We start from the raw sequence: 115,343 nt of genomic DNA on the forward strand, positions 1-115,343 counted from the left end.
GTGAAAGAAGGTTTGCAGGCTAATTTCTGGCGCGGACTGACGGATAATGATGTGGCAAACGGCACGGCTGAACGCTGCCGCACATGGCAGGATGCCGGAAAGAACGCAGTGCTGAAAGACATTCGTCTGGAAGAGAGTGCAGATAAAAAGCTCGCTACCGTAGTTGCCACGTATGATATGAAGGAGCAGGAATCAACTTTGCAGGTTACTTACCGTATCCGTCCGAACGGGGTAGTGGGTGTAACCATGCGCTTTACTCCGGGCGAAAAACAACTTCCGGAAATGCCCCGCTTGGGTATGCGTATGATTCTGCCTGCCGAATACGACCAAATGACTTGGTTAGGCAGAGGACCGCACGAGAATTATGCCGACCGGAAGACGGGAGCTGCCGTAGGGCTGTATAGTGCCAGCGTGTGGGAACAGTATCATCCTTATGTACGCGCTCAGGAAACCGCAAATAAGTGTGATGTCCGCTGGGTGGCTCTGCGCAATGCTTCGGGCGAGGGACTTCTGGTAACAGGAGAGCAGCCGCTGAGCGTCAGTGCATGGAATTTCCCGATGGAAGACATCCTTTATCGTCCGTTTAACGTAGAGCGTCGTCACGGTGGAAGCATTGAGAAAAAAGATATCGTTTGGCTGAATATTGACCATCTGCAGATGGGGATAGGCGGTGATAATACATGGGGAGCTCAAGTACACCCCGAATACACCATTACACCCCGCCAATGGGAGTATAGCTTTACGCTTCAGCCGCTGAATGCAGAAACTGACGCGGCTGAGCTTTCACATAAAACTTGGTTCTGAATCTTGCGCGCTTATAGAACAAATAATAGTTAATTTATTTATTGAATAAACACTGATGAAACAACTGATTAGAGGTTTTGTAATCGCGGGTATGGTTGCAGGCTGTCTGGCTTGCAGCCGTTCGGCTCAGGAGATGCCTCCTAATAGTACCCGCTATGAGTTTGGAGATATCTTGAATATAGCTTTGACTCCCGATTCCACGGTTCGCCGTGCCGGGTGTTTTACGGATGCCGGTTCGTGGATGGGATTTACCATTCCCGAAACAGATAAATGGGTAAACGGCTTTTGCGGTCCGTTCAGTCTGGATAACCGCATCTGGTTTGCCCAGTCTGCCGTGTGTGTTGATTTTCTCGATGGGAACGGTACGCTGACTCCCGATTCTGCCATTTATTTCCCCGGTGAAGTATATATCGCATCTTCATCGAACGACCGGAAAATAGAGCAGCGCATGAACTTTGTCAATAGTTCTACCGCTTTGCTTCAGGTGTCAAGCAATGTGGCTGAAGGCTTTAAGTTTACGGGGAAAGACTGGAACAGTAAAGTACGTCTGGAACGGGGAGAACAAACCATTACGGCTTATCATCCGAATGGTGAAGTGGTTCAGCTTACCTTCATGCCCGATGTGGAGTTAAGTTGCGATGGAAAAAATTATGTGGCTTCTACTGCTGCTGACTGTCAACAGATGAACGTGGCCGTTTCTTTCTATTTCTCGGATAAAGAATTGGCGTCGGGCGCACAGAAAAGTGTTGCTTTGTTGCAAAATCCACAACCGGAGTTGGCGGCGAATGCCAAACGTTGGGAAGAATATTTGCAGAAAGTTTTGCGTAAAGACATGAAGCATGAGTACGACCGGGTGGCAGTAAAATCAGTGGTTACGCTGATATCCAATTGGCGCACTCACCGGGGAGGTCTGTTACACGAAGGGGTTATTCCCAGCCACGCGGTGACTTATTTCATGGGTTTCTGGGCATGGGACAGTTGGCGGTTTTCTGCCGCACTCGCCCGCTTTGCTCCCGAACTGGCTAAAAACAACATCCGTGCCATGTTCGACTACCAGTGGCCGGACGGCATGATTATCGACTGTATCTATACCAATCCGGCAGAAAACAACGCCCGCGACAGCAAACCGCCTTTGGTGTGCTGGGCTGTTGACGAAATTTTTACCCATAACCAAGATACGGCATTCGTGAAAGAGATGTACCCGCAGTTGCTTGCCTACTATAAATGGTGGTATAACAAGCGGGACCATGACCGGAACGGCATGTGCGAGTTTGGTTCGACCGACGGTACGCTGGAGGCAGCCGGATGGGAAAGCGGCATGGATAACGCCATTCGTTTCGATAATGCCAAAATGCTGAAAAACGGGAACGATGCTTGGAGTTTGGATCAAGAGAGCGTCGATTTGAATGCTTATCTGGCATACGAATGTAAACTGCTTAAAAAGTTTGCCGCGCTTATCGATACCACATTCGATGCGCCTGATTACAGCGATAAAGTGGCCGATTATTTCTTCGACGAAAAGATTGGCTATTTCTGCGACCGCCGCCTGAAAGACGGAAGTTTCATCGAAGAACCTGCATGTGAAGGTTATACGCCTTTCTGGACACAGATAGCCACCAAAAAGCAGATGGAAAAAGCGTTGGTATTATTTACCGATACGACGAAGTTTTCTACCTACATTCCGTTCCCCACGGCAGCTGCCGACAATCCGAAGTGCGACCCGAACGGTTATTGGCGCGGACCTATCTGGTTAGACCAGACTTATCAGGCAATAAAAGGATTGCGCAATTACGGTTATAACGACTTGGCAGACAAGTACACGCTTCAAGTGTTCGACCGCTGTCAGGGTTTGACCGGCGATGCCCCGATTCACGAGAACTACGGAACGCACACCGGCGAACGCCTTCAAGCATCTCATTTCAGTTGGAGCGCATCTCATCTGTTGATGCTATATGAAGATTACGGGAAATAGCATGTGCGACAGGCGCTGAGCAGTCTCGCTTTTTATATTTGGTAAATGAAAACGAGCTTGTAAAATATCCTGATTAACAGGATGTTTTGCAAGCTCGTTCTTTTTTGTGCCTTTTTGTTTGAACAGTCAGAAAACTTATGCGGAAGCGTTGCCTTACGCAAGCGGTAGCGTAACGCATTTCTATGGGTAGAAATGAGTGGTCTTACCCGTAGCGTTTTTTCGCTTAAAACGGGAAGAGCAACGGAAGCACAAATACCATTACGATACCCATGATGATTTGAAGCGGAAGCCCTACCTTTACGTAATCCATAAATGTATATTGTCCGGCGGGCATGACCAGCGCATTGGGCGGTGTGGAAAACGGGGAGGCGAAACACATGCTTGCGCCTACGGCTACCGCAAACAGGAACGGGACGGGATTGATGCCGAGCTGCTCTGCACTGTGGAGGGCAATCGGGGCAAGAAGCACCGCCGTAGCCGTGTTGCTGATGAACATGGTGAGCAGCGAGGTGGTAAAGTAAATGCCTGCCAAGAGTGTGAAAGCTCCGTAGCTGCCCAAACCGCTTACCAGTGCATTGGATATGGATGCCGATGCTCCGGTTTTCTCCAGCGCGAGCGACATCGGCAGCATGGCGGCGATTAGTACCACGCTTTCCCAGTTGATGGTTTTGTATGCCGCTTCCACATTCCGGAAACAGCCGGTTAAAACCATCAGGATGCCGGCTATCATGACCGAAGTCACGGGGGCTACGGGGATGAAGTCGAACACCATCATTACTATCATCAGCAGCATGATGGCGGCGGCTACGGGAGCCTTGTAGTCGAGGGTTACTTTGGCGGCTTCGGCAAGAGGCTGCCCCAATACCACCCAGTCGGTCCCGTCGCGTCCCAAGCGGGCAATGTTGTTCCACGTGCCTTGCACAAGCAGAACATCTCCGCTGTGCACGCGCTTGTCTCCGAGGTCTCGTAACAAGTAATCGCGCTGCCGGCGAATCCCCAGCACATTCACGTTATATTTGTCGCGGAACCCGATTTCCTTTACCGTGCGGTTTATCAGCAGTGAAGTAGGCATCAATACGATTTCAGCGATACCGATGTCGTAGAAATCCAAAGAATTTTCGTTGCGGTTGGTTTCCTCCGTAGCGTGTCCGTCGAGTATTGATACGGCGTATTCATCGGCAAACTCCTTTACCCGATTGAAATCTCCCGTAACGTAAAGGATGTCGTTTGCCTGAAGAACGGCATCGGGCGAAGCTAACTTCTGCGCAATCGTTTTCAGGAAGCGGTGGCGCGAAAGGTCGCCTCGGCGTATCTCCAAGATGTTCAGCCCATACTTGCGCCGGATGTCGAGCTCGATTACCGTAGAACCTGCCAACTTGGAAGTTTCGGTAACCAACAGACGGAACAGGTTATGCGACAGTCCGTACTCGTTGACCAGTTGCTTGAGCGATTTTCCTGACTTTGCATCGTCTTCCCGTTTCTTTCTTCCGGATAAAAACAGCTTGCTGAGAGGCATTAACACGATGATGCCTACCAGCAGGCAAACCAGACCTACCGGAAGGAATGAGAAGAAAGAGAGCGGTTCGTAACCGGCAGCCGTCAGCGTATCTTGGATAACCAAGTTGGGCGGCGTACCGATTAGCGTCATCATTCCGCCCATGCTGCTGGCAAAAGCAAGCGGCATCAGCAGGCGGCTGGGATTCATGCCCGCGCTCATAGCCAAGCTGACAACGATGGGAAGCATCAGCGCCACCGTACCGGTGTTGCTCACAAAAGCTCCGATGGCGGCAGTTGCCAAGATGACAAGCAAAAACAGCCGTGTCTCGCTCTTTCCTGCGAGTTTCAGTATACGCGAACTTATTATTTTCGCCAGTCCGGTCTGGAAGATAGCCCCGCCTACTACGAACAGTCCTATCATCATGATTACCACCGAACTTGAGAAACCCGACAGTGCTTCTTCCGGTGTGAGGATATGGCATAGAAGGAGTGCGACAAGCGCACACAAGGCAACCAAGTCGGAACGGATTTTTCCGCTGACGAAGAAAATGGCTGAAATGGCAAGAATGATAATCGTGATAAGCATGTTTCGTCTGGATTATAGTTTGTAACCCCAATCTTCAAGGGCAAACGACCAATGCTCTTCCACGAGTTTCACCGTTTCGGGTTTATACTGATATTTGTTTTTCTTGTATCCCTTTTTCTTGTCTACGTATGCTTTGATGTCGGCTTCTGCTTCTGCGAATCCGGGGATAGAGAGTTTCTCGTAAATTTCTTTCGTCAGGTCGAAAGCATTTTTCTCATAATCCTCGAATTTTACTTCTATCAGGTTTCCTTCGGGAATGTATTTCTTGTCTGCTTCGTACTTATGATACAGTTTGGCGTAAACCGACAAGATGTTGGCTTGCAACTCTTCGTTGCTGATGTCTTCGAGTTTCAACGGCTGGATGGTATTGGTAAAGAAACTGCGCGTTGACTCGAACACGGTATACGGATTGCGCATCAGGTAGATGAACTTCGCGTTGGGGAACATTTTTACCAGCTCTTTCACACGGCCCGTGTGAGGAGGGTTCTTGCTCAAGAACTGCGTTCCCTGTGTATTCCACAGCGAAATTTTTATCAGCTTGACGAATGTTTCTTCAAACACCTTCAGTTCTTCATCAGTAATATCATTGAAGAGTAAGTATTTATCAGCGTACTCCTGCATGTATTTAGGCAGGAACCAAAAGTTGTAGTAGGTGTAAGGCATCATGTTCGACAAGGCAAATTCTTCCTCTTGCGGGAGGTCTACCGCCAGCTCCATATTGTCAGTAGGGCGTTTGTCAGGCATCAGCCAGCTCATGTTTTTCTTGAAGAACGGTTGTCCCCACATCATCAGATGGGGGAATACCGTTTGGTAAGTCGTATTGTAACCGAAATGCTTGTCACAAGAAAATACGTTGTGCATGAAAGTGGTTCCGCTGCGCCAATGTCCCAGAATGAATACCGGATCATGTTCCAGCGGTTTATCGGCAAGCAGCTTTTTATAACGGCTCTCTTGCAGAGACGTCAGTGTAGAGAGTAGGCGACAAACAGCTTTGGTCAGCCGATACTTACCTCGATATGCCGGGTCGATGTCACGTCCTTTGGTTATTTGGTTAAAGGTTTTCCAGTCTGCCCCAACCAACGTGTTTATCGGAAGTTTGTTAAATTCAAGTAGTCCCATTAAGTTGATAATTGAATGTTGAAAAAAATGATAGTTGCGTGGTTATTTCTTTACTTCGATGGCAATACCCTGACGTTCCAAGTCTTTTACCGCCTTTTCTATTGCTTCGTAATGTTCGGGAGCAATGCCTAATTTAGGTAAGTTTAAAACCGGAAGTTCCATCGTCGTGTGCATGTCTTTATCCTCTACACGATTGATAATCATACCTACGGCACTGGTATTGTTGGTAATCGGGTCAATAAGGATAAACGCTCCGGTAGGTTTGTTTTGGGTATATGGGTCGAAGAATAACTCCTTAGATGAAGTCAACACCACGCGGGCTATCTGATTCAGTTGCATCGGCACGTCCTCTTTCGCCAGTCGTCCGTTCTCAACAGACAGATGTTCCATTGTGTTGATGTCCACTTTATATTTGATGGAGTCGATGCGTGTACGGCTGGTGTTGGTGGTCTGCTTCAGGAAGAACGATTTCTCCAAGTCCATCTTTTCCTCGTCCATCCATACCAGCATGGCTTCGAAGTTACGTCCAATCATCGGGACGTTATCCGGATGTACCAGCATCTCACCGCGTGACACGTCGATTTCGTCTTCGAGCGTCAGCGTAACCGACATGGGCGGATAAGCATAATCCAGCTCGCCGTCGTAAGTAACGATGCTCTTTATCCGCGATTTCTTGCCCGAAGGCAAAGCCATCACTTCATCACCTTTGCGTACAACTCCCGAAGCCACTTTGCCGCAGAAACCCCGGAAGTCCAGATTCGGACGCAATACATACTGTACCGGATAGCGGAAGTCGGTCAGGTTATGGTCGTTGCCGATGTGAACCGTTTCGAGGAACTCCAGCAGCGAAACGCCGTGATACCACGGAGTACGTTCAGATTTATCTACCACGTTGTCGCCTTCGAGTGCAGAAAGCGGGATGCACTGTATGTCGGGGATGCCCAACGGAGTGACAAAGGCTTTATATTCGGCTACGATTTTATCGAATACCTCTTGCGAATAGTCTACCAAGTCCATTTTGTTGACAGCCAATACCACGTGTTTGATTCCCAATAAAGAAACCAGATACGTATGGCGGCGAGTCTGCGTGATAACTCCCGTGCGGGCGTCGACGAGGATGATTGCCAAGTTTGCCGTCGAGCCGCCGGTAATCATGTTACGGGTATATTGTTCGTGTCCCGGAGTATCGGCTATGATAAACTTACGGTTGTTGGTCGAGAAATAACGGTAAGCCACGTCGATGGTGATACCTTGCTCCCGTTCAGCCTTCAGTCCGTCGAGCAGCAAAGCATAGTCAATGTGTTCGCCTGCGTTGCCCACCCGTTTGCTGTCGCGCTCCAAAGCGTCGAGCTGGTCTTCATACAGTTTCTTGCTGTCGAATAAGAGTCGCCCGATAAGGGTTGATTTTCCATCGTCTACCGAACCGGCAGTGAGGAAACGCAACAAGTCTTTCTGTTCATCTTTCTTCAGAAATTCTTCGATAGACATTGTGCCTCTTTCTTCACCTTCCATCGGATTCCCTGATTTGTTTTTATCTAAATGTTCCATACTTCCTTGTTTAAAAATATCCTTCACGTTTCTTTTGTTCCATGCTCGCATCTTGGTCAAAGTCGATGACGCGCGTCGTACGTTCGCTCTTGGTAGTAGTCATCATTTCCTCTACTATCTTTTCGATGGTGTCGGCTTCACTTTCCACGGCTCCCGTCAGCGGCCAGCATCCCAATGTGCGGAAACGGATTTTCTTCATCTCTATTTTATCCTTGTATTTTTCCGGCAGGCGGTCATCATCGGGCATAATCAACTGTCCGTCGATATTAACCACCGGACGTTCTTTTGCGAAATACAGCGGGACGATGGGGATATTCTCCAAGCGGATGTACTGCCAGATGTCGAGTTCCGTCCAGTTGCTCAGCGGGAATACGCGAATGCTCTCTCCTTTGCGGATGCGTGTATTATAGATGTCCCACAGCTCCGGGCGTTGATTCTTCGGGTCCCATTGATGAAACTCGTTGCGGAATGAGAAGATACGTTCTTTGGCGCGCGATTTTTCTTCATCGCGGCGTGCACCTCCGAATGCGGCGTCGAATTTGTATTTGTCTAACGCATGAAGCAATGCTTGCGTTTTCATCAAGTCGGTGTGTACTTTGCTACCGTGCGTAAACGGTCCTACACCGGCGCGGAAAGCCTCCATGTTACTTTCCACAATCAGATTCCACCCATACTTCTTGGCATATTCGTCGCGAAATTGTATCATTTCTTTAAACTTCCACTTCGAGTCGATGTGCATCAGCGGGAAAGGAACTTTTCCCGGAGCGAAGGCCTTTTCCGCCAAGCGTACCATTACGGAGGAGTCTTTGCCGATGCTGTAAAGCATCACCGGGTTTTCAAATTCGGCAGCCACCTCACGGATGATGTAGATGGATTCTGCCTCCAGTTCTTTTAAGTGGCTTAGTCTGTATTCTTCTTTCATATCATATCTTGTTTTTTAATGAAGAATTTATTCTGTTCTTTATTTCTTTATATATAGCAATGCTTGTTATAACGCAATTTTGAGCCTATTTTCAGGGGCTGAAAATTCTTGCGGATGAACCGGTAGGTCCTATGGGTAGAAATGGTCAACTCTACCGCATGGAACGGGTAACACTAACGGTAGTGTTTTCCGGGGCAAACCGCAGTTTTATCCTGCGTCATAAAATGCAGGTTATCAGAGTATTCCGTTGATGCGTATTTTAGGTAAAATAAGTTTCAACAGTTCTGCTACGGATTCTTCAACCGACAGCTTCGACGTGTCTATCGAAAGTGCCGGATGAACGGGAGCTTCAAACGGAGCCGAGATGCCGGTGAAGTTTTTTATTTCTCCCCGTCTCGCTTTGGCGTACAGCCCTTTGACATCGCGCCGTTCACACTCTTCGAGCGGCGTGCTGACATAGATTTCCATAAAATCGTTCTTCCCGATGATGTTTGCCGCCATTTCGCGCAAGGCATTGTTCGGGCTGATAAAAGCGGCGATGGTGATGATTCCTGTATCGACAAACAGTTTGCCTACTTCCGCAATGCGGCGTATGTTTTCGATTCGGTCTTCTTCCGAGAATCCTAAATTATTGTTGATTCCGCTACGGATGTTGTCACCGTCGAGAATACGGCACAGCAACCCGCGTTTCTGGAGTTCGCGCTCCAAAGCGATGGCAATCGTGCTTTTTCCCGAACCACTCAAGCCGGTAAACCAAACCATCAGTCCGCGCTGGCCCAACAAGTTTTCCTTGTCGGCTCGGGTAAGCATTTTATCAAATATCGGATAAATATGTTCCATAAATTTATACAGTTGGCGTGAAAGGCCAAATTAAAGGAATAAGTATAATAGACAATATCATAACAATCAAGTCCATCGGGATACCTATTTTCATGAAGTCGGTAAACTTATAATTTCCGGCTCCCTGCACAATCAGGTTGGTCTGGTAACCGATGGGTGTGGCAAATCCTGCCGAAGCCGCGATACAGATAGCAATGAAGAACGGCATCGGGTCTACTCCGAATTTGCTTGCCGTTTCTAACGCCAGCGGAAACGCCAGCGCCGCCGCCGCGTTGTTTGTAATCAGCTCGGTGATGATAAGCGTAACGAAGTAGAGTAGGGCAAGCGCTCCCCATGCGCCCAAAGAGCCTGAAACGTTTTTAATAAACTCGGCAATCAGTGCAGCCAAGCCCGATTCTTCCATTGCCGAGCTGATGGCAAATGCACAGGCAATGGTTATCAGGATATCCCAACTGATGTATTTCGTATATTTCTTGGGCGGAAATAATTTAAGCCATGCCATTACCACTGCCGTAACCGAGGCGAAAAAGAACATGTCTAACTTCACATTGGGGAAACGTTCTTGTGTGAAAGGCAATTCGCCGATGGTAGCTCCTATAATCATGATCAGGAGAAGCGCAAATGCCGTCCATTTTTTCCATGCAGGCACAAAGCGTGTAGGGATGTCTTTTCCGTTGGTTATCATCAAGAATACAGACGAATCTCCCCATGCCCGTGTAAAAGCGTCGTCGGCCAGCAATACCAGCGTGTCGCCTTCTTGCAGTCTTACTTCGCCGAGGTTTTCCGTGATAATCTGCCCTCCCTGACGTATCTCTTTGATTTCGGCGCCGTAGCGTCGCTTAAAGTCGAAGTTCTTCAGTTTGCGCTTTAGTCCCGGAAACCGTGAGGCAAGCACTACTTCTACAATGTGTTGTCCGCTTTCCATTGCTGCGTCTGCCTCTTCTTCTTCAAAGTTGTCCGGACGCTCCGCCGGCAACAGCTTTTTCGAAGTCAGTATAATGAAAAGGATTCCCACTATCGTGATAGGTATTCCGATATAGGCTAAATCAAACATCTTTAATCCTTCGAAGCCCCGGTCTATCATCATACCGTGAATCACCAAATTGGTCGATGTTCCGATAAGCGTACAAAGCCCTCCCAAAATAGTGGCATACGACAGCGGAATCAAGAACTTGGTACACGAAAGTCCTACCTTTTTAGACCAATGCTTGATTATCGGTGCAAAGATAACCACCACGGGCGTATTGTTTAAGAATGCCGAAAACGCACTCACGATAGGCAGTACGCGCAGTTGGGCTTTGGTTACCGTCGTGGTTTTATCGGGAAACAATTTCTTTACGATGGTAGTCAGTGCGCCGCTTTGTCTTACTCCTTCGCTTACCAGAAACAGCAATGCCACTGTTATCATGCCCCGGTTACTGAATCCGGCAACCATTTGCTTCGGAGAAATAATGCCGGCTACCATAAAAAGCACAACCACAGATAGTAAGACAATGCCCGGACGCATCTTATCCATGATAAGCGCAGCCAACATTCCTGCCAGTCCAAGTAATACAAAAAGTATTTCAAAGTTCATATATCTTGATGTAATTTAGTCTTATTCACGTCCGCCCTCTTTAGGCAAGACAATGAACCACGGATTTAACAAATCTTCTTTATTGTAACGTAAAGGAGCCTTTTCTTCTGCTTGATAGACTTCTCCTCCTGTTGCGCGTACGATGGCGTGTCCTGCAGCCGTGTCCCATTCCATCGTAGGAGCAAAGCGAGGATATACATCGGCTTTCCCTTCTGCCACCAGACAAAGTTTCAGCGAACTGCCGCTCGATACGGTAGTTACCTGTGCATGTTGCTGCTTCATCTGTTCGATGTATGCTTCCGTTTCCGGAGTAAGATGAGAGCGCGATGCCACCACCACGAATCCCTCATGCTTATCTTCATAAGGCAGTCGGCAACCTTTTTCCATGAGTGCTTCCACTGTTCCGTCAGGGGCTGCTTGCGCAATTCCGTTTACTTTATAAGCACCTGTATCGCAGTCGCCGAAGTAAAGCTCTTGTTTTACCGGAATGTAAATCACGCCCGCTTCCGGATATCCGTTCCGTACGTATGCAATGTTTACGGTAAACTCTCCGTTACGTTTTATAAATTCTTTGGTTCCATCCAGCGGGTCTACCACCCACAGTTCGTTCCAGCTTCTCCGTTCCTCGGTTGCTATTTTCCTTCCCTCCTCGCTCAGTATCGGGTAGGGTGTTTCTTTTAGGAAGGATGATATGACCTCGTGCGATTTACGGTCGGCAATCGTTAGCGGTGAATTGTCGGCCTTTTTCTCTATTTCAAAATCCGCGTCAGGATCGGTATACACTTCCATGATTTTCGCTCCGGCTTCAATGGCTGCACGGATGGCGACATATAATATCTTCTTATCCATAAAAACATAAATTGCTGTAAAATAACAGCTTTTTCAAGACTTATCGGTAGTTGAATTTTCGTTTTTTGTTGCTAATTTTATTTTATAACTTCTTTTAAGAAAATCAGGTATGTGCCTGAGTGTGTTTCCAGATTCGCCACATATAGTATGCACAGTGGGTAAAGGCAAACACAAACGAGATGGTAAGCAGGGTCTTGTCTTCTTCCCACCCTACGGTTTGCTGATGCCATAATCCGGTGATAATACTTAATACGGCAAGTACCAGCCCTAATATATTTAATACCATGTCTCCTTTCCGGTGCGCCTGATGCGGTTCAAGTTTACTGTGCTTGATGCCGTAGCCGGCGTATATATCCAGTCCGATGAGCATCCATAACACGAGGCGTATCCATGTATCGGCAGGAAGGAAACACATCATACATAAGCAGGTCAGGATTCCCAAAATGGGGATTAACGGAACGAACGGAGTCTTGAAAGCCCGATGTACGTTGGGCATCGTTTTGCGTACCACCAATACTGCGGCACAAACCAGCGTAAAGGCGAGCAGCGTACCGATACTGGTCATTTCGCCTGCCACTTGAGCGGGGACGAATCCGGCAAGCAGACTGACTACCACCATGAAGAGGCAGTTGCTGTGTAGCGGTGTGCGGAAGCGTTCGTTGATTCGTGAGAAGAATGGGGGAAGCAGTCCGTCGCGACTCATGCTGAGGAAAACGCGGCTCTGTCCTAAAAGCGTTACGATGATAACCGAGCAGTAGCCGAAAAGAATAGCCAAGATGATTGCCTTGTTCAGCCACGGATAAGCCGGCTGGATGATGCCCGAAGCATCCGGAGTACCCATCTTTTCGATGGCTACCGCTACGGGGGCGATACCCACCTGCCCGGAGAAATCCGTATAATGAGCCACTCCGGTCATTACATGGGCAAACAATATGTATAACACCGTACATACCAAGAGCGAAACCAAGATGCCGATGGGCATATCCCGTTTGGGATTCTTGGTTTCTTGTGCCGCCGTACTTACGGCGTCGAAGCCTAAGAATGCAAAGAATACGATTGCCGCACCGCGCAGGATACCCGAAAAGCCAAATTCCCCCAAGTGTCCGGTGTTTTGCGGAATGTAAGGCACGTAGTTCTCGGCTTGGATGAATTTCCATCCCAAAATCACAAAGATAAGGATTACAGATACCTTTAAGAAAACAATCAGCCCGTTGAAGAACGAGCTCCCTGCCGTTCCGCGCATCAGGATGAGGCTCATCAGCACCACGATTACCATTGCCGGAATGTTGATGATGCCGCCGTCCCACGGACATGCCGTCAGTGCGTGAGGCAGTTCGATGCCCACTCCCTGTAAGAATACCACCAAGTAACGGCTCCAACTGATGCTTACGGTAGTGGCGGCAACGGTGTATTCCAATACCAAGTCCCACCCGATAATCCAAGCTATCAGTTCGCCCATCGTGGCGTATGAGTAGGTGTATGCACTTCCTGCCACCGGAATCATCGATGCAAATTCGGCGTAACACAGTCCGGCAAAGCAACAACCGATGGCTGCAATGATGAACGACAGTGTAATGGCAGGTCCGGTATAAGCGGCCGCCACGGTTCCGGTGATGGAAAACAATCCCGCTCCGATGATTACGCCTACTCCTAAAGCCACCAGACTAACCGGCCCCAACACACGTTTCAGCGTTTTGTTTCCTGTTTCTCCCGCCTCTATCTGAAGCGCCTCAATGCTTTTTCGTATAAATAGTCCCATTCTGTTTTGTAGTTGTACAACGAAAAATGAGTTGCAAAGTTACAGAGAAATCTGATAATATTGAATTTATGAGTTTAAAAACTCAAGAATTCGGTCATTAGTCATCTTTATTGAGAGAAAATGTTCTTAGGTGTAGCTTAGAACCTATTTAAATCTTAGTATGATTTTGTTAGGAGAAATGAGGTGCTTCCAACTTATGGATGAATAAATATTAAAAGATATAGTTTGTTTTATTTTATAGATTAATTTGATATGAGTGGCGTAGCCTTTATATGTAAATATGAGAAAGTTAGTTTGGTATAACTATATTTTATTTGTTTTTTGAGAAATTCCCAAGCATAAGACTTGTAAATAATGAATCAATCTTTAAGTTGTCATTCGGGTTTCCTATAGATAAAATAGTATTAGTTGAGTCTAATAGAAATACAACATCCTTGCCTAATATAGGATTTAGCTTATAGGTATCATAAAAATTTATTGAAGAGTCTACTACCGCCATGTCGTCAAATCCGTAGATTTCAAAAAGGAATCTAGCATCTTTTATATTTTTTGTCTCACACAGAAAGAATAAGTTTACTTTGTCTCCGAATTTTTTCTTTAATTTTTTATGATAGATTTTCCATTCTCCTAATTTTAGCTGGCATGAGGTACATGAAGGATTATCAATATAGCGAAGTATAGTGAATTGTGTTGAATGACATTTATGTATATTCATTTCTATTTTTCGTCCTATAGTATCATATATCACATTATTGTTTCTTTTCTTTTTACATCCTGTAAACGTTAATATGAAAGCCGCGAAAATTAAAATAGATATAACTTTGTTCATATTGATTTAATGAATGTTGTGTATAACCAATAATCTGTTTCCTTCGTTTAATGCTTTGATTAAGCTATCCGGCATCATGTCGAAATTATAGCATTTGTCAGCTATTATTCGGTCTAAATAACTTATAATCTGATTACCGCTTGATACACAAGGAACTATCACGTCGTATATAGACATCTTATCTGCAAATTTTTTCGCACTATGTGTACCATTGGCAGGGTTTAACATTATTACATACGTTCCTTTATTCGTATAATCGGTAACTTCCATGAAACACGTTCCATTTGACAGTTCTACCGGATTATTCAATAGATGCATTCCACTTGTAAGTTTTCCTTGTTGTTCTGCATCGATGAAATTTATTTTAGCGGATGTATGAATTGTCCCATTTTTAAAATTTAGCAAACGTTTGCCTATTAGGTTGCCATCGTAGTCTAAACGATATATAGTGTCTGCAGGAGAACAATAATAAGATATCCCTTTATCGTTTTTTTGAAAAACAGCGTCAGTTACCCATCCGCCAATATAGCCATCGGGATAATGTAACATATAACTCAATGGATTCAATGCTGAGTCTGTCACACAGAGTTGGTAATTCATTTCTTTCGAGGGTTCGAGTTTAAATAATATCTTATTGTTCTTTAAGAGAGCAAATCCTTTACTGTCAAATGGAACATTTTGACTGTCAATATAATCTCCTTTGTGGTTGTATCTAAGTAATTTTCGTTGGGATATATCTAAAATATATACGTATTGGGCGTTTACGTCCACATCCCATGGGTAAATATATTCTCCGGGCCCATTCCCATGTTTCCCGTAAGATGCAAATGGATGTCCACTATGATCAAACGAAACGACTCTACGACTTCCGTATGAATCAACAATAAAATATTTATCAAATGCATCTATTATTTGATTGATGTCTGCAAACATCGTATTGTCATCTTCTTTTAATATGATGAAATCAGTTGTAGATGCATCATAATCCATTAATTCAGAATTTCCACTTTCGCTTGAAATCAAGAGAGTATCAATAATAGGTATCCCAGAAGTACAAATATAATTTTGAGATACCTGTTTCTTATTAATGCATGAGGTTGCCAAGATTAGAATGGCAATTAAAAATGCGTGTATTGTATTTCTGCTTGAAAAGAGCATTCGAGTAAAAAATTAATAGCAATCGGTTTCTGTACATTCTGGATATCCGGGCTTGCACAAACAAATTTTTTTATGCTGTCCACCAGCGCATCTTACTTCATCGGCAGGACCATAGTTTTTTCCAGACTCATAACCAGCCAATGCTTCTATATTGGCTAATACTAAATCTGATTTTTCTACTTTCTGTTGGGTAATATAAACATTATAAATAGCAACAACCACGAGGGCGATAGTTAACATTATTTTAAATATGTTTTTCATGATGGTTTATTTTTTATTTCACGCAAATATATAAAATGTCAGACTTCTTGCTGTTGTAATTTGTTTTTTTGCATTTTTTATAATTTGACCAAAATTTGTATTGCTTTGGAATATAAGAGTATTAAATAAAGTTTATATTAGCAACGTTTCTAAAGCAGTTTTTTGTATATATAAAATATTGTACATTTGTTTTTATAACTAAAAATATTTTATGATCATGAAACCGTTAAAGATTATTTTTATTTCTTTTGTTGTTGTGGCAATAGGGTATAGTCTGATTAAGACTAAGGTTAATTCACATGAAGGTATGTCAGATCTTATGTTAGCCAATTATAGAAGCATTGGCTCGTAATGAAGGTTCTGATTGTGACTATAAAAATGGCTATACTGCATTTACAAACAAATCGGGGGGAGCCTATGATTGTTGTCAAGTATGGGTGTCAAAAGCCCCTAATACAAGTGAAGGGCATTGTCGGTAGTGATTAATGAAAGATTAGAAAAGAAAGGTTACAAACAAGTGACAGGGCAACCGCATCAAAATGTCAATATGCTGATAATCAACGTTTGTCTTTAGTGTATCTTGTCAAATATTATAAAATATAATATTGGGTTATCAGCAAGTTAGGCTGCTAATAAAATTTTGATGCGGTTGCCCTGAAACAAGTGACCTTTCTTTTGGAAATTAAATAATTAATTTATGAAATTACGCACATTATCATTTTTTATTTTGTTATTGTTTGCCGTGGGATGTACTACAAGAGATAAACAAGCTGAAATTATATGGAAAGAACGGAATATTCCGAAGGCAGTTCATTTGCAGGTGGTGGATTCTCTTGTTATAAACCAGCCCTTTAATTTGCTTTCATGGAGCATAAACGGAAACAGTGTTTGCTTTGTTACGTCCGGTATGCAGGATGGCTTTCTTTCAGTTTATAGCTATCCTGAATGTATGAAACGCTTCGATTTTGGGAAAATAGGACAAGGACCGGATGAATTTATTACGCTTAATGCAGGTGAAGCGCGAAATAACCGGTTGCTTTTATACGATATTATGGGGCGTAAGGCACTTTTGTTTGACACAGATAAAGACACGCTCCGTGTAGCTTCCCGTTTATCGCTGTATAATGATGAAGAAGGTTTGTGTCGTCCTTTTACTTACATTACACAGATAGATTCTGATAATTATTTGATGAAAGTAGACGATGCTGTTTCGTCGACATGGGATATATCGGATTTGAAAGTAGGGAAGGTGAAAAGTTCTTTCAAAAATCCCAATCGGACGGAAGAGTATTCGTATACGCCGTTCGATTTTATTCAGTGCGTATGCGATACGACTTTGATAGTTGCCTATAAATACATGGACAGGTTGGAGTATTATTCCATCAAAGATTACCGTATATATCCTTTGTTTGCGATGGGAAGTCATACTAATCAGGCAGATATACAGGATTACAATTACCTGATGCAGTATTATTTGGACGTAGCACCTCATAATGGTTTCTTCTATTGTTTAAAGTCGGATGACGGAATGGAGAGTGGAAATATAATAGAAGTCTATGATGTTCAAGGTGAATGTAGGGAGAGTTATTTATTAGGCAAAAGAATCAGTTCCCTGCGTTTCGATTCGGAGGGATTGCTTATAGGATATGCCGCCGATACGGACCAAACGGTACTTTATCGCTTTAACCCCAAAGGATATTAAGCGGATGAATCTGTCTCATGTTTCCCTGAAATATTCCATACGAAAAAAGCTGCTTCAATCTACTTGAAACAGCTTTTATTTTGCTCTTCAGGTTGGACTTGAACCAACGACCCTCTGATTAACAGTCAGATGCTCTAACCGACTGAGCTACTGAAGAAAGTAATAAGTTATGTTCAATGAAGCTCTTCAGGTTGGACTTGAACCAACGACCCTCTGATTAACAGTCAGATGCTCTAACCGACTGAGCTACTGAAGAATTTCGCAATCCGGCTTATCGGCTCTTCAGGTTGGACTTGAACCAACGACCCTCTGATTAACAGTCAGATGCTCTAACCGACTGAGCTACTGAAGAAGGTTTTTCCGAATTGCGTGGCAAAGGTAGCAGGTTATTTTGAAATATGCAATATCTTTGCGAAAAAAATATTCAATTATTCATTATTTTTCGCTGTAAGGTTGTTTTTATGAAGTATGATTTAGCCTTTTTACCGGATTATTTACGGTCTTTTGTTGGCTGTCTGTGCCAGAAACAAGGCTGTAAACTGCTTGTAAAAATGCTACCGTTAGTGTCAGGTGTTTTATGCGGATAAGTTACTCGGTTCTACCCATAGAACAAGGCAGTCTTCCGAATAGATTTTTTTGTTGTTTCCGGTGTTGTGTATTGCCCTGAAAAACAATATATTACAATTTATCCGTCAGCGCGCCCGCTATTTCCCCGATATCGGCAGAATAAAAAGGCGATAAATTTACACGGATGGGGCGAAATTAAGTTAAATATTAAGCGAGTTTTGCGAGGATAAACGGAATAATGTTTTTCTTTGCAGTTTGAAATTTATGATATAACTATGTATATGAAAAAAATATTGGCAGGTGCATTGATTGTGCTGGTAGGCATCGGCGTTATCAGTTTTAAGGAAGACGACCGGAATTTCCAGATAGCAAAGAACTTGGATTTGTTTAATTCAATCTTCAAAGAACTGGATATGTTTTACGTAGACACGATTGACGCCGAAAAGATGATTCAGAACGGTGTGAGGGGGATGCTGGCACTGACCGACCCGTATACCGAGTATTATCCTGAGGAGGAAATGAGCAGCGTGAAAGAGTTGACCACCGGAAAATACGGAGGCATTGGCGCAGCCATACGTTATTACGAGGCGAAAGACCGCATTGCTGTCATCGAGCCTACGGAGGGGATGCCGGCTGCCGAGGCAGGCGTAAAGGCGGGCGATATCATTCTTGCCGTGGGAGGAAAGGAGATGGTACGTGGGGATATGAAACCGCAAGACTTTTCAGAAAAGGTGAGTCAGGCGTTGCGCGGCGAACCGGGCACGTCGTTCATCCTGAAGGTAATGCGTCCGCTGAAAAACGACAGCACGATACTTGAGTTTAAAATAACCCGTAAGAGTATCCGTACCAATCCGGTGCCTTACTACGGAATGGTGCGCGACAGCATCGGGTATCTGGCTCTTTCCAGCTTTACAGAGAACTGCTCGAAAGATTTCAAGAAGGCATTTATCGAACTGAAGCAAAAAGGAGCGAAGGCGTTGATTCTGGATTTAAGGGATAACGGCGGCGGCTCGCTGTCGGAAGCGATAGACATCGTAAACTTTTTCGTACCGAAAGGGCAGGAGATTGTGGTGACGAAAGGAAAGCTGAAGCAGGCGCAAGGTTCATATAAGACCGAAAACGAACCGATTGACACCAAAATACCTTTGGCGGTTTTGGTAAACGGAGGGTCGGCATCGGCATCGGAAATTGTGAGCGGCTCGTTGCAGGACTTAGACCGTGCCGTAATAATAGGTACGCGCACGTACGGGAAAGGGTTGGTACAAACCATACGCCCGCTGCCCTATAACGGTACGCTGAAAGTTACCACCTCGAAATATTATATACCGAGCGGGCGTTGCATTCAGGCGATTGATTATGCGAAGAAGAACGCCGACGGCTCAGTGGCACGTACACCCGACAGTCTGACGAACGTATTTCATACGGCAGCCGGTCGTGAGGTACGCGACGGGGGAGGTATTCGTCCGGATATAGAAGTAAAGGGCGACCGCATCCCGAACATTGTGTTCTACCTGATGAACGAGGACATTATCTTCGATTATGCCACGCAGTATTGCTGGGATCATCCTACGATGGAGTCGGTAGAATCGTTTAAGTTGACAGACGAAGACTACCGTGCCTTTAAGGAGTTGGTTAAATCGCGCGATTTTACGTACGACCGCCAGAGTGAGAAAATGCTGAAGAGCCTGAAAGAAGTGGCAGAGTTTGAAGGATACATGGAGGGTGCTTCCGAAGAATTCAAGGCATTGGAGAAGAAACTGAACCATAACCTTGACCGCGATTTGGATTACTTCTCGAAACAGATAAAGACGTATATTGCCCAAGAAATCGTAACCCGTTATTTCTATCAGCGCGGTGCGGCGATGGAGCGCCTGAAAGACGATGAAGATTTGGAGAAAGCCATCAGCGTATTAAAGGATGGAAAGCAATACAGCGAAATACTGTCTGTAAAGAAAACGCCGGAAGCGAAATAAGAAATTGGTTTCTTTTTCGGCAAAACATAAAGAGAAAATAAAAGTAGAATAAGAGCCTGTTTAAATTTTGCTCTGCCTGCGTTTGAGACTTGTATTCGAGGATGTTTTTCAGTTTTTACGAGGAGGACAGCGGGCCATCTGATGAGTGAAAACGGGGAAACAGACCGGAAACAAACTCAAAAAGAGGCGGATAAAAATACTTAATCGGAAAATTTAAACAGGCTCTGAGCATTATTATTCTACTTTTTTTCTTATTTTGCAGCCCAAATACGATTGGGTTATGAAAAACTTTCAAATGAAAAGGCAGTTGTCATTAAAAGAACTGCTGTATAAAGGTCTGATATTCCTCGCAACGGTGCTTGTCATCGTTTATTTTTTACCGAGGGAAGGCAAATTTAATTATGTCTTCGAAATAAACAAGCCGTGGAAGTATGGACTGTTACAGGCATCTTTCGATTTCCCTATCTATAAAGATGATGGGGAGATGGTGAAGGAGCAAGACAGTATTATGCGTAATTACGCTCCTTATTATCGGCTTGATAAGAATATAGGCGAGCAAATGATCCGGAAATTCAAAGATGATTATGCTCGAAACCTGAACCACATTATTCCGGTCGCAGCCTATAGCCATCACATCGAGCGTCTGCTTCGGGTGATTTACGAAGCGGGAGTTATTGCTCCCAATGATTTGGAGCAAATACAGAAAGACAGTTTGAATCACATTCAGATGGTTGATAAAAATACATCGAACCAAACTGAAGTGAAAGCGCTTTATACTTTTAAGCGGGCATACGAAATGCTTGTCAATGCGGATACGGTTCATTACGACAAGGCTTTGTTGCAGCGTTGTAATCTGAATAATTACATTACCCCCAATTTGATTTACGATGCCGAACGGTCGGAGTCTGCGAAACGAGACCTGTTGAGTGAATTGTCTTGGGCAAACGGTTTTGTGATGAACGGTCAGAAGATAATCGACAGGGGCGAGATAATCGACCAGCATACTTATAATATCCTGAAGTCACTGGAAAAAGAATGGGGAAAACGAAGCGAAACCGTGGCCGAAAAACGGTTGACTTTGTTCGGGCAAACGCTGTTTGTGGCGATTCTTATTTTTTGTTTCATGACTTATTTGGAGTTGTTCCGTCGCGATTATTACGATAAGCGGGGGTGTATTACGCTGTTATTTATTATTATTGTAGCTTTCCCCGTATTGTCTTCTATCATGGTCGAACATGCTATATTGAGTGTCTATATCGTTCCGTTTGCCATGATACCTATGATTATCCGCATTTTCCTTGATTCGCGAACGGCATTTATGGCACACGTGATAGCTATTTTGCTTTGTTCCATCTCGCTGCGTACCCCTCATGAGTTTATATTGCTGCAAACGGTGGCAGGTATGGCGGGTATATATAGTTTGCGTGAATTGTCTCAGCGTTCCCAGCTATTTCAGTGCGCACTGTTTGTAACATGTTCTTATTCTTTGCTTTATTTTGCACTCGATTTGATTCATGTCAGCAAAATAGCCCAGCTTAGTACGCATATATACCTTCATTTTGTAGTCAATGGCATTTTGTTGCTGTTTACTTATCCGCTGCTGTTTATTTTGGAAAAGACATTCGGTTTTACTTCAAATGTTACATTGGTTGAACTGTCTAACATTAATAACAAACTGATGAGACAGATGTCGGAAGTTGCTCCGGGAACATTCCAACACTCGCTGCAGTTGGCAAACCTCACCGCTGCTGCTGCTAATCGTATTGATGCAAACAGTCAGTTGGTTCGTACGGGGGCGATGTATCACGATATCGGTAAAATGCTGAATCCGGCTTTCTTTACCGAAAATCAGTCGGGAGTTAATCCGCATGACCAGTTAGACTTTAGGCAGAGTGCTCAAATCGTTATCAGCCACGTAACCGATGGCTTGAAATTGGCAGACAAATACAACCTGCCGCAAGTGATAAAAGATTTTATAAGTACCCATCACGGAAAAGGCCTTACGAAATACTTTTATATCTCTTATCAGAATGCACATCCGGGTGAGGAGGTAGATAAAGAAATGTTTCGTTATCCGGGACCGAATCCGTTTACGAAGGAACAGGCTATTCTGATGATGGCCGATTCGGTAGAAGCAGCTTCGCGCAGCTTGCCTCAATATACGGAAGAAAGCATTTCGGCATTGGTTGAAAAGATAATCGACAGTCAGGTGCAGGAAGGATATTTTAAAGAATGTCCCATCACGTTTAAAGACATTGCCACGGTAAAGGCTGTATTCAAAGAAAAGCTGAAAACCATGTATCATACGCGCATCAGCTATCCGGAACTGAAGAAGTAACGGAAAGGCATTGGAGGGCAGTATGATTTGCCTGAAAACGCTACCGCATGTTTTAAGGAACACAAGCCGATGTTTTAATCAATTCTTCGGTTAGTTTTCCCTAAAACATGCGGTAGCGTTTTCAGGGGTTGTTTATCTCCAAATCTGTTTGTCGGATTCCATATACGAGTTTAACAAACCAGCGCAGGCATCTTCTAAGATATCGAGCACATTCTCAAAGCCTTGCGCACCTCCGTAGTAAGGGTCGGGGACGTGGTCGACTACTTTTGTCCGACAAAAATCAGTCATACGCACTATCTTCTGTTCCGATTCCACCGTAGGGGCTTTGTCGTGGAGAGCATCAATATTTCCGTCATCCATACCTAAAATCAGGTCGAAGTCATAGAAGTCAGCCGTACAAACCGGACGCGAACGGTGGGTGATATGATAGCCGCGACGCCGGGCGTGGGCACGCATCCGCTCATCGGCATGTTCGCCCTGATGGTAACCGCTGATACCTGCCGAGTCGACTTTGATTTCGTTTTCCAGTCCTTCGCGACGAATGTAAGTACGCATGATTTCTTCAGCCGCAGACGAGCGGCAAATATTGCCTAAGCAGACAAAGAGTATTTTCTTCATGGGCTAAAACAAATAGTTTTTAAATTTTTCTACACTGGTATTCATGATTAACGCTTCCGGAAAATCGGTTTCGGCTACCAGCTCTAAAGCATAGTCGTAAGTGGCAATATCGAACGAGATATGGGCATCGCTTCCTAAAATGACAGGCACTTCGTACTGCTTGCACAGGCGGAGGATTTCCAGATTGTTTGCCCTTGCGTCTGCCTTATGCCGGCAAGGTTTCAGCGAGCTGTTATTGATTTCGAGTAATGTCCGATGAGCTTTCGAAGCCAAGACAATCGGTTCGAAATTCAGTTTGGCAGTACCGTCACCCGGATGGCTGATGATATGGATATAAGGGTTTGAGATAACTTGTATCATGCCGTGAGTGTTTTCTTCCGGCGTACCCTGCTTGTAGCAAAGCGAGTGGATTCCGGCAATGCGTAAGTCGAGCATTCTCAAGTAATATTCGTCCATGTCAAGGTTTCCTTCTCCGTCGAGTATGTTTATCTCCGCGCCCAACAAAAGTTCGATTCCGTACATTTGCCGTGGAACAACATGGAGGTTGCGGAAATAAATCGGGTCGCACGAGCCGGGTATTCCGGGAGAATGTTCGGTAATACCCAACACTTTCAACCCTTTTTCGGCAGCGGCATGAGCCATTTCTTGCAGCGTGCTGAAAGCATGTCCGCTGGCTATGGTATGCGTATGTACATCTAATTCTATTTTCATAATGGGATGTTAGTTTATTTGTGTTACATCGGGTCGACGTCGTAATACACCACAAGCGAGCGGAAACGTTCGTCTTCGATTACCGAACGTTGTACCTGAACCAAGTACGAGCGTACTTTCTTCATCGACACGGTTTGTTCGATTTTTATCACTATTTTCTTTATATACAATGTCTGCACACGCGCTACGGGCGGTTTGTCCGGACCGAGGATTCGTTCTCCTAATCCGCTTCGGAGGTAAGTCGCCATCAGGTCGGCGGCTTGGTCAAGGACATCCTCTTTGCGGTGTTTCAGATAAACATATATCAGCCGGTAGAACGGAGGATATTTGAATAAACTGCGTTCCGCCAACTGGTCTTGATAAAGCCGGTTGTAATCGTTTGCTATGACTTGACGAATCAGCGGCAAGTCGGGCGACTTGGTTTGCAGTATCACCAGCCCCTGCTTGTTTTTTCTTCCCGCCCTGCCTGCCACCTGTGCCATCAGTTGGAAGGCACGTTCGTATGAACGGAAATCCGGATAATTCAGCATCGAGTCGGCATTCAGAATCCCCACCACACTAACGCGGTCGAAATCCAATCCCTTCGAAACCATTTGCGTACCGATTAATATGTCGGTCTTTCCCTCTTCGAAATCGGCTATTATTTTTTCGTATGCGGTTCGCGTCCGTGTAGTGTCTAAGTCCATACGTGCCACCCGTGCTTCAGGGAAAAGCGTTTTAATATCGTCTTCAATCTTTTCCGTGCCGAATCCCCGGTTCATTAACTCCGTACCGCCACACGCCGGACACGATTTCGGCACTTGGTAAGTGTATCCGCAGTAATGACATGTCAGTTGGTTTAATCCTTTGTGATAAGTCAGGCTGACATCGCAATTCTTACAGCGAGGAACCCATCCGCATATCCGGCATTCTATCATCGGGGCAAATCCGCGCCGGTTCTGGAACAGAATGACCTGCTCTTTGTTTTCAAGGGCTTCGCGAACCTTTTGCAGAAGCAGCGGCGAGAATTGTGCCGTCATGTATTTCTTCCGTGCCAGCTCTTTGATATCGACTAATTCGATGTGCGGAAGCCGGATGTTCTGATGGCGTTCGGTTAATGTTACCAAACCGTATTTGCCATGTGTGGCGTTATAATAGGTTTCGATGCTTGGCGTAGCCGTACCCAGCAAGGTCTTTGCGCCGAACATGGAGGCAAGCATGATGGCAGCGTTGCGGGCATGATAGCGCGGGGCAGGCTCTTGCTGCTTGTACGTATTCTCATGCTCCTCGTCTACGATAACCAGACCTAACCGCCGGAAAGGTAGGAATACCGAAGAACGCACACCCAATATCACGTCGTAATCATGCTCGGAAAGCTGTTTGCGCCATATTTCCACCCGTTCGGCATCGGGGAACTTCGAATGGTAAATGCCCAAACGATTCCCGAAAACACGCTTCAGACGCTCGGTTATCTGGGTGGTCAGGGCTATTTCGGGAAGTAAATAAAGAACTTGCTTGCCGGTCTTTATAGTTTGGTTGATAAGATGGATGTATATCTCCGTCTTGCCGCTCGCTGTGACTCCGTGAAGCAAGCAGACGTTTTTTTCGCGGAAACAGTTTAAGATGCCCGTATAAGCCTGTTGCTGGGCAGGGCTTAACGTGTTCAGCGGGAGGGTATCGACGTTGCTTTGGGTCAGTCTGCCTATTTCTTGGAAATAAACCTCGAATACTTTTTTGGCAATCAGCTCATTCAGCGCTGCCGAAGAAGCCCCTGCCGCATCGAGCAGTGCCTTACGTGTAACCTCTTTGGGGGGATTCCCCGGCTGTGTCCAACCGGAAAGTTCGATGTATTTCATCAGCAGCGCCAACTGTTTGGGAGCACGGGCAAGCAGGTCGAACTGGAAACGCAGGTTCCGTTCGCTGCTCATGGCATCGGTCAGCCGTACGCGCGCTTCGGTGCGTGGCTTGTACACCCGCTTCAGCTCTTCCTTTACGTGGATGGCTTCTTTGTCTAACAGCGATTTGATGACCGGCAACAAATGTTTGATGCCACTCGCTTTTTCCAACTGCGTGACGCATTGTTCCGGGTCGGCACTCAGCAAGTCCAATACGCGCTGCTCCTTTTCGGACAACGGCTCGGCGGCTTCGAAGTCCGGGTTATATACTACCAGCGTTTCGCTCTCTAATTTCATCCCCGAAGGCATGGCAGCTTTATACACGTCGCCCAGCGTACACAGATAGTAATCTGCCAGCCATTGCCAGAAAGCATACTGATGTTCCAGCAAAGCCGGTTGCTTGTCCAGTATTTCAGACACCTCTTTCGTTTCGTATGCCTCAGGCGGAGTGTCGTGTACCCGTGTTACGATAGCCGTATAGTATTTCTTTTTCCCGAAAGGGACGACAACCCTGCATCCCATCCGCACTTCTGTTTCCCATTCCGGCGGAAGGGCGTATGTATATTGTCCCGCAATGGGCAAAGGTACTATAACGTCGACATACTTTTTCATGGCTGCAAAGTTACAAAAAAGCCTTCCATCTTGCTTGCCCCTTTAGCAAAGTTTTATAGCTTTGCAAGAACGGTTAAATTATATTACGCATGAAAACATATAAGATAGGAATCATAGGATGCGGCCACATAGCCCGTAAGATGGCTTTTACGTTGGGACGCATGGAGGGAGTAAGGTGTTACGCCGTGGCTTCAAGAAACTTGGAGAAAGCGCAGGCATTTGCCGCCGAATGGCAGTTCGAGAAGTCATACGGCTCTTACGAAGCGCTTGCCGACGATCCCGAAGTGGATTTGGTTTACATCGCCACGCCTCATTCGTTCCACTACGAGCAGGCGCGGATGTGCATTGAGCGCGGAAAGGCAGTGTTGTGCGAGAAAGCCTTTACCGCCAATGCCCGTCAGACGGAAGAACTGTTGGCGTTGGCTCATGAGAAAAGCGTGTTTATCACCGAAGCTATCTGGACACGCTATTTGCCGCTGTCGGCTAAGGTGAAAGAGCTGTTAGACGCAGGGACAATCGGAGTTCCCCGTACGCTGTCGGCTAATTTAAGTTACCCCATCTCCGGAAAAGAACGCATCATTCGCCCGGAGCTGGCAGGGGGAGCGTTGCTCGATATAGGTATTTATACGCTGAACTTTGCGGCAATGGCTTTCGGTGCGGATGTGGAGCGCACGGTGTCTGCCTGCACTAAAACGGATACGGGTGTCGATGCCCAAGAAAGTATCACACTGTTTTACGCCGACGGGCGAATGGCTGCCTTGCAGTCGAGCATCTATGTGCAGAGCGACCGCGAGGGAATTATTTCGGGCGATAAAGGGCATATCATCGTAGAAAATATCAATAACCCGTCGTCCGTCCGTGTGGTGGGTTCGGATTACCAGACCGTAGCCGTTTATCAGGCCCCGCCGCAGATTACCGGTTTTGAATACCAAGTGAAGGCGTGTATCGAGGCATTGGAGAAAGGGTGGTTGGAGTCGCCTTACATGCCCCATGCCGAAACGTTGCGCATCATGCGCCAGATGGATGCGCTGCGCAAAGAGTGGGGAGTGGTATATCCTTGCGATTAAACGGTCAGCCGGTTCTTTCGCCGCAAAAGGTTTTATGCAGAGCGAGAGAACCGGATGACTGTTAGTTGTTTATAGTCTGTATGAATCTTTCCGTCCGGCTAAAGCGCAAGGCGGAATTTTTCTTCCGCATACCCCGAAAAATGCTACGGTTAGAAATTTTATTCCATGCCGAAAGGTTGCCCATTTCTATTCGGAAGACTCATCGGTCTGTCGGGTAGAATTTTTCGGGCTTTCTGCTAAGCCGGAAAAGGCTTAAAAGACACTATAATCAGAACATGTAGGCAAGCGAGATTTGCCACGTGTTGTTATCGAAATCCACGTGCGTAAAGCTGCCGTTGTCGCTTTTCACCATTGCACCCGTATCCTTCAATCCGATGTTGTAGTTTGCGCCTACATGTACATGTCCTAATATTTTCAAACCGGCTCCTACGTTGAGGCTGGTCGATTTTTTATTAAATTCGCAGATGTCTTTAAACCAGCGGTGACCAACGTTGAAACCGAACTGCGGACCTACTGCCACGTAAGCTCCCAGTACACTGCTGAATCCTATTGTCCACTTCAGGTTGATAGGAATTTCGATACTTTTCTTCTTGGTAGAACCTTCTGCCGTATCAATACCGTATTGGTTATACAACGCAGAAACGTCTACACCTAAGCCCAATAAAGGCAAGGTAAGTTCGGCCGTCGGTCCGATGAAGAATCCGCTTTGGTTATCTGAGTTGAACACCTCTTTCGATATAGAAACTTTTGAAACGTTTAATCCGCCCTTTACACCGAATTGGATTTGGGCTTGCGACGGCAATGCCATAAACAAACATGCCGTAACCATCAGAATAGATAAAATTCTTTTCATAAGCAACTTTTGTTAATAATTCTCGTCGGCAAATATAGGACATTCGCCGAATAAAGACAAAAGCACAGGGTGAAAATACTCAAAATCCGGAGGAACGGAGAGTTTCCGAATCTTCCGTTCCGTCCGGATTAGGCAAAGTGTGAGAGTGAAAATAGAGAGAAATTTATTCGGTTTTCAGGTTGTTCACCGGGTTTTCACGTGTTGCCTTCAGGCTGATGAAGAATACAGATATCAGCGAGATGAGAGATACCGTTGCGATGGAAACCAGCGGAACCCACCACGGGAATACGCTGTCGAACGTCACAATCTTGTCTATCTGACGCACACCGAATATCATCAGCGGGATGGCAATAACGAGGCTGATGAGTAACGACACGAGTGAGAAGCGCATCAGGCGTTTCATTTCACCCGATGAACTGGAGCCAAATACCTTTCGTACCGCCATGTCGCGCTTGCGCTGGGCAATGAAGTAAATGCTCATAGCCGTAAGTCCGAGCAGTGAAATGAGCAGGGCAGCGCAAGTGAAAATAATCATCAGGCTGTTCATGCGGCTGAAATCGGAGTAAAGGTTGCGTATCTGTTTATCGTACCATTCCGACTCGAAAGAAAAATCTTTGGCAGCTATCTTGTAAAGCTGGTCCAGCTCTTTCTTGTAAGCATTTAGGTCTCCGTCCTGTACCTCCACCGATACGTTCCACGGATAGATGCTGTCGGGATGTTGGATTTGCATCTGGAGCGGATGAATGTCGTGGTCTATCAGGTCACGGCGGATACGGAAGTCTTTAAACACTCCTGCTATCTGAACCGGCCCGCAATTGTCACTCATAAAATGGTCGGTAACTCCGATGGTGGCAAGCGTTTTCATCGCTTTTTCGCTCATAAAGAAATTGTTCCTTCCCATCGGCGTATGGCGGTCGTCGGTAATCTTAATGTGATAGATATCTAAGAATGCCGAGTCGACAATGAAAGTCTGAAAGCTCATTTCCAGCGTACTGTCTGCCGAAGGAATGTAAGTGGTATTGTTGTTTCCCCCATCCAATGGTATGCCGCACGAGAAAGAAACACGTTTCACGAAAGGCAGTTTCTTAGCTTCGTTACGGAAAAGTTGCAGGTCTTTTTGCGAACCGATAGACGGATAGCTCAATACGTTGCCGAACTCATATCCCAACGGTGCGTGTACGATGCGGTAAATCTGTACGGAGAGATAAACCGAACAAGTAAGCAAGGCGATGGTCAGTCCGCTTTGTACGATGTTGAGCGTGCGCAGGTAAACAGATTTCGTCTTGCGGCGGAACGTACCTTTCACCACGTCCATCGGGTTGTAGTTAGAAAGCATCGTGGCTGGGATAAAGCCCGACAACAGGGTCAGTGCGGCGATAAACAGGATGTAAACCATGATGGTTACTCCGTTGAGGTCGCCCGTGATGTCGATTTTAGAATGAAGCAGTTCGATGGCAGTCGGCTCTGCAGCTTTGGCAAGCAGAAATCCCACGACGAACGAAACGAACGTAAGTAGAAACGATTCTATAATCATACGCCAGAATATGCTGGGCTTTGATGAACCGAGCAGGCGGCGTGTTGCCATCTCTTTGGCACGATAGCTGGTTTGCGCCACGCTCATGCTGATGTAGTTCAGCACCGCCATCAAGAGGATGAGTACACCTACGGTAATGAAAATGACCACCAGCTTAAAGTCGTACTGGTTCAGTGGAGCTACGGCGGGGGTTTCCGAGAAATAAAAATCATGCCACGGGATGAAACGGGCTTTTTTAAATGCGCCGGAGTTTTGGTAAATCCAGAAGAATTCTCCCAAATAAGATGCCACATCATCCGATTTCAGATTCAAGTCAGAGCCGGGAGCGGTGCGGAAAAAAAGCACACTTCCTCCCGCATTGTTCATGTGAGTACATTCGATAGAGCAGCTCCAGTTAATGTACTTCATGTTCTCAAAAGGAATGAATATCTCGATGTCGGAAGATATGATGGAGTTGTCAATATCTTCGATGACTCCGGTTACTGTAAATGTTTCCTTGTTACATGGCACTACGGTAAGCGTCTTGCCTAAGGCTTTTTCTGTACCGAACAGGCGCAAAGCAGCCGACCGGGTGAGTACGATGCTGTTATTGTCGGTTAATAACTGTTTGCGGTTTCCTTCCAGCAAAGTGAAACGGAAGAACTCGAAGAAGTTCTTTTTCACACAGGCACCCATTGTCTGTACCGGTTTGTCGTTTACCTGAACAAACGGCTCTGAAATGCTCATGGCACACCAGTCCTCTATCTCCGGATAACGACTTTGAAGGCGGTCACCCAGATTGTAATGTCCGCCTGCCCAATACTCATTGGCAAACACTGAGATGCGGTCGGCATCCGGCAAATCACGGTCAACGGTAAGCTGACGCATCACCATGTTGGCTATAAGTAATACGAACATGAGCGAGATGCTTAACCCCGCCACGTTGACCAGCGTAAAGAGCTTGTTTCGCTCCAAGAATGTAAAGTAAGTTTTCAGTCCTTTCATATTATTGGTATCTATGTAAAAAGTTACGTTTATTTTCCTTTATTTCATGTGGTAGATTTTTAAGCGTATCTTTAGGATTCGGAATCCGCTATTCCGTCTTAATATTGTTTATCGGATTTTCTCGCGTGGCGCTTCGGCTGATAAGTCCTATCGACAGCAGTGAGATGGCGGCTACGGCGATGAAAGCCACACATGCCGTCCACCACGGAAACGACTTGTCGTAACCCACGATGCGCTGGATGTAACGGAATCCTATCCCGATTATCGGGACGGCGATGAGCAAACTGGCGGCAAGCGACTGACCTGCAAATGCCAACAGACGCAGCAGTTCATGCCGGTTATCCGAACCGAACACCTTGCGTATCGCCATGTCGCGTTTGCGCTGGGCAATGAAGTAAAGGCTCATAGCCGTCAGTCCCAACAGGGAGATAAGCAGGGCAGCAAGCGTGAATATGCCTATAACCTTGTTCATGCGGATAATGTCGGCATAGGCATCCGCTATCCAGTAATCATACCAATGTGATTCGAACGGGACTCCTTCTATTATTTCCGAGTAGAGTGCGTCCAACTGATGCTTGTAGGCAGGCAAATCGCCGTCGGTTGTTTCTACCAAGATGTCCCACGGATACCCGATGCTGTCCGACGGGATAATCTGCATCAGTACGGGGCGTATGGGGTCTAATGCCGAATACATGCGGAAATCAGGGAAGCGTCCGGCTATTGTTCTCGATGCGTCCTCGCCTTCAATCTTAAACGAAACCGCATCGTCGTCCAATCCCATCTGCCGGAACGCTTCGTGGTTCAGGTAGTAATTCCGGTCGCTGTAAGTCAGGTGATAATCTCGTTCCAACGGGATGTGGAAAATATCGAGGAAAGCCGAGTCGGTTTGCAGCAAGCGGAAGTCTACCGGAACGATACGCCCCTTCAGGTTATAGGTAGTGGAGTGTCCGTTTCCGCCATCGACGGGCATACCGCGCGTCAACGATACATTTTTTACGAACGGTAACTTGCGAACCTCGTCGCGGAAGCGGTATAGATTATTCGTCTCGCTCATGTTAGGATAACAAAGTACATTGCCGTAAGTATATCCTAACGGCTCGTGAAGCAGGCGGTAAATCTGTACGCCGAGAAAGAATGAACAGGCAAGCAGAGCCACTGTCAGTCCGCACTGTACCACGTAGAGCGTACGCAGATAAACCGCTTTGGTCTTGCGCCGGAACGTACCCTTTACCACATCCATCGGGTTGTAGTGTGACAGAATCGTGGCAGGAACGAAACCCGATACGGCAGAAAGCAGCAGGATGCCCGCTATGTAGACTGCTGCAACCGGTACAGTTAAGTCGCCCGCTACGTCAATTTTGGTTTTCAGTAGCTCCATGGCGAAAGGCTCTACCGCCTTAGCCAGCAGGAAAGCAAGGGCAAACGCAATGAAAGTCATGATAAGCGATTCTGCCATCATGCGCCAGAAGATATCCTTCGATGACGAACCTAACAGGCGGCGTGTAGCCATCTCTTTGGCACGATAGCTGGTTTGAGCCACGCTCATACTTATATAGTTGAACACAGCCATCAGCAAAATCAGTATCCCCGTTACGGTAAACACTGTCATCAGCTTGCGGCTGTACTGGTTCATGTTAGCGCATTCTATTTCTGAAAAATACACCTCGCGCATCGGAACCCAAAAGGCTTTCTCAAACGAACCGTTGTGATAAGGCCATGCAAATGTCTTGAGCCACTCCAGCATGTCAGCGTTCTTGTCGTTCGGGTCTATCCCTTGCGGCACGCGGATGAACACATTCGCCCCGCCAAAGTTCTGCATCACCGTATTCTCGATAGCGGCAGCCCAGTTGATGTATTCCATTGCCTCGAAAGGAAATACCAGCTCTGTTTCCGAAGGGAATATGGAATTGCCGATGTCTTCCATTACTCCCGTTACCGTATAGGTATGCTTGTCGGTGAAGTTCACTTTGATGCTTTTCCCCACCGCTTCCTCGTTGCCGAAGATACGCTTAGCCGCTGACTCCGAGATGACTACGCTGTAATTGTCCTGTAGCACATGGGCAGGGTCTCCCTCCCGAAGCCGGAAGCCGAAGAACTCGAAGAAGTTCTTGCGTGCCAGTAATACCTTCACATCAAACTTCTTACCCTCAACGTCGATGTATTCGCCACCCACACCGGCAGCATTCGTAGCCACAGTCCATTCCTCTATATCCGGATAGCGGCTCGCGAGGCGTTCGCCCAACACGTAATGCGCACCGAAATTTTGTTCGGAGCAAAACAAATACGTGCGGTCGGCATTGCGCGTGTCGCGGTCTACGGTAAGCTGGCGGGTTACCATGTTGGCGATAAGCAACACGAACATGAGCGAGATACCCAAGCCTGCCACGTTGACGAACGTAAAGAGCTTGTTGCGCTCCAAAAATGTAAAGTAAGTTTTAAGTGCTTTCATACATCATTCCGTTTTAATCGAGTTAGCCGGATTCTCGTTGGCGTTTCTCCAGCTCTGTATAGTTACGGTTAGCATGGTAATAAGCGAAACGAGCAGGAACGAGGCAAGGAATATCCAAGCACGTATGGGAGTCTTTTCGGCAAAACCTTCTAACCAATGTGCTCCGATCCACCATCCGAAGGGTGCGGCGAAGATGAAGCATCCTATTAATATGTACAAGTACCGGCGGTTGAACATGCCCAGTATTTCGCCCGTAGTGCTGCCGAATATCTTACGGATGCCTATCTCCTTGCGGCGGTATTCGCTCTCGAACATGGTAAGCCCGAACACGCCAATGATGCTGATAACGATGGCAAGCAGTGAGAAGAGCAGGATTTGTTTGGTAAAACGCAATTCGTTACGGTAAGCCTCATCGAGCACTTGGTCGATGAAGCGGAAATTGAAGTCGTGACCCGGAGAGAACTTTTCCATCGCTTTCTGCAATGCACGGACTACTTCTACCTTGTCTGTACCGGCAGAGACACGAACGTTAATGAAGTTCTTTCCTCCCCAGCCCTGATGGTCTTTCCCGTAGATAAAGAACGCCATGGGCTGGGCATTGTTATCGTTGCGGAACGAAGTGTATTTCACATTCTCACAGAAGCCTATCACGGGATAGTCGTTCGTGGTAGCAGGCTGGTCTACGGCGAGCCATTGATATTTAGCACGCGCTGCTTCGTTGAATATGTACACGTCACCGTCGCCGGGCTTAAAGTCTCGCCCTTCGGTGATGCGGATTCCCATCAGCTTGAGGTAGCGGTAGTCTACGGGCAGTACATCGAATAGGAGATGTTTGTCATCTGCGCCCCGTCCCCAATTCATGTAGCTGTCGGCAGAACTCAGAACGAATTGCGATACCGAAGCTCCCTCTACGCCCGATATCCGGCTGACCTCTGCTATCACCGCGTCTGTCTGACTTCGGGTTTCGTCTGTCATGTTGCCCACTACGATGGCATCCTTATCGTAACCGTAATCGGTGGTACGGATGTATCGGCTTTGGGTGTACATGATGCCGATGGCAATAATAAGGGCAAACGAAACAAAGAACTGAATGCAGACCAGTCCCGTGCGCAACTTGCGTCCCTTAGGGGTTAAACCGAACGACCCTTTCAGTACCAAAGCAGGTGGGAACGAGGTAACATACCATGACGGATAAAGCCCCGCGAGCAGTCCCATCGCCAAACTCAGCACGAAAGTAGCGGTTAGCAGGTAGGGGTGACTGCCGAAACTCAGATCGGAGGCGACCAAATCCTGCATTCCCGAATCCCGAAGAGCCAGCAACAGCACAAGGGAGAGCAAGAAAGCGATAAAGCTGATTAATGCCGATTCTGCCATGAGGCTTCCGCGAAGCGAGCGGGTAGTAGCCCCCAATACTTTCTGTGTATTGATGCTTCTGATGCGCATCGGCGTTTCCGCCAATGAGAAATTCATGAAGTTTATCGTAGCAATGATTACGATAAGGAACGATACGCATATCAGCAGGTAAACCGTAGTGCGGCTGCTTGCACTCTTATCGCCTATAGTTGAAAAGTGTACATCAGTAAGTGGAGTAAGATGAATCGGACAATCTACATTGTTTTCGTCCATCAAGTCGGGAAAGAACTCCATCAACTTCTGTACGGTTGCTTTTTCGATATTTCCGGCTTCTTCCGGATTATCTATACGTATGTAGCAATGATAATTCCAGTTACTCCAGTTGTCTTTATTTTCGTTCGGAGCAAGTGCCTTAAAAATAGTATTCCTTATTTGGGAGTTTTCGGGAAAATCTTTATAAACTCCACCCACTGTAACCGGATTATTATCGGCTCGTTTTCCCTGAAAGATGGTTTGTCCTACAACATCGGTTGTACCGAAAAACCTGATTGCCATAGTCTGTGGAATAAGAATGTTTCCGGGTTGCTTCAGTGCGTCAGCAGTACCATTTATCATTTCCGGCTGGAAAGTTTCCATGAAATTTCCAAATCCTGTGAGTGTTTTCTCATTAAATAATTTACCGTTTACTTCATAATCGAAACTTGAAGAGTATGAAGTAAGAATAGAAAGTGATGTTATATGCGGTGACGTTGATTGCACCAATTCGCAAAACGGGCGTGCCAGCCATACTTGCCAGCCGTATTCATCGTTTACATGAACTTCCACACGGAATATCTTTTCATAATCCTTATACCCCTTGTTGAAATTGTAATCGTAATCCACCTGCGTCATGATAACGAAGAACGAGGCAAAAGCAATCGCCAGTCCCACGATGTTCAATACGCTGGCGGTAAAGAAACGCCGGAACGTATGCGAAAAGTTACGGATGAGAGTTTTCATTGCTTGCGTTTATTGGTTCACTTATTTCCCTATTTTCAGATTGTTGGTGTTACATACGCCTACACCGTCTTTGCTGATGCGGGCATGGTCGGCAGAGCCACTCAACACCACTTTGCCCACCCCGTCTAAGTCGGCACGGAGGTCGCGGCAAGTAACGTGTACGTCGGTTTTACCCACACCGTCTACCGACAGGCGGAGCGTTTCACACTTCAGGTCTTCCATTTCTACCGAACCCACACCGTCTACGTCGATACGGATGTCGTCCACCTTCAAGGTCTTTTCGCAACGGAACGAGCCAACCCCGTCGAACGACAACTCATCAAGGTCGGGCGCGGTAAGATAGATTTTCGTCCCCTTCTGGTTACGTTTCTTCTTTGAATCGGTTTCGATGTAGAGCTTTCCGTCTTTCACCGTTACTACCGTATTTCTGACATCCGTTTCTTCACCTTCTATGCGTACCGAGCATTTGCTGTCTTGCGTGAAGTAAACGCCCGCCACGCCGTCCATTTCGATAGAAGAAAAACTCTCTACGTCCCGTTCTTCTACCACGGTTTTCTTACTTGCCATACAAGAAGTGAAACATCCCATTCCTACTATCCCTATCAGTGTTAAAATAATCTTTTTCATAATGCGTAAATGTTTTATAATTAAATATTTATATACTTTTCTTGAATCAGTCCGATCGGATGCCGTATGTCTTGAAAAACGCTACGGCTTGTTTTTTAATTTCATGCGGTAGAGTTCCCTATTTCTATTCGTAAGACCGGTCTGTCTTTCGAATAGAATTTTGAGGCTCTTATTTCAGTATCAAAACTTCGTTGTCTTTATAGCTTTCGTAGCCGGAGATGATAACCCGTTCTCCTTTCTCTAACCCTTCGGTCACCTCGTAGAACTGCGGGTTCTGCCGTCCGATGCGGATTTTGCGGCGATAGGCTTTTTCCCCGTTTTTATCTACCACGAATATCCAGTTTCCGCCCGTTACTTGGAAGAAAGTGCCCTTCGGTATCAGAACGCTTTGGGTAGGCTCGCCCAACTGGAGGTCGATGTAATACGTCTGTCCGCTGCGGATGTTCTCCGGGCGTGTACCTTCGAACACGAGGTCGGTGCGGAAACGTCCCTCACGCACTTCCGGATAAACCTTGCGCACCTTCAGGCTGAACTGCGATCCCTGCCGCTCGAACGTGGCAGGCAGTCCGTTTGTCACCCGGTCGATGTAATGCTCGTCTATCATCGCCTCTATCTTGAAGTCGGAAAGGTCGTTAATCTGACCCACCATCTGTCCGGCAGTAATGTTTTGTCCCAGCTCGGCATCAAGCAAGCCCAGTTCGCCGTCAATGGGAGCGCGAACCTCCAACTTGTCTTTGCGTTCGCGAATCAGCAACACATTCTTGCGCATGTTCTGCAAGTTTTCTTCCATCTGTTCCATCTGGATGTTGCGGTAAATCGAATCCTGTTTCAGGCGTTCGGTTATCAGTCCGTGCTTTTTCAGTGAAACCTCGTAATCCTCTTTCGCCTGAAGATATTCTTCGCGGCTGATGAGGCGTTCCTTATACAGACGTTCGTACTGGTGGAACGTGCGCTGCTTGCGGAGCGTCTCCACATCTAATTGAACCTTTTCGGTTTCGTTTGTCAGCTTGTCTTGCTGCATGGTAACCTGCGTATTGCGTAGCAGGTTCTGCTTCTCGGCAAGCTCCGATTCGGCATTCAGAATCTGGAGGTCGAGGTTCGAATTGCTGAGGCGGAGAATCACGTCGCCCTGCTTTACATGTGCGCCTTCCTCTACCACCTTCTCGCGTACGATGCCCCCTTCCTCCGGGCTGAGCTGTACGATGGAAATAGGCTGTACCTGCCCGTTTACGCGGATGTAGTCGTTAAACTCTCCGTAAGTCACTTCGGCAATGTTCAACGAACGCCCGTCGACTTTCAGCGTCGAGGCATGATTGCCAAAGATAATCCAAACCACTAACAGAAGCAATGCAGCTCCGCCGATGAGGTAAGGCAAGTGACGCTTTTGAATCCCTTTTTTCTTTTCTAATTGTATATCCATATCCTTTATCAGTTTTCCGTTTTTACTTTAATGATGTTTTCTCCTTTATAATAGTCTACCAACCTACATTTCATTACGTACGTCAGCCGGCTTTGCAGCAGCAGCGTTTCGCTCTCCAGCCATGTAGCCGCGTTGTTCTGCACGTCGAGCGAAGTCATCAGTCCCTCTTCATACTTGCGGCGCGTTACGTGATAGGCAAGCGAGTCTGAAGCCGCTTTCTTTTCCATCTGGATGCTTTCGCGCAAATACCCCTCGCGGTCTTGCACTGCCTGTTGTACTAACTTCTGAAGCTCCTCTTTCTGCGCTTCGTACTGTTCGCAGGCAATCCGGTAATTGTTACGCGCCTGACGGAGACTTATCGAACCACTCATGCGGTTGAAAATGGGGATGCTCATCGTAACTCCGAAATATTCTCCCAAGTTGTTATCGAGCTGTGTCTTGAAATCCGGATAATCATGGTTATGCAGCTCCTTGTAGTACGAACTGGATATGCCTCCGTAGAATGAAATGGTAGGCAAGACGTTCGCCCATGCTATTTTACGGTTCATGCGCGCCACCTGTTTGTTCATTTCCGACTGGCGTAGCGTGGGGTTCACACTGAGAGCAATGCGAAGCACGTCTTGCGGATGTTCGTCTGTCAGCCGAATCGACTCGAAAGTCTGTATATCGAGTATATCCGTATTGAGCAACAAAGAATCTCCGGCAGGGTAATTCATTTTCTGTTTCAGCGTGAGCATTGCCGTTTCGTAAAGATTCCGCTGATGCGTCAGGTTATATGCGTCGGTAGCCTGCTGAGCTTCCATTTGTGCAACGTCGGCACGTCCTTTCAGCCCTAATTCTTCCTGTCGGCGCGTTTTGTAAAGTAAAGAATCACTCTCTGCCAGTTTCTTTTCCGCCAAGCGGATGGTTCCGTAGTAATAAAGTACGTCGATGTAAGCCTGAAAGGTTTCAAGAGCAGTGTTGTCTTGCGCTTCCTGCAAGGCAGCCTTTCCCAACAGCAAGGCAGCTTTCGAGCGGCGCACTTCGTTTACTAAACTTCCGCCCCGGAAGAGCGTCATTGAGGCTTCGGCAGCGTAACTGTTGTTGAAAGTCGACACATTATTATATATGTTGGTTTCCGGGTCGACCGACCGACCGAAGTTATACTGTACACCTGCGCTTGCATTGATGCCCGGTAAAAAATTGCCGATAGCCTTGAGGCGGTCAAGCCGGTAATTGTCGGCTTCTAATCGGCGCTGTTTCACCGTGCGGTTGTGTTTCACGGCGTAACTCATACAGCGGTCTACATCCCACGCCTCTTGCGCCGTGGCAGCCAGTCCGCAACCCACGGCAAGGAATAAGAGAACTGTTATTTTTCTGTATCTTTTCATTCGTTTTCTTGTTTTTATCCGTAAAAATGAAATCAAATACCGTGCCATAAATGTAAGTGCTTGTTAATCAGTAAGAGTGAGTAGAAGCAGACGATGGGAAGTGTCAAAAAATTAGACACCCGGTGTCTAAATATTTGTCACTTGCTGCGGCGTTTCCTTTTCTTTTTTTATCTAACTTTGCGCTGTAACAGTAATGGATAAAGCTCATGGCAAAACAAGGAACGCTACTTGTGGTAGACGATAACCAGAATATTTTGACTTCGCTCCAATACTTGTTGAGCGAATATTTCGACCGCATCATTACGCTTGGTTCTCCCGTAACCATCCCTTCGCTTTTCAGGCAGGAGAGTATCGACGTGGTATTGCTTGATATGAACTTTTCATCGGGTATTAACAGCGGAAACGAAGGATTGTACTGGCTGCGCGAAATCAAACGCTTGCGCCCGCAAACACAAGTGGTGCTCTTTACGGCGTATGCCGACATTGACCTCGCTGTGACGGGAATCAAAGAGGGAGCTTCCGATTTCGTGGTGAAACCGTGGGACAACGCCAAACTGGTACGCACGTTGCAGGAAGCCTACGGTAAGACGAAAGGAAAACGGCAGGCGGCAGCTCCGTCGGAACAGGCAGGAGGCTCGATGTACTGGGGAAACTCTCAGGCAATTCGCCCGCTGCGGATGTTAGTGGAAAAGGTCAGCTCGACCGATGCGAACATTCTGATAACCGGCGAGAACGGTACGGGAAAAGACATGCTGGCGCGCGAAATCCACCGCCTGTCAAGCCGGCACACGAAACCACTGGTTACGGTAGACATGGGAGCCATTACCGAATCATTGTTTGAAAGCGAACTGTTCGGACACGTGAAAGGCTCGTTTACCGATGCTCACGCCGACCGTGTAGGACGTTTTGAGGCAGCCGACGGCGGAACATTGTTTCTCGACGAAATAGCCAACCTGCCTTATCACCTTCAAGCCAAACTGCTTACAGCCATCCAGAAACGCAGCTTCATAAAAGTGGGCAGCAACACGCCCCAGCCTACCGACATCCGTCTGATTTGTGCTACGAACCGTGACTTGGAAGAAATGGTACGGAAAGGAGAATTTCGCGAAGACTTGCTTTACCGCATCAACACCATCTACCTGCACATCCCCTCGTTGCGCGAACGGAGAGAGGACATCGTACCTTTGGCAAAACGTTTCCTCGCACAATATAATACGCAATACGGTAGGGCGTTGGAAGGATTCGAGCCGGAAGCACTGCGTAAGCTGCTTGACCATCCGTGGTACGGAAACATCCGCGAACTGCAACACACGATAGAAAAAGCGGTCATTCTTTCCGAAGGCAATGAACTGAAAGCAGACTGCCTGCAATTCTCGGCTGCACAACATCAGCCGGCAGACGATACGCATCACCCGTCGGACGATATGCCGATACAAACGCTCGACGAAATGGAATGCAGTCTGGTGAAAAAAGCCATCGACCAATGCAACGGAAACCTCTCGCAAGCTGCGGCACAGTTGGGTGTTACCCGCCAGACACTGTACAATAAAATGAAGCGTTATGGCATTTAGGTGGATATCATCGACGTTTATCCGTGTGGCATTACTTATTGCCGGAACCGTATTGCTTACGTTAGGAGTCAGCCGCGTAGATGTTTGGTTTATCGTAACGGGGGGCATACTGTGTGTGCTGGCAGCCTATGTGTTTTTTAAGATTCAGAATCAGCTTCGCGAAAAAAGCCATCTCATGTTAGAGGCAATCCGTAACCGCGACTATACGTTCCGCCTGCCGGTTTACGGATTGGCGGGAGGCGAACGTGTGTTGCAAGATACCCTGAACCAGTTCGGCTCACTGATGGGCGAACAGAAACAGTTCATGGAACAGCGCGAACGCTTTTACGAACAAATACTTTCGAGTGTGACTTCAGGGGTTATCGTGATGGACGAAAACATGAAAATCGTGCAGACCAATCCTGCTGCCGCCCGCTTGTTGGGACTGCCTTTCTTAGGAACGCTCCAACAATTAGAACGTTACGGCGAAGATTTCCCCGAAACCATCCGTTCGTTGGCGGCTGGCGAGCGGTGTAACCTGCAATACACTACCACGAAAGGCGAAGTCCACCTGCTGGTGCGAGCCTCCGTCATGCAGGTAGGAGAGCATACGGTAAAGATTCTCACCCTGAACGACATCCGCAACGAACTCGATGCCAAAGAGTTGGATTCGTGGATAAAACTGACGCGCGTACTGACCCACGAAATCATGAATTCCATCGCTCCTATATCTTCACTCAGCGAAACCTTTCTGCAGCGCAGCGACGTGGTGGGAACTCCGTTGTATGAGGGCGTCCGAGCCATCCATGAAACCTCTGCCGGACTGATTAACTTTGTAGACAGCTACCGCAAGTTTTCCTCTCTCCAAAAGCCTGCCCCCGAACCGTTTTACCTGTTGGAACTGATACGTCAGGTTAGCGAACTGCATCTTTTGCCTCCCGATATAACACTGACCTTGCAGATAGAGCCGGAAGACTTGATGATTTACGCCGACCCGAATCTGATTCGCCAACTGCTGATTAACCTGATAAAAAATGCCGTCCAAGCCATAGGGACGGCAAAAGGTCGCATTCACATCCGTGCCTACACAACGGCAGACGAACACATCTTTGTCTACGTAAGCAATGACGGTCCGGTAATCCCCGACGATGAAGCCGAAGAAATCTTTGTCCCCTTCTTCACTACCAAGAAAGAGGGAAGCGGTATCGGTCTGTCGCTTTCCCGCCAGATAATGAAGCTCTCCGGCGGGACTATCAGCCTGCTTCGCCCCGGAACAAACGGATGGAATACCACCTTTGTGTTGGAGTTTGAGTAAATGTATCGTAAATCTCATTCATGCAGTAAAATTGCTTTCTGTAAGAAGGTGGTGCAGTAAGACACACACCGCCAATAAAAAAGGATGCCTGCACGTAGCTAAGCATCCTTTTCGTTATGAAGTATGATAACAAAAGTATTATTTTTCGATTTCAACCAATTCAACTTCAAATATTAACGTAGAGAACGGTTTGATGTTACGCTGCTGCTGTGAGCCGTAAGCCAGTTCCTGCGGGATGTAAAGTTCCCATTTCGAACCTACCGGCATCATGCTCAGTGCTTCAGTCCATCCTTTGATGACACGTTGCAAGTTCAATGTAATCGGTTTTTCTGACTTGTCGAATTCCGTACCGTCAATCAAAGTACCCTTATACATTACTTTTACGTTTGATGTATCGGCAGGCACTTCTCCTGTACCTTTGGTGATAACTTTGTATTGCAATCCGCTTTCGGTAGTTTGTACGCCTTCCTTGCCTTTGTTTTGAGCCAAGAACTCTTCGTTTTCTTTCTTGTATTCGGCATATTCTTTTTCGATAGCCTTTTCGCGGATGTCAGCTTGGTGCTTGCGGATGTAAACGTTAGCCGAGTCGATAGAAACCGTGCCTTCTTTCTTTGCGGTAGCAATGAATCCGGCCAAGTAGTTTTCTTTGCTCAGCGAAACGGTAGTGTCGTTACCGAACATGCGGCGGTTATTCATTTCATACATCTGTCCGCTAACCTGCTGTCCGAGTTGCAAGCCCAGCAAGTAAGCCTTTTCTTTCGGTTCCATTTCTTTCAGTCCTTGTTCCAAACCCTTGATGAAGTTGGCAACGTGAGCCGAGTCAACACCACCCTGATTCAAAACAAATTCCATCAATCCCTGATTATTGGCTACGCCCACCATATAAGAAAGCGTATCTACATCGCTCTTCAGGTTAGCCTGCGGAGCGTGATTGCATGATGCCAAGCCCGTTGCGGCTGCAAACATCATCAGTAAAGTAGTTTTTTTCATTTGCTTGTTATTTTAGTTTTGATTTTTATTTCTATAAATTGCCGATTTAGAGCACTTCGATAAGTTCTACTTCGAAAATCAGTGTGCTGTGAGGCGGAATCATTTCGCCGGCTCCCTGTGCGCCGTAAGCCAGTTCCGACGGGATGTAAAGTTTCCATTTCGCACCTTCCGACATCAGTTGCAGTGCCTCTACCCATCCTTTGATTACCTGATTCACACCGAAAACGGCAGGTTCGCCGCGCTTGATGGAGCTGTCGAACAGCGTTCCGTCGATGAGTGTGCCTTCGTAGTGGCAGCGTACGCGGTCGGTAGCTTTCGGTTTCTTGCCGTTTCCTTCTTTGATTACTTCGTACTGTAATCCGCTTGGCAGGGTTACGATGTTCGGGTTCTTTTTGTTTTCTTCAAGGAATGCCTTGCCTTTGGCTATGTTTTCGGCATTCATCTTTTCTTCTAATTCGGTAAAATATTTGTTGACGATTTCGCGTGCTTCGGTGTGCGTAATAGCGGTTTGGTTTCCTTCCAACACGTCTTTGATAGCCTGTGCAAAGTCGTTTACATCAATGTTGCGGGCGCCCATGCTCCACAAGTTTTGGCCGATGCCCAAGCCGATGGCGTAACTGAACTTGTCCATAAATAGATTTAAATTATTAAGTATATGTTTAACGGGAGGCAAAGGTATCTTTTTTCTGTGAAACAGAGGTACTTTGACTTATAAAATTTCTTATTTTTGCGATAAAGTAGAATATTTCACGGAGGTTTATCATGAAGAAATTAGTAGTTTTGACGGGAGCAGGTATGAGTGCCGAAAGCGGAATCAGTACTTTTCGCGATGCAGGCGGGCTGTGGGAACGTTATCCGGTAGAGCAGGTGGCTACACCCGAAGGTTATGCTGCCAATCCTGAACTGGTAATTAATTTTTATAACGAGCGGCGCAAGCAGTTGCTTGATGTGAAACCAAACCGAGGACATGAGTTGCTTGCCGAGATGGAGAAAGACTATGATGTAACGATTATCACGCAAAACGTGGATAACCTGCACGAACGGGCAGGCAGCTCGAACGTCATTCACCTGCACGGTGAGTTGACAAAGGTGACGTCGAGCCGGCATCCCAACGACCCGAAATGTATCCGTACCCTCCGCCCCGAAGAGTATGAAGTCAAGATGGGCGACAAGGCAGCCGACGGTTCGCAGCTCCGTCCGTTCATCGTGTGGTTCGGCGAGGCGGTTCCGATGATAGAAACAGCCATCGACTGTGTGGAACAGGCAGACATCTTCGTAATTATCGGTACGTCGCTCAACGTATATCCGGCGGCGGGACTGCTTAACTACGTCCCTCAAGGCGTTCCTGTCTACCTGATTGACCCGAAAGAGGTTGCCGTTAATTCGATGCGAAAGGTGCATGTTATCCGTAAAGGAGCATCGGAAGGCGTGGCCGAACTGAAAGCCTTATTAGAAGAATCGGGAAGCGTAGGAAAGTGATGTTCGGGGTATATATGCGATAAAAAATGTTATACGGGTAAGATGGTGAACAAATTTTGTTTATATTTGTTTTTACTTTGATATCAATGATAACGAATACTAACTTTAATAGAACAAGGACTTATGAAAAAGTACATTTGCACAGTATGTGATTGGGTTTACGACCCTGAAGTGGGCGATCCTGAAGGCGGCATTGCTCCGGGAACAGCTTTTGAAGATATTCCTGAAGATTGGGTTTGTCCGGTTTGCGGTGTAGGCAAAGAAGATTTCCAACCTGTAGAGGAATAATAACGAAATAAACAAAAGGGAAACGGTCGCTTTTCAGCAATGAGAGGCGGCCGTTCTTTTTATGAGAAAATAAAAATGGATATTTTGCTTTTGACCTTAATTGTAGCTTTAGATTTATCTGTTTTATATGCGGTAAATCATCATTCGATGTCAAAACGAAAAAAGCTCTTATCTTATTTGCTGATTCTGTTATTGCCTATATTGGGGGGTATTTATTATTGTGTTTTTTACTGTCCCAAAAAGTGATATCAGGATGCAGATCGGCAGATATTTGTGTAAAATTTCCGGGCTTGGTAAGGGGGAGAAAAACACTACCCATAGAACGGGTAAGTTCTATGGGTAGAACCGGATGGTTTATCCGCAAGAGATGGGTAACACTAACGGTTGCGTTTTTTCAGGACTGACCGGTGGTGTATTCCCTACATGATTTGAGCCGTTTCAATGACTTGGGATGGAGAATAATAAGTTGTTGTTCAGCTTTTTATAATGAATGCTTACCGTTCTACCTCTCCACTCTCGTGTTTTGCAAGCAGTGCCTCAACTTCGGCAGCTTTCACCATGTTATAATCTCCGGCAATGGTATTTTTCAGTACCGATGCTGCCGTTGAAAAATTAACACGCTTCTGTTCGTCACTGAAAGCCGTTTGCGCATAGAGCATGGCTCCACAGAAAGCATCGCCTACCCCTACGCAGTCAATCACATTGTCGATGTCGAACACGCGCGTATGCTTCATCGTTCCGTTAGAATAAAGTATGCCGGCAAACGTATGATGTTCCGAACTCATGACGTTACGCAGCGCGATATAAATGTACTTGCAGTCGGGTATTTGCCGGCTGATGGCCTGACAGAACTTTTTGTACGCCTCTATGTCGTATTCTTCCCCGTCGCGGGTAGCCTTGAATCCCGGTGCAGGGATATCCATCAGCATGGCGTATTCGCTTTCGCTGCCGAAGATAATGTCGCTGGCGGTCATCAGCGGACGCAATACTTCTTGCGCCGTCTTTCCGTAATTCCACAGATTTTTCCGGTAGTTGATGTCATACGAAACGGTCAGCCCCATTTCTTTGGCAATGGTGGTTGACTCTTTGCATACCTCGGCAAGTCCCGGTGTGAGGGCGGCATCGATGCCCGACCAGTGGAAGATGGAAGCATCTTTAAATATTTCCCTCCAGTTTATCATCCCCGGTTTCAGTTCGGAAAAGGCAGAGCCTTCGCGGTCGTAAATCACACTTGAGTTACGCATGGCGGCAGCTTTTTCCATATAATACGTGCCCAGTCTCCGTCCGCCGGTAAGGATATGCCCCGTTCCGATGTTATGCGAACGGAGTTCGGCAAGACAGGTTTCTCCCAGCGCATTATCGGGCAGGCGCGTAATGTATTCTACATCCGCTCCGAAGTTGGCAGCCGAAATAGCTACATTGGCTTCGCTTCCTCCGTAATTGACCAACATTTCATGGCTCTGCTGGATACGCAAATTGTTGGGCGTAGTGAAGCGGAGCATGATTTCTCCGAAAGTTACGATTTTCTTTTTCATAAAATGAGATTCATTAAAAAAACGCAGGCCTTCGCCCGTTCACTCAGATTGTGGATACCCTCTGTGCGAATTAGCGAAACCCTGCGTTGCAAAGTTTTATTTCAGAAATTTATTTCTGGTTCTTTAAGATTTCCATCGTGTCGGTAGCAATCATCAGTTCTTCATCCGTAGGGATTACCACTACTTTGACTTTAGAGTCGTCGGTAGAGATGATAGCTTCTTCGCCGCGTACCTTGTTGCGTTCCGGGTCGATTTTCACACCGAGGAATTCCAGCGGTTCGCAAGCAGCCCAGCGAGCCGTAGCCTGATTTTCGCCTACACCGCCGGTAAACAAGATAACGTCTACACCTCCCATCGCAGCCGCGTAAGCTCCGATGTATTTGGTAATGCGATAGAAGTACATTGCTTCTGCACGTTTAGCTTCTGCTTCTCCTTTGGCTGCGGCTGCTTCCAGTTCACGCATGTCGCTTGAGCGGTGGAAGATACCCAGCACACCGCTTTTCTTGTTCAGTATGTTCGACATTTCGTCTGGTGTCAGTCCTTCTTTTTTCATCAGATATAAGATGGCGCCGCCGTCGATGTCGCCGCTGCGCGTACCCATCATCAAACCTTCCAGCGGGGTAAGTCCCATTGTCGTGTCTACACACTTGCCGTCTTTGATGGCAGCGATAGAACCTCCGTTACCGATGTGGCAGGTAATGATTCTCGAACCTTCAGCCGGGATATTCAGGAACTCGCATACACGTTTTGACACGTAGCGGTGAGACGTTCCGTGGAAACCGTAACGGCGGATGCCGTATTTTTCGTAATATTCATACGGAATGGCATACAGGTATGCCTTTTCGGGCATAGTCTGGTGGAATGCCGTATCGAACACTGCGATTTGGGGAACGTTAGGCAACAGCTTCTGTACGGCATAGATACCTTTCAGGTTTGCCGGATTGTGAAGCGGGCCGAGGTCGCAACACTCTTCAACGGCAGCAATGACAGCGTCGGTAATCAGTACCGAACCACTGAACTTAGTGCCTCCGTGAAGCACGCGATGACCTACCGCTCCGATTTCGTCGAGCGATTTTACTGCTCCATATTCGGGGTGGGTAAGGGTTTCAAAGATGAATTGAACCCCTGCCGTATGTTCTTCAATGTCTCTTTCGATGATTTTCTTTTCGCCGTTGGGCAATGTAATCTTCAGGAAAGAGCCGGGTAAGTTAATCTTCTCAAGTCCTCCTTGTGCGAGGATTGCTTTAGTAGTCATATCAAATAATTTGTATTTGATGGATGAACTACCGCAGTTGAGTACTAATATTTTCATTGGTGTTTTTATTCTTAATTTATTTACGTTACGTGTTTCGGTCGTTAACTGTTCTTTTTAGCTGCAATGGCTTGGTTGGCAGTAATGGCAATCATCTTATATACGTCTTCGATGCAGCATCCGCGTGACAAGTCATTGACCGGGCGAGCGATACCTTGCAAAATCGGACCGATAGCGGTAGCGTGTCCCAAGCGTTCTACTAATTTATATGAAATGTTTCCTACTTCCAGACAAGGAACGATCAACACGTTTGCTTTTCCGGCGATTTCCGAACCCGGAGCTTTGCTTGCGCCGATTCTCGGAACCAGTGCTGCATCGGCTTGAAGTTCACCGTCGATTTTCAAGTCGGGAGCCATTTCTTTGGCAATGTTCAGGGCTTCTACCACCTTGTCTACCACTTCGTGCTTAGCCGAACCTTTGGTTGAGAAGCTCAGCATGGCTACACGCGGGTCGAGGCCTGCAACAGCCTGTGCGGTGCGTGCCGTACAAACGGCAATCTGAGCCAATTGATTTGCATCCGGAACCGGTGTCACGGCTACGTCGCCCATTACCAATACACCATTGTCACCACATTCGGGAGCGTGAGTAAGCATCAGCATGGCGCCTGATACGCAAGTAATGCCCGGAGCTGTTTTGATGATCTGCAATGCCGGACGAAGTACGTCTCCCGTTGTATTGCGCGCTCCGGCCAGCTGACCGTCGGCGTCGCCGGATTTGATAATCAAGCAGCCTAAGTAAAGCGGGTTTAATACCAACTTACGGGCTTCTTCAATGGTCATGCCCTTCTTTTTGCGCAGTTCGCACAACAGTTGGGCGTATTCTTCTTTTTTCGGATTTGTTTCAGGGTCTATGATTGTAGCTTTATGGATGTTTCCCAAGCCCCATTCTTTTGCCAGAGCCATAATCTCGTCGGGGTTACCCAGCAAGATAAGATCTGCTACACCGTCTGTCAATATTTGATTGGCAGCTTTCAAAGTACGTTCTTCCGTTCCTTCCGGAAGCACGATGCGCTGTTTGTCTGCTTTAGCGCGTTCAACGATTTGACTAATTAAATCCATAATCGGTTATATGATTAAAATTGAAATTGCATGTTAGGATGTTTGACTTTTTTTCCTCTTGCAAAAGTAGGCATTTTTGCAATATCAGGTTTGCAAAAGCCGATTTTTTTTGGTTTAAAGTATGCAAAAACTATATGTTTAAAGGCAGGATTTGTTAAAAGCGCCCCATTTGGTATCGCGTTTGGATAGAATCTGTAAATTTGCCACGTTTTTCAATAATTTTAGTAATAGGTATTATGATACGTCAATGTTCCATCCTTTTCGGATGTTTGGCGTTAGGTGAACTGATTGTTTATCTGACGGGTATCAAGCTGCCGTCCAGTATTATAGGGATGCTGCTTCTTACACTTTTCTTACAGTTGGGCTGGATAAAGCTCGAATGGGTTCAGGGATTGACCGACTTCTTGGTAGCCAATCTGGGTTTCTTTTTTGTTCCTTCGGGGGTAGCTCTGATGCTTTACTTCGATATCATTCAGGCGCAATTTTGGCCGATAGTGATAGCTACGTTGGTCAGTACGGTATTGGTGTTAATTGTTACAGGATGGGTTCATCAATTGGTTCGGAAGTATGGATTTTTTAGAAAATAAGTTTTTTCTGCTGGCAATAACGTTCGGCTTTTTCTTTTTAGCCAAGTTGTTGCAAAAGAAGACAGGCTCATTGCTGCTCAATCCTATCTTGATAGCGATAGCCCTGCTGATTTGTTTCCTGAAGTTTACGGGAGTGTCTTACGAGAAATATTCCGAAGCCGGTTCGCTGGTAGAGTTCTGGCTGAAGCCCGCCGTGGTAGCTTTGGGCGTACCTTTGTACTTACAGCTGCGGATGATAAAAAAACAACTGATGCCCATTATCGTGTCTCAGTTGGCAGGATGTGTGGTCGGTCTGGTAGCCGTTACGGTGATAGCCAAACTGATGGGTGCATCGCCCGAAGTAATCATGTCGTTGGCACCGAAATCGGTCACCACCCCGATAGCGATGGAAGTGTCGAACGCCGTGGGCGGAATCCCTTCGCTGACGGCAGCCGTGGTTATCGTGGTAGGGCTGTTTGGAGCCATTTGCGGATTTAAGGTGCTTCAGGTAGGGCGCGTAGGCAGCCCAATCGCGCAAGGGCTGTCAATGGGTACGGCAAGCCACGCCGTCGGTACTTCACGGGCGATGGAAGTGAGCGGAAAATACGGAGCCTATGCCAGTTTGGGCCTCACGCTGAACGGCATTCTTACCGCTTTGCTCTCGCCGACTATTCTGCACCTTTTGGGGCTTTATTAATCCGGACAGACTCTAAGTTCTTGATAAATAAAGGAGTATGATGTTGCCCAAAGCAGCGTCACGCTCCTTTTTATGCTTCTTGAAACGCAAGCGGTAGTTTCCTCTTACGCAAGCGGTAGTTTCCTCTTACGCAAGCGGTAGTTTCCTCTTACGCAAGCGGTAGTTTTCCCTTACACATGCGGTAGTTTGCTCCAATTCATGCGGTAGCGTTTTTCCTCCCTTTTTTCCGGCTTATTTCTCTGTCCGGAAAGGCGTGAATTTTGCTTGAAATCATCGTAAAAAATGAGGCCGACAAATCATACTTTGAATGGAAAAATCGTACATTTTGATGAAAGAATAATCCAATATTTTCTTTATTAAGCTGATTATCAGATGTGTTTTCTGGAGAATATCTTAATGTACACCCGACAATTTTGATAGGATGGTAGACAATATTTTTATTTGTTATCTTTAAGTTTCAATAATTTTGCAATCAAGAAACGAATGGAATACAATAAAGTCTATTAATCCTTAAATTATAGAAGTATGGATACACATCTGAATCGTGTGCTTTTCAGTAGCACATTTATTAGACTGGCAGCGTGTGCCGTTCTTTCCGCAGGTTTTTTCCCTATGGTTCATGCGGAAACGAGCGAGATTTCCACTGCCGGTATTATGCAGCAGAGTCGTACTGTTACAGGTAAGGTCCTCGACCCGAAAGGCGAAACAGTCATCGGTGCCAATGTGATGGAAAAGGGCACTTCCAACGGAACCATTACAGATTTCGACGGCAATTTTACCTTGAATGTATCTCCCAACGCTACGCTTGTAATCAGCTATATCGGTTACAAAACACAAGAGATACCGGTATCTCAGGCTAAGGCGGGGAGGCTGGAAGTTACATTGCGCGAAGATTCTGAGGTGATGGATGAAGTGGTGGTGGTAGGCTACGGTACTCAGCGGAAAGCAACTCTTACGGGTTCGGTGTCGTCGGTCAGCGGAGACGATTTGAAGAAGATATCAGCAGCGAATTTAACAAATACATTGGCAGGAAAAACAGCAGGTGTCATCGCTAATACGCGAAGTGGCGAACCGGGAGCAGATGATGCGGAAATATTGATTCGTGGTAAGGGAACATTAGGAAGTACCTCGCCGCTGATTGTGGTTGATGGGATAGCAGACCGTTCGTTTGGTCGTTTGAACCCTGAAGATATAGAATCAATATCTGTATTGAAAGATGCGTCGGCAGCAATTTACGGTGCGCGTGCGGCAAACGGCGTTATCTTGGTAACTACCAAGCGTGGCAAAGAAGGTAAAATAACGGTTAATTATAGTGGTAACGTTTCTATTTCACAGCCAACACGTGTTCCCGAAATGCTGGATGCTTACCAGTATGCTACGTATGTCAACGAGTTTGATGCAGCACAGGGAAACGCTTTGACGTATCCGGAAACAGCATTGGCAAAAATATTGGATGGAAGCGACCAGATTAATTATCCAAACACGAATTGGTGGAATGCAGTGTCGAAAGACTGGGCTATACCAATACCGAACACAGTCTTTCTATCAGTGGAGGTACTGACAAGTTCTCGTTTTATACTTCTGCTCAATATATGTATCAGGATGTGATTTATAAAGATAGTCCGCAAAATTATAATCAGTATCAGTTTACTACCAATCTGGATGCCCAAATAACCAAAGCTATAAAGTTCAGTATGGATATTCTCGGACGTCAGACGGTAAACAACCGCGGCGCTTATTCAACTGAAGATTTGTTCGGATATTTTCTGACTACAAGTCCGATGGCAGCACCTTATTATCCGAATGGATTGTTAAGAATAGGACATGACGGCATAACGAATAACGCCGTGTTAATGGTTTCCGACCTTCCCGGAACGGATAAAACCACGAATAACACCATCAATCTGAAGCCGAGATTGCGTATTGACTTGGATGTCATTACTCCGGGATTGTATGCAGAGGGGTATGCGGCATTAGACTATACGTTTAATAATGGAAAAACAATAAGAAACCCGTATGACATTTATTCGTATGACGCAACAACGGGTGAATACATTAACCAGCGTGATGCTACCGGTGCTACAAGCGTAGGCTCTTGGTCAAGTAACAGCAGTACCGTTACGGTTAATGCGCGTATCGGATATAGCCGCACCTTTAACGATGTTCATAAGGTAGATGCTTTTGTAGCTTACGAACAAAGCAAGTATAAATATAATTATCTGTATGGCTATCGCACCAATTTTACTTCGTCTGTTTTACCGGATTTGGATTTTGGAAGTACCAATAAAGACGACCAGAGCAATAGCGGTAATTCTGATGAAACAGCGCGCCAAAATTGGTTCGGACGTATAAACTATGGCTATAAAGACAAATATCTTGCCGAGTTTACTTTGCGTTATGATGGTTCTATGAATTTCGCACCGGGTCATCGTTGGGGTGTTTTCCCCGGTTTCTCTGCCGGTTGGGTAATGTCGGAAGAAAATTTCTTCGAACCCTTGAAAAACGTTGTCAGCTTCTTCAAGCTGAAAGGTTCATGGGGAATGATGGGTAATGATAATATCAGCGCATACCAATACCTTTCCATGTATGGATTTGTTGCAGACAATTCAACTCCCTCACGTTATGTATTTGGTGTCGACCCCGTGTTTGCAGAGAGTATTTATGAAACGGTAACGGCAAATCCGTTGGTAACTTGGGAAACTGCCAAAACATGGAACGTAGGTTTCTCTTCTCAATTCTTGGACGGAAAATTCGGATTGGATTTTGATTACTTCCAATCTCGCCGTAGCGATATTCTTATTACTCGTAATGCTTCTATTCCTACTTATTCCGGTTTGTCTTTGCCTGCCGAAAACTTAGGTAAGGTGAAAAATCATGGTTTTGAATTGATAGCTACTTATCGAGACCATGCCGGCGATTTTGAGTGGGGCGTAACCGGTAATGTTACCTATGCGAAAAATGAAGTGGTTTATATGGATGAGGCGGTGGATACTCCGGAATGGCAGCGTCAGACCGGACATCCGATAGATGGGGGTACTTATTATCAGGCATTGGGTATTTATCAGACTCAGGAACAGATTGATGCAACACCTCATTTGGCGGGAACTAAGGTTGGAGACCTGATTTATCAGGATACTAATGATGACGGTAGCATTACGTGGGATGATGCCGTGCGCCGTGACAAGTCTGCTACTCCGAAATGGATATTCGGTCTGACACTGAATGGAGCATGGAAGGGATTTGATGTAAATGCCTTTTTTCAGGGACAAGCCGATGCTGAAATATTGGTGCAGCCTACGATGAATATGGCAACCGACTTTTACGAAGGGCGTTGGAGCGAATCGAATACGGCCGAACAAAACATGGCAGCCAAATGGCTGCGTGCTTTCATGAAAGAATCGCAGGTAGACGGACGTAACTCACAGTCATCTACATGGTGGTTACGTGACGCATCGTTTGTACGTTTGAAATCGCTTGAAATCGGATATACATTCCCAAAGAAATGGATTACTCGTTTGGGGATAGATAATCTTCGTTTGTATGCCAATGGCAACAACTTGTTTACGATTGACGGAGTAGATATTTTTGACCCAGAAATGACAAACGGCATTAGAGGGTATTCTATTCAGCGTACATGGACATTTGGTGTCAATGTTACTTTTTAATTTCTCACTTTTAAATGGTATTTATTATGAAAACAATATATAAAGGCGCATTGTGTACATTGGTTGGAATGAGCATGGCTGCGTGTTCCGATTTTTTGGATGTCGACCCACATAATCAGATTTCAGACGCTGCGGTTTGGAGCAGTTTGGATTATGCGGAGGCTTTTTTGAACAACTGTTACAGATGGGTAGAAGGAGATAACGAACAGGGTGTTCCTTTTTGCAGTTATACCGATGAATTGTATCACCGTACCGGATATGCCACTGAAGTGTATACGTTAGGTAATGTTTCTTGCGATAATTATAATGTCGGTTATTCCGAAGGTAAAGGTAATACATGGTATTTTTATTATACCGGAATAAAGAATACAAACCAATTCCTTGAAAGAATTAATGACGTATCGGTTACCTCGGAAGAAGAAGAAAGCCAAAAAGAAGAAATGATAGGTCAGGCTTATTTCCTGCGGGCGTTTTATTATCATCAGTTGTATTCTTTGTATGGTCGTATTCCGTTGGTGTATCAAACGTTTGATATGGATTCGGAATGGACACAAACTCGTGCTGAAATGGATGAAGTAGCAGACTCTATCGTTGCGGACTGTGACCGTGCGGCGGCAATTCTTCCGGTTTCTTACACCGGTGAAGATTTTGGACGGACTACACGGGGAGCGGCATTGGCTGTAAAAGCCCGCACCTTGCTTTATAAGGCAAGCTCGTTATTCGGTACGCCTTCTACCGAAAAATGGCAGGAAGCAGCTGACGCACAAAAAGCGATTATTGATTTGGCAAATGAAGGGGTGTATAGCTTGCCTCAAGTAAGTAATTATGAAGAATATGCCGAACTGTTTTGTAATCCTCAGAATCCGGAAATCATATTCGAAAAGATGTATAGTACAGTGAGCGGGGGCGCATATTCGCAGAGCTACCCGATGTCTTCGCCTCCCGGAGCTTATAACGGTTATAACGGATGGGGCGTATGGTTGCCCACGTATGATATTGTAAATCTTTATCAGAAATCGGATGGCACAGATTTTGAAATTACCGATTGGGATAATTATACCATTCAAGTTCCGACAGTAGATAGTAATACGGGTGAAATCGTATATACTGACCAAACGATTGAAGCTACCCGGACTTCTCCTTACGAAGGTCGCGAGATGCGTCTTTACGCTAATATCTTGTATGATGGAGCTCTTTGGGGATATGGAGAAGATAATCATCCCGTTGAAATATTCGAATCGGGGGCAGAAGGTGTAGAGTCTGGCGAACAGTCTCCTACTTATACAAGTGGTGAATATTGGAACGCAACCCAAACCGGTTATTATTTGCGTAAGTTCATGAATCCGAATTATAACCAGTGGGATGAAACTGTAATGGATAATACTCCGTGGATATTTTTCCGGTTGGGAGAATTTTATCTGAACTATGCGGAATGTCTGATCGAATTAGGGAGAGATAACGAGGCTTTGCCTTATATTAACGAAACCCGTACCCGTGCTTTACTTCCGGCATTGACGGATGCAAGTAATATTCGGGAGAAATATGAACAGGAAAGAGCTGTGGAACTGATGTTTGAAGGACAGCGTTTCTTTGACTTACGCAGATGGAAACGTATGGAAGAGGCTTATGCTGCGGAAAATTGCCCTACGGCAATGAAGATTTATAAGTTGGCAGACGGAACCTTGTTGTATACTCATAACACTACCGTATTACAACAGCGTAATTTCCGTGAGGCCATGTATTGGATGCCTGTTCCTCGTTACGAGTTGAACAAATGTCCGCAACTTGACGGACTTCCTTATGAAGAATAACGTTTGTATTTAAGGGGAAAACATTCCTCGCCGGCAGCGGTCGTTGTGAAACGGGAACGCTGCCGGTCATATTTTTATAACCACATTCTATTTGTCGCAGTCAGACAGATTTTGATACTATTTTAACAGGTTTCTCCGGCGAGAAGGAAGACCGAAATTTTCCGCCGGCATATCCCGAAAAACGCAACCGTTAGTGTTGGTCATTCCATGCGGTAGAGTTGATCGTTTCTATTCGGAAGACCGAGTGGTTCTACCGTTAGAAATTTTCCGGGTTTCAAACCCAACCGGAGATTTTCTGAAACAAGTTCATAATCAGATTGATTCAGTTGAATTGCTTCTTTCGCAAGATGAAAGTCCGGCTTCATTCGTTCTCTTTGCAGAAATGTATTATATTTGCATTTCCTAATTAAAAGAGAAAGGATTTTTATGGTACCCTTTAAACCAATAGAATTGGAAGACAGAGCGCGCGTTCTGCATTATACTCTGTCCTCTCCGCGTCGGAACTGTGATTTATCTTTCGTAAATTTATATAGCTGGAGCTTTTTATATCAGACGGAAATTGCCGAGCAAGACGGATTTTTGCTGTTTCGCTTTTATGTAGACGGCGGACTGGCGTATATGATGCCGGTAGGCGAAGGCGATGTACGTCCGGTGGTGGCAGCGCTGATGGAAGATGCAAACAGGCTCAATGCCCCATTCCGTATGCTGGGCGTGTGTGTAAACATGAAAGAGACACTGGAGCAGGCTTTTCCCGGGCGTTTCCGTTTTACGTCCGACCGTGATTATGCCGACTATATTTACCTGCGTTCTGATTTGGCTACGCTGCGCGGCAAGAAGTTTCAGCCTAAGCGAAACCATGTCAATAAGTTTAAGGCTTCTTATCCCGATTACGAGTATCGCCAGCTTACTCCGGAGTTAGTGCCGGAATGTTTGCGGCTGGAGGCTTTGTGGTGTAAGGCAAACGACTGTGCGGAGAATGCCGCACTTCAGGCAGAACGCCGCTCGATGACGAATGCTTTAGAGAATATGGAGAAGTTAGGACTTACGGGAGGTGTGCTGCATGTGCAGGGAAACATTGTAGCGTTTACCTTCGGCGCTCCGATTAATAAGGAAACATTTGATACGTGCGTCGAGAAAGCCGATACAAGTATCGAAGGTTCATACGCCATGATTAATTATGAGTTTGCCAACCGCATCCCCGAACAATATATTTATGTAAACCGTGAAGAAGATTTGGGACTGGAAGGACTGCGTAAAGCAAAATTGTCTTACCAGCCCGAAACGATTCTCGAAAAATACATGGCAGAACTGGTATGACAGTAAAAGAGCAAGTGAAGCAGCTCTGGAAGTTGTGTTTCAATGATAGCGATGCGTTTATCGACCTTTATTTCCGGATGCGTTATTCCGATCGTATCAACAGCTATACAGAGCAAGACGGAAAAGTTGTGGCAGCTTTTCAGCGCGTACCCTATTGGATGAAGTTATTTAACCGGGTATTGCCTGTGGCTTACATCTCAGGAGCATGTACGCATCCCGACTACCGGAAGCGTGGTATAATGCGCAACCTGTTGGCTGATGCCCATCGGCTGATGTTCAGTGAAGGAGTTATGGCAAGCATCCTGATTCCTGCCAACAAGGGACTGGAGACTTATTATAACCGTAGCGGGTATGTTTCACGGCTTCAGCGTGAAGTCCTATTGCTTACGCTTGATAATTTGCAGCTTGCTAACGTAGCATCGGGGTTGGTTTTCAGGGATGTGTCCTTGTCGGATGATTTGCCTGAAGAAGTTTTTCCTTTTTTCAGCCGTGAGTTGGATGCCTGTTCTGCTGTCGTGTTACATACGTCGGAGGATTTTAAGGTGATACTTGCCGACTTGCAGTTGGCAGGCGGACAGCTTTGGACGGTTTATAACGGGGAAAGCCTTGTCGGGCTTGCTCTTTGCCTGAAAGAAAGAGACCGCCTTTATGTGAAAGAAATCCTTTGTGCCGATGGAGAGACAAAGGCCGCGTTACTGCTGTTTTTGCTGCATCAGTACGAAGTAGAACAGATAGAATGCGTACGGTGTGCAACCCATACGGTACATCCTTTCGGTATGATACGCATTGTTCATGCTGAGGCTTTTCTAAGATGCTATGCACAGTATCATCCGGAGAAAGCATTCTGTATTAAACTGACCGACGATGAAATCTCCTCAAACTGCGGTTATTATACGGTTTCTGATGGCGTTTGCAGGCGCGGCTACCGGTTCGGGCAGTTGTACCGTCCATGCTCTGTCGGGGAACTTGCCGATTGGTTGCTTGCCGGTGACGAACCGTATATGAATCTGATGCTGGATTGATTATCTGTCGTCATCGTTGGTCAGCATACGTTCCAGCTCTTCTGCCGTCAGCTTCAGATGGAATTGCCCGTGATAGGCGATAGAGATACCGCCGGTTTCTTCCGAAACAATGATAGCCAGTGCGTCAGTTTCCTGTGATACACCCAGTGCCGCACGGTGTCTCAATCCGAGCTCTTTCGGAATATCCAAGTTGTGTGACACCGGAAGAATGCAGCCCGCTGCTTTGATACGTTTATTGCTGATAATCATGGCTCCGTCGTGCAGCGGACTGTTTTTAAAGAAAATATTTTCTATCAGGCGTTGGTTAATGTTCGCATCAATCACATCACCCGTCCGTACAATGTCGTCCAGCGGGAAATTCTTTTCAATGACAATCAGTGCGCCCACTTTTCCCTTACTCATGTTCAGACACGCCATGACGATAGGCATGATATCCTCTTTGCTGGTTTCTGTTTTTTTGTTTCCCCTTAAAAAGCGGAACCAACTGCTGCTGTGATGGCGCGAGCCCAGTGTGAGAAGGAACCGGCGTATCTCTTCCTGAAACAAAACGATGAGCGCAATGACTCCCACACTCACCAGTTTATCGAAGATAGAGCCTAACAGACGCATTTGCAATACTTGAGAAACAATGACCCAAATTACGATGAACACCAATATTCCGGTAAAGATATTGATAGAACCGGAAGATTTCATCAGCTTGTAAGTCTTGTACAGCAGGAAAGCTACCAGCAGGATGTCCAGTATATCTTTCAGCGTCAGGATGTGAATATCGAAAGGCATATCTTTTTTAGCGTTTAGTATTTATTCTTCAGGTTTTTTCATTGCGGTCGTGATTCGGACGGCTTCCACGGCAGCTTTTACATCATGTACACGCAAGATGTCCGCTCCTTTCATCAGTGCAATGGTGTTGATGATGCTTGTTCCGTTCAGAGCATCGTCCGGTGTTCCGCCAAGCAGTTTGTAAATCATTGATTTGCGCGATACGCCGACAAGGACGGGCAGTTCGAATATTTGCAGCTCTTCCATTTTGTCCAGCAGTTCGTAGTTATGCTCCAGCGTCTTGCCGAAACCGAATCCGGGGTCAAGAATGATATCTTTGGCGCCGAGGTCGCGCAGTTGCTGCACTTTTTGGGCGAAATAGAGCATGACCTCTTTGGTTACATTCTCGTAATGAGGAGCCTGCTGCATATTTTGCGGTGTACCCTGTATATGCATCATTACGTAAGGTACTCCCAAGCGGGCAACAGTAGGAAACATGTCGGCATCCATGTTTCCGCCGGCAATGTCGTTGATGATGGCTGCACCGTATTCTTCCACACACATGCGTGCTACGTCGGCACGGAATGTATCTACCGAAATAACCGCATCCGGCAACTCGCGGCGCACGACTTCCAGTCCCCGGCGCAGGCGTGCCATTTCTTCTTCGGCAGAAATATGTTCGGCGTTCGGGCGTGAAGAGTATGCCCCGATGTCGATTATGCTTCCTCCTTCCTCCGTTATCTGATGAGCTCGTGCGGCAATTTCCGCTTCCGTCTGTTTGCGGCTGTTTGCATAAAAAGAGTCCGGCGTTACGTTCAGTATCCCCATTACCTGCGGATACGACAAATCCATCAGCCGTCCGTTTACGTTTATATATTTAATAAATGTGTGTACCATTGGTTACGCATGATTGCTTGGCGTTGCAAATGTACGTACAATAATTTATTTTTCGTTCTTTCGGAAACGATTTTTCAGATTTGAGGCGTAAAACATAGTGTCTGAAACGGGCCTAAAACGCTACCGCTTGTGTTACCTTACGCAAGCGGATGAACAGGGCAACACAAGCGGTAGCGTTCATCGGTTTATCCGTTAGTGTTTGCGGGGGTGCAGGCACAAAGTAAAAACTTGTGTAGATTCGTGACCAATCAGACCTGTAAATCGGAAGATTTTCATTAAGTTTGCCCCCTGTTTAATTGAAATGAATCATGGAATTAACCGCTTTATATGAGTGCTTTTTGGCGTGCGGCGAGGTAACGACCGACAGTCGCCGCTGTCCGCAAGGTTCGATGTTCATCGCCTTGAAAGGAGCCAATTTCGATGGAAATGCGTTTGCCGAAGATGCGTTGAAGCAGGGATGCCGTTATGCTGTGGTAGATGACTCCCGCTATGCCGGTACGGATAATCCGAATATTTTATATGTAAACGATTGCTTGTCGGCTTTACAAGGGTTGGCGAATATGCACCGGAAACGCCTGAACACGCGCATGATAGGCATTACGGGAACGAATGGAAAGACTACTACCAAAGAGCTTATCGCTGCGGTATTGTCGAAAAAATACAAGGTACTGTACACGCAGGGAAACCTGAATAACGCCATCGGTGTTCCGCTGACGCTGCTCCGCCTTACGCCCGGACATGAAATAGCGGTCATTGAGATGGGAGCCAGTCATCCGGGCGACATCAAGGAGTTGGTTGAAATAGCCGAACCGGATTACGGCATCATTACCAACGTGGGAAAAGCCCATCTGGAGGGATTCGGTTCTTTCGAGGGAGTAATCCGTACGAAAGGCGAGCTGTACGACTACTTGCGCACGAAGGACAATGCCACGGTATTTGTTCAAAATGAAAATGCCTACTTAAACCGGATAGCCGGAGGGTTGAACTGTATACGTTACGGACAAACACCGGGACTCTTTGTGAGCGGTGAGTTGGTATCGTGTTCGCCGTACCTGAATTTCCGTTGGACTGTGGGAGGAACGTCTTACGATGTAAATACACAGTTGATAGGTTCGTATAATTTAGACAACTTATTGGCGGCGGCAGCCATCGGTGTTTATTTCGGGGTAGAGCCTGTGCAAGTTTCCGAGGCGCTTGGGGATTATGTTCCGCATAATAACCGTTCGCAGCTTACGGTAACACCTCATAACCGCCTGATAGTAGACGCTTATAATGCCAATCCTACCAGCATGATGGCTGCGCTGGATAACTTCCGGCGGATAGAAGCTCCCCACAAGATGGCGATACTGGGGGCGATGAAGGAATTGGGAGACGCCAGCCGCGAAGAACACCAAAAGGTGGTAGATTACCTGTCCCGGTGCCACTTCGAGCGTGTTTGTCTGGTAGGAGAGGAGTTTGCTGCCCTTACCCATCCGTTCGAACAATATAAAGATGTGAAAGAGGTTGAGGCTATGCTGTCGGAAACCAAGCCGGAACACTGCCTGATTCTGATAAAAGGCTCGAACAGCATGAAGCTCAGCCAACTGCAAGATTATCTGTAATACAGAGTGGATGAACCCCTCTACACAAAGCGCATTAGTATGAATCCATCCGAAGAAACCCTCCGTTTTATCCGTTTGCACCGCCGTGATGATGTCCGTGCTTTGGCACTTCAGGCAGCCAAGTACCCCGACGTGGACATGGCGGAAGCGGTAGTACAGATAGCCGGCATACAGATAGCCGAGAAAAAGATTCCGCAATGGGCACAGACCGAAGGCATTCTTTATCCGAAACATTTGTCGATGGAGCAGTGTTCGTCGGAGGTAACAGCCTGTTATAAAGCCTCATTGGTGGAGGGAGACTCGTTCGCCGACCTTACGGCGGGATTCGGAGTAGACTGCTCGTTTATAGCCCGCCGCTTCCGTAGGGCGGATTACGTGGAGCGTCAGGAAACGCTTTGCCGCTTGGCTGCACACAATTTCCCGCTGTTGGGATTAAGCCACATCAACGTGCATTGTGCCGATGCGCTGACGTATCTGCAAGCAATGGCTCCGGTGGATTGCCTGTTTCTTGACCCGGCGCGCCGCGACAGCCACGGCGGGAAAACCGTTGCCATATCCGATTGCGAGCCGGACGTATCCCGACTCGAACCGTTGCTGGTTGAGAAAGGGTGCACGGTGATGATAAAACTTTCGCCCATGCTCGACATCGCTGCTGTGTTACGCGACTTGCGCTGTGTGCGGGAGATTCATATCATATCGGTGAATAACGAATGCAAAGAGTTGGTTGTTATTCTCCGTCGGGACTCAGAAGTCTCGGAAAGCATTGGGAAAGAAATCATTATAAGTTGTGAACAGCTTGTTAATAACTCACCATCCCAACATTTCGACTTCACCTACGCCGAAGAACGCGAAGCGGTTTGCCCCATCGCTGATAAGGTAGGCGCGTATCTGTACGAACCCGGTGCGGCACTGCTGAAAGCGGGAGCTTACCGCCTGCTGGCGGCACGTTACGGCGTAAGCAAGCTACATCTTAACAGCCACCTCTATACGTCGGACGAACCGGTAGCCTTTCCCGGCAGGGCATTTAAGGTAATGGCTGTATCCGGTTTCGGGAAGAAAGACCTGAAAGCATTGTTAAGCGGGGTGGAGAAAGCGAATCTCACCGTCCGTAACTTCCCGTCATCGGTTGCCGAACTTCGGAAAAAACTCAAGCTGAAAGAGGGAGGAGACACTTATCTGTTTGCCACCACGCTTGCAAGCGGTGAGAAAGTTTTGATAAAGTGTCGAAAGGCTACCGTATCCTGATTCGTTACATTGTCTAAAAATTATACATCGGGTGTCTATTTTTTAGACAGTCGGAGGTCGGCTTAATTTGTTACGTGTGCTGTATATCAGAATGTTATAAAAATGGCACGGCATTTGTATTCATACTTCGTGAGAATAAACACGAATGTTATGAATACAATCTTACGAAACCTATTTTATACGCTGCGTCGTTTTCGGACGGCTTCCTGTCTGAATCTATTGGGACTGTCTGCCGCCTTTGCCGCTTTCGTAGTCATGATGATGAAGGTAGGCTATGAGCGAAGTTTCAATACCTGTTATCCCGAAGCCGACCGGATAGCGATTCTGGATATTAATATCGACGAAGAACCTTCGTATTTCGGTTGCGTACTTCCGCGAGGTTTCCTTGATTATGTCATCGGAAATACCTCCGGCATAGAGTGTGGAAGTATCTATGCCAAAGGTATTTTTGACGTGGCTTTCTATACCGATCCCGATAAATCAATTAGTAACAATTAATAGATACCATTATGATTAAAATTGAAAACCTCAGCAAAACCTTCCGTACTACGGAAGTAGAAACCATTGCGTTGAACAAAGTAAACCTCGAAGTACGCGAGAAAGAGTTTGTTGCCATTATGGGACCTTCGGGATGCGGCAAATCTACCTTACTGAATATCCTCGGACTGTTGGATAACCCTACCGAAGGAAACTATTACTTGGGCGATAAAGAAGTCGGACATTTGAAAGAAAAAGACCGCACCAACGTGAGAAAAGGTAACATCGGCTTCGTTTTTCAGAGTTTCAACCTGATAGACGAGTTGAATGTGTTTGAAAACATCGAGTTGCCGCTTACTTATCTCCACATCCCTGCCGAGGAGCGTAAGAAAAAGGTAAACGAAATCATGAAGCGCATGGGCATCAGCCACCGTGCGAAACACTATCCGCAGCAACTCTCCGGAGGACAGCAGCAGCGTGTTGCCATTGCTCGCGCCGTGGTGTCCGACCCGAAGATTATCCTTGCCGACGAGCCTACCGGTAATCTTGACTCGAAGAACGGACAGGAGGTGATGGAACTGCTTACCGAGTTGAACAAAGAGGGGACTACCATTGTGATGGTAACTCACAGCCAGCGCGACGCAGGCTTTGCCGGACGTATCATCAATCTGTTCGACGGACAAATCGTTTCGTCTATCGCTGAAATGTAAATATTTGATAAATAGTTGGTTGTTGAGGTTTAAATTCTATGGGAAGAACCGACCTGTTTAAGCCGAAGAACTTAATAACGCAACCGCTAAAAACACCAAACACTATGGGAAGAATTTTTAAGTCCCTTTTTAGGAGGGGAGAGGCGAACGGAATCAAGATATTCTGCTTGGGCGTGGGGCTCGCCATCGGGCTGACTTTGCTTGCCGAAGTTATCTTCGAACGCTCGTATGACGACTTCATTCCACGATTGGAAGATACGTATCGGGTAGAGTCGAATTTTTTGGGGAAAGATAATGACGGTTGGCGGTCATACTCTCAAACTGCCGGAGCCATTGCGCCGGGTATCAAGAGCTACTGCCCGGAGGTAGAGGCTGCCACACGCTTTACGGAACTTATGTTCGGTAGCCCTTTCCAGTCGGAAGACAACAAGGTAATTCGAGGCAAGGTCTTGCTGTGCGACAGTTCGTTTTTCGATGTATTTCCCTTGCCGATACTGATGGGCGAATCGCCCCATACGGGATTGGAAAAGCCGGGAAACGTTTATATCTCTAAAAAGTTGCTTGACGTTTTGGGCGAAGGTATTATCGGACACACCCTGAGTTGGCAAGAGAATCCGAAGGTGAAGTTTACCGTAGTGGGCGTGTTCGGCGACCTGCCCGAAAATTCCCATCTGCCCGATTTGAATATGGCAGTAGCCTTATCCTCTATCGGATGGTACAGTTGGGACGGAAGAGATAACTGGATAGGAAATGACCGGTATAAGAGTTACGTCCGCCTCCGTTCAGGGACCAATCCGGAGCAGCTCAAGCCCAATATCAAGAAAATGATAGACGACCACGTGGGGGAAGAGCTGGAGCAAGCCGGTCTAAAGCTGGATTACACCCTTTATCCTGTGAAAAAAATATTTGTATCCTCGGATTATAACCGGGTGATGAACATTGTGTTTCTTGCCTTTGCTGTGATTATGCTGTTGACGGCAATGTTGAATTACATCTTGCTTTCCATCTCCTCAATGGTAAACCGAGCCAAAACTGTGGCTACCTACCGTTGTTACGGAGCGGGAAGCAAAGACATCTACCGGATGATACTTGCCGAATCGTTTCTGCATGTGGGTATTCTCAGTCTCGCACTGGCTGTGTTGATCATATTCGGACTGCAAGATTTCTTGCAGGAGCAGATAGGGCACAGCTTGCAGTCGCTTTTCCCGCCGCAAACAATTATAATCTGCATATTGGTCACGCTTGCGGTGGTGGTAGTTTGCGGGGTAATGCCGGGCTATCTTTATACACGCATCCCCGTAACGTATGCTTACCGGCGTTACACCGAAAGCAAGCGGCACTGGAAGTTAGGCTTGCTTTTCGTGCAGTTTCTTCTTACCACGCTTTTCGTTAATCTGCTGGCGGTAATCGGTCTGCAATACCACACCCTGACGAACTACGATGCCGGTTTCGAGTATAAAAGTGTGGCAATGGTAGGCCTTCCCAATGTTCCGATGGCAGAACGGGAAAGATGCGTTCAGGAATTGCGCCGCCTGCCCAATGTCGTATCCCTGACGTGGGGATACCAGTCGCCTGCCGATAGGTGCAGTGGTAATAATGTTTACCTTCCTGATACGAAAGAACAGTTGATGAACGTGGCAGATATGTATGACGTGGGCAGTGATTACCACAAAACGTTCCAGATTCCCCTTGTGGAAGGAGAGGTTTTCACGCCCCATCTGCAAGACACGGTGACCCGTCAGGCGATGGTAAGCCGCCGGTTTGTGGAACGGATGAAAGCATTGGCAGGCTGGGAAGGGTCTGCGGTAGGGAAGTCATTTTTCTTGAGCGAACACGGAGGACCGCTGACCATCTGCGGCGTGTACGAAGAAATCCATATCGGTTCGCAGATGACGGAACAGCGCGACGAGCGTCCTACGGTAATGTTCTACGGAGACAAACCGATAGGAAGGCTGTTCATCCGTTTCCGTCAGATGTCGCCCGAAGCCATGCAGGAAGCACAGGCAGTGGTAGACCGCACTATGACCAGTCAGGACAAGATAGTAACCAGCTTGGGCTTGGAAATGAACAGCCTGTACGTACAGTTGCTTCATGTGCGCAACAGTGTGCTCTTCGCCGGACTGTGTGTGCTGATTATCGCCCTCATCGGTTTGATGGCATATATCCGCGATGAAGTAACCCGCCGCCGTTCCGAAATAGCCATCCGTATCATTCACGGGGCATCGGTAGCCGATGTGCAACGGCTCTTTCTTACCGATTTGCTGAAAATAGCCCTGCCTGCCGTGGTAGTCGGTGCGCTGCTGGCATGGAAAGTGGGCGAAAATATCCTTCAGCTCTTTGCCGTAAAAATAGAGTTGTCGTGGTGGATTTTTACCGGCTGTACACTCATCGTACTGCTTATCGTGGTGATGCTTGCCGCCTTGTTAGTATTAAAAGCCGCCCGTGTCAATCCCACCGAAAACCTGAAAACCGAATGACCGGAACCGGTAACATCCTTACATAAATTACCACGCGCCTGTATTCCCCGGACGGATGCAGGCGCGTATCTTTTTATAAATGGTTGCCTTTTTTCAACTCTTTTTGCCGGCAAATAGAAATAAATCGTAACTTTGGCGAGATTTATAACAGAGACCATTATGAAACAGATTCTACTTATAGCCTGTATGTTATGCAGCCTGACGCTGCCCGCCCAAGATATAAAGTCATTGTTTATTGAGTTGCCCGACTCGCTTTCTCCGCTGCTGACCAAAGTTAACCGCGAAGATTTCGGCGATTTTCTTGCCAGCAACATGAAAGCAGAAGTGCGCAACCGTTTCGGCAAAACCTCTGAAATGATTACGATGACCGATGATTATCTGATGCTGAAAGTCAGCTCGGTGAGCACTGCCGAAATGAAACTGCTCCCCGTCAACGACTCAGTAAAGGTGATTTGTGTGGTGCGTACCTATACGGCTCCTGCCGCTGACAGTCAGATCGAATTTTACGATACCTCGTGGCAAGAACTTCCGCTGTCTGATTTTCTGACCTTGCCGTCAGAAGATACGTTCTACAAGCACCCCCAATCAGCTGTTCAAGCCGACTCGTTGAGAAATTTGCGGGCATCGGCAGACATGTATCTGCTGAAGGCAGAACTCTCGAAAGAAGAACCCGTATTGACATTTACCTATACTACCCCCGACTATCTGGACGAAGAAACGGCAGGCAAACTGCGTGCATACCTTGTGGCTGCTCCCTTGCGCTACAAGTGGAAAGACGGAAAATTTGTCTCCTCTCTGTAAGCCCGGTTGGAAGTAACGGTTAAAAGAGGCAGATGAAAGTTTTTGTTGTACAGAAAGTTATGTTTAACAACATATATTTTCTGCATAAATACGCTTTTCTTATAAAAATAGTTAAGTAAATAATACGCTCTGCCGAAAAAAAATTATCTTTGGAACGCTTTTTGTAAATCTGAGTATCCTTTATAGAGGATAGTCTTAAAGTTGAACCGTATGAAACCGGAAACGGTCTCTTGAATAGAAGTAAAAAAAGTAATGATTTTAAAATGTATTAGAACAGTTGCGGTGGCAGCCTTGGCGTTAGTCAGCACACATGTGGCAGGGCAAGACCTGTTGGCGCGTCAGGCTCCGGTAGACCGGAAATTGAAAGCAGTAGATTCTTTAGCATTGATTCGTCAGATAAAGGCCGAACAAGCCGTTTATCCGGCGTATAGTCTCTATCCGAATTGGAATAACGAACGTGTTCACGCTTACGGAAACACGGTAAACGTACCCGATAGCTTCCGTATTGATCTTACAGGCTTCTGTATGCCTACTACCCATACAAAGATAACATCCAAATGTGGTCCGCGCTGGCGGCGTATGCACAACGGTTTGGATATAAAAGTTTATATTGGAGATACTATCCGTGCTGCTTTCGACGGACGGGTGCGTATGGTGAAATACGAACGCCGCGGTTATGGAAAATACGTAGTAATCCGTCATGATAACGGTTTGGAAACCATCTACGGACACCTTTCCAAGCAAATCGTGAAAGAAGATGAATACGTAAAAGCAGGCGACCCCATCGGTTTGGGTGGAAACACCGGTCGTTCTACCGGCTCTCATTTACATTTCGAAACTCGTTTCTTGGGCGAAGTCATCAATCCGGAATTTATGTTCGACTTCCCGAATCAAGATATTGTAGCAGACAGCTATTTGTTTGTCCGTGGAGCCAATCGTTATGCTTACCAGCGCACACGTGCTTTGGCTGCTGTGAAATCAGGCAAATCAGGGGCGGCAGAAGCTGAAAAGGCAGCTATCCGTTACCACAAGATTCGCAAAGGCGATACATTGGGACGCATCTCGCGTATTTATCATGTATCAATCGACCGTTTGTGTAAGTTAAATGGTATCAGACGTACGACGACTCTCCGTATCGGACAGGTATTGAGATGTTCTTAATAAACATATATTAGATTTTAAGAGAGAGAATAGGGAATGTGCCGTTCGGCGTATTCCCTATTCTTTTTATATGTGTGTGCGGAGAAGGGAACAGACTCTTTTATTTTATCAGACGGTTCAGTGTTGAAGTAGGAGGAATGTTTCGTCCTGTTTCGGATGATACCTATTTTGTGCGTAATAGCAAAGCAATAAACGTTTGCCGGATTGGTTGCTGCCTTAATGAAATAATAATCTTATCCGAAGCATCTTCTGCCCCTATTGAAAGGAAGAAAAGAGTTGCCGGGCGGTAATCGAAGAGATAATAAAAGACCTCGAAAGCATGTGAGCCATGCCGACGAGGTCTTTCGATTTGTGCGACTTTAATTTATTGATATTGTTACCCTTCTACAATCCTTATGTGAGATTAATCCAAGCGGATGACAGGAGAGTAGATAGCTTGGTCGGAACCTGAAGGCCACAAGGCAATACGTCCGAAAAGCGTTCCACGATTCAGTGCCGTTTGAAACATCTGATGGTCGGTATAATCCCGTGTAGCGAACGTATAAGTTTTGCCACCGCCGGCATAATCCGCCATGTTTTCAGTTTCATCGTAGCGGTCTACGTTATGTTCTCCATCACTCAAAAATTGTGTGGTTCCTAACAGCAACATCACGCGGTCGATACCCGTTCCTGCAATTTTGTTTACGTCAAATGAGGCGTTTATCTGATTGCCGTTTCGTGTAATCTGTGCATTGTCTACCAGATAGTAGGGCACTACCTCCACATCTTGTACGGCTGTGCCTCGCAGGTTGATTTCGATGGTATCTCTTCCTTCCGAAGTCCACGGGCCGTTTCCGGCTTTCGTGATTAACTGATATTGACCGTCGAAGATGCAAATAGAAAACTCTCCGTTTTGGTTGACAAATACATCCACCGGGTCATGTTTTTCATATCCACGCTGATAAAGCTGAAGTCTCACAGCTTCATTGCCGCGTAATTGCAATGGTTCGCCTTGATAAACCACACGTCCTTTGATAAAAGATTCCGGCTCATCATAATTATCTTTCCGGCAACTTGTCAATACCAACGTTGCCAAAATAAAAACCGAGCATATCTTAAATAATGTATTCATATTATTGTTCGTTTTTGAGTTAATTATTGGAACGGATTTTTCACCAGCTTCGGGTTGTTATTAATCCATCCGTTATTTATTTCTGCATAATACTGAGCGTCAGTGCAATGGTAAGGTTTCGGCCATAAGTCGAGTGTAGCCATGTTTTTTTCGATGAATACCCATTTGCCATCGTTCGGGTCGCCCGGTGCAACTACTTTATACGGCCATAATCCTAAGCGTTGAGCTGTTCTCGTATTCGGGTTTCCGTCCCAAATTTTGTCAGCTTCCATCCAGCGTTTCAGTTGCCACCAGCGTTGTCCTTCAAATGCAAATTCCACACGGTTTTCATGCATGATTTTTTCGTGGTCGATACTTGTCAGCGGTTTTACTCCTGCGCGTGAACGTATATCATTGATATATTTCAGTGCGGTTTCATCATAGTTATCGCCACTCAGTTCCCAGCTTGCTTCGGCAGCAATCAGATAAGCCTCTGCGATGCGGAAATGTACGTTCCACATATCAGAGCCTCGGCCGATGGTTCCGGCGGCAGGTGTAGCGTCAAGATATTTGCGGACATAGAATCCGGTACGGTTGATTTCACGTTCATTGCCGCCGAACGGACCATTGTTTGCCGTAATCAGGCGATGTTCTTCATCGTATGAGTTACGTGCTCCGGTTCGTTCCACCCATTTGCCGTTTTCCTTTCTCAACTGTCCGGCTTGCAGTTCGATGGTTTGTCCTCCGAAAGTAGCCCCCGGGAAGATGATAGAGCCATTCAAACGCGGGTCACGTTCCATGAACAAATCAGTCGGATTGTCGAAGAATTTCGGGTTGTCTATCGTGCCGATGTCGAATCGTGCTCCTTTACCTCTTTCCTCTTCGCTTGCATCAATCGGTTCAAACGCCTCTACCAAGCCTAAGATTACCGACAGGCGGTCGCATCCGGTATCTTGTGCGATGCTCTTAGGCAGGTTGTTAGTGGTGAACTGATGTGTCTTTCCCGGTGCTACAAAGTCGAAACACCAGATAACTTCCGTATTTCCATCCTTCTGACATACGGCTTTATAGAAATTATCGGCATACGCTTGCGGGGTATTTTCGGTAGGATACATCAATTTATAAGGTCCTTTTTCAATTACTTCTTTTGCCGCAGCCAGTGCTGTTTGATAATATCCTTCAGCCTTTTCAGCAGGAATACCTACTTCACCTCCTTGCGTGCGTAATTGCGGATGAGCTTCAGGAGTGTTGTATCGAGCCAATGAAGCAGCAGTCAGTGCGGCGCGTGCTTCAAGCATTTTGGCTACCCAATAATTGGCACGTGCATTATGCGTGTTGGTTTCCGTAGTCAGCAACTTTCCGGCTTCTTGACATTCCGAAATAATGTAGTCGTACAGAGCTGTTTCAGTAGAACGTGGAATCTGCATGGTACTGATATCCATTCCCGGAGTATAGTCGAATATTTGGTCGCCAACGATGGGTACTCCTCCTAAACTTCTGCCCAAGCAAAAGTAAATCCATGCACGGATGTAACGCACTTCTCCGATGTAAGCCTCTTTCGTGGCATCATCAATTGCGGTAGAGGTTTTCACTCCCTCTAAGAACACATTCAGGTCGTGTATCAAATCGTAGCAATGGTCGTAATCACACCATTTGTTACGGTCGAAATATTCTGTTTCATTTCTGTCGTAATAAATAGCCTCGTCGATGCTGGTCCAAGCATCCCAGTCTTCCACTTTTTGTCCCAGCATGGTTCGTCCGTAGAAGTTGGCTATTACAGATTTTATCAATGTCGGGTCCCCGTAAGTCTGGTCTTGGGTTAATATCGTGTCAGGCTTGGTATTTAAGAAGTCGCTACAACTGTTTAACGTCAGCATAGCAGCAGCCAGTGAAGCTGCGAATAAATATCTCTTTTTCATTGTTTACTTAAAATTTAAGGTTTACACCAATATTAATGACTCGCATCGGCGGATAGTCCAAACCATTGTCGCTTGCACATTCCGGGTCCATGATACCTTTCAGGTTCGAAATCGTTAACAGGTTTGTTCCGGAGATATAAACACGCAGATTGCTGATTCCTGTGTGATTCAACCATGCTTGCGGCAGCGTATAGCCAAACTCAAGATTACGTAATTTGATGTATTTTACGTTGTGCATCCAGAATGTACTGGTATCGTAGGCACTTGTTTCGTCTGAATTTAAGCGCAGCATCGGGTATTTTCCGGGAATCAGTTCGCTGTTCGGGTCAAACGGGTCAGACAGATGCCATGCGTCTTTCAGCACTTCGCTCGGATTGTTACCGTCATTTTGGAACGGGCGTGCAGTTTCATAACGTTGAATCCATGAAGTCATGCCGGAGCCTGTCCAGTCCATAGCCAAGTCGAATCCTTTCCATGCAGCAGAGAGGTTGATACCGAAGTTAATGGTAGGTGTGCTGTCTACACGATAACCGATGGGGCGTTCGTCCAAACCATTGATGACACCATCGTTATTCTGGTCTTTATACATGATATCTCCCGGAACAACCGTGCGGTTACCTTTGCGGTCATTGTCAATCGGGTAGGTAGCGATTTGTTCCCAACTTTCAAATCTTCCTACGGCTTCATATCCCCAGTTGATGTAGCCCATACGATGCCATATACTGTTTCGGTATTCATCCCATGAATTGCTGAAACGCGGTTTGTATTGTTCCCAGTCGTAGAAACGAGAATAAGTCATGTTGGCTCCCACGCTGTAATGGAAGTCGTTGTAATTATCAGTGTAATTAATTGAAGCGTCAAAACCTTTGTGCATATCCGACCGCAGGTTTTCTTTAGGCAAGTCAATACCTGTTTCGTTAGGTATCAGTACGTCATAACGAGATTCGGAAATACCTTCACGCAGACGGCGGAAATAATCGACTTGCAGGTTCAAGCGGTTGTTTAAGAATCCCATGTCGACTCCGACGTCCAGTATCTTGGCTGTCATCCATGAAAGAACCTGATTAGGCAAACCGCGTGTAGCTGAACCAACAATCCAGTTACCGTCGAGTACAGCACCTCCATTATTATAGGTATATCCCGACAAGAAATCAAAAGCAGCATAATCGGCTACGTTGTCATCTCCTACTTCGCCGTATGAGCCACGGAGTTTCAGGTTGCTGATTATCTGGCCTATTTTGTTTTCTTTCCAGAAGTTTTCTTCCGAGATTCTCCATCCGATAGATGCCGACGGGAAGAATCCCCAACGGTGTCCCGGGCGGAATTTCCAAGAACCGTCCCAACGTCCGATTAATTCTACCAGATATTTGTCTGCATAGTTATAGTTGATACGTCCGAGGTATCCCATACGTGCTTCGGTGCGGTCTCCGTCATCGTTGAATTCTACGATTTCTTTCAGGCGGATTAAGTCCATGGCATTGGATACTGGGGTAGAGTGAATCCACATTTTGGGGCGTTTGCGTTGGCTGGCTTCAAAACTGGCTACGGCTGTAATCGAGTGTTTTCCGAATTTGCGGTCGTAGTTTAACTGGAAGTTACCAATCTGATCTTCCACTTTTTCCCGATTACGTTCTCTGTACGGATTGGTCATTGCGTCTGTAACGTAATAAGAGTCGGTGCCCGGGTCGTAAGCATACAGGTTGAATGTATATTCCTGATTGTCTAACTCATTGTATGCGTAATAATATCCTACCAATCCTTTAAACTTTAATCCTTTCAGAATTTCATATTCGGCAGTGGCGTTCAGTTGGATAACGCGCCATACGTCTGATACCTTACCCGAAGTATTGTAATTCAGGATGGCGAAGTTGGTTTCCGGCTGGTCGGACACTTTTTGCGGATAATTCGGGTTATCGTTTGCATAAGGCCGTTTGGTTGGCTGGTTTTTCAAAGTGGCGAAACGCGGCAACCAATAGTCGTCTGTTCCCGGAACACCCGGATGCCGGCGGTCTTCGATACGTCCGTTAACGGTGGCACCCACTTTCAGACGCTCGTTCACATTCATTTCGATACTCATCTGCGCGTTGGTACGGCGGAAACTGCCGTAGTTGCGAACCGTGGCATCTTGGTTGATGTGAGAAATGGCTACATAATAATTAGCCTTGTCTGTACCTCCCGAAAAGTTGGTATTGATGTAGAACTGAGGTGCAGTGACCCAAATGTAATCTCCCCAGTCCCAACCTTGATACTGTGGGTCTGCTCCCGCCATCCACTTGTCATATTCTTCCTTGCTGTAACGGCGGTCACCTCCCGTACGTCCGGAGAAAGTTTCGGCAGTGGCATAAGCATGTACGTAGTCTTTCACATTGGCAGGGTCAACGAATTTTGAGTTTTTCTGCCATCCGTAGTAAGCGTTAATCGAAACCGTGTTTTTCGTGTTTCGCGCACCTTTTTTAGTAGTTACCACTACCACACCGTTTGCGGCACGCAAACCATACAGGGCAGCCGAAGCGTCTTTCAGGATAGATATTGACTCGATGTCGTTGAAGTCCATGTTGTTAAACTGTCCTTCATCACTCACAACTCCGTCGATAACGAATAGCGGTGTACCCATGTTTCGGATTTGCAGGGCGGTAGTAGAACCCGGCGCTCCGCTTTGTTGACGTGTGTTCAATCCGGCTATTTTACCAACCAAAGCACCACTGGCGGTTACGGCAGCCGAACGTTCGATATCGCTCGATTTGACAGAAGATACGGCTCCGGTCAGCGTTGCTTTTTTTTGCGACATACCGAAACCCGTTACAACAACCTCGTTTAACACCTCTGTTGCTTCTCTCAGTGTGACTTGGATAGAACCGGAATTACCGATTTTCACAGTTTGTGTTGTGTAACCGATATATGAAATCTCCAGCTCTTCGCCTTTAGCTACGTTGATTTCAAATCGTCCGTCCATGTCTGTGATGGTTCCTGTGCTACTTCCACTGAGCCGGACTGTTGCCCCGATAACGGGTTCGCCGTTTTCGTCTACAACGATACCTTTTATCGGCCGCTGCTGTTGCATTGACTCAACGGAAGCATCAGCCATTAACTGAGAGTTGGTTCCCCATGTGTAACTATATCCGCTGGGAAGCAGGGAAAATGCGGCTGCACATAAAGGGACACGCCACAAGTTGCTACGGGTCAAGAAGCAAATTTTTTCTTCTTTTTTGCTCATAGTGACTAAATTTAGAATGGTTAATAAAAAAAGTTCATGGTATTTTTCAAATTTACCGATTGCAAATAACGGTGATTTTTGCTCTTCGGAAGATGAAAAGCTATTCAATAAACAGAAAACGTGTATATTATAATAGTGCGTTGGATTACAGTGCTTTATGTATTATGTGTTGGTCTGATTTTTTTGTTTTATGGTTGCTGATTGTTGCTGTTTTTCTGTTTTTTGTTTAAGAAGTATCGGCATAAGAAGAAAGACTGTTGTTTACGGAGTCAAAAACTCTTCGGGTAGAATTGGATAAAACATCCGCATGTTTTGCCTGACGCATACGGATGCGTTCCTATGCGCAACCGCATGTGTTCGAGCGTATGGTTTTTACAGATACATTTCGCATGAAACAGCCCGTTTGAGCAGCTATTTTTCCGGTTAAAACTTTACAGTAAAAAGAATATTCATTACTTTTGAAATCTTGAAACAAAGCATCATTATATTCATGCAATTTTTATTTTTGAAAAAAAAGGTTGACCCATGCAAACGCATGAGGCGGGAGATGAAATGCCTTCTTTTATGGTTTGCCGTGTGGGGAGTATGTCTTTCCGCAAAGGCTTCTGGCTCATTAATGTTCAGTACATATACGGTAGAAGACGGGTTGTCGCATAACACCGTGTTATGTGCCTTGCAGGATAGCTATGGCTTTATCTGGCTGGGTACAAGCAATGGATTGAACTGTTTTGACGGCAGGAAGAATATCATATACCGCAGTTCGTCGCAAGACGAAAACCGGTCGCTCGGAAATAACTTTGTCCGTTCGCTTTACGAAGACAGCCAAAAGCGTATCTGGGTAGGTACAGACTGTGGCATTTATATTTATGAGCGTAATCGGGATGCTTTTGTTCTGTTCGATGTTACTACCGAGTTCGGCGTGTTTATCAGTAGTGAAGTAAGCCGGATAGTGCAGTTGGCCGACGGTATGATAGGTATAGCTACGTTAGGGCAAGGACTGTTTTTTTATGACCCGCAGAAAAACGTTTTAACGCAGAACAATATGTATTCTTCGTTCGTATGGGACATCTGTGTGGGGCAAAAAGGAGAAATATACTGTTCTTCATTGCAAGATGATATTCTTTGTTTCGACCGTCATGGAGCATATCAGCGAACTTATCACTTATCATCTTCGGATGTAGATTGGAACAAGTCGAACCATAAGGCCAATTGCATTCAGCTTGTGGATAGTACGCTGTGGATAGGAACAAACAGCAAGTCTTTGTTCAGTATAAATGTAGGTACGGGAGAAACAAACCATTATGAAATAGGAGCAGACCAGTTCCGGATTATCCAATGTTTGAAACCGTGGAGGCAAAAAAAATTGTTGGTGGGAACAGATAACGGGCTGTATAGTTTCGACCGCATGACAAAAACGCTGGTTCCGATAGATAACTCGGTGGGCGACTCTTCCGGTAACGACCGGAGCATCAATGCGCTGATGGAAGACGCCGAAAACGGTATTTGGGTACTGACTAACATGCAAGGAGTAAGCTATCTGTCGGCACGTGCCAAGCCCTTCCGCCGTTTTGTGTTACCCGAAAGCGGTGTGGTAAATACGTTTTGCGAAGATGAATCCAACGGAAATATCTGGATAGGTACTCGTAACGGGCTGTACCGATATGATAAGGCCACTCGGAAGGTCGATAAATATCCTTTGGAAGAAGACGGCAAATCGCCTTACGATATCCGTGCCCTGTTTTTGGATAAAGGTAAATTGTGGATAGGAACATTTGCCAACGGGTTAAAAATCTTAGATTTGTCGACGAGGCGTGTAAAAAGTTATAATCACTCTTATACTACTCCGAACACGATATGTAGCGATGATGTGCAAACGATTTACGGCTGTCGTAACGGGCGGATTTATGTAGGGACAAGTTGGGGGCTTTGTTATTATAATCCCGAAGAAGACAACTTCCATACAGAAACAACCATTGGAGTCATGATATCCATTACGGATATATTGGAAGACGGGCATAACAACATTTGGATTTCGACGGCAAACAGCGGGGTTTTTCTATGTAATCAGACAGATAATTATTGGCGTCATTATGAACATAAGCGTAACGACAAGAAAAGCATCAGCCATAATTCCGTCATCACGTTGTTTGAAGACAGCAACGGCGTAATGTGGTTTGGGACAAACGGAAACGGGCTGTGCTATTTTGACGAACGCCAGAGATGTTTTGTCGATTTGAGTGAAAACAATTCATGGGTTTCCAGTCAGGTTATTTATTCGATAGAGCAAGACCAGTCGGGAGCATTCTGGCTGTCGACGAATGTGGGTATTGTGAAATTAAACCCCATGTCATCCGAAAAATACCAGCGTTTTACTGAGTCAGACGGTTTGTTGAGTAATCCGTTCCGTGAAAGAGCTTCTTTTAAGGCAGAAGACGGTACGATTTATTTGGGAGGGATGAATGGGTTTAACGCCTTCCGTCCTTCGTTCTTTCCTTCAAATGCCTACGTTCCTCCCGTATACATCACGGATATAACTTTGATGCGTGTCGATAAAAGAGAAGATGTACGTAAGTTGTTGCATCTTGACAAACCCTTCTATCAGGCCAAAGAAGTAAAGATACCTTATACCTATAATAGCTTTACGGTGTATTTTGCTGCACTTAGTTACCAAGACCCCCGTAAGAATCATTATTCTTATAAGTTGGAAGGGGTAGACAAGGAATGGTTTAACGATTTGGAGAATAACTATGTTTCGTATAACAATCTGGCTCCGGGCAAATATCACCTGCTTGTGCGTGGTTCGAACAATGACTTGAAATGGAATAATGATGTAGCTGATTTATGGATTATTGTTACGCCTCCGTGGTGGCTGTCAGGCTGGGCGTATCTTGTGTATTGTTTGCTTGCGGTTTGTTTTCTTGCGTATGCACTGTGGCGCAGAGACCGTCATCTGAAGAACAAATACCGCAAACGGATGGAAAATTATCAGATAGAGAAAGAAAAAGAATTGTATAAATCTAAAATCAATTTCTTTATCAATTTGGTGCACGAAATACGTACACCTCTTAGCCTGATTAAATTACCGCTTGAAAGTTTGCTCGTTACCGACCGGAGCAAAGAAGATAGCAAATATCTTTCGGTAATAGATAAGAATGTAAATTACCTGTTGGGAGTGACCAATGAGTTGCTGGATTTCCAGAAAATGGAGGCAGGCGTAGTACGGCTTCATCTGAAGAACTGCGATATTGTAGAGCTATTGCAAGATATTTATAACCAATTTATCGGTTCGGCTGAACTGAAGAGTCTTGTTCTGACGTTGGATGTTCCGGAAACCTCCCGGATAGAGGCGGTGATTGATGCTGATAAAGTCAGCAAGATTGTGGTAAACTTGGTTAGCAATGCCATGAAGTATGCCCATACCCGAATAGATATTCGGTTGAAACAACTCAATGAACAGTTTGATATTCGGGTAGAAGATGATGGAGACGGGATTCCTTTCGATGAAAAAGAAAAAGTTTTTCAGGCTTTTTATCAGGTAGACAATCCCAAAGCGATGTTAGGGACAGGTATCGGTCTGGCATACTCTCGCTCGTTGGCGGAAAACTGCGGGGGAAGTTTGAGGGCAGAAGACAATTCTTACGGTGGAGCATCTTTTATTCTGACGCTTCCCCTTCACGCCCGTGAGTCGGATATAGAAGAACAGATTATCGTATCAGATATGGATGAAAAGGTGGAATCGCCGGTGAAAACTGAAGAGGACGACCCGCTTTTGCAACAAAAATATACCGTGCTGTTGGTTGAAGATAACGTAGAACTGTTAGACATGGAGTATACAAGGCTTGCCAAATGGTTTAAGGTGGTAAAAGCAACGAACGGACTGCAAGCCTTGAAAGTTTTAGAAACGACTGCCGTTGACGTAGTGGTGAGCGACGTGATGATGCCTAAAATGAACGGACTGGAGCTTTGTAACAAAATAAAATCGGATATTGATTACTCTCACATCCCCGTTATACTGCTTACGGCAAAAACCTTACCCGAATCGAAAGCCGAAGGATTCAGGTACGGAGCGGATGCTTACGTGGAAAAACCGTTTACTATCGTTCAGTTGAAGATGCAGATACGAAATATCTTGAAGTTAAGGATGGTTTTCCATCAGCGTATGCAAGAGCTGAACAGTCATAACCTGCCCGAAGGACAAGAAGAAATAAGCATTACGCCTCGCGACCGCGAATTTCTTACAAAAATGCAGCAGGCGATTGAAGCGCAACTGGCTGACGAGAATTTTTCGATAGACATCTTGGCGGCAGATATGAACATGAGCCGTTCTAATTTCTACCGTAAACTTAAAGCCTTGACCGGAATGTCTCCCAATGATTATCTGAAACTTTGCCGGTTGAACAGGGCTGCTGTATTGTTGAAGGAGGGATGCCGCATTACGGAGGTATGTGAGCAGACGGGTTTCAGTTCGTCATCTTATTTTGCCAAATGCTTTAGGGCGCAATTCGGCGTATTACCGAAAGATTACGTAACTCATCTCTCGCAAGAGAAATAAGAAATTCTTCCGAAAAAAACGCTACCGTTAGTGTTACTTGTTTCATGCGGTTAAGTTACCCGGTTCTACCCATAGGACTTGCCTGTCCTATGGGTAGAATTTTTTTATGCCCGGATAAAGTTCAAACAACCCTTTTATGCGGATAAGTTTTCATTTCTATCCGAAGGAATTTTCGGCTGTTTTTCGGATGGAAATTTTTCGTATTTATTTCTGTAAGGAAACCGGACGGACTCCCTCGTGGGTGATTTTTACGGGTTTGATGTAGCCATTGGGGTCGAACTCCAATTTATCAATGCAAACCTGACGTTCGTTTATCCCCGTGTGACCTAACGGACGGCGATGGTAAATAATGTAATACTCATCTTTTCCCGGTATCTGGATAACCGAATGATGTCCTGCTCCGGTAGCTACCTGCGGGTCTTGCTGTAAAATTTTTCCGATACGTTTAAACGGTCCGAACGGCGAGTCGGCTATGGCATAAGCCACACAATAATCCGGGCCTCCCCATCCGCCTTCCGACCACATGAAGTAATACTTTCCGTTTCGTTTCAGCATGAAGGGGCCTTCTACGTAATTTTCGGGAGTAACTTCTTTGTAGTACGTCCCGTCGTCAAACGGCTCCAAAGCCAAAAGGTCGCTTCGTAATTTCACCATGTTACAGTGTCTCCATCCCCCGTAGTACATATAATACTGTCCGTCGTCATCGCGGAACACAAACTGGTCTATCGGCTGTGCTTTATTTATGATTTTCGAGATGAGCGGTTTTCCTAAAGCGTCTTTATACGGACCTTCCGGACGGTCGGCAACAGCCACTCCGATGCCTCCCCACTGCTCATCGTTCTGAATATCGTTTCCGCCGAAGAATAGGTAATATTTCCCGTTGGCATGAATTACCGATGGCGCCCACAAAGCATATTTTACCCACGGAACATTTTTGATGGATAACACCTCCGGATGTTTGGTCCAATGAACGAGGTCGGTCGATGAAAAAGCATCGAAATGCGTTTGTAAGTTATATTCTTGATTGATGGCTTCGGTTTTTCGCTCCAAATCTTTTTTATAAGTAAGGGTGTCTTCTCCGTAAAGCTGAGAAAGCGTCGGGAAAATCCAGTATGTATCGCCGTAAACGATGGCTTCAGGGTCTGCATACCATCCGGGAATTATCGGATTTCCACTTTGCCGGTTTTGCTGTGACCGGCAGTGGGCGGCAGGAATACACAGTATGGCTCCTGCCATGATTAGATGTTTGATATTCATAACGTACAAATAGAGTTACAATTCGCTGATTTCTGCAAATAATTCAACCATGCAAGCGTTTTCCAGCAAACTTTTAAATTGGTTTGACTTATTTCCCGACCAGTCGTTGCTGAACAAGCCGTTGCTGTCGCGCGTCCATCTCCAAGCAAAATCGGCGTTATCTATCATCGCTTTGATGTAAGTCGGGTTATGGTCGGTTTGATAAAGAGCCTTTAAACCTCTGAACAAGATAACATTAAACCACGGACTGTCGGGATAGAATCTCATTTCTCCTTTCGGCGTTTGCTGCAAGCGGCAGAAATACTCGTAAGCCCCTTTAGCCGTTTGCTGCGCATCCTGTAAGTAAGCCTCCTTGCCTGTAATCTGGTAAAGCAGTACGCCTGCCTGAATCATTTGCCCACTGTTGTAGGTATATTTGGCATAGCCTATTTGACCTTCTAAGCTGATATTGTCCCAATAAACAAAATCCTCAGGGTCGCGCAGGTTTTTCTTGGTCCACTCGTAGGTTTCTTCAGCCTGTTTCAAATACTTTTCATCTTTTGTGAGCTTATATAACTTCAGACACAGAACCGTAGCCGGAGCATTTGAACAAGTATTTTTGGAGGTACGTTTCTGTTCACACCAATAGATTCCTCCACCCAGTTCGTCCGACCATCCAGAGTAAATGTACCGATGCAGGGCGATAGCCTTGTCAAGATATTCTTGTTTGCCGGTAGCTTCGTAGTAATCGCAACAGTCTAAAGCTATCCAGTCGTTGTCATCGTAATATCGGTCATTTTTCCCTGCAAAGGTGGGGTATGATTGGTAACACGCCGGTTTCCGGGTATTGTCCCAATACAAATCAAGTCCCGGCTTGATTTGTTTATCCATAAGCTTCTTGTATTTGTCTGCTTTGGATATTTTGTACATGGAGACACAGCCCGAAACCATTGCCGAATACGGCCAAAGGAAAGATACTTCTTGCTGAGTAAGATTAGCATCGCTGTTGGCAGTATAAGTAATCTGTTGCTTGGGGTTACGAGGATAAGTTTCCATCAGCAGTCCGTATTTCGGAACCTGATATAAAGTTAATATCGTGTTCAGTAACGAATCTGCCCGCTGAAAGAAAAGATTACCTCCATACTGCCTTGCCGACAAGAGCAAGGGCAGTATGGTGAATAAGAAACAAAAAGATGCCTTTTTCATGATTATTTCAGGTTAGTGTGCGAAGAAGGAATCAGTTCGAAGATTGCCTTAATCCGTTTCATATCTAATTTGGGAGTACGGTTGTAATAATAAATACCGTTCTTTTCCTGTTCCACGTCAGTGAGTTGCGTGTAACAGAATCCCATAACGTGTTTAGCGTCTTTCAAGGCTTTTACCTGACTTTCCAAGCGAGTGTAGAACTCTTCGGGAGTTTGAGGTATGTTTCCATAGCCCCAAGAATTTTTGCGCTCTTCGGCCGACATCCATCCGATGCCTCCGAATTCGTCTACCATATAAGGTTGTCCTTCGTACACGGCCAAGAATTTTTTGTCGCGGCTGTTTCGGTAAGGTTCTTTTTCTTCTTTAAACTCCAGTTGTTCTGCCAGTTTGCTTCCATCCTGTTCATAATTATGTACACTCCAGATATCGGTCAGTATATGGTCGTCTCCGCTGGCATCGTTGATGGGACGGGTGGGGTCGATTGACTTCGTTATATGATAAATGTCGCGTATCAGTCGCGGATAAACTCCTTCACGGCTTCCCCAAGTTTCATTAAAAGGAGTCCAAGTAACCAGCGACGGATGGTTCCGGTCTCTCGCTACCACTTCCGTCCATTCGCCGATGTAATTGCGCACCGCCAGTTCGTCATTGATATCCATCACCCAGCTTGCACTCTCTCCCCATGTAAGATAACCCAATTTGTCAGCCCAATAATAATAACGTTCTTCGAAAACTTTCTGGTGGAGTCTTGCCCCGTTAAATCCGGCTTCCTTTCCCAGTACGATGTCGTTTTTCAAAGCCTCGTCTGAAGGAGCTGTCCATACTCCGTCGGGATAATATCCTTGATCGAGTACCAAACGTTGGAAATAAGGCTCGTTGTTCAGATAAAAGATGCCATCGGCAGTATGTACTTTGCGCATACCCGCATACGATTTCACCTCATCAATGATGTTTCCCTGCTGGTCTTTTACCTGATAAACCAAGTCGTATAAGAACGGATTCTCAGGACTCCATAACTTCATATTCTTGACAGGAAGTATGATGGTACTGCTGTTTGAGCAGGTAACGCTTTTTTTTGCTACTGTCTTATTGCCGTCTTTTAGCACGATTTCCAGCGTATTGTTAGACTCTTGATAAAATTCCGGAGTAATAATCAGTTGTTTTTGGTCAATGTCGGGGCGTACTACCGCTGTTTTTAATCCTTTCTTGTCAACAGCTTCCATCCAAACCGTTTGCCAGATACCGGTAACGCGGGTGTAGGAGCATCCTCCCGAATAAAAGTTGGTACATTGTTTCCCGCCGGTCTGTTTACCCGAACGCAGGTCATCTTTTACCTGAAGCACCAAGTTATGTGTTTGTCCGCTTTTCACGAATCGGGTGATATCTGCCGAGAATGAAGACGAACCGCCCCAATGCGACTGTACAAACTCTCCGTCGATATAAATTTCAGTATAATAGTCTACCGCTCCAAAGTTAAGCAATATCTTTTTCCCACTCCAGTCGGCAGGGATTGACAGTTTGCGCTGATACCACAGACAGTTGATAAAATCGGTATGCGCTACTCCCGACAGTTTGCTTTCCGGACAAAACGGAACAGTAATTTGCTGGCTTAGTTGTTCGGCCTTTTGTAGCGAGCGGTCTTTACCCGATTCTCCGAAATCGAACTCAAAGTTCCATGTTCCGTTTAAGTTTACCCATTGGCTGCGTTCAAATTGCGGACGTGGATATTCAGGACGCGGCTGCGGATTGGCAAATCCGTTCAAGCAAATTAATGCGAATAAAGTTGTTAATAGTTTCTTCATGATAGAATTGTAATAATAAATAGGTTAATGAATTATTCGTAAGTGTTAGGGAACGCGCTGATTCGGAGTCGGGCAGCTCCCATCGGTATTAAGGTGATTTCTTCTTTTTCCCTTTTGGGAGCATCGGCTTCGGGCAGTTCATGGCAAAGTCCGTATTGGTCTACCTTCCAGCTTGGAATCTGTCGTCCTACGGTTTTGATTTCAAGAGGAACGTTTTCCTGCGTGAAGGGGAAATTGTCGGCAGGCCATTGTTTTTTGATTACTTTGAAATCTTTCAGCGCATTGTCTTTGTTTAATACCAATGAGTAATTCCACGGCGAGTCGGGATAGATTTCATACGTAGGCCATTGGCTTGCATCGGCATCTTTTTGCCATTGTGAGTCGCCGATTGCAGTTTCTTTACTGTCGCTCTTTACATATTTCTCTTGTATTTTTAACGACATGGTGAGTGGTCCATAGTTTACGCTTACGCTGTTCTTGTTTACTTGCCATGTACGCAAACTGAGTTGCATGGGTAACGTCAGTTCCACTTTATCGTCGTTTTTCCAAGTGCGGCGGATACAAGCATATTGTCCGCTGGTAACAGGAGTCGTAACTTTCTGTCCGTTGATATGGATTTGTGCTTGGTTTGCCCAAGTAGGAATACGCAAGTAAAGCGGGAATTCCACTTCCTTGTCTGTTTGAACAGTCAACCGGATGACTTCATCGAACGGATAGTTCGTTTCTTCATGAATAGCGATTTGCTGTCCGTCTCCTACTTTCATGGTCGCTTTGCAAGAAGCATACAGAGCTAAAGCTGCTCCGTTATCGGGAGTAGCCAATACCAGATGCTCGGTATAGTAAGGCCATCCTTGTGCATGGTTATGTTGGCAGCAGCGGCTGCTGAAAGGGTTCATGGCAAGGAAAGGTCCGGAGTTATCAATGCCCGGATGATGGTTTTTCGAATCGCTTATCACATGATTCGGGCAGGTGATGTAACGCAACGCCTTAAAATCAGGCATGGTTGCTGCCGGATAAGTATTGAATGCTACATCTTCACAATGTTCAGCCCAAAAAGGATCACCCGTCATGCGGAGCATGATTTCATCCGAAGCCATTTGTTCCACCATTCCGCAAGTTTCTACGCCCTGCCGGGGATCGATATAGCCCATGCGACAATTTTCATCAGAGCCGAACATACCTCCCGGCACTTGTCCGAATGTGCGTCTGATCAGATGATGTACATTGTATGAAGCAGCTAATAAAGCAGAATCTTTATCAAGCATGTAGTAAGTGGCGGGTTCGCGGAAACATTGCGCAACGTTCACGTTATGCCAGTTGGGTAACGTAGAAGGTCTTGTCCAATCGGCAGTGTTGCGATGTATCTTCTCAGCTAACTCTAACAAGAAAGATTCACCAGTTTTATTGTATAACCAATATACGCTAAGCAAATTATCTCCACCGCGGCTATTTTCCCAGTAATCCTCTAAAAATTTATCGTCAGGCAAACTTAACTCCCATTTGAAGAAATTGGTCATTAAAGTTAGCACACGCGAATCGTTGGTATATTCATAATAAGATTGCAGACACCATAACATAATCATTTGCGCCCAGAGTTCAGGCTTATCGCCTTTCATGTTTATCGGACCAAACGATCCATCGGGACGCTGGCTGTTTATGGCTGCTTCAATCCATGTTTTAGCTTCGTTTATCATGTTCTCATCGCCTAAGATGTAAGCCAGATTTCCGTAGCCTTTCAACCAATACGGAACTTCTTCCCATCCATGATCGCCTCCATTGGTGAGCCAAGCATTATTTTCCTTTTCCAGCCATGCACTGATTTCGTTTAAGTGACCGGTCAGTCCGTCTCGTTGCAGTTCCAAATACTTTCTTAACCATCCTTCCGGCTTGATACTTCCTACCGGAAGTTTTAAGAAATGCGACGGTTGCAGTGGAGAACGATTATTCGCATAGTTTGGATTCTGTTCCATTCTGTCTGGTCGGTCTGTCATGGTTACACTAAACTCTGTAGATGTATGGTTACATGAACAACACATTGACAGTGCCGCACAAAACAGCATTCCTTTTACTTTACTGATGTTTTTCATGATAATATGTTTTTTTGATGTTTTAATCTACATACAAAGGTTGCCATTTATTTTTTCTTTTGTGGATAGGTTTTGTCAAATAAAAGATAAAAACTGACCATTTCTTCTTGAATTGTTGGTTGAAATGTATAATTTTGGCTGCATGTTACATACCCAACGAAATATTGTTATGAAATTAGTTTGTTACGTGCCTTTGTTTATTCTTATGTGTATGATGGGTGCCTGTCGGAATAATCCGAATGCCGAAAGCGGCAAAACGGTGTCAACCTTTACCAATCCTTTGTTTGGTACAGGAAGTTCTCCCAGTGCTATTTTTTATAAAGGGAAATATTATTATACGCATGAAACCAACGATATGATTTGGGTGTGGGAGACAGAAGATATTACAGATATGCAACATGCTATTTATAAAGAAGTGTGGCGTTCTGCCGACCCTAACAATAAATATAATTTGTGGGCGCCGGAGATTCATCGGATAAATGACAAATGGTACATCTATTATGCTGCCGATAATGGCAATACGGATAATCATCAGATTTATGTATTAGAGAATGAGGCTGCAACTCCATTGGAAGGAACATTTAAACTGAAAGGAGCGATTATGACGAATCCGGATTGGAACTGGGGGATTCATGCTTCAACTTTTGTTCATAAAGGAGTTCAATACTTGATTTGGTCGGGCTGGCCTCAAAGACGTATCATGGAAGAAACCCAATGCATTTATATCGCTCGGATGAAAAATCCGTGGACACTGGATACCAAGCGGGTTATGTTGTCGAAGCCGGAATATAGTTGGGAACGACAGTGGGTGAATCCCGACGGAAGCCGTACGGCTTATCCGATTTATGTAAACGAGGCTCCTCAGTTGTTTCATTCGCGCGACGGACAAAAGCTGATATTATACTATTCGGCAAGCGGATGTTGGTCTCCCTATTATTGCATAGGGATGCTCACTGCCGATACCGATGCTGATTTGTTGAACCCGGATTCTTGGCATAAAGACGATAAACCGGTATTTTCGCAGTCGCCTCAAGATAGTGTATTCAGTCCGGGAAGCCTTTCGTTTGTTCCTTCTCCCGATGGGAAAGAATGGTATGTACTGTATCATGCCCGTGCAATACCCAACGGCATAACCGGTGATAATGAGTCGAGAAGCATACGTATGCAAAAAATAGAATGGGATAAAAACGGGATGCCCGTATTTGGGAAGCCTGTAAAATTAGGAGTTCCCTTGCCTAAACCTTCCGGATTATAATTTTAGCTGGTAAAAATGTCATCTTTACCCCGACAGCCTGAGGCGGTGTTATGGGTAGAAAAAGGGAATCTGTTGGTTCGAAATTGAGATTGTTATCCGATAAAATAAGTCGTCGTCTGATAAAAGATGCCGACTTATTTTTTGCAATGGAACAAACCGGAGGCAACAGCCCTCAAGCGTAAGAAAAGGCAAGTTATAATGCCTGCGGGGCGTTAAATGGTGAAAAGACTGGTTGGTGAACTGTTTTTTCTGTTTTTTGAATGACTATTTCTATCATTCGTTACTTGCGTTCGTTAGTTTTGCAGCAGAGAATTAACACATTATCTTTATTAAACCTGAAAACGATGAAAAACGTATTTACCAATCACACTCATGCTGCAACGCCCGTAGCCTGTGTATCAATAAAGGATTATGCTCCGCTTTCGGAACAATCGAGTATAGAAATCTTCAACGTCGGGATGTTATGAATAATCATGTTCATCGGATTGCTCCTCCCAAACGCATTCATTCGATTGATGCGCTTAGAGGATTTGCATTGGTAGGTATTCTGTTGTGGCATTGCATGGAGCGTTTTGACCTGACTTTGGTGCCGGTTGTAGATAATCCGTTCTGGCAGCGGGTAGATACGGGAGTCTTTGATACGCTGAATTTCCTGTTTGCCGGAAAGTCGTATGCCATGTTTTCTTTGTTGTTCGGACTGAGCTTTTTCATGCAGATGGATTCTCAGGCAAGTAAGGGAGTAGATTTCAGAGGACGTTTTGTTTGGCGTATGGTGCTGTTGTTATTGTTCGGCTATATTAACGGACTGATGTATTTGGGTGAGTTCTTTGTAGTCTACGCTTTGTTAGGACTGTTTCTTATACCTTTATATAAAGTCCCCACCAAGTGGCTGATAGGATTGGCTGTGTTGCTGTTCCTGCAAATTCCCGCAGTAATCAGTTTTGTTTCCTTGCTGGAGAACAACGTGCCGAACCAGCCTACCGATTTGGTGGTCGAAATGAATCGCCTTTATGAAACCTGTGCTTCTGTGTTTATTCACGGTTCGTTTGCCGATGTGATTGATTTCAATCTGTGGCGCGGACAATGGGCTAAGGTGTTGTGGGTGTTTAATAATTACCGCTATTTGCAGTTGTTGGGGTTGTTTATCATCGGTATGCTGATCGGACGTTCGGGAATCCATAAAGACGAAGTTCGGATGGTAAATTACAGCAAGCTGGTTTTGCCGTATGCGTTGGCGTTTTTTGCCGTGTTCTATGCGATAGCTTATTTGCTTCCTTATTGGGGAGTAAAAGATTTTGCATTGCGGGTAGGACAGACCATGTTTAAAACATACGGTAATTTAGGGCAGATGATGGTTTACGTTTGCGGACTGATACTGTTGTATTACCGATACGGCGGACGCAAGATTTTAGATTATTTGGCTCCGGTAGGCAGAATGAGTGTAACAAACTACATGATGCAAAGTTTTGTCGGCGTTTGTGTTTTCTACGGCTTTGGGTTAAATGGGGCTGTGTCGCTGAATTATCTTGAAAGTTTTATGTTCGGTATCTTTTTCTGCATAATACAAATAGCTTATAGTAATTGGTGGATGAAACGGTTCTATTATGGACCGGTAGAGTGGCTGTGGAGAATTTGTACATGGCTCTGCAGAGTTCCGTTTAAGCGTAACACCGTAAAAGGGCTTGTTTAAGAGGGTTTATCTGGCTCGGCAGAGGGCTTGAAAACGCTACCCATAGGACGCATCAACACTATGGGTAGAACCGGTCAACGCTACCGCATGAGTTGACCAACGCTAACGGTAGCGTTTTTCGGGTATAACGGAGGAGACATTTTGCCCGCGCTTCCGTTAGCGGAAAAAATTCAATGGGTTCAATTAATGCATAGGTTTTAGTATCGATATATATAAAAACATTAGTTAGTATGAAGACAAGAAAAATATTATTGTTAATCGGATGTTGGGCCGTCGGACTTTCAGGGATGTGTGCGACGTTGCGCTATACTCGTGCAGATGTATGGGAGGCTTACGAAGGTTTTAATCGTAATTACCTTGATTCCCTGAAGTATATTTATAAAACGGATACTTCTTTTCCTCGTGCCGTAGACCGTGGAAATGGAGCAGCGGCAATTTGGTGTCAGCCTATTTATTGGGATATGGCGATGAATGCATATCGTCTTGCCCGTTCGCAGAAAGACACAGAGCGCGAAAAAAAGTACAAGGCGTTAAGTCGGAAAATCTTTGAGGGAAATAAAGCTCACTATGTAGGCTTCGATTTCCATGACAATAACGAAAACACCGGCTGGTTTATCTACGATGATATTCAGTGGTGGACTATTACGCTTGCCCGTGCTTACGAATTGTTTGGCGACAAAGAATACCTGAAACTGGCCGAGGCAAGTTTCAGTCGGGTATGGAACGGTTCGAAGCGGGTAGGGGATACCGGCTCGTACGACGAGAAAAAAGGCGGCATGTTCTGGCAGTGGCAACCTATCCATAACCCGAAACCGAATGACAGCGACCGCGACGGCAAGATGGCTTGTATCAATTTCCCTACGGTGGTAGCGGCGATGACGCTTTATAAAAATGTACCCGCAGGCAGGCGCGAACCGGAGGAGGCGGATTGGAACTACCAAACCAAAGCACAGTATCTGGAAAAAGCGAAAGAAATTTATGAGTGGGGGGTAAATAACCTGTTCGACAAATCGACGGGGCGGGTGGCAGACAGCCGACACGGAACGCATGAACCGGACTGGAAAGCCCACGTATATAATCAGGCGACTTTTATCGGAGGCTCGGTAATGCTGTATCAGGCTACGGGTGAACGCCGTTATCTGGATAACGCCATCCTTGCCGCAGACTATACGGTGAAAGACATGTCGCCTGCCGGTGTGCTTCCTTTTGAAAGCGGAATCGAGCAAGGTATTTATACGGCTATATTCGCACAATACATCGCCATGTTGGTTTACGATTGCGGACAATCGCAATACCTTCCTTTCTTGGAGCATACGATAGACTGCGGGTGGAGTAACCGCGATAAGAACCGCATCATTTGCGGAGGAATATACGATGAGGCGGTGAGCGGAAATCAGGTGATAGACAGTTATTCGGCATCCGGTATTCCCGCTTTGATGTTGCTCTTCCCTGACAATACTGTAAAGTGAAAATCATGTATCATCAAAAAAAATAAAAATATGAGACTGACAACATTAGTTTATGTAGCAACAACCGCTCTGCTGGTTGGTTGCGGAGGAGGAAAACAGCAGTCGGAACAACATGCTAAAAACGAATTACGTGCTCCGGCTTATCCGTTGGTAACGATTGACCCTTACACCAGTGCGTGGTCGATGTCTAATCAATTATATGATGCTCCGGTAAAACACTGGACGGGCAAGAACTTCCCTTTACTGGGAGTTGCTAAAGTAGACGGCAAAGCATATCGTTTCATGGGAGAAGAAGAACTGGAACTATATCCGATATGTGGAACCTCCGAGCAATGTGACTGGGAAGGAAAATATACGACTGCCGAACCCGTATCGGGTTGGGAAAAGGCCGGATTTAACGATGCTGCATGGAAAACGGCTCCGGGAGCATTCGGAACGAAAGAAAACGAGCCTACTGCAAAAACTCAATGGGGAAGTGAATACATTTGGGTACGCCGTACGGTAAACATAACCGACGATTTGTCGAAGAAAAACTTGTATTTGGAATACTCGCACGACGATGACGTAATCATTTATGTAAATGGTATAAAGGTGATCGAAACAGGCAATTCGGCGAAAAAGTATGTGTATGCCAAACTTCCCGAAGAAGCAGTTGCTTCGTTGAAAAAGGGAGAAAACATAATCGCTGCCTATTGCCGTAACCGTGTGGGAAATGGTTTGTTGGATTTTGGCTTGCTGGCAGAAAAAGACGATACCCGATTCTTTGCCGAGACCGCTGTACAGACTTCGGTAGACGCTCAGGCTACTCAGACTTATTATACGTTTAACTGCGGGAACGTTGACTTGAAACTGACTTTTACCGCTCCGCTGTTGATGGATGATTTAGACCTGATGACTCGTCCGGTTAACTATCTTACTTACGAAGTTCAATCGAAAGACAATCAAAAACACGATGTGGAATTGTATTTCGAAGCAGGTCCGCAATGGGCGATTGACCAACCCTATCAGAAATCGGTAAGTAAAACCGGAAATGAGAATGGTATCGTTTACGCCAGCACCGGAAGTGTTGAGCAGAACATATTGGCGAAACGGGGAGATGATTTGCGCATCGACTGGGGATATTTTTATTTTGCAGCGCCTGATGACAATCGTTTGAAGGTTGGCGCCGGTGACGGAGCCTTGTTGCGTCAAAGTTTCTTGGCCGATGGTACGCTGAAAGAACAGTCGACCGACGGAATGAATAAATTGGCTATCGCTTGTAAGATGGGTAATGTCAAATCGGATACGGGATATCTGATGCTGGCTTACGATGATATTTACTCACTGCAATACTTCGGTACTAATTTGCGTCCGTATTGGAATCGTAAGAACGATCAGACTATCTTTACCCAGTTGGAAAAAGCAACGCAAGAGTATAGCACATTGATGAAACGCTGTACCGAATTTGATGCGAAACTGATAGGCGAAGCAGAACAAGCTGGAGGCAGAAAGTACGCTGAGTTATGTGCGCTGGCTTATCGGCAGGTAATGGCTGCACACAAGCTGGTTGAGTCGCCCGACGGTGAACTGCTGTTCATGTCGAAAGAGAACTTCAGTAACGGATGTATCAATACCGTGGATTTAACTTATCCTTCTTCTCCTTTGTTCTTGGTTTATAATCCGAATTTGCTGAAAGGCATGATGAACGGTATATTCCAATATAGCGAAAGTGGCAAATGGCCGAAACCTTTTGCAGCGCATGATTTGGGTACTTATCCGTTGGCAAACGGACAGGTATACGGGGGTGATATGCCGATTGAAGAAACCGGAAACATGATGATTTTGAGCGCAGCCATCGCCGTGATAGAAGGAAATCCGGACTATGCGGCTAAGCATTGGGATGTATTGACTACATGGGCAAACTATTTGGCTGAGAATGGTCTTGACCCCGAAAATCAGTTATGTACGGATGATTTTGCAGGACATTTTGCCCATAACACAAACCTGTCTATCAAAGCAATTATGGGTGTGGCTTCTTATGCGTATTTGGCAGACAAGCAAGGAATGAAAGACATTTCGAACAAGTATATGGAAAAAGCCAAAGAGATGGCGGGCGAATGGTTAAAGATGGCTGACGATGGTGACCATTACCGTCTGACATTCGACAAGCCCGGTACGTGGAGCTTGAAATATAATCTGGTATGGGATGAACTGTTAGGCTTTAATCTTTTCCCGAGAGAAGTGGTAGAAAAAGAACTGGCATATTACCAGACAAAAGAAAATAAATATGGAGTTCCGTTGGATAACCGTGAAACCTATACCAAGAATGACTGGATTATGTGGACGGCAACAATGGCGCAAGACCGTGCTACTTTCGAAAAATTCATCGCTCCTATCTATACGTTTATGAATGAAACGGTAGATCGCGTTCCCATGACCGACTGGAACTGGACGTTAGAACCTAATCAGAGAGGCTTCCAAGCACGTTCTGTTATTGGTGGTTATTGGATGAAGGTGCTAAAGGATAAATTAGGAAAATAATCGGGCGGGAAGCAATGTATTTTGTATTTTTGTCTGACTTAAAAAAGATGTATATGAAAAAGAATTTGATAACCGGAGTATGTTTGTTATCAGCATTCGCCTGCGTTTCGCAAGCGAATGCGATAACGGCAGAAACGTCTTATGTGTGTACGAATGATGCGATAAAGCAGGATAATCGTCCGGCTCCGGATAAACGTTTGTTCCATTCCGATGCCGTAGAAAAGCAAATCGAAAGAGTTTGTCGGTTGCTGACTAATACCAAATTGGCTTGGATGTTTACGAATTGTTTCCCCAATACGTTGGATACGACGGTTCATTTCCGCCATTTTGAGGATGGTCGTCCGGATACCTTTGTATATACCGGAGATATCCATGCCATGTGGTTGCGCGACTCCGGCGCTCAAGTGTGGCCTTATGTGCAGTTGGCAAACGAAGATGCTGCACTGAAAGAAATGATAGCAGGTGTTATCAACCGCCAGTGGATGTGTATCAATATTGATCCTTACGCCAATGCGTTTAATGATGGGGCTACGGGCGGAGAATGGATGAGCGACCTGACGGATATGAAACCGGAGTTACACGAACGCAAATGGGAGATTGATTCGTTATGTTACCCCTTACGTTTGGCGTATCATTATTGGAAGGTTACGGGTGACAGCTCTGTTTTTGGCGAAGACTGGCTGAAAGCGATAGCCAATATCCTGCAAACGTTTAAGGAGCAGCAACGTAAAGACGGAACAGGTCCTTATAAGTTCCAGCGCAAAACCGAACGCGCATTGGATACGGTTCCTTGCGACGGATGGGGACGTCCGGTAAAACCGGTCGGCCTGATCGTATCCACGTTCCGTCCGTCTGACGATGCTACAAACATGCAGTTCTTGGTTCCTTCAAACTTCTTTGCCGTGTCTTCTTTGCGTAAAGCGGCAGAGATATTGCAAACAGTCAATAAAAAAGCAGACTTGGCTGCCGAATGCACAACGTTGGCAGACGAAGTGGAAACGGCATTAAAACAATATGCGGTTTATAATCATCCGAAGTACGGAAAGATTTATGCTTTCGAGGTAGATGGTTTCGGCAATCATATTTTGATGGACGATGCGAATGTACCCAGCCTGCTGGCAATGCCTTATTTGGGCGACGTAGATGTAAACGACCCGGTTTATCAGAATACCCGCCGTTTCGTGTGGAGCGAAGACAATCCTTATTTCTTCCGCGGAACAGCAGGTGAAGGTATTGGAGGACCACACATCGGGTATGACATGGTTTGGCCGATGAGTATCATGATGAAAGCCTTTACCAGTCAAAACGATGAAGAAATCAAACGTTGCATTAAAATGTTGATGGATACAGATGCCGGTACAGGATTTATGCACGAATCCTTCCACAAAGATAATCCGGCGAAGTTTACCCGGGCTTGGTTTGCATGGCAAAATACGCTCTTCGGAGAACTGATATTGAAGCTGGTGAACGAAGGTAAAGTAGATCTGTTGAACAGCATTCAGTGATACAAAAACTTAACTCATAGCGTGAAAGAAAGCATCGGCATGTTTTTATACATTTAAGCCGATGCTTTCCTTATTTTATGCGGTAGCGTTTCCGGCGGTAGTTGAAGAAGCCGCCATCTCATTCTTTCAGACTTGTAAGGTGATAAAATTCTGCAAAGTTCCGAAATACATCTTGATTTTATGCGTTCCGAATTGGGAATATTCCGTATATTTGCATACATGAACGGTGACGTTGCCGGGCATTAAAGTTTTATAGAAATCAATGAGTAAAGTATTAATCATCGGTGCAGGCGGTGTAGGAACCGTGGTTGCACACAAAGTGGCTCAGCATCCCGACGTATTTACGGAAGTGATGATTGCGAGTCGTACCCAGTCAAAATGTGATGCGATTGTGAAAGCAATCGGTAACCCTAACATTAAAACTGCTAAGGTTGATGCGGACAATGTGGACGAACTGGTGGCTTTATTCAACAGTTTTAAACCCGAAATCGTTATTAACGTAGCGCTTCCGTATCAGGATTTGACTATCATGGAGGCATGTCTGAAGGCAGGCGTGAATTACTTGGATACGGCGAATTACGAACCCAAAGACGAAGCTCACTTCGAGTATAGCTGGCAGTGGGCATACAAGCAGCGTTTCGAAGAAGCGGGACTGACTGCTATCTTGGGATGCGGATTCGACCCGGGAGTAAGCGGTATCTATACGGCTTATGCCGCCAAACATCATTTCGACGAAATTCAATATCTGGATATTGTAGACTGTAACGCCGGAAATCATCACAAAGCGTTTGCTACGAACTTCAATCCCGAAATCAATATCCGTGAGATTACCCAAAACGGCCGTTACTATGAAGATGGCAAGTGGGTAACTACGAAACCGCTGGAGTTCCACAAAGATTTGACTTATCCTAACATCGGTCCGCGCGATTCTTACCTGCTGTATCATGAAGAGTTGGAATCGCTGGTTAAGAATTTCCCAACCATCAAGCGTGCCCGTTTCTGGATGACGTTCGGTCAGGAATACCTTACCCATCTGCGTGTAATCCAAAACATCGGAATGGCAAGCATAGAGCCTATCAATTATAACGGCATGGAGATTGTTCCTTTGCAGTTCCTGAAAGCTGTGTTGCCGAATCCGCAAGACTTGGGCGAAAACTACGAGGGAGAAACTTCCATCGGTTGCCGAATCCGCGGTATCAAAGACGGAAAAGAACATACCTATTATGTATATAATAACTGTTCACATCAGGCTGCTTACCAAGAAACAGGTATGCAGGGCGTAAGCTACACCACGGGAGTTCCGGCTATGATTGGCGCCATGATGTTCCTGAAAGGACTGTGGAAGCGTCCGGGGGTATGGAACGTAGAAGAGTTCGATCCCGATCCGTTTATGGAAGAACTGAACAAGAATGGTTTGCCGTGGCATGAAGTGTTCGACGGCGACCTTGAACTGTAATCATTACTAAAGACAAGAACAAGGAGAATGAACGTAGGAGATAAAGCTCCCGAAGTATTAGGCTTGAACGAAAAAGGAGAAGAAATTCGTTTGAGCAGCTATAAAGGGAAGAAGTTGGTGTTATATTTTTATCCGAAAGACATGACTTCCGGCTGTACGGCACAGGCTTGTAACCTGCGCGATAATTATGACGAACTCCGGAAGGCAGGTTATGAGGTGGTAGGCGTAAGCATTAACGATGCAAAATCGCACCAAAAGTTTATCGAGAAAAATCAACTTCCTTTTACCCTGATAGCCGATACCGACCAGAAGCTGGTACAGGAGTTTGGAGTATGGGGAGAAAAGAGCATGTACGGTCGTAAGTATATGGGTACGTTTCGTACCACCTTCATCATTAACGAAGAAGGGGTGATCGAACGAATCATATCGCCGAAAGAGGTAAAGACCAAAGACCATGCTGCTCAGATTTTAAAATAATCGGCGGTGGCATTGTTCGCCGTTCGGTTTGTTACTTAAATTGAAAGAATAGATGGCAAAAAAAGACGAATTAGAGTTTGAAGGTGGAGTGGAAAACACTCCGAAGCCCAATAACAGTGAAAAGCTGAAAGCACTTCAGGCAGCGATGGACAAGATAGAGAAGAGCTTCGGTAAAGGCTCTATCATGAAGATGGGCGACGAACACGTCCAAGAGGTAGAGGTGATTCCTACCGGCTCTATCGCGCTGAATGCGGCTCTTGGTGTAGGCGGCTATCCGAAGGGACGTATCATCGAGATTTACGGTCCGGAGTCGTCCGGTAAAACCACACTGGCTATCCATGCCATTGCCGAAGCGCAGAAAGCGGGAGGCATTGCGGCGTTTATCGATGCCGAACATGCGTTCGACCGTTTCTATGCTGCTAAGCTGGGTGTGGATATCGACAACCTGTGGATTTCGCAGCCCGACAGCGGTGAGCAGGCACTCGAAATAGCCGAACAGTTGATACGCTCATCGGCTATCGACATTATTGTTATCGACTCGGTGGCAGCCTTGACTCCGAAAGCGGAAATCGAGGGAGACATGGGCGATAACAAAGTAGGTTTGCAGGCGAGACTGATGTCGCAGGCGCTGCGTAAAATGACCTCAACTATCAGTAAGACGAACACCACATGTATTTTCATCAACCAGTTGCGCGAGAAAATCGGTGTGATGTTCGGGAATCCCGAAACCACTACCGGCGGTAACGCCCTGAAGTTCTACGCATCCGTGCGTCTGGATATCCGCAAGGGGCAGCCGATAAAAGACGGTGAAGAAGTTATCGGAAACCAAACCCGCGTAAAGGTGGTGAAGAACAAAGTGGCTCCTCCGTTCCGCAAGGCAGAGTTCGATATCATGTTCGGTGAAGGAATTTCTCACAGCGGCGAAATCATCGACTTGGGAGCCGACTTGGGAATCATCAAGAAGAGCGGCTCATGGTATAGCTACAACGATACGAAGTTAGGGCAAGGTCGTGATGCAGCGAAACAATGCATCAAAGATAATCCGGAACTGGCAGAAGAGTTGGAGGGATTAATCTTTGCAGCCTTGAAGGATAAAGATTAAGATTCGGAAAATCCCGAATCAGATAACGTCCCGACTCTTTTCTCATAGAGAGTCGGGATTTTTTTATTTGCAACAAATCCGTATGGAAGTAAAAGTAGTACCTTATAATCCTGATTGGGAAAGAATGTACCGACAAGAATCTTTTTGTTTGCGTAACATTTTGAGAAACGAATTGGTGGCTATTTACCACATCGGCAGTACGTCTGTGCCCGGATTGGCAGCCAAACCGATTATTGACATCATGCCTGTGGTAAAAGACATTAACCGCATCGACCGGTTGAATCTGGAATTCGAACGGTTAGGTTATGAATGTATGGGTGAGTTCGGCATATCCGGACGCCGTTACTTTCGTAAAGGAGGCGATAACCGTACGCATCAGGTGCATGTGTTTCAGCAAGATAACCGTACAGACATCGACCGTCATTTGGCTGTGAGGGATTATTTGCGCACCCACCCCTCGGAAGCGGCTCATTACGGAGCTTTGAAGCAAGAACTTGCCTTGCGCTTTCCTCATGACATCGAAGGATATTGCGACGGAAAGGATGGATTTATGAAACAACTTGAGGCGAAAGCATTGGCTTGGTATGCCTCCGATGCAGCGGCTGTATTATCCGTAAAGCCGGTTTTGTTTATTTTATCTGGTTTGTCGGGTAGCGGAGCATTTGAATAAAAAATCAGTTTATCGAATTTTGTAATGAGCTTGTTCTTAGCCATTTACCGATAGGCTGAAAATAAGGAAAATTCTAACGGTAGAACCGGACGGTCTTCCGAATAGAATTGGCCAACGCTACCGCATGGGATGACCGACACTAACGGTAGCGTTTGGGGGAGGCACGACATCGGACGATTTCGTATTTTGCTTTCGCCGGAGAAGTTTCTTAGTTAAACCAACTTCCAAATTAACAAAATATAGATTTCTTCAATTAGAAATTTATGTATATTTGCGCCGAAACTTATAAAACCGAAAAACATTATGGCTAAAATAACAAAAGAAGCTGCCCTGCTGTATCACTCGCAGGGAAAACCGGGAAAAATAGAAGTCGTTCCCACAAAACCTTATCAAACACAACGCGACTTGTCATTGGCTTATTCGCCGGGGGTAGCCGAACCGTGTCTGGAAATCCAGAAAGACCCCGAAACGGCTTACGATTATACCGATAAAGGAAACTTGGTGGCTGTTATCTCAAACGGTACGGCAGTATTGGGACTGGGCGATATAGGAGCAGTGAGCGGTAAGCCTGTTATGGAAGGTAAAGGATTGTTGTTTAAAATCTATGCAGGCATCGACGTATTCGATATTGAAGTAAACGAAAAAGACCCGGATAAGTTTATAGAGGCTGTAAAGGCGATTGCTCCTACTTTCGGTGGTATAAATTTGGAAGATATCAAGGCGCCGGAGTGCTTTAAGATAGAGCAACGCTTGAAAGAAGAACTGGATATTCCGGTGATGCACGACGACCAGCACGGTACGGCTATCATCTCAAGCGCCGGACTGGTGAACGCTTTGGAAGTAGCCGGTAAGAAGATAGAAGATGTAAAGATTGTAGTGAACGGAGCCGGAGCATCGGCCATTTCATGTACGAAATTGTATCTGTCGCTCGGTGCACGTTTGGAGAATGTGGTAATGCTGGACAGTAAAGGTGTTATCTCAAAACAGCGTACCGACCTGAACGAACAGAAGAAGTTCTTTGCAACCGACCGCACCGACATCCACACGCTGGCAGAAGCCATCAAAGGTGCCGACGTATTCCTCGGTTTGTCGAAAGGTAACGTTTTGACGCAAGATATGGTGCGCAGCATGGCAGACCATCCGATTGTGTTCGCGCTGGCTAATCCTACTCCGGAAATCTCTTACGAGGATGCGATGGCTTCCCGTCCCGATGTATTGATGTCAACCGGACGTTCCGACTATCCGAACCAGATTAATAATGTAATCGGATTCCCGTACATTTTCCGTGGAGCATTGGATACACGTGCAAAAGCTATCAATGAAGAAATGAAATTGGCTGCCGTACGCGCCATCGCTGGATTGGCTAAAAAGCCCGTCCCCGACGTAGTGAATGCAGCTTATCATGTTAATAACCTGACGTTCGGCCCGGACTATTTTATCCCGAAACCGGTAGACCCGCGCTTGATAACCGAAGTGTCAATGGCGGTAGCCAAAGCTGCGATGGATTCAGGCGTAGCGCGTAAGCAGATTACCGACTGGAACGGTTACAAGAATCATTTGCGCGAGTTGATGGGACAGGAAAACAAGCTGACTCGTCAACTGTATGAAACGGCTCGTCAAGACCCGCAGCGTGTGGTATTTGCCGAAGGCATCCACCCCAACATGCTGAAAGCCGCTGTCGAAGCTAAGGCGGAAGGTATCTGTAACCCGATTTTGCTGGGCAACGAAGAGCGCATCGAGAAGCTGGCCAAAGAGTTGGATTTGAATCTGGAAGGCATCGAAATCGTAAACTTGCGCCACGACCGCGAGGCTGAACGCCGTGAACGTTATGCACGTATTCTTTGCGAAAAGCGTGCCCGCGAAGGTGCCAACTATCAGGAAGCTAACGATAAGATGTTCGAACGCAACTACTTCGGTATGATGATGGTTGAAACGGGAGAAGCAGATGCTTTCGTAACCGGACTGTACACGAAGTATTCGAATACCATCAAAGTAGCGAAAGAAGTAATTGGTATCCAGCCGGAGTATAAACACTTCGGTACGATGCACATCCTGAATTCAAAGAAAGGAACTTACTTCATTGCCGATACGTTGATTAACCGCCACCCCGATACCGATACGCTGATTGATATCGCTAAATTGTCGGCAAAGGCAGTACGTTTCTTCAATCAAGAACCGGTGATGGCTATGCTTTCTTATTCAAACTTCGGTTCAGATGCAGAAGGAAGTCCGGCAAAGGTACACGAAGCGGTAGATTACATGCACCGTACTTATCCCGAACTTGCTATCGATGGTGAAATGCAAGTGAAATTTGCGCTCGACAATAACTTGCGTGACGAGAAATATCCGTTTACCCGTTTGAAAGGCAAAGAAGTCAATACGCTGGTATTCCCCAATCTGACTTCTGCCAATGCTACTTACCAGCTTATCCAAAACATGAGTGAAACAGAAGTGATTGGCCCGATTCAGATGGGATTGAACAAACCGATTCACTTTACCGACATCGAAAGCTCAGTGCGTGACATTGTAAACATCACAGCCATTGCCTGCATTGACGCCATCGTTGCAAAGAAAATGAAAGGTAACGAGTAATCTTTATAAATATAAAAATAATAGATAAGAATACGGATTGACGCGGATTATGCAGATAAATAGTAATTGCTATCTGTTTAATCTGCGTCAATTTGTATTTTATAAAAAGCCTGTAATTCTATGCGAAAACCACTCAATAATACGCAATGTGTCATTCTTACGCTTTTTTGGGCGGCACTTTGTTTCATCGTTCTTACTTCTGCGTCGCGTATTGACGGACCGCTTATTATAACCATTCTTATTTCAGGGGCATTGGTTTTTATTCCTGTCATTAAGTCAATCAAAGGCGGTAGAAAGTAGCTTTTCTTCAGTTTCCTCTTGTTTTACTTTGTGTTTTGATACTTTTTTATGATTTTTCTTGAAGAAATGTTGTATAAATAAATTATTATCTATACTTTTGTCACATCAAACAAAGAAAAACAACCAATTTAAAATAAGAGATCCATTATGAATGCAGCTAAAGTTTTAGAAGATCTGAAAAGAAGATTTCCGAATGAACCTGAATATCATCAGGCAGTTGAAGAAGTGTTAAGCACTATCGAAGAAGAATACAACAAGCATCCCGAATTTGATAAGGTTAATTTGATTGAACGCCTTTGCATTCCTGACCGTGTTTATCAGTTCCGTGTTACGTGGATGGACGATAAAGGGAATATCCAAACCAATATGGGTTACCGTGTACAGCATAATAACGCCATCGGCCCGTATAAAGGAGGTATTCGTTTCCATAGTTCTGTAAACTTGGGTATCTTGAAGTTCTTGGCATTCGAACAGACTTTCAAAAACTCTTTGACAACGCTCCCGATGGGTGGAGGTAAAGGTGGTTCCGATTTCTCACCCCGCGGCAAATCCAATGCCGAAGTAATGCGTTTCTGTCAGGCATTTATGTTGGAATTATGGCGTCATATCGGTCCGGAAACCGATGTTCCCGCAGGTGATATCGGCGTAGGCGGTCGTGAAGTAGGCTACATGTTCGGTATGTATAAGAAACTGACCCGTGAGTTTAGCGGCGTATTGACCGGTAAGGGTCGTGAGTTTGGCGGTTCGCTGATTCGTCCGGAAGCTACCGGTTACGGAAACATCTATTTCTTGTTGGAAATGCTGAAAACCCGCAACATTGACATTCAGGGTAAAACTTGTTTGGTTTCTGGTTCGGGTAACGTTGCGCAATATACGGCAGAAAAACTGATTCAGTTGGGTGCAAAGGTCGTTACGATGTCTGATTCTGACGGCTATATTTACGACCCGGATGGCATCGACCGTGAAAAGTTGGATTACATCATGGAACTGAAGAACTTGTACCGCGGACGTATCCGCGAATATGCAGAAAAATACGGTTGCAAGTATGTTGCCGGCGCACGTCCGTGGAACGAAAAAGCCGACATCGCACTGCCTTCTGCTACGCAAAACGAAATTAACGGCGACGATGCCAAAGCATTGGTAGCAAACGGAGTATTCGCTGTGTCTGAAGGTGCCAACATGCCTTCTACTCCCGAAGCAATCCGTGTATTCCAAGACGCTAAGATATTGTACGCTCCGGGTAAGGCTGCCAACGCCGGCGGTGTTTCTGTATCCGGTTTGGAAATGACTCAGAACTCTATCAAGTTGAGCTGGAGCCAAGAAGAAGTGGATGAAAAACTGAAGAGCATCATGAAGAATATCCACGAGGCTTGCGTGAAATATGGTACTGAACCCGACGGTTACATCAACTACGTGAAGGGTGCTAACGTTGCCGGATTCATGAAGGTAGCCAACGCAATGATGGCTCAGGGCATCGTGTGATGAACCGTAACAGATAGTTTCTCGAACATATTATTTACTTATCATTTATGCCATCCTGTTTTCGGCGGCTGCGTAAGTCGCGAAAGCAGGGTGGCTTTTTTATTTCACTCCTTGCTGTAGCGGGACACGGGGCGGTCGAAATGCGCTCCGCAGTTCCGGCATACAAATTCCCAATGCTCCGTGCCCGGAGGGGCTGCGGCAAGGGCGGCAATGATTCCGGAGAACAGTGCCCGCAGCCGATGGCGTTTTTTCAATACAAAACGGATGTCGTCGGAATGACAGCGGGGGCAGTATTTAAGCTGTTCGGGAATCATCTCGTTTCGTTCAAGGATTTCCAGTGCACGGCTGTAGTCTGCTTCGTAAACAAAAATATCTACTCCCGCAATCTGGCTGATGGCTCCCCGTAATACGTACGAAGTATTCACATTGTGAAGCACGGATGGAATGCCTTCATTTTCAAGTGCTCCGCTGATGATTTGGGCTTGGAAGGCATCGTTGCAGGTCATTAATCGGACGGTTCTCATGCTGTGATTAGATTAGAAAATAAGGGGTATTTGAGATGTTTACAAATCTACAGAATTTAGGCGAAAAACGCAAGCGGATGCGTTCTATAACTTATGCGGATAAACAATAGAACGCATCCGCTTGTGTTGGGTAACGCTATGGGTAGCGTTTTTCAGTCTTTGCCGATGGGGTTTTGAGGGGCTGAGGCAGCTATTTTTTTCGCTGTGGCACGGTCGGGTTTTCCTGTTCCCGTTTGCGGCAATCGGGTTATGCACACCGTTTGCTTGGGACGCCAATAAGCCGGAAGCGTTTCAACCGCCTGCTGGATAGCCGGACTGTCGGGAGCAAAGTTTTCAACCAACAGCACGATGCGTTCACCGAATTTGGCGTCGGGTGCCGAAGTCACCATAAACGGGCAGGGAAGCAGCGGGCGCAGCGACGCTTCCACCTGCTCGATTTGCACTTTCACGCCTCCCGTGTTCACGGTATTGTCTTTACGCCCTAATATGCGGAATTGCCCGCGCGCGTTAAACTCCACGATGTCGTTTGTTATCAGTAGCTCCGGGTTGACCAACGGGGCATGGATGGCAAGCGTATGGTCGGGTGTGAGGCGGACATCCACATTCGAGAAAGGCGTGTACCATTCCGATGCTTCTTCGCCATTCAGTCTCCGCAGAGCGATGTGCGAAAGCGTTTCGGTCATGCCGTAGGTACTCCATACCGCGTGAGGAAACGACTTCAATGCCTTGCCCAACGCTTCGTCGATGGCTCCGCCGCCGATAATCAGGTGGCGCACATCCATCAGCCGCTTCCGTTCCTCGTCCGTTTGCAGGCTGTTGAATACCTGCATCGGAATCATGGCAGAAAACACGGGTATCTCGCCGATAGCCTGCATCGGGTGTCCGCACGGAGTGACCGGAAGGAGGTTCAGCCCTGCCACGAGCGAGCGTACCACCACCATTTTCCCCGCGATGTACTTCAGCGGCATACACAGCATGGCGGAGTCACCGTGCCGAAGTCCGAGGAAATCGACCGTCAGCATGGCGGAGTTCATCATCCGATGCTTCTCTACCCGAAGCGGTTTGGGCGCACCCGTCGAGCCGGAAGTGTGTACCGTCAGTCGGTCATCATCGTTAAACCACTCGGCAAGGAATTCGGCAACTTCGGCATAGAAGCTGTCCGTTCCGTAACGTCGGCGGAAGTCGGCAAGCATTTCTCCGGCGCAGTAATCCGCATCGTAAACCGTTCCGTCGATGGTAATAGTCTGTTGCTTAATGTCTGTAATAAACATATCCATACCGCTTCCGGTTAAAGGTTAAGGAACTGCTTTAAGTCTGGTTCGGGTTCTTCCGGATGAAACCAGAGGCAATCGCCCTCGATGTGAAGCGGATAATCTACATTGTCGGTAAAGAGCAATCCCGTGCCCAAGCCTTGAGGAATAGACGGGTGAAGCGTGGCACACCATTGAGCAATGGCGTTCAGCCCCACGTTCGACTCTAATGCCGAGGTAATCCATGAGCTGATTCCCCGTGCTTCAGCCAGCTCAATCCACTCTTTCGCCCCGTAAATTCCCCCGTGCAAGGAAGGTTTCAGGATGATGTATTGCGGACGAATCGTTTCCAGCAATTCGATTTTCCGCTGACGCTCGTTCACACCGATAAGTTCCTCATCCAAAGCGATGGGGAAAGGAGCGGCTTCACACAGTCGGCTCATCGCCTCCCACTGCCCGGCGCGAATCGGTTGCTCGATGGAATGAAGATGAAAACGGTTCAGTTCATTCAACTTGCGCGGAGCATCCTCCGGCGAGAAAGCCCCGTTCGCATCAACCCGCAGTTCGATTTCTTCCGGCGAAAAATGTTGGCGGATATGGTGGAGCAATTCCAGTTCCTTGTCAAAATCAATGGCCCCAATCTTTACTTTGATGCACCGGAATCCCAAGCGCATCTTTTCCTCAATGCGTCGGTACATCTCATCGAAGTTCCCCATCCAGATAAGCCCGTTGATAGGAATCCCCTCCGTTCCGGCTGAAAAGGGTGTCTGGAAGAAGCGCAGACTTCCGGCATGAAGGTGCAGAAATGCCGTTTCCATCCCGAAGAGCATCGACGGATAAGGGCGGAATGCCTCGTAATCAATGCCCGCTTTCTGCTCTACGTCACGACATAATCGCGACAATATCTGTTCGTATTCCGGCACGGCATCGCAACTCAAATCGGGCAGGGGCGCACATTCACCCACTCCGTAACGCCCCGTTTCCGTATCGGTAACCCAAAGATACCATACCCGGCGCGTATGATAAACCCCGCGCGACGTGCCTGCCGGTTGCTTGAAATGCAGTGTGCGGGGAATGATTTCAATATGATACATGGAAGACAAACATTAAGGGAATTTCGGATATTTCGACCAGTCGGGTTTCCGTTTCTCAAGGAAAGCGTGTCCGCCCTCTTGTGCCTCCTCGGTCATGTAGTAAAGCATGGTAGCATCTCCCGCCAATTCCTGTATGCCTGCCTGTCCGTCGAGTTCGGCATTCAGCCCGGCTTTAATCATGCGTAAGGCAAGCGGACTGTGTTGCATCATTGTCTCTGCCCATTCTACCACCTCGTCTTCCAGACGGTCGAACGGAACCACCTTGTTTACAAGCCCCATTTCGAGTGCCTCTTGCGCCGAATACTGCCGGCAGAGAAACCATATTTCGCGTGCCTTTTTCTGTCCCACGATACGGGCAAGGTAAGAAGACCCGAATCCGGCATCGAAACTGCCCACGCGCGGACCCGTTTGTCCGAAGATGGCGTTCTCGGAAGCAATCGTCAGGTCGCAGACCACGTGAAGCACGTGACCGCCTCCGATGGCATATCCGTTTACCATCGCGATAACCGGTTTCGGGAGCGAACGTATCTGCTTCTGTACGTCTAACACATTCAGGCGCGGAACACCGTCGGTTCCCACGTATCCGCCGTGGCCTTTTACGTGCATGTCTCCTCCCGAACAAAAGGCTTTGTCGCCCGCTCCGGTCAATACCACTACATTGATGTCTTGACACTCACGGCAATAATACAGCGCATCGCTGATTTCGGCAGTGGTTTTCGGAGTGAACGCATTGCGGTAGCGCGGACGGTTGATGGTTATTTTCGCTATCCCGTTATAAAAATCGAAAAGAATATCTTCGTATTCTTTAATGGTTTTCCATTCTCTCATAATCAAAGTTCAATTCGTTTATTTTAGGTTGTGATAATATTCTTTGAGCAATTCTACGTCGGCAGCTTTGTCGGTAAATACCTCAAGCAACATCGGGCGTTGGGTAATCGAGGGCTGGGTAAACTGTTCGGCAGCCGTCGTTAATTCGTCAGCGTTATGTGCCGCAAGGTATTCAAATCCGCAGTCTTCCGCCCAAGCGCGAGCCGACGTCCGGTGGGTGGCCGTAACGAAGCGGCGGGCATTCTCGTGCAGTTCCAGTCCGGGGAGTGCGTGGAATATCTCGCCTCCGCTGTTGTTCAGCAACAGGATACGCAGGTTAGCCCCGTAATTCGGATTCCAAAGCGCATTCATGTCGTAGAAGAAACTTAAATCGCCGATGAAGATAAAGTTCAGTTTCTCTGAAGCAGCGGCATATCCCACGGCGGTAGAGAGCGAACCTTCGATTCCGTTCGTGCCTCGGTTGGATAACACTTCCACTTCTTCAGGCAAGTTGAACAGTTGTGCATAACGTACAGCCGAACTGTTTGCCAAATGTAAAGCGCAAGGAGCAGGCAACCGACGCATTACTTCGCCTATGGCACTCATCTCTGAATACGGGAAAGATGCCTGCGGAATAGCTTTCGACAATGTTTCCCATTGGCGCGGGTATTCGGGCGTGCGGGTATTCATCATCGGAGCAATCTTTTCAAGAAACTCAAACGGGTCTATCTCTATTACCGTGGTGAGTGAACCGAACAGGTCTACTACCTCACCGTCAGCCGATATGTGCCAGTGTTCTACGGGCGGATGACGGCGGAGGAACTTTTTCAATCGCTTCGAGATAATGTGTCCGCCGTAAGTGATAAGCAGTTCGGGACGCATTTTCTGCTGCGCTTCAAAGTCCATCGAGCACAGTAACGGTTCGATGTTACGTATAGGGATTCCCGGAATGGTGCGGTTACTGATGTTTTCCGTAAACCAAGCGAAGTGCTTGTAAAGCATTTTGATGTATCGCTTGTCGAACAGGTATATCAGATTCATCTGCCCCACCACCATCATACGTCGCTGATACTTGTTCAGTCGGTCGATGAGCGGTTGATAATCTTTGTCGTAGATGTTGAGTCCCTGATAGCGGGTAATGACACGCGCTTCGGGCAACTCGCTGACTGGAAGTTTGAAGAACGGTTCGCTTATGGGCACATTGATATGTACCGGTCCTTTTCCGTGGTGATTTAATTCCAGCAACGCTTCATTGATAAGCCGGTTACAATACCATTCATCCTCATCGGTTGTTACTTCGGGAAGGTTTACCGATTTTTTTACCAGCGAACCGAATACTCCCGGTTGAGGCAAAGTCTGTCCGTCCATTTGCCCGATCCATGCTCCGGGGCGGTCTGCCGAGATAACTATCAGCGGAACTTGTTGATAAAATGCTTCGGCAACAGCCGGATGCAGATTCAGCAATGCCGTTCCCGACGTGCAGCAGACGGCGGCGGGTGTACCTCCGTGAAGGGCAAGTCCCAACGCAAAAAATCCCGCACTCCGTTCGTCGGTCACCGGGTAGCACGTAAATTCCGGTACGTTGGCAAGCGTTTGTACCAACGGAATGTTTCGGCTTCCGGGACAGAGAACTATTTTATGTACGCCGTGAGCTTTCAGAAGGGCGGCAAGTTGAAGTATGCTTTTCTTGTCGGTATACATAGCTGTATGAAAGGTATTATTGAATGATTTGCTTCATGGTATTCATCTTGTGGCGGGTTTCTTCCCATTCCGTATCGGCTGTCGACGACGGGAGTATGCCTCCTCCGGCATAGAGTGTGGTCTGTGCGTTGTGGATGTACATACAGCGCAGGTTGACGTACAGCGTGGTGTGTCCCTGCGAGTCGAGCCATCCGATGATTCCCGAATAGTAACTGCGGTCATAGCCTTCGTTTTCGGGAATGAACTCGTAGGCAGCCTGTTTCGGCAAGCCACATACGGCAGGAGTGGGATGAAGTTCGCTCAGGATGTCGCCCAAGTTGTCCGTATTCTTCAAACAGAAATGGAAGTCGGTTTTCAAGTGAACCAACTGTCCGGCACGGGCGGTGTACGGACCTTTTTCGGTGAGCTTCGAACCGAATTTTTTTATCGTTTTACGCAGGTATTCGCTTACGAAAGCCTGCTCTTCGCGGTTCTTGTCACTCCAGTTTTCGGGCATCACTTCGCCTTCCATCGGCATCGTTCCGGCGAGCGATACCGTATGCCATTGGTTATCCTGCCCGCTCAGTATGATTTCCGGCGTGCTGCCTATCCACGTTCCGGTGATGGGAGTGTGGGTAAGCGATATCATCATACGCGGATAGCTGTTACAAGCATTGATGAACGCCCGGAGCGGTGAAAAGTTTTCCGGCAAATCGAGCGTTTCGTTTCGTGAAAGCACCAACTTTTTAAACGTCCCCTCGCGTAACGGAACGATGAAACGATTAAACGCTTCGGTATAATTTTTCTTTCCGTGGGCAGTGCCCGTGTGTATGGTCTCTGCGGTTTCGGCTGACCGGATGAGGCTGCTGTCTGTATTCAAGTGTTGAAGAACCTCTTCTATTTGTTCCCACTCGCGTGCCGTGTGGTCGGGGCGGATGATAACCCCCGGATGCTCCGGGCTGTAACGGAAAGGAGCAAGGACAAATCCGGTCTTTCCGTTCAGTTCGCTTAAATCTTCAAAAGTTTCTACTTCCTCGGTTTCGTTCTGAAGAATTAAAATCGGCTCGTCTGTCCACGGCAAACGGTAGATGGCGAAACAGACGTGGCTTTGCGTCAGCCTGTCTATCAGTTGGTGTAATTTGGTTTCAGGTATGTTCATGAATGTTTCTTTACGATTTTGTTGACCACACGAGCCGTCGAAACCAACTGCCCGTTTTGGTTCATGATGTCAATATTCCAAGTATGCAAGGTTCTTCCCCGGTGGATGAGTGTTCCTGTCGCAGTGATGGTTTCGCCCACCGGAACCATCCTGAAGTGATTGGCGCTGACCTGTATGCCGCACGGCATTTCGCTTGCCGCACAGAGCGGGATAGACCCGTGTCCTGCTACGATTTCCGCCAAAGCCAACGAAGCGCCTCCGTTTAATACGCCGAAAGGCTGACAACTGCGTTCGTCTACCGGCATGGAGGCTTTTACGTAGCCATCTTTCATTTCTTGAAAAACGATGCCTAAATGTTCTCCCATCGAGTGCGACAAGTCGGGGAGTTCGTAGGACGTTTCATTGCTTGTTTGCATATTCTTTCAGATTATTTACTATGCAAAAGTACAAATTCCGTTTCAAACGCCCGATTACTTCTTGATAAATTACACTATGTTAATTTATTTCTTGTGTGAGAATCGGTCTCGAAAGAAAAAGCTAACTTTGTGTATATGACAGCACATTATTTTTTAACGACAGAGATATCCATTGAGTGTATCTGTATGATATTTCAAGACTCGGTAGCGCATACGTGTTGCCGTGACTACACCTCCGGGCAACTTCAGGCGTGGCTGAACCGTGCCACGGAAGAGCGATGGCAGAAGTTGAAAAACAGCGATTTGCATTTCATTGCCGCTCGATGCTGCGAAACAGGGGAGTATGCCGGATTTACTTCGGTAAATGCCGGAGGCTATCTGTACAGCATGTTTGTGCGCCCCTGTTACCAGCGTAAAGGGGTGGCCTCGATGCTGCTTCGGGCTGCGGAAACATACGCCATTGCGCAGGGAGCAGACGAGCTGCATACCGAAGCAAGCCATACAGCCCGCCCGTTTTTCGAGAAGAACGGTTTCGGCATCATTCGTAGGCAGACTGTGGACGTAGACGGGGTGAAAATGGATAACTGGCTGATGGATAAAAAGTTATGATGGAAGGCATATCGGTAAAAAACGCAACCGTATGTAACCCGTAACGCAACCGCATGTGTCAAGGGGTTTGTCGGGTAGAAATAGAATTTCTATTCGAAAGGAAAAAACGACTTCCGGATACAAAAATGCGCCAAAACGAAGTGTGTATTCATCGTTTTGGCGCATGGCTTATAAGTCTGATGCTTGGTTAGAACAATTTGGCAGGATATTCGCCGGCGTCTACCAGAGCTTGAATCTTGTCGACTACGCTTTGGCGGTCGGCAGCATACGTTACGCCGAACCATTTTGAAGTTGTATCCAGAACTTTTACCGTAGCGGTTCCGTCGTTAATCAACTTGTTAACCAGCAGCGGAATAAAGAATTCTGCCTTGATGTTGCTGATGTTTGTTTTCAGGAAGTCGACAAAATAATCTTCCGAATACTTGAAATAGTCGGGTGTAAATCCCCACATATTCATAGATACCGGCGTATTGTCTTCTACCGCTACCCATTCTCCGTTTTCGTCTTTATAGCAAACCGGTCCGTTAACGCGCATGATTTCCGTCCGTTCTACTACGGTAGTCAGATGTCCGGCATCGTTGGTAGAGCAGATACCACGTGCTACCGCACCGCTTTCCGACAGCGTGTTTCCTACACGGAAACCTACCATGCAGTAATCATTCTTTGAGCCTTCGGGCAGTTCAGACAAATATTTTCCGAGTACGGCAAAACTGTCGCGGCCATAAAAGTCGTCGGCATTGATTACGGCAAACGGTTCTTTGATAACATCTTTACCCATCAGCACGGCGTGGTTTGTTCCCCACGGTTTTACACGTCCCTCAGGGCAGGTAAAGCCTTCGGGCAGGTTATGAATGTCTTGGAAAACGACTTCTACCGGGATATGATTTTCATATTTGCTGATAATCTTTTCGCGGAAATCTTTTTCGAAATCTTTACGTATAACAAAAACAATTTTACCGAATCCGCCGCGGATAGCATCGAATATGGAGTAGTCCATGATAGTTTCTCCGTTCGGTCCCAGACCATCGAGCTGCTTTAAGCCGCCGTAACGACTTCCCATACCGGCAGCCAGTACAAATAATGTTGGTTTCATAAGTATGAATTAAAAAGTTAGTAACACAGGCAAAGATAGAAATAATTATGCAGTCGAGCGCAGACTTTATCAACAAAATGTATGTCTCTTTCGGTTATTTTTACTATTTTCGCCTTTGCAACAAAACTAACTTGGAGATTAAGGTATGAGAAGATATGCTAAATGGAGCATCGGGATTGTTCTTGTTCCGTTTGCGTTATTTATAATTATATGTGTATTGCTGTATATTCCCCCAATTCAGCGTTATTTGGTGACGACGGCTACACAGTATGTTTCGGAGGCAAGCGGCATGAATGTTCATATCGGTCGGTTGTCTCTTTCTTTTCCTTTGAATCTTGTGGTCCACGAAGCGCAGGTGGTCGATAAAAAAGACACGCTCCTGAATGTTGACCGGCTTACGGTGAAAGTCCAGTTGTTGCCGCTCATTCAAAAGCGGATTGAAATAGACGGCGTCGGGCTGAAGGGAGCATCGGTTAATACCGGGAGACTGATAGAGGGTATGCAACTGAAAGGCGAGTTAGGAGAACTCTTCCTGCGTTCGCACGGAGTGGATTTATCCCCCGAAACGGCTGTACTGAATAATCTTTTGTTAAAAGATGCGTATTTTTCACTCTGCATGGCAGATACTACCGAAAGTGCTGACACGGCAGCCAGCGAGCCTGCTTTCTGGAAAATCCGGCTGGAAGATATTGACCTCGATAACGTTTCGTTTGCCATGCAAATGCCGTTAGACTCTATGGACTTTCGGGTGAAGATAGGAAACGGCACGCTGCGCGACGGTATGGTAGACCTCCGCAAGCAGGCGTATGCGGTAAATCGTTTAAGTATCCGTGAGGGAGAAGCGGATTATAACTCCGGTACGTCGCCTGTGCTTGAAGCCGGTTTAGACCCTTCTCATATACAGATAAAAGATATTAACATCGGAATCGATTCGGTGTATTATGAAGGGAATCACATCCGTGCGCTTATCCGTGAGTTTGAACTGAAAGAGCGTTCCGGCTTGGAGGTGACATCCGGTGAGGGCCGATTGGTGGCAGACGAGAAAGTTATCAACGTTCCTTCTCTTCGTATTCAAACTCCCGATTCTTATCTGGCTTTCGAGGCTTCGGCGGACTGGAGCTTGACGAGTGCCGAAGCCGACGGTAATCTCAGGGGGCGGTTGATGGCGGAAATCGGCAAAATTGATTTGCTGAAGTTCGTTTCCGGTATGCCTGAAGATTTTACGAGGCGGTATCCTTCCGCTCCACTCCGCATACAGATGGGGGTTGATGGAAATTTGAAAGAGTTGAGGCTGACGCAAGTAAATGCCATTCTGCCCGAAAGTTTTCGGATAGAGGCCGACGGAGTGGTAACCAATCTGTTGGATAGTGTGAACCGGCAGGGGAATTTACATTTGCTGGCTGCTTTCCAGAATATGAATTTCTTGAAACCTTTGACCGGGGGAGTAGTGCTTCCTTCGGGTATGAATATAAATGGCGACATGAATCTGAAAGGAAATCAACTCAACGCAGAGCTTGATTTGCAGAAAGATTCAGGAAAAGTTTCACTGATAGCCGATTACCATTTGCTGAAAGAAGCCTATCGTGCCGACTTGACGGTCGACAAATTAAATTTGCATGACTTCATGCCTGAAGATTCTTTGTTCTTGCTTTCTGCTTCATTGCGGGCTTGGGGAGCGGGTTTCGATTTCTTTTCTCCAAAGACTTCAATGGATGCCGAAGGCGGATTGAGCCATTTGGAGTACGGGTCTGCGGTTTACTCCGGTGTACGACTGAATGCATCGCTGAAAAAATCATACGCCACGGTTGACTTGGATGTAAAAGACAACCTGATGGATATTTCTTCTCAGTTGGAAGCTGTCCTTCATCCCAAGCAGATAAAGGCGGATATGAATGTTAGCGTTCGCAATCTGGATTTAAACGGGATGCGCCTGACGGCTACGCCTCTTAAGACATCGGAAGAAATAAACCTGCATGTAACTACCGATATGAAAGCAAGTCATAAGGCTCGGCTCTCGGTAAAAGATATTCGGATTATTACGCCGAAGAAAACTTTTAAAACCAAAGATTTGCATGTGGGAATCAATACGGCGCGCGACTCTATTCGCAGCTATGCCAATGCGGGCGATTTGACTTTCTTGTTCCGTGCGCAAGGAGGAATAGAACAACTGACCCGCCATGTTGAACTGCTGTCGACACGCTTGACGAAACAGTGGAAAGAAGGATATGTGGATTTGGACGCGCTTAAAGAAAATCTGCCTAATGCGACGTTTTATATCTTTGCCAAAAAAGACAATCCATTGGCAAATATGCTTGCAGTGCAGAACGTAAACTTTAACCGTTTATTTACAAAGATTGAAACATCTCCGGCAGAGGGATTAAAAGGAAAGGCGTATCTGTATAGTCTGCGTACGGATAGTTTGGAACTTGATACCATTTATTTTAATATAGCCCAAGAGGTAGGGAAACTCGCATTCCGCAGTGGGGTGATAGCAGGAAACAAACCTTTTCAGGAGGCTTTCGATGTTTCTTTAAATGGTGAAATAGAAGCAGACGGGGCTAATATGCTTATCGAATATTTAAACGGGAAGAAGGAGTGTGGCGCACGTATGGGATTCGTGGCGAAGTTACAGAAAGATGGAATCAGTCTGCATGTTTCGCCCGATGACCCGATTTTGGTTTACCGGCAGTTTCAGGTTAATCCGCAGAATTATATATATCTGAAAAATGAAGGACGTATTGAGGCCGATTTGGGTATCTACGATAAACAGCATACGGGTATCCAATTTTATTCTACGCCAGACTCCCTTGCCCAGCAAGACCTCACTCTGGCTTTGAACCGGATAGATATAGCTGAATTTCGCCGGATTATTCCATACATGCCCGATATAGCCGGAGTGATTAATGCGGAAGTTCATTATGTAGAAGCCGGGAAACAGATGCAAGTATCTGCCGATATGAGCGTGAATAAGCTGGCATATAATCGGCAGCCTTTGGGCAACTGGGCGCTGAGTGCCGTCTATCTGCCGAAAGAAACGGGTGAGCACCGTATTGATGGCTTTGTAACATTGAACGACAGCGAAGTAATAAGCCTTAGCGGGTCTTATCTGTCGGCTGTCGAAGAAGAACAAGGGCATATCTCGGCAGAAATGGGGCTTCATCATTTCCCGCTCGAACTGGCGAATGCTTTTATTCCGAACCGTATGGCTATCCTTTCGGGGGATATCGACGGTACGCTTTCGGTAGACGGAGCGACCAATAAGCCGTTAATAAACGGTGAGATGAATCTGGATAGTGTGAATGTGTATGTCCCGCAGGCATCACTTAACTTGAGGTTTGATAATCGTCCAGTCCGTATCGCCGACAATCGTCTTACATTCGATAAGTTTCAGATATTTACTCGTGGAAAGACTCCGTTTGTTATCGATGGCGATGTGGATATGTCTGATTTTGCCGACATGAAACTCGATTTACGGATGGATGCACATAATTTTGAAGTGCTGAATGCGAAACGAACCAAAGAATCGATAGTATACGGAAAGTTATACATTGACTTTGATGCTTTGCTGAAAGGCAGTGTTACCTCGTTGAATTTGAGAGGAAATGCCAATATCTTAGGTACAAGTGACTTTACTTATATCCTTCAGGAGTCTCCGCTAACCGTGGAAGACCGCTTGGGAGAAACGGTTACTTTTGTCAATTTCAGCGATACGACAGGCTTGGGCAGGCATACCGTACCTACTATGACGTTGGGCGGACTTGACATGCTGATGACGCTTCATATTGATGAGGCCGTACAGTGTAGGGTTGATTTGGATGAGAACGGCAAGAACTATATGATGTTTGAAGGCGGAGGAGATTTATCGTTCCAATACACGCCCGAAGGGAATATGTTGCTGAACGGCCGTTATTCGCTGATGAGCGGCGAACTGAAATATCAGATGCCGGTTATTCCGCTGAAAACGTTTTATATCCGCAACGGAAGCTATATAGAATGGACGGGGAATATTATGAATCCGAATCTGAATATTCATGCTTCTGAGCGGGTACGGGCTTCGGTTGCACAGGAAGATCAAAATACGCGGACGGTAAATTTCGATGTGGGTGTAAGTATTACCAATCGTCTTGAAAACTTGGGCTTTATGTTTACTCTTGAAGCTCCCGACGATGGAACCGTACAAAACGAGCTGGCAGGAATGTCGGCCGAAGAACGTAACAAATTGGCGGTTACCATGTTGGTTACGGGGATGTATCTCGCCGAAGGAAATAATACCGGAGGTGGGGGCTTGTCGGCAAACAGCATGTTGAATTCTTTCCTTGAGAGTCAGATTAACAAGGTAGCGGGCAGCGCACTGAAAACCATTGATGTCAATTTCGGAATGGAACAGACAGAACAAGGGGGCAATACGCAGACCGATTATAACTTCCAGTTTGCAAAACGTTTCTGGAATAACCGTTTCAGTGTGATTATCGGCGGTAAGGTATCAACAGGTAACAACGCCGCCCAGCAAGATGAATCTTTCATTGATAATATATCGTTGGAATACCGGTTGGATAATAGCGGGACGCGCTATATCAAGATTTTCCATGATAAGAATTATGAGAACGTACTCGACGGCGAAGTAACCGAAACTGGAGTGGGTATCGTACTGCGTAAAAAAATCAGTAAGCTGAGCGAACTCTTTATCTTCAGGAACAAGAAAAAGAAAAAACAGCCGGATGAGGGTGCGGTAACAAATAATAAAGAAGGTATAAAAGACGAAAAAGAAGAAGAGTGATGAAACATACATTATATTTGTTGTTTGTCGGAGTATGGATGCTTTTCCTTACCGGATGCTCTACTACGAAGCATTTGGCCGAGGGCGAAACGCTTTACATCGGTATGCGTAAAACGACGGTTGATAACCTCGATGAAAGCACTATGGGGAAGAAAGCGCTTGAAGAGGCTGAGGCTGCCATTACCGTGGCTCCTAACAATGCCGTGTTTGGCAGTGGCAGTATGCGCTGGCATGTCCCTGTCGGGCTGTGGGTTTATAACCGTTTCCAACGCTACGAAAAGGGACTCGGAAAATGGATTTTCAATAAGCTCGCCTCAGAGCCGGTTTATATCTCAACCGTTAATCCCGATACCCGCGTAAAGGTGGCGAGCAACCTGCTCCACGATTATGGATTCTTTAACGGAACGGTGACTTACGAGGTAGACAGTACCGATAATCCGCGTAAGGCACGGCTGAAATATCATATCGACATGGGGCGCGGTTATAAGTTGGATTCCATTGCTTACGAAGGGTTCTCACCGCGTGCCGACAGTTTGATACGGGCTACCTACAACGAGCGTATCATTCGCCGGGACGATCATTTTGATGTTACCAAGCTGAATGAAGAGCGCGAACGCTTGGTGGCTCTTTTCCGCGACAACGGATATTATTATTACCGTTCCGATTTTATCACCTTCCTTGCCGATACTTTGATTCGTTCGGGCTATGTTAATTTGAAGATAGTTCCGAAAAAGAGTGTCCCGCCCGAAGCCTTGCGTACATATTATATCGGACATACTTCAGTCTACCTGACCGGACATAACGGC

Annotated in this window: 82 protein-coding genes, 3 tRNA genes and 1 pseudogene (2 of these 86 running past the window's edge); 40 read left to right on the forward strand and 46 right to left on the reverse strand. The window is 46.2% G+C overall.

The genetic code is table 11. The features are described 5' to 3' along the window. Nucleotides 1–804, forward strand: partial view of a beta-galactosidase, LacZ type gene (lacZ, locus tag H9626_RS11695; RefSeq protein ID WP_191710568.1) — the end only. The gene continues 2,367 nt to the left of window position 1, outside the view; only the last 804 of its 3,171 coding nucleotides appear in the window; its start codon lies off the left edge, out of view; it ends in the stop codon at nucleotides 802–804. Nucleotides 805–859: 55 nt separating this feature from the next. Beyond that, the gene (locus H9626_RS11700; protein ID WP_191710569.1) at nucleotides 860–2,776 is read left to right on the forward strand and encodes an MGH1-like glycoside hydrolase domain-containing protein; all 1,917 of its coding nucleotides are present in this window, start codon (nucleotides 860–862) and stop codon (nucleotides 2,774–2,776) included. Between the two features lie 223 nt (nucleotides 2,777–2,999). Here H9626_RS11700 and H9626_RS11705 read toward each other — a convergent pair whose 3' ends face one another. The 11 genes from H9626_RS11705 to H9626_RS11755 all read right to left on the reverse strand — a co-directional run bounded on the left by H9626_RS11705 (nucleotide 3,000) and on the right by H9626_RS11755 (nucleotide 15,720). Further along, complete coding sequence (locus H9626_RS11705) at nucleotides 3,000–4,859, reverse strand: SLC13 family permease (protein WP_191710570.1); 1,860 nt, start codon at nucleotides 4,857–4,859, stop codon at nucleotides 3,000–3,002. A 12-nt stretch (nucleotides 4,860–4,871) separates the two neighbouring features. Beyond that, the gene (locus H9626_RS11710) at nucleotides 4,872–5,978 is read right to left on the reverse strand and encodes a cholesterol-responsive sulfotransferase (RefSeq protein WP_191710571.1); all 1,107 of its coding nucleotides are present in this window, start codon (nucleotides 5,976–5,978) and stop codon (nucleotides 4,872–4,874) included. A gap of 42 nt (nucleotides 5,979–6,020) precedes the next feature. Beyond that, a complete protein-coding gene (gene cysN / locus H9626_RS11715; RefSeq protein ID WP_191710572.1) occupies nucleotides 6,021–7,526 on the reverse strand; it encodes a sulfate adenylyltransferase subunit CysN in 1,506 nt (501 codons plus the stop codon). Between the two features lie 10 nt (nucleotides 7,527–7,536). Then, nucleotides 7,537–8,448 (reverse strand): sulfate adenylyltransferase subunit CysD, encoded by a 912-nt coding sequence (gene cysD, locus H9626_RS11720; RefSeq protein ID WP_178256745.1) that lies wholly within the window; start codon nucleotides 8,446–8,448, stop codon nucleotides 7,537–7,539. Between the two features lie 234 nt (nucleotides 8,449–8,682). Next, nucleotides 8,683–9,288, reverse strand: a complete 606-nt coding sequence (gene cysC / locus H9626_RS11725; RefSeq protein ID WP_191710573.1) for an adenylyl-sulfate kinase — start codon at nucleotides 9,286–9,288, stop codon at nucleotides 8,683–8,685. A gap of 4 nt (nucleotides 9,289–9,292) precedes the next feature. After that, the gene (locus tag H9626_RS11730; protein WP_178256743.1) at nucleotides 9,293–10,864 is read right to left on the reverse strand and encodes an SLC13 family permease; all 1,572 of its coding nucleotides are present in this window, start codon (nucleotides 10,862–10,864) and stop codon (nucleotides 9,293–9,295) included. 21 nt (nucleotides 10,865–10,885) lie between these two features. Further along, nucleotides 10,886–11,713: a 3'(2'),5'-bisphosphate nucleotidase CysQ gene (cysQ, locus tag H9626_RS11735; protein WP_191710574.1), complete on the reverse strand. Its 828-nt coding sequence runs from the start codon at nucleotides 11,711–11,713 to the stop codon at nucleotides 10,886–10,888. Between the two features lie 103 nt (nucleotides 11,714–11,816). Next, nucleotides 11,817–13,472, reverse strand: a complete 1,656-nt coding sequence (locus H9626_RS11740; protein WP_191710575.1) for an amino acid permease — start codon at nucleotides 13,470–13,472, stop codon at nucleotides 11,817–11,819. 310 nt (nucleotides 13,473–13,782) lie between these two features. Continuing rightward, nucleotides 13,783–14,301, reverse strand: a complete 519-nt coding sequence (locus tag H9626_RS11745; protein ID WP_178256740.1) for a hypothetical protein — start codon at nucleotides 14,299–14,301, stop codon at nucleotides 13,783–13,785. A 6-nt stretch (nucleotides 14,302–14,307) separates the two neighbouring features. Further along, nucleotides 14,308–15,459, reverse strand: a complete 1,152-nt coding sequence (locus tag H9626_RS11750; protein ID WP_191710576.1) for a DUF4934 domain-containing protein — start codon at nucleotides 15,457–15,459, stop codon at nucleotides 14,308–14,310. A 12-nt stretch (nucleotides 15,460–15,471) separates the two neighbouring features. Further along, a complete protein-coding gene (locus tag H9626_RS11755; RefSeq protein WP_178256739.1) occupies nucleotides 15,472–15,720 on the reverse strand; it encodes an NVEALA domain-containing protein in 249 nt (82 codons plus the stop codon). Between the two features lie 697 nt (nucleotides 15,721–16,417). Between H9626_RS11755 and H9626_RS11760 the strand changes: the two genes are divergently transcribed. After that, the gene (locus H9626_RS11760; protein ID WP_178256738.1) at nucleotides 16,418–17,422 is read left to right on the forward strand and encodes a TolB-like 6-bladed beta-propeller domain-containing protein; all 1,005 of its coding nucleotides are present in this window, start codon (nucleotides 16,418–16,420) and stop codon (nucleotides 17,420–17,422) included. Nucleotides 17,423–17,505: 83 nt separating this feature from the next. On the opposite strand, the gene H9626_RS11765 is transcribed toward H9626_RS11760, so the two are convergent. The 3 genes from H9626_RS11765 to H9626_RS11775 form a co-directional block, all read right to left on the reverse strand. Beyond that, a tRNA-Asn gene (locus H9626_RS11765) sits at nucleotides 17,506–17,579 on the reverse strand. Between the two features lie 25 nt (nucleotides 17,580–17,604). Further along, nucleotides 17,605–17,678, reverse strand: a tRNA-Asn gene (locus tag H9626_RS11770). Nucleotides 17,679–17,700: 22 nt separating this feature from the next. Beyond that, nucleotides 17,701–17,774: transfer RNA gene (locus H9626_RS11775), tRNA-Asn, on the reverse strand. A 490-nt stretch (nucleotides 17,775–18,264) separates the two neighbouring features. On the opposite strand from H9626_RS11775, the gene H9626_RS11780 reads away from it, so the two are divergent. Together H9626_RS11780 and H9626_RS11785 are read left to right on the forward strand one after the other, a co-directional pair. Then, nucleotides 18,265–19,962, forward strand: coding sequence for a S41 family peptidase (locus H9626_RS11780; RefSeq protein WP_178257123.1), 1,698 nt, complete (start codon nucleotides 18,265–18,267; stop codon nucleotides 19,960–19,962). A gap of 280 nt (nucleotides 19,963–20,242) precedes the next feature. After that, nucleotides 20,243–22,300, forward strand: coding sequence for an HD family phosphohydrolase (locus tag H9626_RS11785; protein ID WP_178257122.1), 2,058 nt, complete (start codon nucleotides 20,243–20,245; stop codon nucleotides 22,298–22,300). Nucleotides 22,301–22,432: 132 nt separating this feature from the next. Here the strand turns inward: H9626_RS11785 and H9626_RS11790 are convergent, their stop codons facing one another. Genes H9626_RS11790 through priA form a run of 3 tightly spaced genes read right to left on the reverse strand, consistent with a single transcriptional unit; the run spans nucleotide 22,433 to nucleotide 26,115 of the window. Continuing rightward, entirely contained in the window at nucleotides 22,433–22,918 is a 486-nt protein-coding gene (locus H9626_RS11790) for a low molecular weight protein-tyrosine-phosphatase (protein WP_191710577.1), read from the reverse strand. Between the two features lie 3 nt (nucleotides 22,919–22,921). Beyond that, the gene (locus tag H9626_RS11795; RefSeq protein WP_178257120.1) at nucleotides 22,922–23,629 is read right to left on the reverse strand and encodes a phosphatase; all 708 of its coding nucleotides are present in this window, start codon (nucleotides 23,627–23,629) and stop codon (nucleotides 22,922–22,924) included. Between the two features lie 23 nt (nucleotides 23,630–23,652). Then, nucleotides 23,653–26,115, reverse strand: a complete 2,463-nt coding sequence (gene priA / locus H9626_RS11800; RefSeq protein ID WP_191710578.1) for a replication restart helicase PriA — start codon at nucleotides 26,113–26,115, stop codon at nucleotides 23,653–23,655. A gap of 89 nt (nucleotides 26,116–26,204) precedes the next feature. On the opposite strand from priA, the gene H9626_RS11805 reads away from it, so the two are divergent. Then, nucleotides 26,205–27,182 carry a Gfo/Idh/MocA family protein gene (locus H9626_RS11805; RefSeq protein ID WP_191710579.1) on the forward strand — a complete coding sequence of 326 codons (978 nt, stop codon included), beginning with the start codon at nucleotides 26,205–26,207 and terminating at the stop codon, nucleotides 27,180–27,182. A gap of 268 nt (nucleotides 27,183–27,450) precedes the next feature. Here the strand turns inward: H9626_RS11805 and H9626_RS11810 are convergent, their stop codons facing one another. From H9626_RS11810 to H9626_RS11840, 7 genes are all read right to left on the reverse strand, one after another. Further along, nucleotides 27,451–28,035 carry a porin family protein gene (locus tag H9626_RS11810; protein WP_191710580.1) on the reverse strand — a complete coding sequence of 195 codons (585 nt, stop codon included), beginning with the start codon at nucleotides 28,033–28,035 and terminating at the stop codon, nucleotides 27,451–27,453. 163 nt (nucleotides 28,036–28,198) lie between these two features. Further along, entirely contained in the window at nucleotides 28,199–30,553 is a 2,355-nt protein-coding gene (locus tag H9626_RS11815; RefSeq protein ID WP_225230982.1) for an ABC transporter permease, read from the reverse strand. A gap of 88 nt (nucleotides 30,554–30,641) precedes the next feature. After that, nucleotides 30,642–33,002: an ABC transporter permease gene (locus tag H9626_RS11820; RefSeq protein WP_191710581.1), complete on the reverse strand. Its 2,361-nt coding sequence runs from the start codon at nucleotides 33,000–33,002 to the stop codon at nucleotides 30,642–30,644. A 3-nt stretch (nucleotides 33,003–33,005) separates the two neighbouring features. Next, nucleotides 33,006–35,354: an ABC transporter permease gene (locus H9626_RS11825; protein WP_191710582.1), complete on the reverse strand. Its 2,349-nt coding sequence runs from the start codon at nucleotides 35,352–35,354 to the stop codon at nucleotides 33,006–33,008. Nucleotides 35,355–35,375: 21 nt separating this feature from the next. After that, nucleotides 35,376–35,981, reverse strand: a complete 606-nt coding sequence (locus H9626_RS11830; protein WP_178257114.1) for a GIN domain-containing protein — start codon at nucleotides 35,979–35,981, stop codon at nucleotides 35,376–35,378. A 169-nt stretch (nucleotides 35,982–36,150) separates the two neighbouring features. Then, a complete protein-coding gene (locus tag H9626_RS11835; RefSeq protein ID WP_178257113.1) occupies nucleotides 36,151–37,401 on the reverse strand; it encodes an efflux RND transporter periplasmic adaptor subunit in 1,251 nt (416 codons plus the stop codon). A gap of 8 nt (nucleotides 37,402–37,409) precedes the next feature. Next, complete coding sequence (locus H9626_RS11840; RefSeq protein ID WP_191710583.1) at nucleotides 37,410–38,771, reverse strand: TolC family protein; 1,362 nt, start codon at nucleotides 38,769–38,771, stop codon at nucleotides 37,410–37,412. 206 nt (nucleotides 38,772–38,977) lie between these two features. Here H9626_RS11840 and H9626_RS11845 point away from each other — a divergent pair, with 206 nt between their 5' ends. Both H9626_RS11845 and H9626_RS11850 read left to right on the forward strand, forming a co-directional pair. Beyond that, a complete protein-coding gene (locus tag H9626_RS11845; RefSeq protein ID WP_191710584.1) occupies nucleotides 38,978–40,342 on the forward strand; it encodes a sigma-54-dependent transcriptional regulator in 1,365 nt (454 codons plus the stop codon). Continuing rightward, on the forward strand, nucleotides 40,332–41,636 hold the full coding sequence (locus H9626_RS11850; protein WP_191710585.1) for a sensor histidine kinase: 1,305 nt from the start codon (nucleotides 40,332–40,334) through the stop codon (nucleotides 41,634–41,636). The genes H9626_RS11845 and H9626_RS11850 overlap by 11 nt, the downstream gene beginning before the upstream one ends. Nucleotides 41,637–41,774: 138 nt before the next feature. Here H9626_RS11850 and bamJ (H9626_RS11855) read toward each other — a convergent pair whose 3' ends face one another. Both bamJ (H9626_RS11855) and bamJ (H9626_RS11860) read right to left on the reverse strand, forming a co-directional pair. After that, nucleotides 41,775–42,626: a BamJ family beta-barrel-assembly machinery protein gene (gene bamJ, locus H9626_RS11855; RefSeq protein WP_178257416.1), complete on the reverse strand. Its 852-nt coding sequence runs from the start codon at nucleotides 42,624–42,626 to the stop codon at nucleotides 41,775–41,777. 46 nt (nucleotides 42,627–42,672) lie between these two features. Beyond that, nucleotides 42,673–43,257 (reverse strand): BamJ family beta-barrel-assembly machinery protein, encoded by a 585-nt coding sequence (bamJ, locus tag H9626_RS11860; RefSeq protein WP_191710586.1) that lies wholly within the window; start codon nucleotides 43,255–43,257, stop codon nucleotides 42,673–42,675. A 131-nt stretch (nucleotides 43,258–43,388) separates the two neighbouring features. On the opposite strand from bamJ (H9626_RS11860), the gene H9626_RS11865 reads away from it, so the two are divergent. Both H9626_RS11865 and rd read left to right on the forward strand, forming a co-directional pair. Then, complete coding sequence (locus H9626_RS11865) at nucleotides 43,389–44,105, forward strand: SIR2 family NAD-dependent protein deacylase (RefSeq protein ID WP_178255777.1); 717 nt, start codon at nucleotides 43,389–43,391, stop codon at nucleotides 44,103–44,105. 123 nt (nucleotides 44,106–44,228) lie between these two features. Further along, nucleotides 44,229–44,393, forward strand: a complete 165-nt coding sequence (rd, locus tag H9626_RS11870; protein ID WP_007570351.1) for a rubredoxin — start codon at nucleotides 44,229–44,231, stop codon at nucleotides 44,391–44,393. Nucleotides 44,394–44,887: 494 nt separating this feature from the next. Here the strand turns inward: rd and H9626_RS11875 are convergent, their stop codons facing one another. From H9626_RS11875 to pta, 3 genes are all read right to left on the reverse strand, one after another. Further along, a complete protein-coding gene (locus H9626_RS11875) occupies nucleotides 44,888–45,928 on the reverse strand; it encodes a PfkB family carbohydrate kinase (protein ID WP_191710587.1) in 1,041 nt (346 codons plus the stop codon). A gap of 109 nt (nucleotides 45,929–46,037) precedes the next feature. Beyond that, nucleotides 46,038–47,240, reverse strand: a complete 1,203-nt coding sequence (locus H9626_RS11880) for an acetate kinase (RefSeq protein ID WP_178255779.1) — start codon at nucleotides 47,238–47,240, stop codon at nucleotides 46,038–46,040. Nucleotides 47,241–47,284: 44 nt separating this feature from the next. Next, nucleotides 47,285–48,298, reverse strand: a complete 1,014-nt coding sequence (pta, locus tag H9626_RS11885; RefSeq protein ID WP_178255780.1) for a phosphate acetyltransferase — start codon at nucleotides 48,296–48,298, stop codon at nucleotides 47,285–47,287. Between the two features lie 236 nt (nucleotides 48,299–48,534). On the opposite strand from pta, the gene H9626_RS11890 reads away from it, so the two are divergent. The 6 genes and pseudogenes from H9626_RS11890 (at nucleotide 48,535) to H9626_RS11915 (ending at nucleotide 57,376) form a co-directional block, all read left to right on the forward strand. Further along, a complete protein-coding gene (locus tag H9626_RS11890; RefSeq protein ID WP_178255781.1) occupies nucleotides 48,535–48,885 on the forward strand; it encodes a CidA/LrgA family protein in 351 nt (116 codons plus the stop codon). Beyond that, nucleotides 48,866–49,561: an LrgB family protein gene (locus tag H9626_RS11895; RefSeq protein ID WP_191710588.1), complete on the forward strand. Its 696-nt coding sequence runs from the start codon at nucleotides 48,866–48,868 to the stop codon at nucleotides 49,559–49,561. Before H9626_RS11890 ends, H9626_RS11895 begins: the two co-directional genes overlap by 20 nt. Before the next feature lie 525 nt (nucleotides 49,562–50,086). Further along, nucleotides 50,087–53,226 (forward strand): annotated as a pseudogene (locus tag H9626_RS11900) (SusC/RagA family TonB-linked outer membrane protein). Between the two features lie 26 nt (nucleotides 53,227–53,252). Then, on the forward strand, nucleotides 53,253–55,037 hold the full coding sequence (locus H9626_RS11905) for a RagB/SusD family nutrient uptake outer membrane protein (protein ID WP_191710589.1): 1,785 nt from the start codon (nucleotides 53,253–53,255) through the stop codon (nucleotides 55,035–55,037). Between the two features lie 426 nt (nucleotides 55,038–55,463). After that, the gene (locus H9626_RS11910) at nucleotides 55,464–56,354 is read left to right on the forward strand and encodes a DUF2156 domain-containing protein (RefSeq protein ID WP_191710590.1); all 891 of its coding nucleotides are present in this window, start codon (nucleotides 55,464–55,466) and stop codon (nucleotides 56,352–56,354) included. Beyond that, nucleotides 56,351–57,376, forward strand: a complete 1,026-nt coding sequence (locus H9626_RS11915) for a GNAT family N-acetyltransferase (protein ID WP_191710591.1) — start codon at nucleotides 56,351–56,353, stop codon at nucleotides 57,374–57,376. Before H9626_RS11910 ends, H9626_RS11915 begins: the two co-directional genes overlap by 4 nt. On the opposite strand, the gene cdaA is transcribed toward H9626_RS11915, so the two are convergent. Both cdaA and folP read right to left on the reverse strand, forming a co-directional pair. Beyond that, a complete protein-coding gene (gene cdaA / locus H9626_RS11920; protein ID WP_178255787.1) occupies nucleotides 57,377–58,156 on the reverse strand; it encodes a diadenylate cyclase CdaA in 780 nt (259 codons plus the stop codon). A gap of 21 nt (nucleotides 58,157–58,177) precedes the next feature. Beyond that, nucleotides 58,178–59,032 (reverse strand): dihydropteroate synthase, encoded by an 855-nt coding sequence (gene folP, locus H9626_RS11925; protein ID WP_191710592.1) that lies wholly within the window; start codon nucleotides 59,030–59,032, stop codon nucleotides 58,178–58,180. A 308-nt stretch (nucleotides 59,033–59,340) separates the two neighbouring features. On the opposite strand from folP, the gene H9626_RS11930 reads away from it, so the two are divergent. The 7 genes from H9626_RS11930 (at nucleotide 59,341) to H9626_RS11960 (ending at nucleotide 67,504) form a co-directional block, all read left to right on the forward strand. Next, a complete protein-coding gene (locus H9626_RS11930; protein WP_191710593.1) occupies nucleotides 59,341–60,633 on the forward strand; it encodes a UDP-N-acetylmuramoyl-tripeptide--D-alanyl-D-alanine ligase in 1,293 nt (430 codons plus the stop codon). 39 nt (nucleotides 60,634–60,672) lie between these two features. Then, nucleotides 60,673–61,878, forward strand: coding sequence for a THUMP-like domain-containing protein (locus H9626_RS11935; RefSeq protein WP_191710594.1), 1,206 nt, complete (start codon nucleotides 60,673–60,675; stop codon nucleotides 61,876–61,878). A 150-nt stretch (nucleotides 61,879–62,028) separates the two neighbouring features. Further along, complete coding sequence (locus tag H9626_RS11940; protein WP_191710595.1) at nucleotides 62,029–62,376, forward strand: hypothetical protein; 348 nt, start codon at nucleotides 62,029–62,031, stop codon at nucleotides 62,374–62,376. 11 nt (nucleotides 62,377–62,387) lie between these two features. Then, nucleotides 62,388–63,065: an ABC transporter ATP-binding protein gene (locus H9626_RS11945; RefSeq protein WP_178255792.1), complete on the forward strand. Its 678-nt coding sequence runs from the start codon at nucleotides 62,388–62,390 to the stop codon at nucleotides 63,063–63,065. A 104-nt stretch (nucleotides 63,066–63,169) separates the two neighbouring features. Next, complete coding sequence (locus tag H9626_RS11950) at nucleotides 63,170–65,542, forward strand: FtsX-like permease family protein (protein WP_191710596.1); 2,373 nt, start codon at nucleotides 63,170–63,172, stop codon at nucleotides 65,540–65,542. A 159-nt stretch (nucleotides 65,543–65,701) separates the two neighbouring features. Next, nucleotides 65,702–66,343, forward strand: coding sequence for a DUF3256 family protein (locus H9626_RS11955; RefSeq protein WP_191710597.1), 642 nt, complete (start codon nucleotides 65,702–65,704; stop codon nucleotides 66,341–66,343). A 252-nt stretch (nucleotides 66,344–66,595) separates the two neighbouring features. Then, the gene (locus H9626_RS11960; protein ID WP_191710598.1) at nucleotides 66,596–67,504 is read left to right on the forward strand and encodes a peptidoglycan DD-metalloendopeptidase family protein; all 909 of its coding nucleotides are present in this window, start codon (nucleotides 66,596–66,598) and stop codon (nucleotides 67,502–67,504) included. A gap of 403 nt (nucleotides 67,505–67,907) precedes the next feature. Here the strand turns inward: H9626_RS11960 and H9626_RS11965 are convergent, their stop codons facing one another. From H9626_RS11965 to H9626_RS11975, 3 genes are read right to left on the reverse strand one after another with little or no spacing between them, the layout of a single operon-like run. Further along, the gene (locus H9626_RS11965) at nucleotides 67,908–68,615 is read right to left on the reverse strand and encodes a DUF3823 domain-containing protein (RefSeq protein ID WP_178255796.1); all 708 of its coding nucleotides are present in this window, start codon (nucleotides 68,613–68,615) and stop codon (nucleotides 67,908–67,910) included. Between the two features lie 23 nt (nucleotides 68,616–68,638). Further along, nucleotides 68,639–70,513: a RagB/SusD family nutrient uptake outer membrane protein gene (locus H9626_RS11970; RefSeq protein WP_191710599.1), complete on the reverse strand. Its 1,875-nt coding sequence runs from the start codon at nucleotides 70,511–70,513 to the stop codon at nucleotides 68,639–68,641. Between the two features lie 7 nt (nucleotides 70,514–70,520). Next, entirely contained in the window at nucleotides 70,521–73,727 is a 3,207-nt protein-coding gene (locus H9626_RS11975; protein WP_191710600.1) for a SusC/RagA family TonB-linked outer membrane protein, read from the reverse strand. 547 nt (nucleotides 73,728–74,274) lie between these two features. Here H9626_RS11975 and H9626_RS11980 point away from each other — a divergent pair. Then, complete coding sequence (locus H9626_RS11980; protein WP_225230983.1) at nucleotides 74,275–78,279, forward strand: hybrid sensor histidine kinase/response regulator transcription factor; 4,005 nt, start codon at nucleotides 74,275–74,277, stop codon at nucleotides 78,277–78,279. 204 nt (nucleotides 78,280–78,483) lie between these two features. Here H9626_RS11980 and H9626_RS11985 read toward each other — a convergent pair whose 3' ends face one another. Genes H9626_RS11985 through H9626_RS12000 form a run of 4 tightly spaced genes read right to left on the reverse strand, consistent with a single transcriptional unit; the run spans nucleotide 78,484 to nucleotide 84,610 of the window. After that, nucleotides 78,484–79,536, reverse strand: a complete 1,053-nt coding sequence (locus H9626_RS11985; RefSeq protein ID WP_178255799.1) for a glycoside hydrolase family 43 protein — start codon at nucleotides 79,534–79,536, stop codon at nucleotides 78,484–78,486. Between the two features lie 15 nt (nucleotides 79,537–79,551). Continuing rightward, nucleotides 79,552–80,721 (reverse strand): glycoside hydrolase family 76 protein, encoded by a 1,170-nt coding sequence (locus H9626_RS11990; RefSeq protein ID WP_191710601.1) that lies wholly within the window; start codon nucleotides 80,719–80,721, stop codon nucleotides 79,552–79,554. A gap of 2 nt (nucleotides 80,722–80,723) precedes the next feature. Then, the gene (locus tag H9626_RS11995) at nucleotides 80,724–82,523 is read right to left on the reverse strand and encodes a glycoside hydrolase family 2 protein (protein WP_191710602.1); all 1,800 of its coding nucleotides are present in this window, start codon (nucleotides 82,521–82,523) and stop codon (nucleotides 80,724–80,726) included. Nucleotides 82,524–82,555: 32 nt separating this feature from the next. Further along, nucleotides 82,556–84,610, reverse strand: a complete 2,055-nt coding sequence (locus H9626_RS12000; protein WP_191710603.1) for a beta-L-arabinofuranosidase domain-containing protein — start codon at nucleotides 84,608–84,610, stop codon at nucleotides 82,556–82,558. A gap of 169 nt (nucleotides 84,611–84,779) precedes the next feature. On the opposite strand from H9626_RS12000, the gene H9626_RS12005 reads away from it, so the two are divergent. The 13 genes from H9626_RS12005 to H9626_RS12055 all read left to right on the forward strand — a co-directional run bounded on the left by H9626_RS12005 (nucleotide 84,780) and on the right by H9626_RS12055 (nucleotide 101,128). Beyond that, entirely contained in the window at nucleotides 84,780–85,865 is a 1,086-nt protein-coding gene (locus tag H9626_RS12005) for a glycoside hydrolase family 43 protein (protein ID WP_191710604.1), read from the forward strand. 344 nt (nucleotides 85,866–86,209) lie between these two features. Next, on the forward strand, nucleotides 86,210–86,332 hold the full coding sequence (locus H9626_RS15045; RefSeq protein WP_262891999.1) for a hypothetical protein: 123 nt from the start codon (nucleotides 86,210–86,212) through the stop codon (nucleotides 86,330–86,332). After that, entirely contained in the window at nucleotides 86,329–87,555 is a 1,227-nt protein-coding gene (locus H9626_RS12010) for a DUF418 domain-containing protein (RefSeq protein ID WP_191710605.1), read from the forward strand. The genes H9626_RS15045 and H9626_RS12010 overlap by 4 nt, the downstream gene beginning before the upstream one ends. A 230-nt stretch (nucleotides 87,556–87,785) precedes the next feature. Continuing rightward, a complete protein-coding gene (locus H9626_RS12015) occupies nucleotides 87,786–89,024 on the forward strand; it encodes a glycoside hydrolase family 76 protein (protein WP_191710606.1) in 1,239 nt (412 codons plus the stop codon). Between the two features lie 30 nt (nucleotides 89,025–89,054). Beyond that, a complete protein-coding gene (locus H9626_RS12020) occupies nucleotides 89,055–91,544 on the forward strand; it encodes a glutaminase domain-containing protein (protein WP_191710607.1) in 2,490 nt (829 codons plus the stop codon). A gap of 53 nt (nucleotides 91,545–91,597) precedes the next feature. Then, nucleotides 91,598–93,049, forward strand: a complete 1,452-nt coding sequence (locus H9626_RS12025; protein WP_191710608.1) for a glycoside hydrolase family 125 protein — start codon at nucleotides 91,598–91,600, stop codon at nucleotides 93,047–93,049. A gap of 262 nt (nucleotides 93,050–93,311) precedes the next feature. Further along, nucleotides 93,312–94,505 (forward strand): saccharopine dehydrogenase family protein, encoded by a 1,194-nt coding sequence (locus tag H9626_RS12030; protein WP_191710609.1) that lies wholly within the window; start codon nucleotides 93,312–93,314, stop codon nucleotides 94,503–94,505. A gap of 27 nt (nucleotides 94,506–94,532) precedes the next feature. Continuing rightward, entirely contained in the window at nucleotides 94,533–94,982 is a 450-nt protein-coding gene (bcp, locus tag H9626_RS12035; RefSeq protein WP_191710610.1) for a thioredoxin-dependent thiol peroxidase, read from the forward strand. Between the two features lie 52 nt (nucleotides 94,983–95,034). Then, nucleotides 95,035–96,084 carry a recombinase RecA gene (gene recA, locus H9626_RS12040; protein WP_178255810.1) on the forward strand — a complete coding sequence of 350 codons (1,050 nt, stop codon included), beginning with the start codon at nucleotides 95,035–95,037 and terminating at the stop codon, nucleotides 96,082–96,084. An 82-nt stretch (nucleotides 96,085–96,166) separates the two neighbouring features. After that, nucleotides 96,167–96,754, forward strand: a complete 588-nt coding sequence (locus H9626_RS12045) for a GrpB family protein (protein ID WP_191710611.1) — start codon at nucleotides 96,167–96,169, stop codon at nucleotides 96,752–96,754. 303 nt (nucleotides 96,755–97,057) lie between these two features. Then, on the forward strand, nucleotides 97,058–99,346 hold the full coding sequence (locus tag H9626_RS12050; protein WP_178255812.1) for an NADP-dependent malic enzyme: 2,289 nt from the start codon (nucleotides 97,058–97,060) through the stop codon (nucleotides 99,344–99,346). 120 nt (nucleotides 99,347–99,466) lie between these two features. Continuing rightward, the gene (locus H9626_RS14935; protein WP_225230984.1) at nucleotides 99,467–99,646 is read left to right on the forward strand and encodes a hypothetical protein; all 180 of its coding nucleotides are present in this window, start codon (nucleotides 99,467–99,469) and stop codon (nucleotides 99,644–99,646) included. Nucleotides 99,647–99,793: 147 nt separating this feature from the next. Beyond that, entirely contained in the window at nucleotides 99,794–101,128 is a 1,335-nt protein-coding gene (locus tag H9626_RS12055; protein WP_178255813.1) for an NADP-specific glutamate dehydrogenase, read from the forward strand. A gap of 104 nt (nucleotides 101,129–101,232) precedes the next feature. Here the strand turns inward: H9626_RS12055 and H9626_RS12060 are convergent, their stop codons facing one another. From H9626_RS12060 to H9626_RS12090, 7 genes are all read right to left on the reverse strand, one after another. Beyond that, nucleotides 101,233–101,652, reverse strand: coding sequence for a putative signal transducing protein (locus H9626_RS12060; RefSeq protein ID WP_191710612.1), 420 nt, complete (start codon nucleotides 101,650–101,652; stop codon nucleotides 101,233–101,235). A gap of 152 nt (nucleotides 101,653–101,804) precedes the next feature. Further along, on the reverse strand, nucleotides 101,805–102,929 hold the full coding sequence (locus tag H9626_RS12065) for an AMP-binding protein (RefSeq protein WP_191710613.1): 1,125 nt from the start codon (nucleotides 102,927–102,929) through the stop codon (nucleotides 101,805–101,807). A gap of 11 nt (nucleotides 102,930–102,940) precedes the next feature. Beyond that, the gene (gene menC / locus H9626_RS12070) at nucleotides 102,941–103,996 is read right to left on the reverse strand and encodes an o-succinylbenzoate synthase (protein WP_191710614.1); all 1,056 of its coding nucleotides are present in this window, start codon (nucleotides 103,994–103,996) and stop codon (nucleotides 102,941–102,943) included. A gap of 12 nt (nucleotides 103,997–104,008) precedes the next feature. After that, nucleotides 104,009–104,824 carry a 1,4-dihydroxy-2-naphthoyl-CoA synthase gene (gene menB / locus H9626_RS12075; protein ID WP_178255817.1) on the reverse strand — a complete coding sequence of 272 codons (816 nt, stop codon included), beginning with the start codon at nucleotides 104,822–104,824 and terminating at the stop codon, nucleotides 104,009–104,011. 18 nt (nucleotides 104,825–104,842) lie between these two features. After that, nucleotides 104,843–106,504, reverse strand: a complete 1,662-nt coding sequence (gene menD / locus H9626_RS12080; protein ID WP_191710615.1) for a 2-succinyl-5-enolpyruvyl-6-hydroxy-3-cyclohexene-1-carboxylic-acid synthase — start codon at nucleotides 106,502–106,504, stop codon at nucleotides 104,843–104,845. A gap of 16 nt (nucleotides 106,505–106,520) precedes the next feature. Next, the gene (locus H9626_RS12085; protein ID WP_191710616.1) at nucleotides 106,521–107,642 is read right to left on the reverse strand and encodes an isochorismate synthase; all 1,122 of its coding nucleotides are present in this window, start codon (nucleotides 107,640–107,642) and stop codon (nucleotides 106,521–106,523) included. Next, on the reverse strand, nucleotides 107,639–108,058 hold the full coding sequence (locus tag H9626_RS12090) for a PaaI family thioesterase (protein ID WP_225230985.1): 420 nt from the start codon (nucleotides 108,056–108,058) through the stop codon (nucleotides 107,639–107,641). Before H9626_RS12090 ends, H9626_RS12085 begins: the two co-directional genes overlap by 4 nt. Before the next feature lie 135 nt (nucleotides 108,059–108,193). Between H9626_RS12090 and H9626_RS12095 the strand changes: the two genes are divergently transcribed. Next, entirely contained in the window at nucleotides 108,194–108,667 is a 474-nt protein-coding gene (locus H9626_RS12095) for a GNAT family N-acetyltransferase (RefSeq protein ID WP_191710617.1), read from the forward strand. A gap of 187 nt (nucleotides 108,668–108,854) precedes the next feature. Here H9626_RS12095 and H9626_RS12100 read toward each other — a convergent pair whose 3' ends face one another. Continuing rightward, on the reverse strand, nucleotides 108,855–109,760 hold the full coding sequence (locus H9626_RS12100) for a glycosyltransferase family protein (RefSeq protein ID WP_178255821.1): 906 nt from the start codon (nucleotides 109,758–109,760) through the stop codon (nucleotides 108,855–108,857). Nucleotides 109,761–109,905: 145 nt separating this feature from the next. Here H9626_RS12100 and H9626_RS12105 point away from each other — a divergent pair, with 145 nt between their 5' ends. Then, nucleotides 109,906–114,537, forward strand: coding sequence for a translocation/assembly module TamB domain-containing protein (locus H9626_RS12105; protein WP_191710618.1), 4,632 nt, complete (start codon nucleotides 109,906–109,908; stop codon nucleotides 114,535–114,537). Next, nucleotides 114,537–115,343, forward strand: the start of a protein-coding gene (gene tamL, locus H9626_RS12110; protein WP_191710619.1) for a translocation and assembly module lipoprotein TamL. The gene runs 1,518 nt beyond the window's last position; 807 of the gene's 2,325 nt are visible here — the first part of the coding sequence; its start codon is at nucleotides 114,537–114,539; the stop codon falls past the right edge of the window. Before H9626_RS12105 ends, tamL begins: the two co-directional genes overlap by 1 nt.

The sequence above is a fragment of the Phocaeicola faecium genome, from assembly GCF_014837055.1.
GTDB classification, from domain to species: Bacteria; Bacteroidota; Bacteroidia; order Bacteroidales; family Bacteroidaceae; genus Phocaeicola; species Phocaeicola gallinarum.

Bases quoted from the DNA above. Each gene is read 5' to 3' on its own strand.
- cdaA (WP_178255787.1), bottom strand. From the start codon at position 58,156: ATGCCTTTCGATATTCACATCCTGACGCTGAAAGATATACTGGACATC.
- H9626_RS11845 (WP_191710584.1), top strand. From the start codon at position 38,978: ATGGCAAAACAAGGAACGCTACTTGTGGTAGACGATAACCAGAATATT.
- H9626_RS12045 (WP_191710611.1), top strand. From the start codon at position 96,167: ATGGAAGTAAAAGTAGTACCTTATAATCCTGATTGGGAAAGAATGTAC.
- bamJ (WP_191710586.1), bottom strand. From the start codon at position 43,257: ATGGACAAGTTCAGTTACGCCATCGGCTTGGGCATCGGCCAAAACTTG.
- recA (WP_178255810.1), top strand. From the start codon at position 95,035: ATGGCAAAAAAAGACGAATTAGAGTTTGAAGGTGGAGTGGAAAACACT.
- H9626_RS12050 (WP_178255812.1), top strand. From the start codon at position 97,058: ATGGCTAAAATAACAAAAGAAGCTGCCCTGCTGTATCACTCGCAGGGA.
- H9626_RS12100 (WP_178255821.1), bottom strand. From the start codon at position 109,760: ATGAAACCAACATTATTTGTACTGGCTGCCGGTATGGGAAGTCGTTAC.
- H9626_RS11810 (WP_191710580.1), bottom strand. From the start codon at position 28,035: ATGAAAAGAATTTTATCTATTCTGATGGTTACGGCATGTTTGTTTATG.
- H9626_RS11820 (WP_191710581.1), bottom strand. From the start codon at position 33,002: ATGAAAGCACTTAAAACTTACTTTACATTTTTGGAGCGCAACAAGCTC.
- H9626_RS11780 (WP_178257123.1), top strand. From the start codon at position 18,265: ATGTATATGAAAAAAATATTGGCAGGTGCATTGATTGTGCTGGTAGGC.
- H9626_RS11955 (WP_191710597.1), top strand. From the start codon at position 65,702: ATGAAACAGATTCTACTTATAGCCTGTATGTTATGCAGCCTGACGCTG.
- H9626_RS11745 (WP_178256740.1), bottom strand. From the start codon at position 14,301: ATGAACAAAGTTATATCTATTTTAATTTTCGCGGCTTTCATATTAACG.
- H9626_RS11930 (WP_191710593.1), top strand. From the start codon at position 59,341: ATGGAATTAACCGCTTTATATGAGTGCTTTTTGGCGTGCGGCGAGGTA.
- H9626_RS11880 (WP_178255779.1), bottom strand. From the start codon at position 47,240: ATGAAAATATTAGTACTCAACTGCGGTAGTTCATCCATCAAATACAAA.
- H9626_RS14935 (WP_225230984.1), top strand. From the start codon at position 99,467: ATGCGAAAACCACTCAATAATACGCAATGTGTCATTCTTACGCTTTTT.
- H9626_RS11910 (WP_191710590.1), top strand. From the start codon at position 55,464: ATGGTACCCTTTAAACCAATAGAATTGGAAGACAGAGCGCGCGTTCTG.
- H9626_RS11915 (WP_191710591.1), top strand. From the start codon at position 56,351: ATGACAGTAAAAGAGCAAGTGAAGCAGCTCTGGAAGTTGTGTTTCAAT.
- H9626_RS12015 (WP_191710606.1), top strand. From the start codon at position 87,786: ATGAAGACAAGAAAAATATTATTGTTAATCGGATGTTGGGCCGTCGGA.
- priA (WP_191710578.1), bottom strand. From the start codon at position 26,115: ATGAAAAAGTATGTCGACGTTATAGTACCTTTGCCCATTGCGGGACAA.
- cysQ (WP_191710574.1), bottom strand. From the start codon at position 11,713: ATGGATAAGAAGATATTATATGTCGCCATCCGTGCAGCCATTGAAGCC.
- H9626_RS11980 (WP_225230983.1), top strand. From the start codon at position 74,275: ATGAAATGCCTTCTTTTATGGTTTGCCGTGTGGGGAGTATGTCTTTCC.
- H9626_RS11805 (WP_191710579.1), top strand. From the start codon at position 26,205: ATGAAAACATATAAGATAGGAATCATAGGATGCGGCCACATAGCCCGT.
- H9626_RS11950 (WP_191710596.1), top strand. From the start codon at position 63,170: ATGGGAAGAATTTTTAAGTCCCTTTTTAGGAGGGGAGAGGCGAACGGA.
- H9626_RS11995 (WP_191710602.1), bottom strand. From the start codon at position 82,523: ATGAAGAAACTATTAACAACTTTATTCGCATTAATTTGCTTGAACGGA.
- H9626_RS12105 (WP_191710618.1), top strand. From the start codon at position 109,906: ATGAGAAGATATGCTAAATGGAGCATCGGGATTGTTCTTGTTCCGTTT.
- H9626_RS11965 (WP_178255796.1), bottom strand. From the start codon at position 68,615: ATGAATACATTATTTAAGATATGCTCGGTTTTTATTTTGGCAACGTTG.
- H9626_RS11970 (WP_191710599.1), bottom strand. From the start codon at position 70,513: ATGAAAAAGAGATATTTATTCGCAGCTTCACTGGCTGCTGCTATGCTG.
- H9626_RS11875 (WP_191710587.1), bottom strand. From the start codon at position 45,928: ATGAAAAAGAAAATCGTAACTTTCGGAGAAATCATGCTCCGCTTCACT.
- H9626_RS12085 (WP_191710616.1), bottom strand. From the start codon at position 107,642: ATGAACATACCTGAAACCAAATTACACCAACTGATAGACAGGCTGACG.
- menD (WP_191710615.1), bottom strand. From the start codon at position 106,504: ATGTATACCGACAAGAAAAGCATACTTCAACTTGCCGCCCTTCTGAAA.
- H9626_RS11840 (WP_191710583.1), bottom strand. From the start codon at position 38,771: ATGAAAAGATACAGAAAAATAACAGTTCTCTTATTCCTTGCCGTGGGT.
- bcp (WP_191710610.1), top strand. From the start codon at position 94,533: ATGAACGTAGGAGATAAAGCTCCCGAAGTATTAGGCTTGAACGAAAAA.
- H9626_RS12060 (WP_191710612.1), bottom strand. From the start codon at position 101,652: ATGAGAACCGTCCGATTAATGACCTGCAACGATGCCTTCCAAGCCCAA.
- H9626_RS15045 (WP_262891999.1), top strand. From the start codon at position 86,210: ATGAAAAACGTATTTACCAATCACACTCATGCTGCAACGCCCGTAGCC.
- H9626_RS11750 (WP_191710576.1), bottom strand. From the start codon at position 15,459: ATGCTCTTTTCAAGCAGAAATACAATACACGCATTTTTAATTGCCATT.
- H9626_RS11835 (WP_178257113.1), bottom strand. From the start codon at position 37,401: ATGGATATACAATTAGAAAAGAAAAAAGGGATTCAAAAGCGTCACTTG.
- H9626_RS11795 (WP_178257120.1), bottom strand. From the start codon at position 23,629: ATGAAAATAGAATTAGATGTACATACGCATACCATAGCCAGCGGACAT.
- H9626_RS11785 (WP_178257122.1), top strand. From the start codon at position 20,243: ATGAAAAACTTTCAAATGAAAAGGCAGTTGTCATTAAAAGAACTGCTG.
- rd (WP_007570351.1), top strand. From the start codon at position 44,229: ATGAAAAAGTACATTTGCACAGTATGTGATTGGGTTTACGACCCTGAA.
- H9626_RS11815 (WP_225230982.1), bottom strand. From the start codon at position 30,553: ATGAAAGGACTGAAAACTTACTTTACATTCTTGGAGCGAAACAAGCTC.
- H9626_RS12000 (WP_191710603.1), bottom strand. From the start codon at position 84,610: ATGAAAAACATCAGTAAAGTAAAAGGAATGCTGTTTTGTGCGGCACTG.
- H9626_RS11990 (WP_191710601.1), bottom strand. From the start codon at position 80,721: ATGAAAAAGGCATCTTTTTGTTTCTTATTCACCATACTGCCCTTGCTC.
- cysN (WP_191710572.1), bottom strand. From the start codon at position 7,526: ATGGAACATTTAGATAAAAACAAATCAGGGAATCCGATGGAAGGTGAA.
- H9626_RS11945 (WP_178255792.1), top strand. From the start codon at position 62,388: ATGATTAAAATTGAAAACCTCAGCAAAACCTTCCGTACTACGGAAGTA.
- H9626_RS11905 (WP_191710589.1), top strand. From the start codon at position 53,253: ATGAAAACAATATATAAAGGCGCATTGTGTACATTGGTTGGAATGAGC.
- H9626_RS11760 (WP_178256738.1), top strand. From the start codon at position 16,418: ATGAAATTACGCACATTATCATTTTTTATTTTGTTATTGTTTGCCGTG.
- H9626_RS11895 (WP_191710588.1), top strand. From the start codon at position 48,866: ATGGATTTTTTAGAAAATAAGTTTTTTCTGCTGGCAATAACGTTCGGC.
- folP (WP_191710592.1), bottom strand. From the start codon at position 59,032: ATGGTACACACATTTATTAAATATATAAACGTAAACGGACGGCTGATG.
- cysC (WP_191710573.1), bottom strand. From the start codon at position 9,288: ATGGAACATATTTATCCGATATTTGATAAAATGCTTACCCGAGCCGAC.
- H9626_RS11790 (WP_191710577.1), bottom strand. From the start codon at position 22,918: ATGAAGAAAATACTCTTTGTCTGCTTAGGCAATATTTGCCGCTCGTCT.
- H9626_RS11825 (WP_191710582.1), bottom strand. From the start codon at position 35,354: ATGAAAACTCTCATCCGTAACTTTTCGCATACGTTCCGGCGTTTCTTT.
- bamJ (WP_178257416.1), bottom strand. From the start codon at position 42,626: ATGAAAAAAACTACTTTACTGATGATGTTTGCAGCCGCAACGGGCTTG.
- H9626_RS11755 (WP_178256739.1), bottom strand. From the start codon at position 15,720: ATGAAAAACATATTTAAAATAATGTTAACTATCGCCCTCGTGGTTGTT.
- H9626_RS11865 (WP_178255777.1), top strand. From the start codon at position 43,389: ATGAAGAAATTAGTAGTTTTGACGGGAGCAGGTATGAGTGCCGAAAGC.
- H9626_RS11940 (WP_191710595.1), top strand. From the start codon at position 62,029: ATGAATACAATCTTACGAAACCTATTTTATACGCTGCGTCGTTTTCGG.
- H9626_RS12025 (WP_191710608.1), top strand. From the start codon at position 91,598: ATGAAAAAGAATTTGATAACCGGAGTATGTTTGTTATCAGCATTCGCC.
- H9626_RS11985 (WP_178255799.1), bottom strand. From the start codon at position 79,536: ATGAATATCAAACATCTAATCATGGCAGGAGCCATACTGTGTATTCCT.
- H9626_RS11710 (WP_191710571.1), bottom strand. From the start codon at position 5,978: ATGGGACTACTTGAATTTAACAAACTTCCGATAAACACGTTGGTTGGG.
- menB (WP_178255817.1), bottom strand. From the start codon at position 104,824: ATGAGAGAATGGAAAACCATTAAAGAATACGAAGATATTCTTTTCGAT.
- H9626_RS11975 (WP_191710600.1), bottom strand. From the start codon at position 73,727: ATGAGCAAAAAAGAAGAAAAAATTTGCTTCTTGACCCGTAGCAACTTG.
- H9626_RS11700 (WP_191710569.1), top strand. From the start codon at position 860: ATGAAACAACTGATTAGAGGTTTTGTAATCGCGGGTATGGTTGCAGGC.
- H9626_RS12095 (WP_191710617.1), top strand. From the start codon at position 108,194: ATGACAGCACATTATTTTTTAACGACAGAGATATCCATTGAGTGTATC.
- H9626_RS12030 (WP_191710609.1), top strand. From the start codon at position 93,312: ATGAGTAAAGTATTAATCATCGGTGCAGGCGGTGTAGGAACCGTGGTT.
- menC (WP_191710614.1), bottom strand. From the start codon at position 103,996: ATGTATCATATTGAAATCATTCCCCGCACACTGCATTTCAAGCAACCG.
- H9626_RS11850 (WP_191710585.1), top strand. From the start codon at position 40,332: ATGGCATTTAGGTGGATATCATCGACGTTTATCCGTGTGGCATTACTT.
- H9626_RS11705 (WP_191710570.1), bottom strand. From the start codon at position 4,859: ATGCTTATCACGATTATCATTCTTGCCATTTCAGCCATTTTCTTCGTC.
- H9626_RS11740 (WP_191710575.1), bottom strand. From the start codon at position 13,472: ATGGGACTATTTATACGAAAAAGCATTGAGGCGCTTCAGATAGAGGCG.
- H9626_RS11890 (WP_178255781.1), top strand. From the start codon at position 48,535: ATGATACGTCAATGTTCCATCCTTTTCGGATGTTTGGCGTTAGGTGAA.
- H9626_RS12065 (WP_191710613.1), bottom strand. From the start codon at position 102,929: ATGGATATGTTTATTACAGACATTAAGCAACAGACTATTACCATCGAC.
- H9626_RS12055 (WP_178255813.1), top strand. From the start codon at position 99,794: ATGAATGCAGCTAAAGTTTTAGAAGATCTGAAAAGAAGATTTCCGAAT.
- H9626_RS11935 (WP_191710594.1), top strand. From the start codon at position 60,673: ATGAATCCATCCGAAGAAACCCTCCGTTTTATCCGTTTGCACCGCCGT.
- H9626_RS12005 (WP_191710604.1), top strand. From the start codon at position 84,780: ATGAAATTAGTTTGTTACGTGCCTTTGTTTATTCTTATGTGTATGATG.
- cysD (WP_178256745.1), bottom strand. From the start codon at position 8,448: ATGAAAGAAGAATACAGACTAAGCCACTTAAAAGAACTGGAGGCAGAA.
- H9626_RS12090 (WP_225230985.1), bottom strand. From the start codon at position 108,058: ATGCAAACAAGCAATGAAACGTCCTACGAACTCCCCGACTTGTCGCAC.
- H9626_RS12010 (WP_191710605.1), top strand. From the start codon at position 86,329: ATGAATAATCATGTTCATCGGATTGCTCCTCCCAAACGCATTCATTCG.
- pta (WP_178255780.1), bottom strand. From the start codon at position 48,298: ATGGATTTAATTAGTCAAATCGTTGAACGCGCTAAAGCAGACAAACAG.
- H9626_RS11960 (WP_191710598.1), top strand. From the start codon at position 66,596: ATGATTTTAAAATGTATTAGAACAGTTGCGGTGGCAGCCTTGGCGTTA.
- H9626_RS11730 (WP_178256743.1), bottom strand. From the start codon at position 10,864: ATGAACTTTGAAATACTTTTTGTATTACTTGGACTGGCAGGAATGTTG.
- H9626_RS11830 (WP_178257114.1), bottom strand. From the start codon at position 35,981: ATGAAAAAGATTATTTTAACACTGATAGGGATAGTAGGAATGGGATGT.
- H9626_RS12020 (WP_191710607.1), top strand. From the start codon at position 89,055: ATGAGACTGACAACATTAGTTTATGTAGCAACAACCGCTCTGCTGGTT.